The sequence below is a fragment of the Brachybacterium sp. 107 genome (assembly GCF_052379725.1).
In the GTDB taxonomy this organism is placed as follows: domain Bacteria; phylum Actinomycetota; class Actinomycetes; order Actinomycetales; family Dermabacteraceae; genus Brachybacterium.
In genome coordinates, this window is the sequence record NZ_JBQSYW010000002.1 from 342,258 (window position 1) to 454,810 (window position 112,553).

105 protein-coding genes, 4 tRNA genes, 1 other RNA gene and 1 riboswitch (2 of these 111 cut by a window edge) are annotated in these 112,553 nt (G+C 70.5%); of the genes, 36 read left to right on the forward strand and 74 right to left on the reverse strand.

Translation table 11 applies throughout. From position 1 onward, the window contains the following. The 3 genes from tatC to ACT3UL_RS04040 all read right to left on the reverse strand — a co-directional run. Positions 1-485 carry the 5' portion of a twin-arginine translocase subunit TatC gene (gene tatC / locus ACT3UL_RS04030; protein ID WP_444576863.1) on the reverse strand. 388 nt of this gene lie to the left of the window's left edge, so 485 of the gene's 873 nt are visible here — the first part of the coding sequence; its start codon is at positions 483-485; its stop codon lies beyond the left edge, outside the window. A 78-nt stretch (positions 486-563) separates the two neighbouring features. After that, positions 564-944 (reverse strand): Sec-independent protein translocase subunit TatA, encoded by a 381-nt coding sequence (gene tatA / locus ACT3UL_RS04035; protein WP_444576864.1) that lies wholly within the window; start codon positions 942-944, stop codon positions 564-566. A 95-nt stretch (positions 945-1,039) separates the two neighbouring features. Then, positions 1,040-3,094, reverse strand: coding sequence for a WYL domain-containing protein (locus ACT3UL_RS04040; RefSeq protein WP_444576865.1), 2,055 nt, complete (start codon positions 3,092-3,094; stop codon positions 1,040-1,042). Between the two features lie 48 nt (positions 3,095-3,142). On the opposite strand from ACT3UL_RS04040, the gene ACT3UL_RS04045 reads away from it, so the two are divergent. Next, entirely contained in the window at positions 3,143-4,276 is a 1,134-nt protein-coding gene (locus ACT3UL_RS04045) for a DUF3866 family protein (protein WP_444576866.1), read from the forward strand. A 19-nt stretch (positions 4,277-4,295) separates the two neighbouring features. Here ACT3UL_RS04045 and ACT3UL_RS04050 read toward each other — a convergent pair whose 3' ends face one another. From ACT3UL_RS04050 to fmt, 7 genes are all read right to left on the reverse strand, one after another. Beyond that, positions 4,296-4,757, reverse strand: coding sequence for a PH domain-containing protein (locus ACT3UL_RS04050; RefSeq protein WP_444576867.1), 462 nt, complete (start codon positions 4,755-4,757; stop codon positions 4,296-4,298). A gap of 8 nt (positions 4,758-4,765) precedes the next feature. Beyond that, on the reverse strand, positions 4,766-5,623 hold the full coding sequence (hisG, locus tag ACT3UL_RS04055) for an ATP phosphoribosyltransferase (protein WP_444576868.1): 858 nt from the start codon (positions 5,621-5,623) through the stop codon (positions 4,766-4,768). A 117-nt stretch (positions 5,624-5,740) separates the two neighbouring features. Further along, a complete protein-coding gene (locus ACT3UL_RS04060; RefSeq protein ID WP_441448836.1) occupies positions 5,741-6,004 on the reverse strand; it encodes a phosphoribosyl-ATP diphosphatase in 264 nt (87 codons plus the stop codon). 128 nt (positions 6,005-6,132) lie between these two features. Further along, positions 6,133-6,837, reverse strand: coding sequence for a nicotinamide riboside transporter PnuC (pnuC, locus tag ACT3UL_RS04065; protein WP_444576869.1), 705 nt, complete (start codon positions 6,835-6,837; stop codon positions 6,133-6,135). A 92-nt stretch (positions 6,838-6,929) separates the two neighbouring features. Then, positions 6,930-7,047, reverse strand: a riboswitch (FMN riboswitch). A 46-nt stretch (positions 7,048-7,093) separates the two neighbouring features. Continuing rightward, positions 7,094-7,780, reverse strand: coding sequence for a ribulose-phosphate 3-epimerase (rpe, locus tag ACT3UL_RS04070; RefSeq protein ID WP_444576870.1), 687 nt, complete (start codon positions 7,778-7,780; stop codon positions 7,094-7,096). Further along, complete coding sequence (locus ACT3UL_RS04075) at positions 7,777-9,435, reverse strand: RsmB/NOP family class I SAM-dependent RNA methyltransferase (RefSeq protein WP_444576871.1); 1,659 nt, start codon at positions 9,433-9,435, stop codon at positions 7,777-7,779. The genes rpe and ACT3UL_RS04075 overlap by 4 nt, the downstream gene beginning before the upstream one ends. Further along, positions 9,432-10,403, reverse strand: coding sequence for a methionyl-tRNA formyltransferase (gene fmt / locus ACT3UL_RS04080; RefSeq protein ID WP_444576872.1), 972 nt, complete (start codon positions 10,401-10,403; stop codon positions 9,432-9,434). Before fmt ends, ACT3UL_RS04075 begins: the two co-directional genes overlap by 4 nt. A gap of 74 nt (positions 10,404-10,477) precedes the next feature. Between fmt and ACT3UL_RS04085 the strand changes: the two genes are divergently transcribed. Next, entirely contained in the window at positions 10,478-11,704 is a 1,227-nt protein-coding gene (locus ACT3UL_RS04085) for an MFS transporter (protein WP_444576873.1), read from the forward strand. On the opposite strand, the gene ACT3UL_RS04090 is transcribed toward ACT3UL_RS04085, so the two are convergent. The 10 genes from ACT3UL_RS04090 to ACT3UL_RS04135 all read right to left on the reverse strand — a co-directional run bounded on the left by ACT3UL_RS04090 (position 11,698) and on the right by ACT3UL_RS04135 (position 24,265). Next, positions 11,698-13,329, reverse strand: a complete 1,632-nt coding sequence (locus ACT3UL_RS04090; protein WP_444576874.1) for an SLC13 family permease — start codon at positions 13,327-13,329, stop codon at positions 11,698-11,700. The genes ACT3UL_RS04085 and ACT3UL_RS04090 overlap by 7 nt on opposite strands. A gap of 115 nt (positions 13,330-13,444) precedes the next feature. After that, entirely contained in the window at positions 13,445-15,502 is a 2,058-nt protein-coding gene (locus ACT3UL_RS04095) for a primosomal protein N' (protein WP_444576981.1), read from the reverse strand. Positions 15,503-15,636: 134 nt separating this feature from the next. Next, the gene (locus ACT3UL_RS04100) at positions 15,637-16,017 is read right to left on the reverse strand and encodes an FKBP-type peptidyl-prolyl cis-trans isomerase (RefSeq protein WP_343922779.1); all 381 of its coding nucleotides are present in this window, start codon (positions 16,015-16,017) and stop codon (positions 15,637-15,639) included. 47 nt (positions 16,018-16,064) lie between these two features. Further along, positions 16,065-17,015, reverse strand: a complete 951-nt coding sequence (locus ACT3UL_RS04105; RefSeq protein ID WP_444576875.1) for an FKBP-type peptidyl-prolyl cis-trans isomerase — start codon at positions 17,013-17,015, stop codon at positions 16,065-16,067. Positions 17,016-17,086: 71 nt separating this feature from the next. Continuing rightward, on the reverse strand, positions 17,087-18,517 hold the full coding sequence (pafA, locus tag ACT3UL_RS04110) for a Pup--protein ligase (protein WP_444576876.1): 1,431 nt from the start codon (positions 18,515-18,517) through the stop codon (positions 17,087-17,089). Positions 18,518-18,521: 4 nt separating this feature from the next. Beyond that, the gene (locus ACT3UL_RS04115) at positions 18,522-18,710 is read right to left on the reverse strand and encodes a ubiquitin-like protein Pup (protein ID WP_444576877.1); all 189 of its coding nucleotides are present in this window, start codon (positions 18,708-18,710) and stop codon (positions 18,522-18,524) included. A gap of 9 nt (positions 18,711-18,719) precedes the next feature. Continuing rightward, a complete protein-coding gene (gene dop / locus ACT3UL_RS04120) occupies positions 18,720-20,405 on the reverse strand; it encodes a depupylase/deamidase Dop (RefSeq protein WP_444576878.1) in 1,686 nt (561 codons plus the stop codon). Further along, positions 20,402-21,970, reverse strand: coding sequence for a proteasome ATPase (gene arc, locus ACT3UL_RS04125; RefSeq protein ID WP_444576879.1), 1,569 nt, complete (start codon positions 21,968-21,970; stop codon positions 20,402-20,404). The genes dop and arc overlap by 4 nt, the downstream gene beginning before the upstream one ends. Before the next feature lie 44 nt (positions 21,971-22,014). Further along, complete coding sequence (locus ACT3UL_RS04130) at positions 22,015-23,094, reverse strand: tRNA (adenine-N1)-methyltransferase (protein ID WP_444576880.1); 1,080 nt, start codon at positions 23,092-23,094, stop codon at positions 22,015-22,017. A 52-nt stretch (positions 23,095-23,146) separates the two neighbouring features. Next, a complete protein-coding gene (locus ACT3UL_RS04135; RefSeq protein WP_193117124.1) occupies positions 23,147-24,265 on the reverse strand; it encodes a site-2 protease family protein in 1,119 nt (372 codons plus the stop codon). Positions 24,266-24,373: 108 nt separating this feature from the next. Here ACT3UL_RS04135 and ACT3UL_RS04140 point away from each other — a divergent pair, with 108 nt between their 5' ends. Next, positions 24,374-25,183 (forward strand): PAC2 family protein, encoded by an 810-nt coding sequence (locus tag ACT3UL_RS04140; RefSeq protein ID WP_443344189.1) that lies wholly within the window; start codon positions 24,374-24,376, stop codon positions 25,181-25,183. Positions 25,184-25,251: 68 nt separating this feature from the next. On the opposite strand, the gene mshC is transcribed toward ACT3UL_RS04140, so the two are convergent. From mshC to ACT3UL_RS04155, 3 genes are all read right to left on the reverse strand, one after another. Next, positions 25,252-26,535, reverse strand: coding sequence for a cysteine--1-D-myo-inosityl 2-amino-2-deoxy-alpha-D-glucopyranoside ligase (gene mshC / locus ACT3UL_RS04145; protein WP_444576881.1), 1,284 nt, complete (start codon positions 26,533-26,535; stop codon positions 25,252-25,254). A 52-nt stretch (positions 26,536-26,587) separates the two neighbouring features. Then, the gene (locus ACT3UL_RS04150; RefSeq protein ID WP_444576882.1) at positions 26,588-27,460 is read right to left on the reverse strand and encodes an undecaprenyl-diphosphate phosphatase; all 873 of its coding nucleotides are present in this window, start codon (positions 27,458-27,460) and stop codon (positions 26,588-26,590) included. 141 nt (positions 27,461-27,601) lie between these two features. Beyond that, the gene (locus ACT3UL_RS04155) at positions 27,602-27,958 is read right to left on the reverse strand and encodes a DNA primase (protein WP_444576883.1); all 357 of its coding nucleotides are present in this window, start codon (positions 27,956-27,958) and stop codon (positions 27,602-27,604) included. Positions 27,959-28,090: 132 nt separating this feature from the next. Here ACT3UL_RS04155 and ACT3UL_RS04160 point away from each other — a divergent pair, with 132 nt between their 5' ends. Beyond that, positions 28,091-28,387, forward strand: a complete 297-nt coding sequence (locus ACT3UL_RS04160; RefSeq protein WP_444576884.1) for a DUF5703 family protein — start codon at positions 28,091-28,093, stop codon at positions 28,385-28,387. A gap of 102 nt (positions 28,388-28,489) precedes the next feature. Next, positions 28,490-28,981 carry a hypothetical protein gene (locus ACT3UL_RS04165; protein ID WP_444576885.1) on the forward strand — a complete coding sequence of 164 codons (492 nt, stop codon included), beginning with the start codon at positions 28,490-28,492 and terminating at the stop codon, positions 28,979-28,981. Positions 28,982-29,050: 69 nt separating this feature from the next. Here the strand turns inward: ACT3UL_RS04165 and ACT3UL_RS04170 are convergent, their stop codons facing one another. The 13 genes from ACT3UL_RS04170 to ACT3UL_RS04230 form a co-directional block, all read right to left on the reverse strand. Next, positions 29,051-29,893: an RNA methyltransferase gene (locus tag ACT3UL_RS04170; protein WP_444576886.1), complete on the reverse strand. Its 843-nt coding sequence runs from the start codon at positions 29,891-29,893 to the stop codon at positions 29,051-29,053. Further along, positions 29,890-30,357 carry a tRNA (cytidine(34)-2'-O)-methyltransferase gene (locus ACT3UL_RS04175; RefSeq protein ID WP_444576887.1) on the reverse strand — a complete coding sequence of 156 codons (468 nt, stop codon included), beginning with the start codon at positions 30,355-30,357 and terminating at the stop codon, positions 29,890-29,892. Before ACT3UL_RS04175 ends, ACT3UL_RS04170 begins: the two co-directional genes overlap by 4 nt. A gap of 117 nt (positions 30,358-30,474) precedes the next feature. Beyond that, positions 30,475-30,560: transfer RNA gene (locus ACT3UL_RS04180), tRNA-Leu, on the reverse strand. A gap of 92 nt (positions 30,561-30,652) precedes the next feature. Then, positions 30,653-31,042 carry a hypothetical protein gene (locus ACT3UL_RS04185; protein WP_444576888.1) on the reverse strand — a complete coding sequence of 130 codons (390 nt, stop codon included), beginning with the start codon at positions 31,040-31,042 and terminating at the stop codon, positions 30,653-30,655. A gap of 103 nt (positions 31,043-31,145) precedes the next feature. Next, positions 31,146-32,018, reverse strand: coding sequence for a shikimate dehydrogenase (locus tag ACT3UL_RS04190; protein WP_444576889.1), 873 nt, complete (start codon positions 32,016-32,018; stop codon positions 31,146-31,148). Between the two features lie 2 nt (positions 32,019-32,020). Then, positions 32,021-33,202 (reverse strand): endolytic transglycosylase MltG, encoded by a 1,182-nt coding sequence (mltG, locus tag ACT3UL_RS04195; RefSeq protein WP_444576890.1) that lies wholly within the window; start codon positions 33,200-33,202, stop codon positions 32,021-32,023. Next, positions 33,199-33,768, reverse strand: a complete 570-nt coding sequence (gene ruvX, locus ACT3UL_RS04200) for a Holliday junction resolvase RuvX (protein WP_444576891.1) — start codon at positions 33,766-33,768, stop codon at positions 33,199-33,201. The genes mltG and ruvX overlap by 4 nt, the downstream gene beginning before the upstream one ends. Further along, complete coding sequence (gene alaS / locus ACT3UL_RS04205; protein WP_444576892.1) at positions 33,765-36,473, reverse strand: alanine--tRNA ligase; 2,709 nt, start codon at positions 36,471-36,473, stop codon at positions 33,765-33,767. Before alaS ends, ruvX begins: the two co-directional genes overlap by 4 nt. A gap of 133 nt (positions 36,474-36,606) precedes the next feature. After that, positions 36,607-37,233 carry a 30S ribosomal protein S4 gene (gene rpsD / locus ACT3UL_RS04210; protein WP_444576893.1) on the reverse strand — a complete coding sequence of 209 codons (627 nt, stop codon included), beginning with the start codon at positions 37,231-37,233 and terminating at the stop codon, positions 36,607-36,609. A 192-nt stretch (positions 37,234-37,425) separates the two neighbouring features. Continuing rightward, positions 37,426-38,799, reverse strand: coding sequence for a replication-associated recombination protein A (locus ACT3UL_RS04215; protein ID WP_444576894.1), 1,374 nt, complete (start codon positions 38,797-38,799; stop codon positions 37,426-37,428). Positions 38,800-38,843: 44 nt separating this feature from the next. Next, positions 38,844-39,974: a quinone-dependent dihydroorotate dehydrogenase gene (locus ACT3UL_RS04220; protein ID WP_443349775.1), complete on the reverse strand. Its 1,131-nt coding sequence runs from the start codon at positions 39,972-39,974 to the stop codon at positions 38,844-38,846. 17 nt (positions 39,975-39,991) lie between these two features. Beyond that, positions 39,992-40,483, reverse strand: a complete 492-nt coding sequence (locus ACT3UL_RS04225) for a hypothetical protein (RefSeq protein WP_226849904.1) — start codon at positions 40,481-40,483, stop codon at positions 39,992-39,994. After that, a complete protein-coding gene (locus ACT3UL_RS04230) occupies positions 40,480-40,842 on the reverse strand; it encodes a hypothetical protein (RefSeq protein ID WP_193117110.1) in 363 nt (120 codons plus the stop codon). The genes ACT3UL_RS04225 and ACT3UL_RS04230 overlap by 4 nt, the downstream gene beginning before the upstream one ends. A 122-nt stretch (positions 40,843-40,964) precedes the next feature. Between ACT3UL_RS04230 and ACT3UL_RS04235 the strand changes: the two genes are divergently transcribed. The 3 genes from ACT3UL_RS04235 (at position 40,965) to sucB (ending at position 45,850) form a co-directional block, all read left to right on the forward strand. Next, positions 40,965-42,437 (forward strand): leucyl aminopeptidase, encoded by a 1,473-nt coding sequence (locus ACT3UL_RS04235; protein ID WP_193117109.1) that lies wholly within the window; start codon positions 40,965-40,967, stop codon positions 42,435-42,437. 146 nt (positions 42,438-42,583) lie between these two features. Beyond that, complete coding sequence (lpdA, locus tag ACT3UL_RS04240; RefSeq protein ID WP_444576895.1) at positions 42,584-43,987, forward strand: dihydrolipoyl dehydrogenase; 1,404 nt, start codon at positions 42,584-42,586, stop codon at positions 43,985-43,987. 21 nt (positions 43,988-44,008) lie between these two features. Beyond that, positions 44,009-45,850, forward strand: a complete 1,842-nt coding sequence (gene sucB, locus ACT3UL_RS04245) for a 2-oxoglutarate dehydrogenase, E2 component, dihydrolipoamide succinyltransferase (RefSeq protein WP_444576896.1) — start codon at positions 44,009-44,011, stop codon at positions 45,848-45,850. A 105-nt stretch (positions 45,851-45,955) separates the two neighbouring features. Here the strand turns inward: sucB and ACT3UL_RS04250 are convergent, their stop codons facing one another. Beyond that, on the reverse strand, positions 45,956-47,347 hold the full coding sequence (locus tag ACT3UL_RS04250) for a hypothetical protein (protein ID WP_444576897.1): 1,392 nt from the start codon (positions 47,345-47,347) through the stop codon (positions 45,956-45,958). Between the two features lie 183 nt (positions 47,348-47,530). On the opposite strand from ACT3UL_RS04250, the gene lipB reads away from it, so the two are divergent. The 3 genes from lipB (at position 47,531) to ACT3UL_RS04265 (ending at position 50,090) form a co-directional block, all read left to right on the forward strand. Further along, positions 47,531-48,229, forward strand: a complete 699-nt coding sequence (lipB, locus tag ACT3UL_RS04255) for a lipoyl(octanoyl) transferase LipB (RefSeq protein WP_444576898.1) — start codon at positions 47,531-47,533, stop codon at positions 48,227-48,229. Positions 48,230-48,291: 62 nt separating this feature from the next. Further along, on the forward strand, positions 48,292-49,314 hold the full coding sequence (gene lipA, locus ACT3UL_RS04260) for a lipoyl synthase (RefSeq protein WP_343922815.1): 1,023 nt from the start codon (positions 48,292-48,294) through the stop codon (positions 49,312-49,314). Between the two features lie 32 nt (positions 49,315-49,346). Beyond that, on the forward strand, positions 49,347-50,090 hold the full coding sequence (locus ACT3UL_RS04265; RefSeq protein ID WP_343922817.1) for a DUF4191 domain-containing protein: 744 nt from the start codon (positions 49,347-49,349) through the stop codon (positions 50,088-50,090). Positions 50,091-50,445: 355 nt separating this feature from the next. On the opposite strand, the gene ACT3UL_RS04270 is transcribed toward ACT3UL_RS04265, so the two are convergent. Then, the gene (locus ACT3UL_RS04270) at positions 50,446-50,880 is read right to left on the reverse strand and encodes an RDD family protein (RefSeq protein ID WP_444576899.1); all 435 of its coding nucleotides are present in this window, start codon (positions 50,878-50,880) and stop codon (positions 50,446-50,448) included. A 192-nt stretch (positions 50,881-51,072) separates the two neighbouring features. On the opposite strand from ACT3UL_RS04270, the gene glnA reads away from it, so the two are divergent. The 3 genes from glnA to ACT3UL_RS04285 all read left to right on the forward strand — a co-directional run bounded on the left by glnA (position 51,073) and on the right by ACT3UL_RS04285 (position 54,587). Beyond that, positions 51,073-52,503: a type I glutamate--ammonia ligase gene (glnA, locus tag ACT3UL_RS04275; RefSeq protein ID WP_444576900.1), complete on the forward strand. Its 1,431-nt coding sequence runs from the start codon at positions 51,073-51,075 to the stop codon at positions 52,501-52,503. A gap of 192 nt (positions 52,504-52,695) precedes the next feature. After that, a complete protein-coding gene (locus tag ACT3UL_RS04280; RefSeq protein ID WP_444576901.1) occupies positions 52,696-53,967 on the forward strand; it encodes an ATP-binding protein in 1,272 nt (423 codons plus the stop codon). After that, on the forward strand, positions 53,964-54,587 hold the full coding sequence (locus tag ACT3UL_RS04285) for a response regulator (protein ID WP_444576902.1): 624 nt from the start codon (positions 53,964-53,966) through the stop codon (positions 54,585-54,587). The genes ACT3UL_RS04280 and ACT3UL_RS04285 overlap by 4 nt, the downstream gene beginning before the upstream one ends. Positions 54,588-54,686: 99 nt before the next feature. Here the strand turns inward: ACT3UL_RS04285 and ACT3UL_RS04290 are convergent, their stop codons facing one another. From ACT3UL_RS04290 to ACT3UL_RS04305, 4 genes are all read right to left on the reverse strand, one after another. After that, the gene (locus ACT3UL_RS04290) at positions 54,687-55,604 is read right to left on the reverse strand and encodes a hypothetical protein (protein ID WP_444576903.1); all 918 of its coding nucleotides are present in this window, start codon (positions 55,602-55,604) and stop codon (positions 54,687-54,689) included. A gap of 201 nt (positions 55,605-55,805) precedes the next feature. After that, entirely contained in the window at positions 55,806-58,919 is a 3,114-nt protein-coding gene (locus ACT3UL_RS04295; protein ID WP_444576904.1) for a bifunctional [glutamine synthetase] adenylyltransferase/[glutamine synthetase]-adenylyl-L-tyrosine phosphorylase, read from the reverse strand. A gap of 54 nt (positions 58,920-58,973) precedes the next feature. Next, positions 58,974-60,311, reverse strand: a complete 1,338-nt coding sequence (locus ACT3UL_RS04300) for a glutamine synthetase family protein (RefSeq protein WP_444576905.1) — start codon at positions 60,309-60,311, stop codon at positions 58,974-58,976. 96 nt (positions 60,312-60,407) lie between these two features. Continuing rightward, positions 60,408-61,046: a hypothetical protein gene (locus tag ACT3UL_RS04305; RefSeq protein ID WP_444576906.1), complete on the reverse strand. Its 639-nt coding sequence runs from the start codon at positions 61,044-61,046 to the stop codon at positions 60,408-60,410. A 203-nt stretch (positions 61,047-61,249) separates the two neighbouring features. Here ACT3UL_RS04305 and panB point away from each other — a divergent pair, with 203 nt between their 5' ends. Continuing rightward, positions 61,250-62,077 carry a 3-methyl-2-oxobutanoate hydroxymethyltransferase gene (panB, locus tag ACT3UL_RS04310; RefSeq protein WP_443335252.1) on the forward strand — a complete coding sequence of 276 codons (828 nt, stop codon included), beginning with the start codon at positions 61,250-61,252 and terminating at the stop codon, positions 62,075-62,077. 31 nt (positions 62,078-62,108) lie between these two features. Here the strand turns inward: panB and ACT3UL_RS04315 are convergent, their stop codons facing one another. Continuing rightward, positions 62,109-62,303: an SPOR domain-containing protein gene (locus tag ACT3UL_RS04315; RefSeq protein WP_443335251.1), complete on the reverse strand. Its 195-nt coding sequence runs from the start codon at positions 62,301-62,303 to the stop codon at positions 62,109-62,111. 37 nt (positions 62,304-62,340) lie between these two features. On the opposite strand from ACT3UL_RS04315, the gene map reads away from it, so the two are divergent. Both map and ppgK read left to right on the forward strand, forming a co-directional pair. Beyond that, positions 62,341-63,228, forward strand: a complete 888-nt coding sequence (gene map / locus ACT3UL_RS04320; RefSeq protein ID WP_444576907.1) for a type I methionyl aminopeptidase — start codon at positions 62,341-62,343, stop codon at positions 63,226-63,228. Positions 63,229-63,379: 151 nt separating this feature from the next. Next, the gene (ppgK, locus tag ACT3UL_RS04325) at positions 63,380-64,231 is read left to right on the forward strand and encodes a polyphosphate--glucose phosphotransferase (RefSeq protein ID WP_444576908.1); all 852 of its coding nucleotides are present in this window, start codon (positions 63,380-63,382) and stop codon (positions 64,229-64,231) included. 96 nt (positions 64,232-64,327) lie between these two features. Here ppgK and rnpB read toward each other — a convergent pair. Beyond that, positions 64,328-64,692, reverse strand: an RNA gene (rnpB, locus tag ACT3UL_RS04330) — RNase P RNA component class A. 130 nt (positions 64,693-64,822) lie between these two features. Between rnpB and ACT3UL_RS04335 the strand changes: the two genes are divergently transcribed. After that, positions 64,823-65,602, forward strand: a complete 780-nt coding sequence (locus tag ACT3UL_RS04335) for a YaaA family protein (protein WP_444576909.1) — start codon at positions 64,823-64,825, stop codon at positions 65,600-65,602. A gap of 21 nt (positions 65,603-65,623) precedes the next feature. Here the strand turns inward: ACT3UL_RS04335 and ACT3UL_RS04340 are convergent, their stop codons facing one another. From ACT3UL_RS04340 to ACT3UL_RS04350, 3 genes are read right to left on the reverse strand one after another with little or no spacing between them, the layout of a single operon-like run. Further along, complete coding sequence (locus ACT3UL_RS04340) at positions 65,624-66,475, reverse strand: Nif3-like dinuclear metal center hexameric protein (RefSeq protein WP_444576910.1); 852 nt, start codon at positions 66,473-66,475, stop codon at positions 65,624-65,626. After that, positions 66,475-66,936: a Fe-S cluster assembly sulfur transfer protein SufU gene (gene sufU, locus ACT3UL_RS04345; RefSeq protein ID WP_443335246.1), complete on the reverse strand. Its 462-nt coding sequence runs from the start codon at positions 66,934-66,936 to the stop codon at positions 66,475-66,477. The genes ACT3UL_RS04340 and sufU overlap by 1 nt, the downstream gene beginning before the upstream one ends. After that, complete coding sequence (locus ACT3UL_RS04350) at positions 66,933-68,210, reverse strand: aminotransferase class V-fold PLP-dependent enzyme (protein ID WP_444576911.1); 1,278 nt, start codon at positions 68,208-68,210, stop codon at positions 66,933-66,935. The genes sufU and ACT3UL_RS04350 overlap by 4 nt, the downstream gene beginning before the upstream one ends. A gap of 262 nt (positions 68,211-68,472) precedes the next feature. On the opposite strand from ACT3UL_RS04350, the gene ACT3UL_RS04355 reads away from it, so the two are divergent. Then, positions 68,473-68,649, forward strand: coding sequence for a hypothetical protein (locus ACT3UL_RS04355; RefSeq protein ID WP_444576912.1), 177 nt, complete (start codon positions 68,473-68,475; stop codon positions 68,647-68,649). A gap of 134 nt (positions 68,650-68,783) precedes the next feature. Here the strand turns inward: ACT3UL_RS04355 and ACT3UL_RS04360 are convergent. Together ACT3UL_RS04360 and ACT3UL_RS04365 are read right to left on the reverse strand one after the other, a co-directional pair. Further along, positions 68,784-68,857: transfer RNA gene (locus ACT3UL_RS04360), tRNA-Val, on the reverse strand. Positions 68,858-68,935: 78 nt separating this feature from the next. Then, on the reverse strand, positions 68,936-69,355 hold the full coding sequence (locus ACT3UL_RS04365) for a DUF3052 domain-containing protein (protein ID WP_444576913.1): 420 nt from the start codon (positions 69,353-69,355) through the stop codon (positions 68,936-68,938). Positions 69,356-69,740: 385 nt separating this feature from the next. On the opposite strand from ACT3UL_RS04365, the gene aceE reads away from it, so the two are divergent. From aceE to ACT3UL_RS04390, 5 genes are all read left to right on the forward strand, one after another. Beyond that, positions 69,741-72,485, forward strand: a complete 2,745-nt coding sequence (aceE, locus tag ACT3UL_RS04370; RefSeq protein WP_444576914.1) for a pyruvate dehydrogenase (acetyl-transferring), homodimeric type — start codon at positions 69,741-69,743, stop codon at positions 72,483-72,485. 145 nt (positions 72,486-72,630) lie between these two features. Next, entirely contained in the window at positions 72,631-73,581 is a 951-nt protein-coding gene (locus ACT3UL_RS04375) for an ACP S-malonyltransferase (RefSeq protein WP_444576915.1), read from the forward strand. Between the two features lies 1 nt (position 73,582). Continuing rightward, positions 73,583-74,584: a beta-ketoacyl-ACP synthase III gene (locus ACT3UL_RS04380; RefSeq protein WP_444576916.1), complete on the forward strand. Its 1,002-nt coding sequence runs from the start codon at positions 73,583-73,585 to the stop codon at positions 74,582-74,584. A gap of 132 nt (positions 74,585-74,716) precedes the next feature. Beyond that, positions 74,717-74,965 carry an acyl carrier protein gene (locus ACT3UL_RS04385; RefSeq protein WP_193119399.1) on the forward strand — a complete coding sequence of 83 codons (249 nt, stop codon included), beginning with the start codon at positions 74,717-74,719 and terminating at the stop codon, positions 74,963-74,965. Between the two features lie 79 nt (positions 74,966-75,044). Further along, positions 75,045-76,286, forward strand: a complete 1,242-nt coding sequence (locus ACT3UL_RS04390) for a beta-ketoacyl-[acyl-carrier-protein] synthase family protein (protein WP_443349740.1) — start codon at positions 75,045-75,047, stop codon at positions 76,284-76,286. A 109-nt stretch (positions 76,287-76,395) separates the two neighbouring features. On the opposite strand, the gene ACT3UL_RS04395 is transcribed toward ACT3UL_RS04390, so the two are convergent. The 5 genes from ACT3UL_RS04395 to ACT3UL_RS04415 all read right to left on the reverse strand — a co-directional run bounded on the left by ACT3UL_RS04395 (position 76,396) and on the right by ACT3UL_RS04415 (position 79,340). Continuing rightward, positions 76,396-76,887, reverse strand: a complete 492-nt coding sequence (locus ACT3UL_RS04395) for a DUF3145 domain-containing protein (RefSeq protein WP_444576917.1) — start codon at positions 76,885-76,887, stop codon at positions 76,396-76,398. Between the two features lie 101 nt (positions 76,888-76,988). After that, positions 76,989-77,477: a peptide deformylase gene (locus ACT3UL_RS04400; protein WP_444576918.1), complete on the reverse strand. Its 489-nt coding sequence runs from the start codon at positions 77,475-77,477 to the stop codon at positions 76,989-76,991. Next, complete coding sequence (locus ACT3UL_RS04405; protein WP_444576919.1) at positions 77,474-77,950, reverse strand: OsmC family protein; 477 nt, start codon at positions 77,948-77,950, stop codon at positions 77,474-77,476. The genes ACT3UL_RS04400 and ACT3UL_RS04405 overlap by 4 nt, the downstream gene beginning before the upstream one ends. A gap of 76 nt (positions 77,951-78,026) precedes the next feature. Then, positions 78,027-78,102, reverse strand: a tRNA-Asn gene (locus ACT3UL_RS04410). A gap of 77 nt (positions 78,103-78,179) precedes the next feature. Next, positions 78,180-79,340: a LacI family DNA-binding transcriptional regulator gene (locus tag ACT3UL_RS04415; RefSeq protein ID WP_444576920.1), complete on the reverse strand. Its 1,161-nt coding sequence runs from the start codon at positions 79,338-79,340 to the stop codon at positions 78,180-78,182. 176 nt (positions 79,341-79,516) lie between these two features. Between ACT3UL_RS04415 and ACT3UL_RS04420 the strand changes: the two genes are divergently transcribed. Further along, a complete protein-coding gene (locus ACT3UL_RS04420; protein ID WP_444576921.1) occupies positions 79,517-80,785 on the forward strand; it encodes a glycoside hydrolase 5 family protein in 1,269 nt (422 codons plus the stop codon). Positions 80,786-80,922: 137 nt separating this feature from the next. Continuing rightward, positions 80,923-80,996 (forward strand) — tRNA-Ile (locus ACT3UL_RS04425). A gap of 480 nt (positions 80,997-81,476) precedes the next feature. Here the strand turns inward: ACT3UL_RS04425 and ACT3UL_RS04430 are convergent. From ACT3UL_RS04430 to ACT3UL_RS04440, 3 genes are all read right to left on the reverse strand, one after another. After that, complete coding sequence (locus tag ACT3UL_RS04430) at positions 81,477-82,019, reverse strand: DUF6036 family nucleotidyltransferase (RefSeq protein ID WP_443335235.1); 543 nt, start codon at positions 82,017-82,019, stop codon at positions 81,477-81,479. After that, positions 82,016-82,519 (reverse strand): helix-turn-helix domain-containing protein, encoded by a 504-nt coding sequence (locus tag ACT3UL_RS04435; protein ID WP_444576922.1) that lies wholly within the window; start codon positions 82,517-82,519, stop codon positions 82,016-82,018. Before ACT3UL_RS04435 ends, ACT3UL_RS04430 begins: the two co-directional genes overlap by 4 nt. A gap of 385 nt (positions 82,520-82,904) precedes the next feature. Further along, a complete protein-coding gene (locus ACT3UL_RS04440) occupies positions 82,905-83,462 on the reverse strand; it encodes an OsmC family protein (RefSeq protein ID WP_444576923.1) in 558 nt (185 codons plus the stop codon). Between the two features lie 657 nt (positions 83,463-84,119). Between ACT3UL_RS04440 and ACT3UL_RS04445 the strand changes: the two genes are divergently transcribed. Beyond that, positions 84,120-84,602 (forward strand): phage tail protein, encoded by a 483-nt coding sequence (locus ACT3UL_RS04445; RefSeq protein WP_443335231.1) that lies wholly within the window; start codon positions 84,120-84,122, stop codon positions 84,600-84,602. A gap of 186 nt (positions 84,603-84,788) precedes the next feature. Here ACT3UL_RS04445 and ACT3UL_RS04450 read toward each other — a convergent pair whose 3' ends face one another. The 3 genes from ACT3UL_RS04450 to ACT3UL_RS04460 all read right to left on the reverse strand — a co-directional run bounded on the left by ACT3UL_RS04450 (position 84,789) and on the right by ACT3UL_RS04460 (position 88,680). Next, entirely contained in the window at positions 84,789-86,678 is a 1,890-nt protein-coding gene (locus ACT3UL_RS04450) for a glycoside hydrolase family 76 protein (protein ID WP_444576924.1), read from the reverse strand. Between the two features lie 141 nt (positions 86,679-86,819). Then, positions 86,820-87,515, reverse strand: coding sequence for a response regulator (locus ACT3UL_RS04455; RefSeq protein ID WP_444576925.1), 696 nt, complete (start codon positions 87,513-87,515; stop codon positions 86,820-86,822). Next, positions 87,508-88,680 carry a sensor histidine kinase gene (locus tag ACT3UL_RS04460; protein WP_444576926.1) on the reverse strand — a complete coding sequence of 391 codons (1,173 nt, stop codon included), beginning with the start codon at positions 88,678-88,680 and terminating at the stop codon, positions 87,508-87,510. Before ACT3UL_RS04460 ends, ACT3UL_RS04455 begins: the two co-directional genes overlap by 8 nt. 319 nt (positions 88,681-88,999) lie before the next feature. Between ACT3UL_RS04460 and ACT3UL_RS04465 the strand changes: the two genes are divergently transcribed. Then, complete coding sequence (locus ACT3UL_RS04465; RefSeq protein WP_444576927.1) at positions 89,000-89,665, forward strand: DedA family protein; 666 nt, start codon at positions 89,000-89,002, stop codon at positions 89,663-89,665. Here ACT3UL_RS04465 and dnaG read toward each other — a convergent pair. The 4 genes from dnaG to ACT3UL_RS04485 all read right to left on the reverse strand — a co-directional run bounded on the left by dnaG (position 89,607) and on the right by ACT3UL_RS04485 (position 94,652). Next, on the reverse strand, positions 89,607-91,601 hold the full coding sequence (gene dnaG / locus ACT3UL_RS04470) for a DNA primase (RefSeq protein ID WP_444576928.1): 1,995 nt from the start codon (positions 91,599-91,601) through the stop codon (positions 89,607-89,609). The genes ACT3UL_RS04465 and dnaG overlap by 59 nt on opposite strands. Positions 91,602-91,605: 4 nt before the next feature. After that, a complete protein-coding gene (locus tag ACT3UL_RS04475) occupies positions 91,606-92,934 on the reverse strand; it encodes a deoxyguanosinetriphosphate triphosphohydrolase (protein WP_444576929.1) in 1,329 nt (442 codons plus the stop codon). A gap of 3 nt (positions 92,935-92,937) precedes the next feature. Further along, positions 92,938-94,149, reverse strand: coding sequence for a tRNA dihydrouridine synthase DusB (dusB, locus tag ACT3UL_RS04480; protein WP_444576930.1), 1,212 nt, complete (start codon positions 94,147-94,149; stop codon positions 92,938-92,940). 170 nt (positions 94,150-94,319) lie between these two features. After that, positions 94,320-94,652: a VOC family protein gene (locus ACT3UL_RS04485; protein ID WP_444576931.1), complete on the reverse strand. Its 333-nt coding sequence runs from the start codon at positions 94,650-94,652 to the stop codon at positions 94,320-94,322. Between the two features lie 168 nt (positions 94,653-94,820). Between ACT3UL_RS04485 and ACT3UL_RS04490 the strand changes: the two genes are divergently transcribed. Beyond that, positions 94,821-95,252, forward strand: a complete 432-nt coding sequence (locus ACT3UL_RS04490) for a helix-turn-helix domain-containing protein (protein ID WP_444576932.1) — start codon at positions 94,821-94,823, stop codon at positions 95,250-95,252. Here ACT3UL_RS04490 and ACT3UL_RS04495 read toward each other — a convergent pair. From ACT3UL_RS04495 to ACT3UL_RS04510, 4 genes are all read right to left on the reverse strand, one after another. Further along, a complete protein-coding gene (locus ACT3UL_RS04495; protein WP_444576933.1) occupies positions 95,230-95,832 on the reverse strand; it encodes a ClpP family protease in 603 nt (200 codons plus the stop codon). The genes ACT3UL_RS04490 and ACT3UL_RS04495 overlap by 23 nt on opposite strands. Further along, complete coding sequence (locus tag ACT3UL_RS04500) at positions 95,829-96,542, reverse strand: ClpP family protease (RefSeq protein ID WP_444576934.1); 714 nt, start codon at positions 96,540-96,542, stop codon at positions 95,829-95,831. Before ACT3UL_RS04500 ends, ACT3UL_RS04495 begins: the two co-directional genes overlap by 4 nt. 81 nt (positions 96,543-96,623) lie before the next feature. After that, positions 96,624-97,646, reverse strand: coding sequence for a DUF4037 domain-containing protein (locus ACT3UL_RS04505; protein ID WP_444576935.1), 1,023 nt, complete (start codon positions 97,644-97,646; stop codon positions 96,624-96,626). Between the two features lie 34 nt (positions 97,647-97,680). Beyond that, positions 97,681-99,072 (reverse strand): glycine--tRNA ligase, encoded by a 1,392-nt coding sequence (locus tag ACT3UL_RS04510; RefSeq protein ID WP_444576936.1) that lies wholly within the window; start codon positions 99,070-99,072, stop codon positions 97,681-97,683. A gap of 137 nt (positions 99,073-99,209) precedes the next feature. On the opposite strand from ACT3UL_RS04510, the gene ACT3UL_RS04515 reads away from it, so the two are divergent. The 5 genes from ACT3UL_RS04515 to ACT3UL_RS04535 are packed head-to-tail and all read left to right on the forward strand — an operon-like array spanning position 99,210 to position 103,015. Then, positions 99,210-100,199 (forward strand): metal ABC transporter substrate-binding protein, encoded by a 990-nt coding sequence (locus ACT3UL_RS04515; RefSeq protein WP_444576937.1) that lies wholly within the window; start codon positions 99,210-99,212, stop codon positions 100,197-100,199. After that, positions 100,196-100,960, forward strand: a complete 765-nt coding sequence (locus tag ACT3UL_RS04520) for a metal ABC transporter ATP-binding protein (protein WP_444576938.1) — start codon at positions 100,196-100,198, stop codon at positions 100,958-100,960. The genes ACT3UL_RS04515 and ACT3UL_RS04520 overlap by 4 nt, the downstream gene beginning before the upstream one ends. Further along, positions 100,957-101,919: a metal ABC transporter permease gene (locus ACT3UL_RS04525; protein ID WP_444576939.1), complete on the forward strand. Its 963-nt coding sequence runs from the start codon at positions 100,957-100,959 to the stop codon at positions 101,917-101,919. The genes ACT3UL_RS04520 and ACT3UL_RS04525 overlap by 4 nt, the downstream gene beginning before the upstream one ends. 32 nt (positions 101,920-101,951) lie before the next feature. Continuing rightward, positions 101,952-102,428, forward strand: a complete 477-nt coding sequence (locus tag ACT3UL_RS04530; RefSeq protein WP_444576940.1) for a Fur family transcriptional regulator — start codon at positions 101,952-101,954, stop codon at positions 102,426-102,428. Continuing rightward, entirely contained in the window at positions 102,425-103,015 is a 591-nt protein-coding gene (locus ACT3UL_RS04535) for a DedA family protein (protein WP_444576941.1), read from the forward strand. The genes ACT3UL_RS04530 and ACT3UL_RS04535 overlap by 4 nt, the downstream gene beginning before the upstream one ends. Before the next feature lie 90 nt (positions 103,016-103,105). On the opposite strand, the gene ACT3UL_RS04540 is transcribed toward ACT3UL_RS04535, so the two are convergent. Together ACT3UL_RS04540 and recO are read right to left on the reverse strand one after the other, a co-directional pair. After that, entirely contained in the window at positions 103,106-103,918 is an 813-nt protein-coding gene (locus ACT3UL_RS04540) for an isoprenyl transferase (protein ID WP_193117582.1), read from the reverse strand. Positions 103,919-104,011: 93 nt separating this feature from the next. Next, positions 104,012-104,746 carry a DNA repair protein RecO gene (gene recO / locus ACT3UL_RS04545; protein WP_444576942.1) on the reverse strand — a complete coding sequence of 245 codons (735 nt, stop codon included), beginning with the start codon at positions 104,744-104,746 and terminating at the stop codon, positions 104,012-104,014. A 191-nt stretch (positions 104,747-104,937) separates the two neighbouring features. Between recO and ACT3UL_RS04550 the strand changes: the two genes are divergently transcribed. Further along, entirely contained in the window at positions 104,938-105,717 is a 780-nt protein-coding gene (locus ACT3UL_RS04550) for an EcsC family protein (RefSeq protein WP_444576943.1), read from the forward strand. 108 nt (positions 105,718-105,825) lie between these two features. On the opposite strand, the gene ACT3UL_RS04555 is transcribed toward ACT3UL_RS04550, so the two are convergent. The 3 genes from ACT3UL_RS04555 to ACT3UL_RS04565 all read right to left on the reverse strand — a co-directional run bounded on the left by ACT3UL_RS04555 (position 105,826) and on the right by ACT3UL_RS04565 (position 110,074). Next, positions 105,826-106,593: a methyltransferase domain-containing protein gene (locus ACT3UL_RS04555; protein WP_444576944.1), complete on the reverse strand. Its 768-nt coding sequence runs from the start codon at positions 106,591-106,593 to the stop codon at positions 105,826-105,828. Between the two features lie 50 nt (positions 106,594-106,643). Beyond that, positions 106,644-108,986, reverse strand: coding sequence for a M28 family peptidase (locus ACT3UL_RS04560; protein WP_444576945.1), 2,343 nt, complete (start codon positions 108,984-108,986; stop codon positions 106,644-106,646). Positions 108,987-109,147: 161 nt separating this feature from the next. Then, entirely contained in the window at positions 109,148-110,074 is a 927-nt protein-coding gene (locus tag ACT3UL_RS04565; RefSeq protein ID WP_193117579.1) for a LysR family transcriptional regulator, read from the reverse strand. Between the two features lie 92 nt (positions 110,075-110,166). Between ACT3UL_RS04565 and ACT3UL_RS04570 the strand changes: the two genes are divergently transcribed. Then, complete coding sequence (locus ACT3UL_RS04570) at positions 110,167-111,240, forward strand: EamA family transporter (protein WP_444576946.1); 1,074 nt, start codon at positions 110,167-110,169, stop codon at positions 111,238-111,240. Between the two features lie 150 nt (positions 111,241-111,390). On the opposite strand, the gene leuA is transcribed toward ACT3UL_RS04570, so the two are convergent. After that, positions 111,391-112,553 carry the 3' portion of a 2-isopropylmalate synthase gene (gene leuA / locus ACT3UL_RS04575; RefSeq protein ID WP_444576947.1) on the reverse strand. Its footprint extends 649 nt past the window's final position, so only the last 1,163 of its 1,812 coding nucleotides appear in the window; the start codon falls outside the window, past its right edge; the stop codon is at positions 111,391-111,393.

Here is a 112,553-nt window from a genome sequence, read left to right on the forward strand (position 1 = left end):
GTCTGAGGAGTGAAGCTCAGAAGGACCGGGACCAGCTGGTTGACAGCCCAGTAGCCGGCTGCGCACCCGATGAAGAACAGCGGGATCGCCGCACCGAAGAAGCCGATCGCGTACTTGCGTTCGCTCTTGTGCAGACCCGGCATCACGAACAGCCAGATCTGGAGCATGATCATCGGGGAGGACAGGATCAGCCCGACATAGGCGGACATCTGCAGGCGGACATTGAGACCAGTGCCGACACCTCGAAAATTGAGGGATGCGGGCAAGCCCTGATCGGCGGCGATCGTGAAGGGTCGCTTGAGGGCTTCGAAGACCTGTGCGTAGACGAGCCAGCCGACGATCGACAGCAGCAGCACGGTGATCGCGCAGATCACCAGGCGGTTGCGGAGTTCGACGAGATGCTCCCCGAGGGCCATGCGGCCTTCGGGGTCCCGGCGTGAACGGCGCTTGGCGCCCTGCTCACGTCCCTGCGTATCACTCGCCACGGGTCTGATTCCTCCCAGCATTCAGGGTCCGGGCGATTCCTCGCCCGGACCCGATGACGTCATTGCGCGACGAGATGCTCAGTCGCGACGGTAGGAGTCGCCGTCCTCGCGCGGGCGCACGGGCTCGCGCTCGGCCTCGTCGCGGGGATCGTACTGACGATCATCACGCGGACGGTCGTCACGCGGACGATCGTCGCGGGGACGGTCATCACGCGGGCGATCCTCGCGGGAAGAGCGACGAGGCTCGTCGATGTCGTCGACCTCGTCCTTCTTGTCGTCCCCGCGCATCTCCTCGACCTCGGTCTTGAAGATGCGCATGGACTTGCCCATGTTGCGCGCGAGACCGGGAAGCTTGTTGGCGCCGAAAAGCAGCACGACGACCAGAACGACGACGACGATCGCCCAGGGGCTTCTGAACATACCCATGAAATTCCCTTTCAACTGCGCCGCGATCTGCACGGGCGCACACATCATCCCACAGTGGATGGGGCGCGTGACGGACCGCTCGGTGAGCGATCCGGCCCGCCGCTCGGCGGGTCGTCCCAGAGTAACGGCTATTGCTGGGTGTGACGTGCGCCCGCGGCCTGCGTCACGGTCACGATCGTGTTTCTCAGTTCCTGCGGGGACAGCACCTCGACCGCACCGGAGGATTCCAGCACCGCGTCCACGAGCGCCGCGCGGACCGGACGGTCCAGCCGCGCATAGAGGATGCCGCCGTCCCCATCGCGCATCTCGGCAGCGCCGAAGGACTCGGCGACCCACTGTCCCGGCGGGTCCAGGCGCAGCCAGACATCGCCGTCCAGGCGGCCGCCGAGGTCGGGCCCGTCACCGGCATCCGGCCGGGACTGCGGGGTGGCGGCGGGCAGGATCTCGACGATCCGGTCCAGGCGGAACTTCCGCTGCGCCTCGGCGAGCTCGCAGTCGGCGAGCAGGTAGGAACGAGCCCCGTCGGTCTCGATCCGCAACGGCCGGATCCGGCGCACGCTGGTGCCCGGTCGATCGACGGAGGAATAGCGGATCGTGAGCCGGGAACCCTCAGGGTCCGCGGAGGCCGCGGACGTCTCGGACGTCTCGGACGTTTCGGAGGCATCGGAGTCGTCGTCGGCCTGCATCGCCTGCTGGACCGCGGTCAGGATCGCCTCGGCGCGATCTGCGGTGCGCGACGCCATCTCGTCGACCGAGGCTGCTTCCGCGAGCTCGGCGCGGGTGGGCGGCTCGACGGGGTCGTCGGATCCCGCCTGCTCGGTCATACCCGCGAGCAGCTTCTGCCGGGCGCTGGCCACAATGCCCTCGGTGTCCCCGGCCGAGGGCTCGAGGGCGGCGAGGCCGGCCAGCAGCGCGGTGATCTCGACGGCGCTCAGCCGGAGCGCGCGGCGCAGGGGTTCGGCGTTGCGCACGCGCACCATCCCGTGCTCCCACTCCGCCTCGATGAAGTCCTCCCAGCCGGTGCCCATGTCCCCGCAGACGAAGAGCACCTGGAGATCCGTGATCAGCTGCTTCTCGGAGATGCCGAGCGCGGAGGACAGCTCGGCGAGGTCGACCTCTCCTCGGCTCATCACGTAGGACGCCTCGGAGATCAACCGCGACAGGGTGTCGTTGCCGGTCGGGGTGGTGCGGATCCGCGGGGCGGTGCGCACGGCGCCGCCCTCGACCCCGGAGGTGTCACCGTCACCCTCGTGGGCCGCGGCGATGTTCGCGAGCACCTCGGCGACCTCGACGCGCCAGGCGGCCGGTTCCACGAGCTCGAGCCAGCGGATGTTGGCGAGCAGCAGCCGGCGGGCTGCGGGCCGGGGCAGGTCGGGGAGCGTGAACCGTGGCGCCTCGAGCGGGGAACCGGCCCGGTCGCGCAGGGCCAGAGCCTTGAACGGGGCCGCCTCGACCACGGCGCGGGCCCGGTCGTCGCTGTCCTGCAGGGCATCGAGCACGGCGCTGAGGTCCGTCTGCTCGGGGCGCGGTTCGACGGCCGGCGGGCCCTCGACCGGGAACGACTCGATACGGGAGGCGCGGAACAGACGCGGCGCGGAGCGGTCGCGATCCCAGCCGTGGACGTACCAGTGCCCATCGTGGACTCCGACCACCCAGGGTTCGACGAACCGCTCGGCCGGGGCGCCCTGGGTCCCGCGGTACAGGAAGCGCACGGAGCGGGCGGAGGTGACGGCCTCCAGCAGCGGCGAGAGCACGGGCAGCGACTCGACCGCGCCACGAGGGGTACGCCGCAGCAGATCTGGATCGGCGTCGTGCCCGAGGCTGAGCAGCTTCGAGCGCACCCGGCGCGCCGCTCCCCCGGCGGCGGCATCGTCCCAGGCGCGGCTCGCGGCCAGCAGCACGGTGTACTCCTGCGTGCTGAGGTCGAGGACGGCGCCGGACTCCGCCGCATCGATGCGGTAGTACACGGTGCTCTCGTCGAGCACGTCCCGGTCGGTCACCAGCGGGAGCCCGAGCTCGAGGATCGCCGCCTTGTCGCGCTCGAACATCCGCTCGGCGGCCTGCTCGGAGGTCGCCCGTGCATAGTCGGGGATCACGGCGAAGAGCTTCGCGCGGTCGATCCGGCGGCGCGAGCCGATCGTCATGATGACGTTGAGAAGTCTTTCCACACTCTTGGAGGCCACCGGCCCAGCGTAGCGGCCGGAGCGCGCTGAGGGCTCTAGGCTGGACCCATGCTGCACTGGGAACGCGGAACGGTCACCGGCACGAGGGCATCGTGGCACGGGGTGGATCGCCTGCAGGTCGAGATCGAGACAGACGCGAAGACGGACGCGGAGGCGGAGACGGTGTCGGCGATCGCCTATCCGGAGCTGACCGGCACCCCGGCCCTGGGCGAGAGAGTGCTGCTGAACACCAACGCCCTGCGCCGCGGGCTCGGCACCGGCGGGGACGCCATGGTGGTGGCCCGGCTCGATGTGCTCCCCGCGCCGGAGCAGATCTCCGGACACATGGTCAAGGCCCGCTACACGCCGATGCAGACCATGGTCGAGGCGATCGACGACCCGGAGGGCGAGCACTACGCGACGATGCAGGACGCGGAGGACCTCGAAGGGATGCCGGTGCTCGTCGCCGACCTCCACTCCTCGCTGCCCGCTCTCGTGGCCGGGATCCGCGCCGAGCGCCACAGCGCGAAGATCGTCTATGTGCACACCGACGGCGCCTCGCTGCCGGCCGCGTACTCGCGCAGCACCGCTCGCCTGCGGGAGGCGGGCCTGCTCACCTCCGTGATCAGCGCCGGCCAGTCCTTCGGCGGCGACCTCGAGGCGGTCACGGTGCAGTCGGCGCTCCTGGGGGCCAAGCACGTGGTGGGTGCCGATGTCGCCGTGGTCATCCAGGGCCCGGGGAACCTCGGCACGGGCACCGGCTGGGGCTTCTCGGGCATGCAGGCCGCCGAGCATCTCCATGCCGCAGCCGTGCTGGGCGGCGCGCCGGTGGCGACGCTGAGGGTCTCCAACGCCGATCCTCGGGACCGCCACCGGGGCCTGTCCCATCATTCGGCGACGACCTACGGCCGGGCGACGCTCACCCCGGTGCACCTGCCGATCCTCGCCCGCTCGGACCACCGTTACAACTCTTTTCATGCGTCAGTGCGCGAACAGGTGAAAACCTCGATCGTCAAACCTGCGCGGGCTCGCGGCACCGAGCACGTACTTTCCGAGATCGATGCGAAGGGGTTGCGCGATGCCCTCGAGGAGATGCCGGTGCGGCTGTCGACCATGGGCCGCAGCCTCGGCGAGGACCCGGAGGCCTTCCGCTACGCGGCCCTCGCCGGGCGCTGCGCGGCGGGACTGATCCCCCCTCGCTGACCGAGGGACGGGCTACGAACTAGAGATGGGCCTCTCCGCGCTCCTGGACGAGGCCGCGCAGTCGATGCGCCGTACGGATGGCGCGCTTCCCGTCGTAGCGCTGGATGGCGTTGAGCGCGAGGGTCGTCCCGTCCGCCAGGTCCAGGTGCGCCCAGGGGTCCCCCATCGGGAAGCTGATGTCCACGATCTCCGCCCAGTCGAGCGTGCGGGCACGGAACACATTGCGCACCTCGAGCACGTGGGGCCGCGCGACCAGGCGCACGGAGGCCTCGAGATGGCAGAAGAAGAAGATCATCACGCCCACGGCCACCAGGCCCAGCCGGCCGCCGATCAGGAAGCCGGGCATGATCACGGCCCCGACGATCAGGCCGCCCAGCACGATCACCCCGGTGAGGTACGCGAAGACGCGCACCATCCGCGGCCGCATCACGAGGGTGGGCCGCACCTCCCCCGCGCTCGGCGCCGGCTCGGTGGTAGACATCTCGGGACTCAGATGCGGCAGGCCTGGATGGCGGTGACCAGGATCGCGCGGGCGCCGGCGTCGTAGAGGTCGTCCATCATGCGGTGGGCCGAGCGGCGGTCCACCATGGCGCGCACGGCGGACCACTCGCCGCCGTGCAACGGGGAGACCGTCGGCGACTGCAGGCCCGGCGTGATCTCGACCGCCGTCTCCAGCAGGGAGGTGGGGATGTCGTAGTCGAGCATCACGTACTCGCGGGCCACCAGCACGCCGCGGACGCGACGCTCGAGGACCTCCAGGGAGTGAGCACCGGCCTCGTCCAGCTCCATCCCGGGGCGGGAGAACAGCACGGCCTGGCTGGTCATGATCGCCTCGCCGAAGGGCTCCAGGCCCGCCTGGCGCAGCGTGGTGCCGGTCTCGACCACATCGGCGATCACGTCGGCCACGCCGAGGCGGATCGAGGACTCGACCGCTCCGTCGAGGTGGACCACGGAGGCGCTGAGGCCGCGCTCGGCGAGATAGTCCTCGACGAGGTTCTCGTAGCTGGTGGCGATCCGGGCGCCCGCGAGGCTGGTGACGTCCTCGTGGAGCCCGGCGGCTGCGGCGAAGCGGAACGTGGAGCGCGCGAAGCCGAGCGGGAGGATCTCCTGGGCGGGCGTGCGCGAGTCCAGGAGCATGTCCTGACCGGTGATCCCGACGTCCACGGTGCCGGAGCCGACGTAGACCGCGATGTCACGCGGACGCAGGTAGAAGAACACGACGTCGTTCTCCTGGTCGACGACCACGAGCTCCTTGGCCGTGCCGCGACGGCGGTAGCCGGCCTCCGCGAGCAGATCGGCGGCAGGTTCGGACAGGGCGCCCTTGTTGGGGACTGCGATGCGCAGCACGGTTCCTCCTCGGCCGCGGCGGCGGCCCGTGATGATGGTGAGGCGTCGGCGGACGCCGGGCGGGGCGAGCGGGTGATCGGTGCCGGGTGGCGGGTGCGCAGAGCGCCGTGCGGCGGCTCAGAGCTGCCGGTAGACGTCCTCGAGGCTGATGCCCTTGGCGACCATCATGACCTGCAGGTGGTAGAGGAGCTGGCTGATCTCCATCGCGGCATCCTCCTGCGTCTCGTGCTCGCAGGCCATCCACACCTCGGCGGCTTCCTCCACGATCTTCTTGCCGATCTGATGCACACCGGCATCGAGCTCGCGGACGGTGCCGGAGCCCTCGGGGCGGGTGCGTGCCTTCTCGGTCAGCTCGGCGAACAATGCTTCGAAATCCTTCACACCACCAGGGTACTCGCCCCGGCGGGCGGTCGACGAAGGCGACCACCCACCGGTCCTCGGGCAGTGCGGGGGCACGAGCAGTTCGGGAGAAGGGTCAGTCCGCGAGAAGGGTCAGACCGGGAGCAGGGTCAGTTCCGGCGCACGGTCGGGTCCAGGTGCGCCGTCTCCACGGACACGCGCTCCCGATGGTCCTGCCGGTTGCGCACGCGCCACCAGACGAAGAAGCCGATCAGGGTGAAGGCCCCGTAGAAGACGTACATGAAGGCGCTCGCGTAGTAGCCCGCGCTCAGGAGCAGCGGGACGCCCACGAGGTCGACGGCCACCCAGATCAGCCAGAACTCGACCCAGCCCTTGGCCATGCCGAAGGTGGCGAGCAGGCTGCCCATGAAGATCCAGGCGTCGGCCCACACGGGCTCGTAGGAGCCCAGCGCCCGGAAGATCGGGGTGAGCGCGGCCGTGCCGCCGACGAGGGCGACCACGAGCAGGAGTCGGGTGCGCCACGACGCCCACCGGGGCTCGACGGCGGTTCCGCCGTCGTGCTGCGCCTGCCGCCACCGAACCCAGCCGTAGATGCTGGTGAGGATGAACATGATCTGGCGTCCGGCCTGGCCGAGCAGGTCCACCGCCTCGGGGTTGCCGAAGAGCGTCCCCATGAACACGGTGAACAGCAGCAGGTTGCCGGCGATGCCGATGGGCCAGGCCCAGACCTTGCGTCGCATGCCGCCGAGCGCGCTGAGCAGTCCGAAGACGTTGCCGAGCACCTCGCGGAGAAGTATGAACTGGCCGCCCGCGAAATCGATTCGCGCGTTGAAGAGCCACTGCAGAAGATCCATGTCGGTCCTTTCGCCGTCGGATGCAGTGGCTCCGGGGGAAAAGGGTTCCGGCATGGCTCCGGAGCGCGCGAAGAGCGCCCTGGGGCATGCAGGACGTGCGCCTCTCATCCAGGCTGTACTGTCGGTGCCGGAGTTCCACCGGCTCCACCGCCGAAGCGGGTCGCGGACTATCACCGCCGGCTCGGAATTTCACCGACCCCGGAGCACGTCACTGGTCGTGACGGGACCAGGATAGCCCCGCTCGAGGCGTCCGGACTCAGTGCGCCGTGTGAGTTCTCGCGAGTTCACGCAGGGCGGAGATCTCGTCGGCCGCATCCTGGGCGCGGTAGATCGCCGAACCGGCCACGAACACGTTGGCGCCGGCTTCCGCGCAGCGCTCGATGGTCTCCCGGCTGACCCCGCCGTCGACCTGGATCGACACCTCGAGGTTGGCGTCGCTGATCGCGCGGCGCGCCCGACGGATCTTGGGGAGCATGGTCTCCAGGAAGCTCTGCCCCCCGAATCCGGGCTCGACGGTCATGAGCAGCAGCATGTCGAACTCGCCGATGACGTCCAGCAGGGGTTCGATCGGCGTCGCGGGGCGCAGGGCGACTCCGACCTCGACGTTCTTGCGGCGCAGATCCCGGGCGAGCTTGATCGGTGCGGTCGCGGCCTCGAGATGGAAGGTCACCGAGGAGGCACCGGCCTCGGCGTAGGCCGGGGCCTCGCGGTCCGCGTCCTCGATCATCAGGTGCGCGTCCACGGGGATCGCGCTGCGACGCACGATCTGCTCGACCATGCTCGTGCCGAAGGTGAGGTTCGGGACGAAGTGGTTGTCCATGATGTCGACGTGGACGCTGTCGGCGGTGGAGATCTTGTCGAGCTCGGTGCCGATGTCCATGAAGTCGGCGTTGAGGATGCTGGGGTGGATGTACTGGCCATCGGTCGAGTACGCGGCATTCATGAGGACGGAGTCCCTTCCACATCGGGGGCGGAGCTGTCGGAGGAGCTGTCGGCGGAGTTCTTGCGCAGCAGGCAGATGTACATGGCGTCGGTGCCGTGCACGTGCGGCCACAGCTGCACGGCAGGTCCCTCGCCGAGGTCGAGCGTGGGCTGCGCGGCGGGGAGCACCCCGGCGCGCACGGCATCACGGGCGTCGAGCTCCTCGACGTCGTCGCGGCCCTTGAGGACGTCGGCGACCACCAGGCGGGTCTCGGCGAGGTGCGGGGAGCACGTCACGTAGGCGACCACTCCCCCGTCGGCCGCGGCGTCCAGGGCGGATCCCAGCAGCTTGCGCTGCAGAGTGCTGAGCTGGCCGATGTCGGCGGGGGTGCGACGCCAGCGCGACTCGGGGCGACGACGCAGGGCGCCGAGCCCGGAGCACGGGACGTCGGCCAGGACCCGGGAGAACCGGCCGGGCATCTCGGCGCCGATCGTGGTGCCGTCGGCGGTGAGCGTCGTGATCTCGCAGCCGGCCTCACGCAGCGTCGCCACGGACCGGTCGACGAGCTCGGTGCGGTGGGGCTGGAGCTCGACGGCCAGCAGATCGGCGTCGTGCCCCACGGTGAGCCCGCCCAGCAGGGCGGCCTTGCCGCCGGGGCCGGCGCACAGATCGAGCCAGTGGGCGTCGTCACCACGGACCAGGTCATCGGCCCCGAGGGCGAGGGCGAGGGCTGCGAGCTGGCTGCCCTCGTCCTGCACGGCGACCCGTCCCTCCTTGACCGGATCCATGCCGCCGGGATCCCCCGACGGCCAGGACGCGGCGAAGACGCTGAGGCGGCCGGCGCTCGCCCCGTTGTCGATGAGCTCGTCGAGGTCGGTGAGGCCGGGCCGCATCACGAGCGAGACCGCGGGCGCCGCGTTCTGGGCGGCCAGCAGCTCGTCGATCTCGTCGCGTGAACGGCCGTGCCCGGCGAGGGCATCGGTCAGGGCGCGCACCACCCAGCGCGGGTGGGAATGGACGACGGCGAGGTGCCCGGTGGGATCCTTCTCGCGGTCCGGGGCGACCTCGTCGATCCACTCCTGAAGGCTCTTCGCCCCGACCCGGCGCAGCACCGCATTGGCGAAGCTCGCAGCGCCGGCGCCCACCTGCGCGCGGGCCAGCGCCACCGTCTCGGAGGTCGCGGCGTGGGGTGCGACGGTCATGTCCAGGAGCTGGTAGGCGCCCAGCCGCAGCACGTCCACGAGCGCCGGGTCGACATCGGCCAGGGGACGGTCGACGCAGGCCGCGAGGATCGCGTCGAGGCGCCCCTGCGCGCGCAGCGAGCCGTAGAACAGCTCGGTCGTGAAGGCGGCGTCGCGGCCGGAGACCCGGGCGGAGCGCAGCAGTCGCGGCAGCACGAGGTTCGCGTACGAGTCGTCCTCGCGCACCAGGCGCAGTCCTTCGAGGGCCACCTGGCGCGATGGCGTCGACTGACGGCTGCGCTCGGAGGGCCGGGAGTCGGACCAGCTGCGGCGCGGGCCGCCCTGCCCGCGCGATCCGGACCGTTCCCGACCCTTGTCGTCACGACCTGCGTGGGGGCGGCCGCCGTGCCGATCGTCCTGTCGACCCCCGCGCCGGTCATCCCGTCGATCGTCGGACCGGTCGTCCCGGCCACGTCCCTGTCGTGCGTCGCTCATGCCTGTGCTCCGTCCTGCTGCTGATCCTCGTCCTGGTCCCCTCGTGCGAACGCGGCGTCGGCGGGGAGCGCGGCACCGCGAGCCCAGTCGGCGGCCCGCATCGGTCTCCTGCCGGCCGGGGCGAGCTGGGACAGGGCGATGGGGTGCGTGCCGGTGCCCACGAGCATCTGGCGCTTGGTGGCGGCGATGGTCCCGGGGGCGAGCGGGTCGTGCTCCGGTGCCGCCTCGACACCGAGGACCTTGGTGCGCGAGCCGCTCAGCGTCGTCCACGCGCCGGGATGGGGGCTCATGCCCCGGACATGGGCACTGACCTCCTCGGCAGGTCGGGTCCAGTCGATGCGCGCCTCGGCGGTGGAGAGCTTCGCAGCGTGCGTGGCCTGCGTGTCGTCCTGCGGGGTGAAGGTCGCGGTGCCGGCTTCGAGGGCATCCAGCGCCTGGAGCAGAACGGGGGCACCGTCCTCGGCCATCCGCTCCAGCAGTTCGCCGGAGGTCTCGAACTCGCCGATCGTGGTCGGAGCCGTCGTGATCAGGTCCCCAGTGTCCAGACCCTTCTCGAGGCGGAACACGCTCAGCCCGGTCTCGCGCTGTCCGGCGAGCACGGCGCGCTGGGCCGGGGCGGCGCCGCGCCACTGCGGGAGCAGCGAGAAATGCAGGTTCACCCAGCCGTGGACGGGGATGTCCAGGGCGGCCTGGGGCACCAGGTTGCCGTAGGCCACCACCGGGGCCGCATCGGGGGCGAGGTCCCGGATCTGCTGGCGCACGGCGTCGTCCCGCAGAGTCGTCGGGGTCAGCACCGGGATCCCGGCCTCGAGCGCGAGCGATGTCACCGGGCTCGGGGTGAGCTTTCGACCGCGGCCCGAGGGGGCATCGGCGCGGGTGAGCACCCCGACGACCTCGTGGTGCGAGTCGAGCAGGGTGCGCAGGGACGGGAGGGCGGCCTCAGGGGTACCGGCGAAGAGCAGACGCATGATGGCCTGAGTCTACGGGGCCACCTGGGTGCCTACAGTGGTGGCATGCGCTGCCGACCCACCTCCCTCTCCTGATGGGGGCACAGGTCACACCCGGCCATGCTCTCGGCTCGCCCGGGTACCGACGCATGCTCGTCGCGCTGCTGTGCGCCGGGGTGGCGACCTTCGCCCAGCTGTATTCGCCCCAGGGCATCCTGCAGCTGATCTCCGCCGACCTCTCGATCGGGGCGGAGCAGGCCGCGCTGACGGTCTCGGCCGCGACCGGAGGCCTCGCGCTCTCGGTGGTCCCCTGGTCGTTCGTCGGTGATCGGCTCGGCAGGCTGCGGGCGATGGTGTTCGCGGTGTCCGCGGCGACGGTGCTCGCGCTCGTCGCGGCCTGGGCGCCGACCTTCGAGCTCGTGCTCGCGCTGCGCGTCCTCGAAGGTGTCGCCCTGGGTGGTGTGCCCGCCCTCGCGATGGCGTACCTCTCCGAGGAGGTCGATGAGCACGCCCGAGCCATCGCCGCAGGCTGGTTCGTCGCCGGGACCACCGTGGGCGGTCTGCTGGGCCGAGTCGTGGCCACGCCGATCGCGGATGCGCTCTCCTGGCGGGCGGGGATGACCGCGGTCGCCCTGTTGGCCGCACTCGCCGCCACGACGTTCGTGCTCATCGCTCCCCGGGAGCGGCGCTTCCTGCCCACCGTCGGCCGCGCCGGGGCCGGACCCCGTCCCTCTCGCCTGTGGCGCACCCTCCGTGATCCCGGACAGCTGGGCCTGTTCGCCTGTGCCTTCCTGCTGATGGGCGGGTTCGTCGCGGTGTACAACTACCTGGCCTTCCACCTCAGCGCCCCGCCCTACCTGGTGCCGGCCGGACTGATCGGACTGGTGTTCCTGGCCTACCTGGGCGGCACCGTGTCCTCCCCGCTCGCGGGCAGGGCGGCCTTCCGTCGGGGGCGGCTGCCGGTGCTGCTCGGCGCGATGGCGACGATGCTGTTGGGCCTCGGGATCACGCTGGCCGGACCGCTGCCGCTCGTGCTGCTCGGCCTGGTCCTGATGACCGCGGGGTTCTTCGCCGCGCATTCGATCGCCAGCGGCTGGGCCGGGGCCCGCGCCGACGGGGCGCGGTCCCAGGCCACCGGGCTGTACAACCTCGCCTACTACGCGGGCTCCAGCGTGCTGGGCTGGGCCATCGGGCACGTCTACGAGAGCGCCGGCTGGCCGGGAACGGTGGCCGTGGTCGCGATCGCCGTGGTGCTCGCGGCGGGGGCGGCGGTCACCACGCTCCGCGGCGCGCCCCCGCAGAGACACCAGCAGGGTCAATAGACGAGGCCGAACACCCACACCGCGAGGGTCATCGTGGTCGCCGTGATCAGCACGATGCCGATCAGGTTCAGCCACAGGCCGGCCTTCGCCATCTGCGGGATCTGCACATACCCCGAGCCGTAGGCGATCGCGTTCGGCGGGGTCGCGACCGGGAGCATGAACGCACAGGTCGCCGCGATCGCCACCGGGATCGCCAGCAGCATCGGGTCGATCCCGATCCCGACCGCCACGGCGGTCGCCACCGGCAGGAAGGTCGCCGCCGTCGCGGTGTTCGAGGTCAGCTCGGTGAGGAACAGCACCCCGGCCGCGGCGACCATCACCACGAGCACCACCGGCAGGCCACCGATCAGCTCGGTGACCTGGCCGATCCATTCCGTCAGACCTGAGGAGCTGAACTGTGCGCTCAGCGCGAGACCGCCGCCGAACAGCAGCAGCACGCCCCAGGGGAGCTTGACCGCGGCGTCCCAGTCCAGCAGGCGCACCCCGCGGGCGGCGCCGGCCGGCAGCAGGAACAGCAGCAGGGCGACGACCATGGCGATGCCGGCATCGCTGATCGGCGGCTCCGCGCCGAGCACCAGGTCCCACAGCAGCGGGACGAACACCCAGCTGAGCGCGGCGAGCACGAAGATCACGAGCACACGGACCTCGCCGGAGCCGATCCTCCCCAGGGCCCTGCGCTCGGAGCGGATGAGCTCCGCGCCCCCGGGGATCTCTGTGATCTCGGGCTTGAACAGCACCTTGGTGAGCAGGAGCCAGGCGATGACCATGAACACGATGGCGAGCGGGGCGCCCACCATCATCCAGCGGCCGAATCCCAGGGTGATCCCGAAGTCCTGGCTCATATGGGCGGCGAGCAGGGCGTTGGGCGGGGTGCCGATGATCGTCGCGAGCGAGCCGATCGAGGCGGCATAGGCGATGCCGAGCATGAGCGAGACCCCGAAGTTCGAGCGCACCGCCTTCGAGGGCCCGTCGGAGGTCGGATCCGGGTCGACGCCCTCCCCCGGCTCCTCGCCCTTCGCCGCGGCGTCCTCGAGGCGCAGCTTGTTCACGAGCAGCAGCACCGACACCCCGATCGGCAGCATCATCACGGCGGTCGCCGTGTTCGAGACCCACATGGAGACGAACCCGGTGGCAACCATGAAGCCGAGGACCAGCAGGGACGGGCTCGTGCCGATCATGCCGACGATCGCCAGGGCGATGCGCTTGTGGAGGTTCCAGCGCTGCATCGCGAGGGCCAGCATGAAGCCGCCCATGAACAGGAAGATGATGTTGTTGCCGTAGGACGCGCCGACGTCGTCGAAGCCGACGTCGGCGTTCAGCACCGGGAACACCACCAGCGGGACCAGGGCGGTGGCCGGGATCGGCAGCGCCTCGGTCATCCACCACACGGCCATCAGCACTGCGGTCGCCGCCGTGAGCTTCGCCCCGTGCGGGACGTCGGCCGGCATGATCGCGTAGAGGAGCAGGGCGGCAGCCAGTCCGCCTGCCAGGCCGAGCCGTCGTACGAGGATCGTGCGGCCTCCCTCGGCGGGAGCACGCTCGCCCTCGGAGAGATCAGGGCGGTCATCGATCGAGGTCTCCGATGGATCCCGTGGAGTCGAGGTCGTCGAGGAGTCGGCAGGCATCGCGTGGTCCCTTCATCGCGTCATCGCGGTGGAGTGCAGGTGCGAGAGCTCACACTACGGGAGGATCGGGCACGATCCGTGGACTTCCGGTCCGGACCAGAAGACGTCGGCCGGATCAGAAGACGTCGGGCGGGTCGAGGCGTACACGCAGCGATCCCCGGGCCTTGCGCGCGGACCGCGCAGAGACCCCGGCGCGGAGGGCGTCGGCGAGCTCGCGGGACCGCCGGGGGTCCAGCCGTACGACGGCTCTCGCGCGACCGTCCGCTTCCGGGCCTTCGAGGTCGACCGGGCCGAACACGTCGGTCCCGTCGGGCAGCTCGGTGGTCTCCAGGAAGAGCCGGCAGGCGTCCTTGTCGCCCACGATCTCCGCGACCCGGCTGAAGGGCGGCAGATCGAGATCCTGGCGGTCCGCGAGCACGCGGTCGAAGAAGGCACTCGAGCGGTGGGCGACCAGGTCCCGGATCGCGGGCAGGGTCGCGGTGCCCACGATCAGCACCTCCCCGCCGTCCTCGGCGGTGCGCACCAGGGCGATCGCATTGCGCCAGCGGCGGATCGCCTCGACGTCCGCGTCGAAGGCCGCCCGGCCCAGCATGGCGTCGGCATCCAGCAGCAGCGCCGCGGCGAAGCGCACCGGCGGCGCGGGCTCCGCGCCGGGTGTGGCGACCACGATCGCGTCGGAGGGCACCTCGGTGTCGGCGAGGGTGTCATGGGCGCCGCCCGCGACCCGCAGAGGCGAATCCGGGAAGGCGCGGTGGAGCTCCTCCGCGGTGCGGGTGGAGCCGATGACCATGGCTCGCACCTGCGTGCGATCGCATTCCGGGCAGCGGTAGCCGTCCTCGCGCCGGCCGCAGACCCGGCAGTGCAGGTGCCCGCCACGACCCGTGATCGAGAGCTGGGCGGCGCAATGCGGGCACTGGGCGCGGGTGCCGCAGAACGTGCAGGCGATCGCCGGGACGTAGCCCGAGCGCGGCACCTGGACGAGCACCGGCCCACGCTCCAGGCCGCGGCGGATCACGCGCATCGCCTCCTGCGGTAGGCGCGAGCGACCGGACGCGCCCTCCCGGTCGCGCAGGTACTGGTCCATGGCGACGATGTGGGGTCGTACCGAGCGCACCGGGGCCGGGATCGGATCGAGGCGGGCGAGATAGCCGGCGTCGGTGAGGGCCCGCAGCGGCACTGAGTCGCTCGCGGAGAGGAACAGCAGCGCGCAGCGCTCCTCGTGGGACCGGCACTGGAGCACGGTGCGTACGTGCGGGTACGGGGCCCGCGGCTCTTCGAGCAGATCGTCGCCCTCGTCCCAGCAGATCACGAGGGCCAGTCCCTGCACGGGGGCGAAGGCGGCGGAGCGGTTGCCCAGCACGATCCGGGTGGCGCCGCGGAGGATCCGACGGAAGGTCCGATAGCGCTTCTCCGGACCCTCGGCGCCGGCGAGGATCTCGTGCCCGATGCCGCGTTCGGTGAGGATCCGGCTGAGGCGATCGACATCGCGGCGGTCCGGCGCGATGACCAGGGCGCCCTGCCCGGGGTCGAGATCGCCGAGGGCGTCGGCGGTGACCGTGGTCCAGGGGTCCGCGGAGTCCAGGGTGATGGTGGCCCGTGGCACCGGCCCGGTGGGGCTCCCGGCCCGGGCGAGCAGCGCGCCCAGGCCCGGATAGCGGTCACCCGGGCGCGGCGAGGGCCCGGGTTCTGCGGCCTCGTCGACCGTGTCCTCGGGGGCGCCGTCCTGCTCCTCGACCTCCTGCTCCTCGATCCCCTGCCCCTCGACCTCCTGCGCGGCGTCCTTCTCGGCCGCGGCGCGGTCGGACTTCTCGGCGCGGGCGTGGCGGGGAGGGAGGGCGAGGCGCAGCACGTCGCCGACGGTGCCGGCGCACCGCGCCGCGACCTCCTCGACCACGCGCATCATGGGCGGCGGCACCACGACGTCCTCGGAGACGAGCCGATGCAGCGGAGCGAGCGCCCTGTCGGTGGAGGGGCGCTCGTGGCGGCCCAGCACGATGCCCTCGGTGTCCCGGCCGGAGAAGCGCACGCGCACCCGCATGCCGGCCGCTGCGGCGGCGGTGTCGGGGGTGACCGCGTACTCGAAGGGGCGATCGAGGTGCGGGAGCACGCCCACCAGGCGCACGCTCGCCACCGGCAGCTCGTCGACGACCGCGAACCCGGCGGTCGTGCGCAGACCGGAGGCCCGGGCCGCGGTGTCGCGGCCCGGGCCGCTCGGGGCAGGTTCGGGAACAGGAACGGCGGGGGCCGCGAAGAGGCTCGCCTGCTCCTCCTCCGGCTCCCCCGCCGCCGCTGCTGTGCGGGACGTGGTCAGCGCTTGTGCACCGCCACCAGGTCGCACACGAAGATCAGGGACTCACCGGGCGCGATGACCGGCGGGGCGCCCATGTCGCCGTAGGCGAGGGAGGCGGGGATCTCGAGCCGGCGGCGGCCGCCGACCTTCATCCCCTGCACGCCCTGGTCCCAGCCGGAGATGACCTGGCCGACGCCGAGCTGGAAGCGCAGCGGCTCGCCACGGTCCCACGAGGCATCGAACTGCTCCCCGGTGGAGTGCGAGACGCCGAGGTAGTGCACGTCGACGACATCGCCGCGGCCCGCCTCGTCGCCGTCACCGACGATCTCGTCGGTGCTGACCAGCTCGGTGGGCGCGGGGCCCTCGGGGTGCTCGATCTCGGGCTTGCTGCGATCCATGGGTGCTCCTTCGGGAGGTGAAGAGGGTCAGGGGCCAGTGTGCCAAATCAGTCTGTCAGGTGGGCGGCGTCCAGCACGTCGATGACGAAGACGAGGGTCTCCCCGGCGAGCTCGCCCTGGTCCTTGTACGCGTCGTCGGTTGGGACGACCAGCATGACCTGGCTGCCCACGGCGAGGTCCAGCAGGTTCTCGTCCCAGCCGGGGATGACCTGGCCCTGCCCCTGGACGAAGGAGAACGGCGCGCTGCGGTCCCACGAGGAGTCGAACTGCGAGCCGTCGGACCACTTCCAGCCCGTGTAGTGCATCGTCAGGTAGTCGCCGGCGGCGGTCGTGTCGCCGGTGCCGACGATCAGCTCCTCGCGGGTGGTCTTCGTGGGGGCATCGCCGGACGGTGCACCGTCGAGCGCCGGAGCGCCGTCGTCGCCCAGGGTGACCTTCGGGAACGTCCCCGAGGGCTTGCCCGCCGTGCCCTCGGCGCGCAGCGGGGCCACGACCCGGTCGACGTCCGCCACCTGGATCAGGGAGCGCGCCTGTCCGGACTGGTCCTGCTGCCAGCCGGCCATCGCGAAGCGGGAGCCGACGGTCATCGAGGTGAAGACCTCGAAGGCCGCCTTGCCCGCGATCTCCTCGGTGACCTGGATGCCGCCGGCGGGACCGCCCTGCCACCAGGACTGGAGGGTCTCGCCGCTGCTGGCGTCGATGTAGAGATGGCGCCACACGAGGGTGTCCCCCTCGACGATGGCCGCACCGTCCCCGGGGACGATGACCTGCGCATCCGCTGCGGAGATCTGCAGCGGGGCCGTGAACTCGACGGTGGGCTCGGCGCCGAGGTCGTCGCTGACGGTGACCCCGCTCAGCGCGGGAGCGCCGCCTCCGTCGGACGCGCCGCCGCCGTCGGAGGCGCCACCGGATCCTTCGCCGTCGTCGGAGCAGGCGGCCAGGCCGATGGCGGTGGCCGCGGCGAGGGCGGTGGTCAGCAAGGTACGACGGCGGATCACAGAGGGCCTTTCAGAGGACGAGCCCCGATCGGGGCGCGGGTCCAGCGTACGGGGCGCCGGGACGGCGGTTCTCAGACTGCAGGAGGCGGCGGGGTGACCGTGCCGGAGGCGCGGGGGCTGCCGGCGCCGCCGAGGCTCCGGATCTCCTCGAGCAGGGCGTCGACCGTGGGCAAGGAGGTCGCGAAGGGGTCGAGCACCTGCACGGGCATCGCGCCGGGTCGGGTCAGGCGGAAGGTGGTCCAGTCCACGACGTGATCGACGCCGTGCTCCTGGGCGGCGGTGACGACCTGACCGCGAAGGTGCGCGCGGGTGGTGCGCGGGGCGGTCTCGCGGGCCGCCTGGATGCGCTGCTCGGACAGCTGGGACGGCGCGAGCTCGCGGCGCTGGAGGGCCTGGAACACGCTCTGGCCGGGATCGATGTCGTGATAGGCGAGGTCGAGACGTTCGATCGCGGGATCGCCCAGTCCCACCCCGCGACGCTCGGCGACCTGGCCGAACAGCCGCTCCTTGATGGCCCAGTCCAGCCGGGTCGCGGCCCAGCTGCGATCACCGGTGGCCACCGCGTCGATCGCCTTCTGCCAGGTCTCCAGCACCTCGCGGTCCGCGCGGTCGCCGCCCTCGACGATGGTCGCGGTCGCATCGAGCCACCGCTGCTGCACCTCGACGGCGGTCGTCGTCCCGCCGCCGGCGAGGGCGATAGGCGCCCGCCCGGTGAGGTCGCGGGACACGGCACGGATCGCGGCGATGTCGTCCTGGAGGGCGAGCTCGGGCAGGGTGCGACCGGACTCGATCGCCCGCAGCACCAGGTCGGTGGTCGCGAAGCGCAGGTAGGTGGAGACCTCGCTCATGGTCGAGTCCCCCACGATCACGTGGAGCCGCCGGTAGCGGGTGGGATCCCCGTGGGGCTCGTCGCGGGTGTTGATGATCGGGCGGGTGCGGGTGGTGGCCGAGGAGACGGCCTCCCACATGTGGTCGCTGCGCCGGGAGAAGACGAACTGGGCGCCGTCCTCGTCGTCCGCAGGGGCGGCCACTCCGCCGGCGCCCGTGACGATCTGGCGCGTGACGAGGAAGGGCAGCAGGAAGCGCGGCAGCCGTGTGAACTCCCCACGGCGGTCCACCAGGTAGTTCTCGTGGGAGCCGAAGGCGTTGCCGGCGGAGTCCACGTTGTTCTTCAGCAGATGGATGCGGGCATCCTGCCCCTCGGCCGCGAGGCGCTCGTTGGCCTGCGTGGTGAGATCGGCGAAGATGCGCTCCCCGGCGCGGTCCTGCGCCACCAGCTCCCACCAGTCGTCGCACTCGGCGGTCGCGTACTCCGGGTGGGAGCCCACGTCGAGGTACAGACGGGCGGCGTTGCGCAGGAACACGTTCGAGGAACGGCCCATCGCGACCACCGGGCGGAACAGCTCGCGGGCGGCCGCCTCCGGTTCGAGGGCGCGGGAGCCGTCGGCCCGCACGCACACCAGGCCGAACTCGGTCTCCAAACCTCCGACGCGACGCTTCATCGGGTCACTGACCGCCCTTCTGGACGAAGGAGCGCACGAAGGTCTCGGCGTTCGACTCCAGCACGGAATCGATCTCGTCGAGCAGGTCGTCGGCGCCCTGCGCCGAGGCGAAGGTCTGGCCGCCGGGTGCGGCGACCTCGTTCTGCTCGTCCTCGGGTCCGGTGCCGGGGCCGTTCAGGGACTGCTGGGACATGGGTCCTCCTCAGGACACGGAGACGGCCCGGCGCAGCGCGTCGAGGATCGTCTCGGGATCGGTGGTCAGGTCGATGCCGTGCAGCTCGCACCAGGCGGCGGAGCCCAGGCGCGGATCCGCCAGGCGCAGGCGGTACCCGCTGTCGGGGCCGGCGAGGGTGATCGCATCCCACCCGGCCGAGGGTACGTGCTCGCGGTGCGCGGAGATCAGGCCGCCGCGCAGATGGGCGCGGGTCGACGAGGGTGCGGTGGTCATGGCCGCATCGACCTCGTCCTGTCCCACGAGGGTGCGTACGGCGCCCGCTGCCCGCAGCTTGCCGAACAGGCCCCTCGCGGGGCGCAGGTCCGAGTACTGCAGATCGATCATCGACAGGCGCGGATCGCCCCACTCCAGGCCGTGCCGGGCCCGGTAGCGCTCCAGCAGCTGAAGCTTCGCGACCCATTCGACGCGCTCCGCTGCCAGCGCAGGATCCTGCTCGAGGAGGTCCAGCAGCTCGGCCCAGGAATCCAGCACCTGCGCCGTCTCGGCGTCGTCCCGGTCGGCGACCGCGGCGATCGCCTCGAGGTGGGCACGCTGGATCTGGAGCGCGGTCAGCTCACGGCCGTCGACCAGCTCCACCGTGGCCAGCAGCGTCGGATCGTGGCTGATGGTGCGCACCGCGGCGACCGGATCGACCAGCCGCAGATCCGGCAGGATCGCGCGACCGGTGCGGTGCTCGGCCTCGAGGGCGGCGAGCACGAGGGAGGCGGTGCCGAGCTTGAGGAAGGTGGATTCCTCCAGCAGGTTCGCATCCCCGATGATCACGTGCAGGCGCCGGAAGCGCGAGGGATCAGCATGGGGCTCGTCGCGGGTGTTCACGATGGGCCGGTTCAGCGTGGTCTCGAGACCGACCTCGGCCTCCATGAAGTCCGCGCGGGAGGAGAGCTGGAACCCGGGCTGCTCGCCCCGGGTGCCGAGGCCCACGCGCCCGGCGCCGACCAGCACCTGCCGGGTCGCCAGGAAGGGCAGCATGGCCGCGGTGACGCGCTCGAAGGGCACCGCCCGATCGACCAGGAAGTTCTCGTGGGTCCCGTAGGAGGCACCCTTGCCGTCGGTGTTGTTCTTGTACAGCGCCACCTCGGGGATGCCGTCCGCGGCGGCGAGGATGTCCATCGAGCGGCGGGCGATCTCCTCCCCCGCGCGGTCCAGGACCACGGCCTCGCGGGCCCGCATGACCTCGGGCGCCGAGTACTCCGGATGCGCATGATCCACGTACCAGCGGGCACCGTTGGTCAGCACGGCGTTGCCCAGGGAGCGCTGCGCGGCCCAGGCGAGCACCTCGGCGTCGTCCCCGTCCGGGGCGACCTCCGGGCCCGCCAGCGGGGCATCCATCTCGACGCTGGGCACATGGGCGTCGCGCACCTCGTCGGTGAGCTGGCTGGGGTGGGCGGCGGCGCGCTGCAGCTCGAAGCCGCGGGCGTCGCGCAGCGGCGTCTCGTCGCCGTAGTCCCAGCGCACGCGCCGGCCCCGCTCCCCCTCCTGGGGGTCCAGCAGCGCATAGGCCCCGACCACGAGATGGGAGAGCAGGATCGAGCTGCCGGCGCCCGCGCGGGCCCGGTCCTCGAGATCGGCGTGCAGCACCCCGAACTCGGTCTCGATGCCCATCACCCGCTCGGTGGTCAGCAGGTGGTCCGTGCCGGTGGTTTCTGCGCTCATCGGGCGGCCTCCTCCTCGGCGCGGGAACGGCCCTGGAGGGGGATCACAGCCTCCACCCGTCGGCCCGCGGCACCGCGGGTCCCCGAGATCCGCGCCCAGTCCTCGGGGTGCGCGGCCGAGGGCATGTCCTCGTTCTCGATGAACTCCGCGGTGATCGCACTGATCAGGTGCTGGGAGGTCAGGCCGACGACCCCGCTGCCCAGCTGCTCCTTGACGGCGAGCTTCTTGGCACGGTCGGTGATGTTGCGCAGCGTCGCCCCGGAGACGAAGTCACGGAAGTGCAGCGTCTCCTGCGTGCCGTCGGAGTACTCCAGGCGCACGAAGGCCGATTCCGGGCCCTCGGCGTAGATCTCGCGCACGGCGAGGTCCAGGAGCTCCTCGCGGTCCTCCCGCACCGGCACCGAGTCGTCGAGATAGAGGCCGAGGATCTCGCGGGCGGCCCGCGCATGGGGCCGACGCACTCGGATCTTCACGTCGAGGCGGCCCGGGCGCAGGATCGCGGGATCGATCATGTCCTCGCGATTCGAGGCGCCGATGACGATCACGTTGTCCAGGCCCTCGACGCCGTCGATCTCGGCGAGCAGCTGCGGCACGATGGTGGTCTCGACGTCGCTGGACATCCCGGTGCCGCGGGTGCGGAACAGGGCCTCCATCTCGTCGAAGAAGATCACCACCGGATGATCGGCGGCGGCCTTCTCGCGGGCCCGCTCGAAGACCAGCCGGATCGAGCGCTCCGTCTCCCCGACGTACTTGTTCAGCAGCTCGGGGCCCTTGACGTTGAGGAACGCGGAGTTCTCGAGGGCCTCGGCGACGCTCACCCCGCGCACCTCGGCGCTGCGCAGCACCAGCTCGTGGGCGACGGCCTTGGCGATCATCGTCTTGCCGCAGCCGGGAGGGCCGTAGAGCAGCACGCCCTGGGGCGGCCGCAGCCCGTAGGTGCGGTAGAGGTCCTGCTGGAGGAAGGGCAGCTCGACGGCATCGCGGATCGCCTCGATCTGGTCCCCGAGCCCCCCGATCTCCTCGAAGGAGACGTCAGGGACCTGCTCGAGGACGAGGTCGGTGATCTCGGCGCGGTCGATGCGCTCCATGACCAGCTGGGCCTTGAGATCCACGAGCACGTGGTCCCCGGGATGGAGGGTCTCCTCCGTGAGCCCGCCCGCTCGGCGCAGCACCCGGGTGTCGTCCGGGGCGACGGCGACGAGGATCCGGGAATCCGCGAGGGCCTCCACGACCGGGACGACGTTGCCGGAGTCGCCGGCCGGGACGGCCTCGACCGCTGCGAGCGCCTCGTTCAGGCGCAGCTCGGTGCCGGGGTCCAGGGCGTCGAGGTCGAGGCTCGCGGCCGTGGCCACGCGCAGCTTGCGACCGTTGTGGAGCACGTCCAGGGTCGTGCCCTCGGCGCGACGCAGGAAGGTCGCATAGGTGTTCGGCGGATCGCCCACCCGCTCCAGATCGCTCTTGAGCTCGACGATCTGGGCACGGGCGCTGCGCAGCCCGCCCACCAGCCGTTCGTTGTGGGCGGCGAGCTTGTCCAGCTCGGCGGTCATCTCCGCATACGTCTTCATCGTCCTGGGTCTCCTTCCTGACGGCGGATCAGCGGCGGGTCCGCTCAGCGGTCCCGGCCCTGGCGGATGTCCCGCAGCGCACGCTTGAGCTTGCGGGGCGCGACGCCCAGCTCCCCCACGTCCTTCGGGCCCCACTGCGAGTCCGAGCCGCCGAAGCCGTCGTTGGCGGGGTCCTGGAGCTCCTCCTCGAGGTGCGAGCCGGGTGCGGGTCGCGTCACCCGGGTGAGGGCCTTCGTGCCATGGGCGGTGCGGCGGGCGGTGAGCAGGAACCCGGTGTGGGCGTTCATCCGGTGCTCGGGGCGCACGGCGAGGCCCTCGAGGTGCCAGGGCCGCACGAAGGACTCCCAGGCGTAGGGCTCGGTGAACTCGCCATGGTCGCGCAGCGCCTCGGCGGTGCGCGAGAGCTGGGTGACGGTGGCGACGTAGGCGAGGTACACCCCGCCGGAGACGAGCACCTCGGCCGCTGACTCGACGCACTCCCACGGGGCGAGCATGTCGAGCACCACGCGGTCCACCTGGGGCTCACCGGGTGAGAGCGTCGGGGCGAGGTCCTGGAAGTCCCCGATCGAGAGGTCCCAGGAGGGATGGGGCCCCCCGAAGTAGGTCTCGACGTTCTCACGGGCCACCTCGGCGAAGTCCTCGCGGCGCTCGATCGAGTGCACGGTGCCCTCGGGGCCGACGGCGCGCAGCAGCGCGGTGGTCAGGCCGCCGGAGCCGACGCCGGCCTCCAGCACCCGGGCACCGGGGAAGATGTCCCCCCACATGAGGATCTGAGCGGAGTCCTTGGGGTAGATGATCGCCGCGCCGCGCGGCATGGAGAGCATGTAGTCGGCGTACAGCGGTCGCAGCGCCTGGTAGCGCGTGCCGCGGCCGTCCTCGATCACGACGCCGTCCTCGGCACCGATCAGCAGGTCGTGCTTGAGCACGCCGCGATGGGTGTGGAACTCGCCGCCCTCCTTGAGGGTGATCGTGTGCAGGCGGTTCTTCACGTCCGCGAGCTGGACCTTGTCGCCGACCGCGAAGGGGCCGGTGCGATCCAGGCCGAGTCCGAGGTCTCGGTGGGCGGTGGCCGGAGCCTCGTCGGTGGCGGCGCTCTGCTGCGGCGGCTGCGGCTGATCAGTCATGCGTCCAGCATATGACGCTGTGTGAGACGTCCGCGCCCAGGAGTCGTATGGGTCACCGTCCGCGCAGGAGAGCGTTGACCTCGTCGCTGAGGATCACGCCCAGCGCCTGGCCCGAATCCTCCAGCACGAGATAGAGGGGGAACGGTCGCGCGAGGATCGCGGAGACCAGCTCGTCGCCGCGGAGCGACGCCCGCAGCGCCCCCATCTCCCCCACCGGGCCGGCCACGGCGCTGATCGGGGTGCGGGAGCGTTCGCCGTCCGGCACCGCAGCGGCGGCGGCGGGCTGGACGCGCAGGACGTGACCGACGACCCCCGGCCGGGCGGTGCGCTGGTCCAGGACGAGGAGGGCGTCGAGCTCCGAGGAGGGGCCGAGGTCGGAGAGCATCTGCTGCGGCGCGACGAGACGCAGCGGGCGGGCGAGGGAGCGCGCGGCGAGCGTGTCGATGCGCGCTTGCAGCGTCGCCGCACCGAGCGCCCGGGAGGCGCCCTGCCAGAGCATGCCGGCGATCAGCATCGCCCAGAGCAGCGCGAGCAGCAGGAAAGTGCCTGCTCCCTCGCTCTGCAGGATCCACCGCAGCGGGACGAGCACGACGAGCACGGCGATGCCGCGTCCGATCCAGGCGGTCACGCGCGTACCCAGCAGCGGATTGCGCAGCACACCGCCGAGCAGGGACTCCAGGGCGCGTCCGCCGTCCATGGGCAGGCCGGGAAGCAGGTTGAACAGTGCCAGGGCGAGATTGAGGCGGGAGCAGAGATACCAGAAGACGTCCGCGGTGGTCCCCGCATCGGTCAGCGTCCCGGCGGCCGTGGCGAGCGCGGCGAGGGCCAGGTTGCTGACCGGGCCCGAGAGCGAGATGACGATCGACGCCGCGGCGGACATCGGCCGCCCCGTGTACTGCGTGTGCCCGCCCCACAGCGTCAGGGCGATGTGGTCGACCGTCGCACCGAAGGCTCGAGCGCTCACGGCGTGCCCCACCTCGTGGACGAGCACGGACAGGACGAGGAACAGGGCGATGCCCAGGGCAGGCAGCAGAGCGGCCGCGGAGAAGCTGCCGCTGCCGTCGGAGAACGACGGGTACAGCATCAGCGCGAACACCGCGACGGTGACGAGCGTGCCCGGGCTGACCTGGATCGGCGGCAGTGCGCCGAGTCTCAGCGTGGGGCTCTTCATGGGGTGGACACTCCTCCGGCCGGGGTGGTGGATCCCCGGGGCACAGCGAGGATATCCGGTGGTCCTGCGCCTCGGCTCGGAGAGCGCGATGGAGCCTATGATGGAGGGATGAGTCGAATCGCCATCACGGCTTTCAGCGGATGGAACGACGCGGGAGAAGCCGCCAGCGGGGTGATCGAGCATCTGCTCGAGGTGTGGCCGTCACGGCCGGCCGGCGCGGTCGATGCCGAGGAGTACATCGACTTCCAGGTCAACCGACCCGAGATCAGCACGGACGAGGACGGTCTGCGGGTTCTCGACTGGCCGGACACCGAGCTGCGGATCGTGCAGCCGCCGCGTGGCCCCGAGATCGTGACGGTGCTGGGTCCCGAGCCGTCCCTGCACTGGAAGCGCTTCTGCGACGAGGTGCTCGAGCAGATGCAGCTGCTGGACGTGAGCTCGGTCATCTCGCTCGGTGCGCTCCTGGCGGATTCCCCGCACAGCCGCCCTCTGCCGGTCTCCTCCTCGATCGAACCGGGATCGGCCCAGCCGGTCGCGGGCTCCGAGCTGTACTCGGGGCCCGTCGGCGTCCCGACGATCCTCGCCCGGCGTACTGCGAGCGCGGGCCTGCGCACGTCGAACGTGTGGGTGCAGGTCCCGCACTACGTCTCCCAGAACCCCTCCCCGAAGGCCGTGCTCGGTCTCCTCCGGGAAGTGCAGTCGCTGGTCAGCGCGCCGATCCCGATCGACGACCTGCTCGAGGAGTCCGAAGCCTGGGAGCGCGGCGTCGACGAGCTCGCCCGCACGGACGAGGACGTCGCCGACTACGTGCGGCGCCTCGAGCGCGCCCAGGATGCCGCGGATCTCCCCGAGGCGAGCGGCGAGGCGATCGCCAAGGAGTTCGAGCAGTTCCTGCGCCGACGGCGCGAGACCGACTGAGGCCGCGAGCCGGCCCGGACCTGCCCGAGCCGGCCGGAGGCGACTCAGCCGCGCCGGCTGGAGGCGGCTCAGCCGCGCAGGTCGAGGCCGAACAGCGCGTCGGCCGCGGCCAGGACGTCACCGGGGGCCGACGTGCCCTCCGGACTCTCCACCTCCACCTCCGCCTCCGTCTCAGCCGTCGCGACGGTGTCCGAGGAAGCGGCCCACCCGTCGAGCACGGTGAGCGCCGTCGGAGTGTCCAGATCCTCGCGGAGTGCGGCACGCAGGGCCTCGACGGTCCGCGGATGATAGCCACCGCGGGACGCCGCGAGCCGGTAGCTCTCCAGGCGGCTCGCGGCGAGGGCGAGAGAATCGTCGGACCATGCCCAGTCGGCCCGGTAGTGGTGCGCCATCAGCACCAGGCGGATCACCATCGGGTCGACGCCGTCGCGGACCAGGCGGTGCACGAACACCAGGTTGCCCAATGACTTGCTCATCTTCTCGCCCTCATGGGCGACCATGCCACTGTGGGTGTACACGTTCGCGAAGCCGCGACCCAGGGCGACCGCATGGGCTGCGCTGAGATCGTGGTGCGGGAAGATCAGATCGCTGCCGCCGGCCTGGATGTCGAAGGGCAGGCCGAGCCCGCCCTCGGCGATGCACACGCACTCGACGTGCCATCCGGGACGGCCACGGCCCAGCACCCCGGCGTCCCAGGCGGGTTCGCCGTCGCGCTCGGCGCGCCACACGAGCGGATCGAAGCGGCCGCGCTTGCCCTCACGATCGGGGTCTCCCCCGCGCTCGGCGAAGACGGCGAGCATCTGCTGCTCGCTCCAGCCGGAGACGTCGCCGAGGGCACCGTCGATGTCGAGGTCGAGGTACCAGTCGTCTCCGGAGGCATCCGGAGTGGAGACCTGATAAGCGCGCCCGCGCTCCAGGAGGGTGGTCACGGTCGCGATGATGCCCTCCATCGACTCGCTCACCGAGAGGTAGGTCTCCGGGGCGACGACCCGCAGCGCCTCCATGTCCTCGGCGAACAGGGCGGTCTGCGAGGCGGCGAGCTCCCGCCACTCCACACCGTCGCGCTCGGCCCGTTCCAGCAGCGGGTCGTCGACGTCCGTGATGTTCTGCGCGACCTCGACCTCGAGCCCCGTGTCCCGCAGGGCCCGGCGCATCAGGTCCGCTGCGTGGTACGTGGACGCATGTCCCAGGTGGGTCGCGTCGTACGGGGTGATGCCACACACGTACAGACGGGCGCGGCCCGGGGTGATCGGCATCAGGGGGGCCACTCGACCTGTCCGGGTGTCGTGCAGCTTCAGCGGCACACCGGAAGCGGGAAGGGGCGAGAGCGTCGGAGAGATCCAAGATTCCACTGTTCGATCATACGGTCCCGGAACAGGACGGATGACGAGGGTGGGAGGGGTCTCAGGCGCCGCCGAGCGGGTCCACTCCACCCAGCCAGAGCAGACCCAGCAGCAGCAGGCCGGCGATCACCCGGTAGACGACGAACATCAGGTACGAGTGGTTCTCGATGATGCGCATGAACCAGGCGATCATCGCCAGGCCGACGGCGAAGGCCACCACGGTGGCCACGATGATCGCCATCAAGGAGGGTTCCCCGGCGGCCGCGGCGGCCGCGCGACCATCGGCGCTCAGCAGCGCCGGCACCTCCTTCGCCGCCTTGTACAGGCCGGAGGCGAACACGGCCGGGACGGCGAGCAGGAAGGCGTACCGGGCGGCCGCCTGGCGGGTGAAGCCCATCAGCAGGCCGGCGGTGATGGTCCCGCCGGAGCGGGAGACCCCGGGGATCAGCGCGAGAGCCTGGGCCAGGCCGAAGAGGATGCCGTCGCGGAGCGTGAGGTCCGTCAGCTCCTTGCGCTGGGGAGCGATCCTGTCCGCGAGCCCCAGCAGGATGCCGAAGACGATCAGCATCGTGGCGGTGATGTACAGGTTGCGCAGGGAATGGTCGATCTGGCTCTCGAACAGCAGACCCAGGACGCCGATCGGGATCGACCCGAGGATCACCAGCCAGCCCATCCGCACGTCCGGATCGGACTGCGGAACCTTGCCGGCAAGGGCCTTGAACCACTTGCCGATGATCCGCGTGATGTCCTTCCAGAAGTAGATCAGGACAGCGGTCTCGGTACCGAGCTGGATGATCGCGGTGAAGGCGGCGCCCGCGTCCTCGCCCGGGGCCATCAGCTCGCCGACCACGCGCACGTGGGCGCTCGAGGAGATCGGCACGAATTCGGTCAGACCCTGGACCAGGCCCAGGACGATCGCCTCGATGAACGACATGGACACTCCTCGGGGACGGCAAGCGGTCGTGACGGGCCGATGCGCTCATCGGCCCCGGACAGACTACGCGGCGCCGGGCATCGAGCCCGGCGCCGCGTGGGAGCCAGTGGTGAAGATGACGTGCAGGTTCAGCGTACGAGGTCAGCGCCCGGTGCCGGAGTCCCCGTAGTCGTCCCGATCATCGTCGTCATCATCGTCATCATCGTCATCATCGTCATCATCGTCGTCGTCATCGTCGTACTCGTCGAGGTCATCGAGATCGTCGAAGTCATCGTCATCGTCGTCGTCCTCATCGTCGGCATCGAAGACGATCAGGGGCGTGGCGATGTCGTACGCATCGAAAAGGGCATCGTCGTACGCGTCGAAGGCAGTGGTGAGCTGCTCGGTGGCGGCGTCCAGGGCAGGATCGTCGTCACCGCGGGAGGCGGAGGCCGCCTCGTAGTGTCTTTCGAGGGCAGCGATCAGCGCAGCAAGAGCGGAGCGAGGATCCGTGTTCATGCTTGGACGGTACCCCTTCGGACGGCAGAATGGACAGAGGGAACCGAAGGCCCCCGGTCGGATTCCGCTCCCGTGGCGGCCGTACCCTGGACCCGCCCGTCCCGGCAGGTCATCGATCACAGGAGGATCTCGTTGTCCGGACTCCACAAGCCCCTGGCTGCACGCATCGAGCACGTGCGTGATCCGCGAGGTCTGCGGGACCTCCCGCTCGAACGCGGGCGCCGTGCGGAGGACTACGAGTTCCAGATCATCACGGTCCCGCGGGACAGCTCGGTGTCCCAGGTGCGCGCGGTCCTCACGGAGCAGGCCGAGTACGGCCGCTGGGAACACGCGCGGACGCGTCTGTACCTGGGCGGCGGCAAGAAGGTGTGGCTGCGACGACGGATCCTCCGCGTCGAGTCGACCCTGGACCACTTCTCCATGCTCTGAGCGCGGACACGCCCGCGCTCCGTCCACAACGACGCGCCCGCCCCGGCGCCGATGTCCCGGACTCTGGTCCAATGGCACCGTGGCAACCCTGCTGAGGCTCCCGTGATCACTCTCGCCGTGCTGCTCGGCGTCTACCTGCCGCCCGCGCTCGTGCTCGCCTGGATCGACGTCCGGGAGCACCGCCTGCCGAACGCCTGGGTGGGCGGTCTGACCCTCGCGGTGAGCGTGGCGCTGCTGCTCGAGGCCGTGCTGATGCCCGCCGCGCGGAGCACGCTGCGAACAGCGGCTGTGCTCGCGCTGCTGCTCGGCATCGGGGCGATCCTGCTCGCCCTGCTCGCCCCGTCGCTGCTGGGCATGGGCGATGCGAAGACGTTGCCGGTGGTAGTGCTCATGAGCGCGGCGCTCGGCGGAGACGCCCTCCTCGCCTCCTTGCTGGGGATCGCGGTGATCAGCGGCCTCGCCGGAGCGGTGGTGATGATCGTGACCAGGCGCCCCGGGGTGCGCTTCGCCGTCGGACCGGTCCTGCTGGCCGGCCCGTTCCTGGGCCTGCTCGGGGCACCGTTGGTCCGCGCGGCGCTCGGGGCCGGCGGGTGAACTTCCGCCTCGACGCGCTCCGCCACGTCCCCTCCACCCCTGCGCGCTGCCCCGCTGCCCCGCTGCAGCTCAGCGTCGTTGGCGCCGCGCCTCGTACAGGGCGATGGACCCCGCGACGGACGCGTTGAGGGAGGATGCGCTCCCGCCCATCGGGATCTCGGCGATCACGTCACAGGCCTCACGCCACCCGGCGCTCATCCCGATCGTCTCGTTGCCCACCACGATCAGCACCGGACCGGTCAGATCCGTCTGCGCGAGCTCGAAGCCCCCGGCCTCGTCCAGGCCGACCACCGTCCACGGCACGCCCTGCTCGCGCTGCTCCTGGACCCAGGTGAGCACTTCTCGATGAGAGGCCTGTCGCACCACGGGCACCGCGAAGATCGACCCGGTGCTCGCACGGATCGCCGCCGGGTCCCAGGGGTCGGCGCTGTGCCCCGTGATCACGAGGCCCTCCCCGCCGAGGGCATCCACGGTCCGGGCGAGCGACCCGATGTTCCCCGGGCCCGACGGTCGATCGAAGACGACCACGACCGCTGTCGGCGAGGGGGCGAGCCGGCTGAGATCGTCCGAGGGGATGCCGACCAGGGCCAGCAGCTCGGGGGCGCCGTCCTGGCGCTCCCCCAGCTCCGCCATCAGCTCGGGAGCGAGGACCACGACCGGGGCCGGTGGGTCCTCCAGCAGCTCGAGCGCCCAGCGCGAGGGCCGCTCCCGCCCGTCGGAGAGCAGGGCGCGGATCTCGGCACCGTGCGCGATCGCCTGGCTGATCGGGCGCACCCCATGGACGATCATCTCGCCGCTGCGAGTCCGCTTCGTGCGGTTGCCCAGCAGGGCCTGCCACTGCTGGAACAGAGCATTGCGGCGCTCGAGCCGAGTGGGCAGGGAGCTGCCGCGCGCGTTCTCCGGGCGGTTCATGCCCCGGCTCCGTCGAAGCCGAGCTGTCGCCAGGCTTCGTAGACCGCGATCGAGACCGCGTTGGACAGGTTCAAGGACCGACGCGCCGGCAGCATCGGGATGCGGACCGTCGCCGTGACGCGGGGATGGTCCATCGCCTCCTGCGGCAGCCCGGTGGGCTCGGTGCCGAAGAGCAGCACGTCGTCACGGGTGTACTCGATCTGTTCGAAGGAGACGTCGGTGCGCGCGGTGAACGCGAAGACCCGGGACTCGGGCAGGGCGTCCAGCGCATGGTCGAGATCGGGATGGATCGAGACATCGGCGAGGTCGTGATAATCGAGGCCTGCGCGTCGCAGCTTCGAGTCCTCGAGGTCGAAGCCGAGCGGTTCGATGAGGTGGAGGCGCGCCCCGGTCACGGCGGACAGCCGGATCGTATTGCCGGTGTTCCCGGCGATGGCGGGCTCGTGGAGGAAGACATGGACCATGCACTGATCTTCCCACGCACCGCGGATCGTCCCCTCCGCGGCGCGGTCGATCCGCGGTGCGTGGGGACGACGAAGAACCCCTCCTGTCGGTTCTCACCGACAGGAGGGGTTCGTACGTGTCCGAGAGGGGACTTGAACCCCTACGCCCTAATACGGGCACTAGCACCTCAAGCTAGCGCGTCTACCAATTCCGCCACCCGGACAGGTGACCGCCGTAGCGACCTCATAAATATAGCACGCAGACAGCGATGGTCGTCTACCGAAAAGCGCCCTGCCAGCAGAAACGTGAAGACAATCACGCCAGGGCGTCTATGCGCCGAGAATCCATCAGGGTGTGCAGCAGGTCCAGCACGACCGTGATCCGCATGCCCAGCGCGCAGGCGACCGACGCGGGAAGCCTCTCACCGAGGTCCTGCAGCGCTGCGGCGGCGAGCACCACCATCGTCGGATCGGGGTCCACGATGCCCGACCGGTCCCAGGCGTCGATCGTCACCAGGAGGTGCTCGAGCTCGTCGCAGGCATCGTGACGCCCTCCGGAGAGGAGATCCACGCGGGCGCGCGCGGCAAGAGCCGTGCACCGCCGCAGGAGGGGTGTGGTGAGATCTGGACCGATCATCTCCGGGGACTCCGCGGGACGGCCGAGCACACCGTCGGTGCCGCCTACGATTCCTCGCTCCAGGTCCATGGGTCACGTCCTCGTGCTGCGTCCGACGATGTCGACAGGGTCCGGCCGACACCGACGACTTTACTACTTCTTTACTCTGCCGGACAAGCTTTCCGCCGAGGAGTCAGGAGTTCCTGCCCGCCAGCTCTTTCCGAGCTGCGGCGAGCATCGCGGGGACAGGAGCCGCCGGCACCCCCAGCATCGAGCGGACCTGCTGGTCCGCCTGATGGGCGAGCATCTCCAACCCGTCGACGACCTCGCCGCCCACGGCGGCCACCACAGCCGCCAGCGGCGCCGGCCACGGATCGTAGAGCACGTCCAGGAACAGCGTCGGTGCGGTCAGCGACGATCGTGCGGTCCACTCCGTCGCGACGGCGTGCGCGCCCTCCACCGCCAGCGCGCTGATGACCACCTCGGCACCCAGCAGCAGATGACTGGATGCCCAGGGCACCTGGCGCACGGGAACCTGCTCCGCTCCGGCAAGTGCCTCCAGCGGGGCGAGCTTGTGCGGGGTGCGTGCGCTGAGCAGGATCTCGTGGACCCCCAGCTCGAGCAGAGCGGCGACGGCGCTCAGCGCCGTGGCGCCGGATCCGAGCACCGCGCCGGTGCGCGGCGCACGGGCGTCGTGGTCCCGCAGAGCCGCGACGATCCCGTGCACGTCATGGTTCTCGGCGCGCCAGGTCCCGTCCTCGCGACGGATCAGGGTGTTGGAGATGCCGAGCGCCCGGGAGGTCGCGTCGGTCTCCGTGGCGAGGGCGAAGGCCTCCGGCTTGCCGGGCATCGTGACGCTGGCCCCGGACAGCTCTCGGCCGGGTCCGTCGACGAGGAAGGACGCGAGCCGGCCCGCAGGCACCTCGAAGCGGTCATAGGTCGGTCCGTCGAGCCCGAGCACCTCGTAGGCGGTGCGGTGGAGCACCGGTGAGAGCGAATGCTGCACCGGTGAGCCGATCACGCCGAAATGTGGCCCGATGCCGCTCGAGGCCGTCCTGCCGGTCATGATCAGCCCTTCTTCGCCTCGGCCCAGTCCTGCCACTCCTTGACGTTCTCCTCGTGCTCGGCCCAGGTGGCGGCGAACTTGGTCTCGCCCGTGTCCGTGTTCACCGTCACGAAGTACAGCCAGTCGCCGGCGGGCGGATCCGCCGCCGCATCCAGCGACCCGGCGCCCGGTGCCCCGATCGGCCCCGGCGGGAGGCCGGTGTGGACGTAGGTGTTGAACGGGCTGTCGCTGCTGCGTTCCTTGGAGGTCGTGCCCACGCTGGCCGCCTTGCCGGTGACGTAGTGCACGGTGGAGTCGAACTGCAGGGGCATCGGGGTGCCCTTCGCCTCGCCGGTGCCCTCGAGCCGATTATGGATCGTGCGGACGACCTTGCCGTAGTCGTCGGCCTTGCGCACCTCGAGCTCGGCGAGCGAGGCGATCGTGAGCGTCTCGTGCCAGGACTTCTCGGGGATGCCGCGGGAGGTCAGCTGCTCCTCCATGCTGTCCCACATCATCTGGATGATCTCCTCGGCGGTCGCCTCCTCGGGGATGTCATAGCGTCCCGGCCAGAGGTAGCCCTCGAGCGTCCCGGCCGAGTTCTTCGGGATGCCGTAGCTGGTGTAGTCCTTGGCGGCCTTCGCGAAGTCCTTCTCCGGGATCCCGGAGGCCTCGGACAGGAGAGGCCAGATCTGGGAGAGGTTCAGACCCTCGGGGATGATCACCCGGTGCCCGGCGAGGTTCGACGGGTCCAGGAGCGCGTCGAGCGCATCGCGGGAGGTCATCTGCTTCTTGACCCGGTAGACCCCGGGTTCGATCTTCCCGGCGTCGGGCGTGTTCGAGAAGAGGGTGATGAACGGGCCGGACGTCTTGATGACGCCCTTGTCGACGAGTGTCGAGGCGATGTCCGTGCCGGTATCGCCGGTGGCGATCTCGACGACCACCTCGCCCGAGCCGGGACCCGGGAACTCCGGGTCCTCCTGCTCGACGGTGACGTTCGACGTGAGCCAGCGGTATCCCTGCAATCCGCCGATTCCGAGACCCCCGAGGACGACGAGCACGAGCAGCACGGGAAGGACTCCGCGCAGCAGTCCCCCGCGCTTCGGCCGCTGGGGCGTCTTCGCCCGACGGCGACCCCGGTGCGTGGCCGCGGCAGCGGTCTGATGCTCGGCGACCTCGTCGAACGAGTAGTTCTCGTCCTCGCTCATCCGTCGTCCTCCTGATCGGTTGATGGGGTGCGACCAGGGATTGACTCGACGAGCTCACCGGCGCGTCGCCCGGTGGACCGTTCGATGTCCAATGCCTGCTGGAGGATCATCACGGCAGCGACCTGGTCCACGACCTTCCGGTGCTTGCGCCCCTTCCGGCCCGCAGAATGCAGCGCCTGATGCGCGGTGACCGTGGTCAGCCGCTCGTCGAGCAGGCGGATCTCGACGTCCCGACCGCTGCCCTCGAGGAGCACCGAGAGCTCGGCGACGAAGGCTCGCGCCTTCTCGGCCGCACGACCCTCGGTGCCGTTCAGGGAACGCGGGAGCCCCACCATGATCACACGGGCGTCCGCTTCTGCCGCCTCGTCGACGACCCGGCGCGTCGCGCTCTCCCGGTCGAGGGTCTCGACCGGGGTCGCGATCATCCCGTCGAGGTCGCTGCGGGCGAGCCCGACGCGCACGTCGCCGACGTCGACCCCGAGCCGCACCCCTCGGGGAAGCCCCGGGTCCTCGTCCCGGTCGGCGGCATCTCGGTCAGCGGCGCCTCGGCCATCGGCCCCGATCATGCGGGGAGCGCCGCGGCGACCGCGTCGCGGACGGCGGAGAGCGCGTCGGGGATCCGTGCGGGTTCACCGCCGCCGCCCTGCGCCATGTCGGGCTTGCCGCCGCCGCGGCCGCCCATCGCCTCGGCGGCGGTGCGCAGCAGGGCCCCAGCGGCGAGGCCCAGGTCCCGCGCTGCAGCGTTGGTCGTGATGACGAGCGCGGCCCGGCCGTCCTCGTGCCCGGCGATGGCCACGACGGAGGGCGAGTCCTCGCCCAGGCGCGTGCGGAGGTCGAGCGCCAGGGTGCGCAGGTCGCCGGCGGCGATCCCCTCACCGGCGTCGTGCACGAGGAGTCGCGCTCCCCCGACGTCCGTGGCGCTGGAGGCGAGCTTCCCGGCCTCGGCCTGCAGCTGCTGGCCGCGCAGGGCGGCGAGCTGCTTCTCCATGTCCTTCATGCGCTGGGTCATCGTCTTCACGCGCTCGGGAAGATCAGCGGAGGAGCCCACCTTGAGCATCTCCGAGAGCTGGGAGACCAGGGCATGCTCCTGCGCCTGGAACCGGTAGGCCGACAGACCCACGAGGGCATCCACCCGCCGCACGCCGCTGCCGATGGAGGCCTCGCCCATGAGCTGAACCGTGCCGATCGCACCGGTGGAGTCGACATGGGTGCCGCCGCACAGCTCGCGTGACCAGTCGCCGCCGATGGAGACGACGCGCACGATGTCGCCGTACTTCTCGCCGAACAGCGCCTGGGCGCCGAGCGCCCGCGCCTCGTCGATCGGCATCTGCTGGTCGGTGACCGCGAGCTCGTCCTGGAGGAGCGTGTTCACGCGCCCCTCGATCTGCGCGAGCGCGCTGCGCGGCACGCCCTGCCCATAGCGGAAGTCGAAGCGCATGCGTCCCGGCGAGTTCTCCGAACCCGCCTGGGTGGCACCGTCGCCGAGCTCCTCGCGCAGGGACTGATGGACCATGTGCGTGGCGGTGTGCGCCCGGGCGATCGCGCCGCGACGCGCCACATCGATCGCGGCGACCGCGCCGGCGCCGATGTGCACCTCGCCCTCGACGAGCCGTCCGCGGTGGACCGGAAGGCCCTTGACCGGAGCCTGGACGTCGTCGACCTCGACGATGCCGCCGCTGGCCAGGGTGATGCGTCCCTGGTCGGCCAGCTGGCCGCCCATCTCCGCGTAGAACGGGGTCGAGGCGAGCACGAGCTCGACCTCCGCCGGAGCCTGCACCGAGTCCACCAGCGCACCGTCCACCAGGACGGACTCGACCGTGGTGGAGAGCGTCGACTCCGTGTAGCCGACGAAGGGCACGGCCTCGCCGCGCTCTCCCAGCAGCTGGTTGTAGAGCGCGGTGTCCGTGTGTCCGGACTTCTTGGAGGCGGCATCGGCCCGCGCACGCTCGCGCTGCTCGGACATCGCGGTGCGGAAGCCCTCCTCGTCGACGGTCAGGCCCACTTCCTGCGCCATCTCGAGGGTGAGGTCGATCGGGAAGCCGTAGGTGTCGTGGAGGCGGAAGGCATCGGGGCCGGCCAGGCTGCGGCCGCCCTCCTTCTTCACCGCGCCGGCGAACTGGTCGAAGATCGCCGTCCCGGTGACGAGGGTGCGGCGGAAGGCCTCCTCCTCGGCGTAGACGATCTCGCTGATCCGGCCGAAGTCCGCGGCGAGCTCCGGGTAGGACTCGACCATCGCCTCCTTGGAGACCGGCAGCAGGTGGGGCATCGACGGGTCCGCGTAGCCGAGCAGACGCATGGAGCGCACAGCACGGCGGATGATCCGGCGCAGCACGTAGCCGCGGCCCTCATTGCCCGGGCGCACGCCGTCGGACACGAGCATCAGCGCGCTGCGCACGTGGTCGCCCACGATGCGCAGGCGCACACTGTCCTCCTCGTCGGCGCCGTAGACCCGACCGGAGAGCTCCTGGGCCTTCTCGATCACCGGGAAGACCTGGTCGATCTCGTACATGTTCTGCTTGCCCTGCAGCAGATAGGCCACACGCTCGACGCCCAGACCCGTATCGATCGACCGCTGGTCGAGCTCGCCGAGCAGGGGGTAGTCCTTGCCCGTGCCCGGGCCGCGCAGGAACTGGTCGAACACCAGGTTCCAGATCTCGATGTACCGGTCCTCGGCGTCCGGGCTCCCGGGCCATTCGGGCACACGGCCGCTCGGGGCGTCGGGACCGTACTCGGGGCCACGGTCCACGTGCCACTCGCCGGTCGACCCCGCGGGACCGGGCTGACCGGTGTCCCAGCAGCTCTCCTCCCACGGCAGCTGCACGACCCGGGAGGGGTCCAGACCGATGACCTCGGTGACGTGCTGGTAGGACTCCTCGTCCTTCTCCCACAGCGTGAACCAGAGGGACTCGGGATCGAAACCGAAGCCCCCGTCGTCCTGCGGGGTGGTCAGCAGCTCCCAGGAGAAGTCGATGGCGCCCTTCTTGAAGTAGTCGCCGAAGGAGAAGTTCCCGGCCATCTGGAAGAACGTGCCGTGGCGCGTGGTGCGGCCGACGTTCTCGATGTCATTGGTGCGGATGCACTTCTGCACGCTCACCGCGCGCGAGTACGGGGCCTTCTCGGTGCCCACGATGTACGGGATGAAGGGGACCATGCCGGCGATCGTGAAGAGGATCGACGGATCGGACGACACCAACGAGGCGCTGGGGACGAACTCGTGCTGCTTCTTCGCGAAGAAGTCGAGCCAGCGACGATGGATCTCGGATGTGCGCATGGTCTGGTGAGGTCCTTCCGGGGAAACCTGGGGAGGGCGCGCAGAGGCGCCCGACGAGCTGAACGGACGCGAAGGCCCCGGTCAGGGTACCGGAGTACACCCGCCGGGGCCTTCGCGCCGCAGTGAGGAGAGGTCAGCGCGCGTAGTACTCGACGACCATCTGGACCTCGCAGGTCACAGGGACCTCGGCACGCTTGGGGCGTGCGACGAGCTGCGACTTGAGCTCGGGGAGCTCGACGGAGAGGTACGAGGGGACCGAGGCGAGAACGTCCGAGTTGCCGCCTTCGGCAGCGATCTGGAACGACTCCATGGCCTGGCTCTTGGGCTTGATCTGGATGGTCTGGCCCGGCTTCACGCGGAAGGAGGGACGGTCCACGATCTTGCCGTCGACCAGGACGTGGCGGTGCACGACGGCCTGACGAGCCTGCAGCGTGGTGCGGGCGAAGCCGGAGCGCAGCACGAGAGCGTCGAGACGCATCTCCAGCAGCTCGACCATGCTCTCACCGGTCAGACCCGGCTCCTTCTTGGCGTCCAGGTAGACGCGGTGCATCTGCTTCTCGCGGATGCCGTACTGAGCACGCAGGCGCTGCTTCTCCTTCAGGCGCACGGCGTAGTCGGACTCGGTCCGACGGCGAGCACGGCCGTGCTCGCCCGGGGGGTACGGGCGCTTCTCGAAGTACTTGACCGACTTCGGGGTCAGCGGGAGCCCGAGAGCTCGGGAGAGGCGCGCCTGGCGGCGCGCACGGGTGACGTTGGTCACGAGGTATACCTCTTGTTCGTGTGGTGAATCCAGTCATGCAGCCGCGGATTCAACGCCCAAGATTACCGCAGGTCGAGCATCGACTCAACGACCTGACCCGTCGGTGTGACCTCGAGTTCCTGTGGAGTGGCCCACAGAGCGGCCGCCAGAGCGGCTCACGCAGGGGCGCTCCGCCTCGTCCGACGAGCCCGATCAGGAGCCCTCGGCAGAGCGCAGGATCCGTCGCAGCGCTTCGACCCGTCGGCTGGTCTGGGCTTCGTTGCCGTGCCCCGTGGGGTGGTAGTAGTCCATCCCCACGAGATCGTCCGGCGCATACTGCTGCGCCACCACGCCGTGCGGCGCGTCATGCGCGTAGCGGTACTCGGTCCCGTGGCCGAGCTTCTTCGCGCCGGCGTAGTGGGCATCGCGAAGATGGGCGGGAACCCCGCTGCCCTTCCCCGCGCGCACATCGGCGATCGCGGCGTCCAGGGCCCGGTAGGAGGCGTTGGACTTCGGGGCCGTCGCGATGTGCACGACGGCCTGCGCGAGCGGGATCCGGCCCTCCGGCATGCCGAGCATCTGCACCGCCTGCATAGCGGCGACCGCGACCTGCAGCGCGGTCGGATCGGCCATGCCCACCTCCTCGCCGGCCGCGATCACCACACGGCGGGCGATGAACCGGGGGTCCTCCCCCGACTCGATCATCTGGGCGAGGTAGTGCAGGGAGGCGTCCACATCGCTGCCGCGCATGGACTTGATGAAGGCGCTGGTGACGTCGTAGTGCTGGTCCCCGGCGCGGTCGTAGCGCAGGGCGGCCCTGTTCACGGCCTGGGCGAGAGTGCCCGCATCGATCTCGCGCGACTCCTTCATGAGGGCGGCGGCCGCAGCGGCCTCGAGAGAGGTGAGGATCTTGCGGGCGTCCCCTCCTCCCAGCCTCAGCAGGGCCTCGCGGGCATCGTCGGTCAGGGTGACGGCCCCGCCGAGCCCGCGGTCATCCGCCAGCGCCCGGTCCACCAGGGTGTCGAGGTCCGTCCGCTCGAGGGACTCCAGGGTCAGCACGATCGAGCGGGAGAGCAGCGGCGAGATCACGGAGAAGTACGGGTTCTCGGTGGTCGCGGCGATCAGGGTCACCCAGCGGTTCTCGACGCTGGGCAGCAGGGCGTCCTGCTGGGACTTGGAGAAGCGGTGCACCTCGTCGACGAACAGGACCGTCTCGCGGCCGACGGTGCGGAGCCGGGAGCGAGCCTGGTCGACGACCTCACGGATGTCCTTGACCCCGGCGAGCACCGCGGAGACCTCGACGAACTCGCGGTCCCCGGACTGCGCCACCACATAGGCGAGCGTCGTCTTGCCGGTGCCGGGGGGACCCCAGAGGATCACCGAGCTCGGGGAGGTCCGGGAGTCGTCCGCCGCGACCAGTCGGCGCAACGGGCTGCCGGGCTCGAGCGCGGACTTCTGCCCGACGATCTCCTCGAGGGAGCGCGGGCGCATGCGGACGGCCAGGGGCGCCCGATGATCGACGTTGCGATCAGAGAGCGTGCGCGGCGCCGGCGCGTCTCCGCCGAGCGAGAAGAGATCCTCGTCCATGGTCCCAGCCTAGGCCGAGCCGCCGACGGTCCGGACGCACCGCGTCATGAGAGGGGGCCGAGCTCACGTGCCATCCGGCCGGGCCAGGACGGACCCTCGTAGATCATCGCCGTGTAGCCCTGCACGAGATCGGCGCCGGCCTCGAGGCGGGTGCGGACGTCCGCTGACGTGGTGACTCCCCCGCAGCTGATGATCACCGACTCGGCGGGCAGGGTCCCGCGCAGGAGCCGGAGCACCTCGAGCGAGCGATCGCCGAGCATCGGCCCGGAGAGTCCCCCCGCGCCGATCGCCTCGATGCGGGCACGCTCGGTCCGCAGCGACTCCGGCCGTGCGATGGTCGTGTTGGTGGCGATCACTCCGGCGAGCCCCACCTCGGTCGCGAGCTCGGCGGCGGCACGCACGTCGTCGTCGTGCAGGTCGGGCGCGATCTTCACCAGGACGGGCAGATCGCGACCCAGACGGCGCTCCGCCTGGCGGGCCTCGTCGAGCACGGCCTCCAGGATGGGTCGGAGCATGTCGACGGTCTGCAGGTCGCGCAGTCCCGGCGTGTTCGGGCTGGAGACGTTGATCGCCAGATAGCTGGCATAGGGGGCCAGGATGCGGGCCGAGAAGCGGTAGTCCTCGGCGGCGTCCTCGAGGGCCGTCACCTTGGACTTGCCGATGTTCACGCCGATCACGGCGCGCTGTCCCCGCTCGGTGCGGCGCGCGACGGCGAGTGACTTCGCCAGCGCCCCGGCGCCATGGTTGTTGAAGCCCATGCGGTTGATCAGGGCGCGATCCGGGATCAACCGGAAGGAGCGCGGGGCCGGGTTCCCCGGCTGCGCCTTCGCGGTCACGGTGCCCACCTCGACGTGGCCGAAGCCCATGTCCAGCAGTGCCAGCGGGATCTCGCCGTCCTTGTCGAAGCCGGCCGCCAGCCCCAGGGGACTGCGGTGCTCGACGCCCAGCACGCGCCGGGCGGGCCGCGGATCCCGCATCGGGTCGGGCGTCCTGAAGAGCGTGCGCAGGGCTGCGGGACCGCCGGGCAGGGAATGGGCCAGCCGCAGGGACCTCACGGTGAGACGGTGGGCCTGCTCGGCGTCGAGCCGGCTGAGGACATGCTGGAAAAGGGCCGCGTACGGCCCGCGCCGCGTGGTGGCGTGCGTGCTCTCGTGCAAGGTGTCGTTCGTGGTCACGGGGATACCGTACGCGGTCAGCGGGCGTCGTCCGCCGTCTGCGGCGCGCGGTGCCGTCCGCGGAGGAGGTAGACCAGGGCGATGACGGGCAGCAGCAGAGGCACGTACCCGTAGCCCTCGCCGAACACCGACCAGACGGAGGCGTCCGGGAACAGGGCCGGGTCCAGCAGGCTCAGCGTGCCCACGCCCAGCACGCCCACGAGTTCGACCAGGCACAGGACCAGGGCGATGCGCGAGCGCCTCCCGCCCCTGACCAGGGCGATGCTCACGGCGATGTAGGTGAGCGCGGCGGCCAGGGACAGCAGATAGGCGACCGGGGCGAAGGAGAAGTCCCGGAGCATCTGGACCACGCTGCGGGCCGTCGCCGCGGTGGCGAAGAGCGCATAGAGGATGATCAGCACCGCTTCGAATCCACGGCTCCCGCTGCGGGGGCTGCGGGAGCCCTGCGAGCTGCTGCCGGCGACTGTCGTCCCGAGGTCGGTGTCCCTGCGGGTGTCCCTGTCGGTCATGCGAAGCCTCCCGGCCAGATCTGATGGAGCCGCATCAGCAGCACCATGGCCACGAGCGAGACGACGGCGATGACGAGGCTCCCCCAGCGGCTGCGCTCCCACAGCGAGACCCAGCCGCCGCCGAGCACCATGGCGAAGCCGGTGAGGAGATAGCCGTACAGGGTGATCCGATCCTCGGGATGTCCACCGCCCAGGTCCCGCAGGCCGAGCGTGATCCCGAAGATCGCCCAGACCAGGGCCACCAGTGCGCAGGCACCGAGGAGGACCAGATCCGCGCTGAGGTCCCGCACGGCGTAGTAGATCCCCAGCAGTGCCGTCAGGGAGCACACCACCGACACCAGGATGCTCAGTGCCAGCATCGACCCGCCCGTCCTGTTCCTGTGTTCTCGCTCGCGTGAGCGCGCACGGCACCGTCGTCGACGATCCGACGTGGCTCCGTGGGGCGCGGACATCCGGTCCGGGCCGCCTCTACGATAGAACCATGCCCACCATTTCAGTGACCGATACATCCCTGCGCGACGTCGAGGCCGACGTCCTCATCCTGCCCCTCCTCCGCGGAGCGGGCGACGCCCCCTCGAGCGTGCCCGGCGCACCCGAGATCACCGAGGCCATCGCCGGTCTCGACCCCTCCGCCGCCCGCGGCGACGTGCACCGCATCCCTGCCTTCGGACTGACCGGAGCCGGCTCCATGCTGCTGGTCGGTCTCGGTGAGGAGGATCTCGCCGCGACCTCCGCCGAGGACCTCCGTCTCGCCTTCGGCGCGGCGACCCGAGCTCTGGCCGGCGTCGGCTCCGCCGCGATCGCCCTGCCCGGCGGCACCGCCGACCAGCTTGCCGCCGCCCTCGAGGGCGCAGCCCTGGGGGCCTACGCCTTCGTCGCACACAAGACCGCCACCGGTGGCCCGGCCCCCAAGGGCGCCCTCACGGCGGTCACCGCCCTGAGCTCCGAGGAGTCGGCAGCGGGCGCCGCCGAGCGCGCCACCGTGCTCTCCGAGATCGTCGATCTCACCCGCGACCTGGTCAACACCCCGCCGAACCTGCTCTACCCCGAGGAGTTCGCGCGCCGCACCCAGGAGCTCGTGGAGGGCCTGCCCCTCACCGTCACCGTGCTCGACGAGAAGCAGCTCGCCGACGGCGGCTACGGCGGCATCGTGGGTGTGGGCCAGGGGTCGACCCGTCCGCCGCGTCTGGTGCGCGTCGACTACGCCCCCCAGAGCGCCCGCAGCTCCGTCGCCCTGGTCGGCAAGGGCATCACCTTCGACACCGGCGGCATCTCGCTGAAGCCTGCCGCCGGCATGGACGACATGACCTCTGACATGACCGGCGCGGCCACCGTGCTCGGCGCGACCATCGGCGCCGCCAGGCTCGGCCTCGACGTCAAGGTCACCACCTATCTCGCGATCGCCGAGAACATGCCCGGTGGCGGTGCCCAGCGCCCCGGTGACGTGGTCACCATGCGTAACGGGAAGACGGTCGAGGTGCTCAACACCGACGCCGAGGGACGTATGGTCATGGCCGACGCCCTGGTCGACGCCGTGGCTGAGAAGCCGGATCTGGTGATGGACGTGGCGACGCTGACCGGCGCCGCCGTGGTGGCGCTGGGCAAGCGCACCGCCGCGGTGATGGGCACCGAGCTCGGACGCGACGTGGTCATGACGGCCTCCGGCACCACCGGAGAGCCCTTCTGGCCGCTGCCCTTCCCGGCGGAGCTGCGCGCTGATCTCACCGGCCGCGTCGCGGACCTCCGGAACATCGGGGACCGTCCCGGCGGAGCGCTCTCCGCGGGCGTCTTCCTGCAGGAGTTCGTGGGCGAGACCGAGTGGGCCCACCTGGACATCGCGGGCCCCGGCTTCGCCTCCGCCCCCCTGGGGTACATGGGCAAGGGTGCGACCGGTATGAGCGTGCGCACGGTCCTGCAGGTGCTCGAGGACCGCGCGGCGGCCTCCGGCGAGTGATCCTCGCCGCGCCACGGCATGGAACATCCCGTGGAGCGGGCCTGTCGGCGCCGCCTCGTGGCCTAGCATGGGACACGCAGGCGGCGCCGTCGGCCATCAGGGTCAGCGCGTGCTGCGGAGAAACGTACACACCGAGGAGCACACAGGTGGCTGACACATCCACTGACCAGTTCGACGTCGTGATCCTGGGCGGTGGCAGCGGCGGCTATGCGGCCGCGCTGCGCGGAGCCCAGCTCGGCCAGAAGATCGCCCTCGTGGAGAAGGACAAGCTCGGCGGCACCTGCCTGCACCGAGGCTGCGTCCCGACGAAGGCCATGCTGCACGTCGGCGAGCTCGCCGACGCCCCGTCCGAGGCCAAGGCCGTCGGCCTGGACCTCACCTTGAACTCCATCGATGCCGAGAAGGTCCTCGGCTTCAAGGACAAGATCGTCTCGCGCCTCTACAAGGGACTGCAGGGACTCGTGAAGTCCTCGAAGGTCGAGTACGTCGAGGGCTTCGGCCGCCTCAGCGGGCCGAAGACGGTCTCGGTCGAGACGGACGGCGGGACGCGCGAGCTCACCGCCAAGAACATCATCCTGGCCTCCGGGTCCTTCTCGAAGTCGATCCCCGGCATCGACCTGGGTGGTCGCTTCCTGGACTCCGAGACGGCTCTGCAGCTGCCCGAGGTCCCGAAGAACCCGATCATCCTGGGCGGCGGCGTCATCGGCGTCGAGTTCGCCTCGATCTGGAAGTCCCTCGGGGCGGAGTCGGTGACCATTGTCGAGGGCCTCCCCCACCTGGTCGCCAACGAGGACGAGTCGATCTCCAAGGCGCTCGAGCGCGCGTTCAAGAAGCGCGGCATCGCCTACTCGCTCGGTGTCTTCACCGAGAAGGCCGAGCAGAACGACAGCGGCGTGACGGTCACCCTCGCCGACGGCAAGGTCCTCGAGGGCGACTACCTGCTGGTCGCCGTCGGTCGCGGCCCGAACACCTCGGGCCTCGGCTACGAGGACCAGGGCATCGAGATGGATCGCGGTTTCGTGCTCGCGAACAAGGAGACCCTGGAGACCAACGTCCCCGGCATCTACGCCGTCGGCGACATCGTCCCCGGCCTGCAGCTGGCCCACCGCGGCTTCGCGCAGGGCATCTTCGCCGCCGAGCGCATCGCCGGCCAGAATCCCGCCCCGATCGTCGAGTCCGGCATCGAGCGCATCACCTACTGCGAGCCGGAGGTCGGTTCCGTCGGCCTCAGCGAGAAGCAGGCCAAGGAGCAGTTCGGCGAGGAGGGCGTCGAGTCCTACGAGTACAACCTCGGCGGCAACGGCAAGTCGCAGATCCTCGGCACCACCGGCTTCATCAAGCTCATCCGCGAGAAGGACGGGCCCATCATCGGCGTGCACATGATCGGGGCCCGCACCTCCGAGCTCATGGGCGAGGCGCTGCTGATGGTGAACTGGGAGGCCTACCCCGAGGATGTCGCCTCGCTGATCCACGGCCACCCCTCGCAGCACGAGGCCATGGGCGAGGCCGCCCTCGCCCTCGCCGGCAAGCCGCTGCACGCACACGCCTGAGTCCCCCAGAGGAGAATCCCCATGTCTGAAACCGTGAAGATGCCGGCTCTCGGCGAGTCCGTCACCGAGGGCACCGTCACCCGCTGGCTCAAGGCCGTCGGCGACACCGTCGAGGTCGACGAGCCCCTGCTCGAGGTCTCGACCGACAAGGTCGACACCGAGATCCCCTCGCCCGTCGCGGGCACGATCGAGAAGATCCTGGTCGAGGAGGACGAGGACGCCGAGGTCGGCGCCGATCTCGTCCTCATCGGCGATGGGTCCGGTTCCGAGGGGTCGTCCTCCGACGACTCCGGGGCCGACGCCGGAGAGTCCGAGGCCCAGCAGGACGAGCCCTCCGACAGCGGTGAGGACCTCGCCTCCGACGAGACCACCGCACCGTCCACCGACGAGGAAGCACCCGCCGGCGAGGACGAGAAGCCCGCCGATGCCGGCGCCGAGTCCGGGACCGCCGGGGGCGCGGCCTCCGGACAGGACGTCACGATGCCGGCTCTGGGCGAGTCCGTCACCGAGGGCACCGTCACCCGCTGGCTCAAGGCCGTCGGCGACACCGTCGAGGTCGACGAGCCCCTGCTCGAGGTCTCGACCGACAAGGTCGACACCGAGATCCCCTCGCCCGTCGCGGGCACCGTGCTCGAGATCCGTGTCCAGGAGGACGAGGATGCCGAGGTCGGTTCCGTGCTGGCCGTCGTCGGCGACTCCTCCGGGGCTTCCGCTCCGGCGGAGAAGCCCGCCGCCCCGGCCCCCGAGGCCGAAGAGAAGCCGGCCGAGGAGCCCAAGTCCGAGGACAAGCCCGCTGAGAAGCCGGCGGAGAAGCCCGCAGCGAGCGAGAAGACCGTGGCTCCGAAGGCACCGGAGCAGACGTCCCAGGAGCCGTCCGCTCCCGCTGCTGCCCCGGCACCCAAGGCTGCCGACTCCGTCACCGGCGCCGAGGCATCCGGCTATGTGACCCCGCTGGTGCGGAAGATGGCCGCCGATGCCGGCGTCGACCTGTCCTCCGTCGCGGGCACCGGTCTGGGTGGCCGTATCCGCAAGCAGGACGTGCAGAAGGCGATCGATGCGCAGAAGGCCGCTGCGTCGGCCCCTGCTTCGGCTGCTGCCGGCGCCCCCGCCGCGGCAGCGGCACCTGCCAAGGTCGAGGTCTCCCCGCTGCGCGGCACCGAGGAGAAGATGAGCCGCATCCGCAAGGTCACGGCCAAGCGGATGATGGAGTCGCTGCACGGGCAGGCTCAGCTGACCACCGCGGTCGAGGTCGACATGACCCGTATCGCGAAGCTGCGCGCCTCGGCGAAGGAGCCCTTCGCCCAGCGAGAGGGTGCCAAGCTCACCTTCCTGCCGTTCATCATGCAGGCGGCCGTCGAGGCTCTGAAGACGTACCCGAAGGTCAACGCCTCGATCGATGAGGAGACCATCAAGTACGCGGCCTCCGAGAACATCGGCATGGCGGCGGACACCGAGCGTGGCCTCGTGGTCCCGGTCATCAAGAACGCCGGCGACCTGAACCTGGCAGGCCTGGCCCGCCAGATCGGTGACCTCGGCTCCCGGGCCAAGGGCAACAAGCTCACGCCGGACGATCTGCAGGGTGCGACCTTCACGATCACCAACACCGGTTCGGGCGGCGCCCTCTGGGATACGCCGATCGTGCCGAGCCCGCAGGTCGCCATCCTGGGCTGCGGCACCATCACCAAGCGCCCGGCGGTCGTGCAGAACGCCGAGGGCGATGACTCCATCGCGATCCGCTCGATGATGTACCTGTTCCTGTCCTACGACCACCGCCTGGTCGACGGCGGCGACGCGGCACGCTTCCTCACCTTCATGAAGAAGCGCCTCGAGGACGGGGCATTCGAGGCCGAGCTCGGCCTCTGATGCCCTGAGCGGTTTCCTCTGGACAGCCGCTCACCCCGCAGAAGCCCATCGACGAGGGCCCGGCACCGTTCACGGTGCCGGGCCCTCGTCCGGTGATCGGCGTGCTCATCCCCGGGCAGATCCCGGGGTCGGCCTCGTGCTCTGCACCTTCCACCCCGTCCCGTCCCAACGGATCTCGAGCTCGATGCTCTCCTGCGCGGTGGCCGGGACCAGGCGCCGGGACCCGTCGGCCGCGACGAGCTCCGCCTCCTCGGAGGACGTCAGCACCCGCAGCAATGCCGTGCCCTCCGCCGTCGGCTCCTCCAGGACCTCCGCCTCGTGGATCACCGGGCCGCCTCCGTCGACGGTGTACCCCTCGTAGGCCGCACGCACCGCGATGTCGGCTGTCAGGGCGTCGCTCCCCGGTGTCGCGATGGGCTGCGAGGACAGCCCCGTGACATAGGCGTGGCGGGCCCCGGCGAGCTCTGCGGCCAGCGCCCAGGCATCGTCGATCGGCGGAGCGGGAGCAGTCGCTCCGTCGGCCCCCGTGGCCCAATCGCTCGGCTGGTGGCCCGTGGACGGCATGACGAGCCAGGTGCCGGTCCCGAGCACCGACCCCGCGAGCAGCACCGCGGCTGCAGTCGTCAGCACAGTGCGGCGCGACCGCCGGGCGAGCAGCGGCTCCCGCAGCCGAGGCAGGAACCGGCGGAGACGTCCACGTGTCTCCCGCGATCTGTCCGATGGACCCGATGGACCCGAGGGGCCGGATGGGATCGATGGGATCGATGGGTCCGGAGAGCGCTGTGCGGCCGGCGCGAGATGCTGTCCGGCACGGACCACGGGTCTCACGGCTGCCGGCTCGGAATGCCCCACGTCCCTGGGCGCGGGGATCGCGCCGGGCGTGCCGCGCGGAGCAGTGTCAGCGAGCTCCGCTGCCGGCTCGGCCCCCTCAGGGGCGAGTCCCCCGTACAGCCCGGCGGGACCCGGCTCCTGGATCCGTCGCCGGAGCGTCCGTTCCGAGTCGGTGAGCACGGAATCCACCCACCGCCGATCCGCCCTGCAGGACGCGAGATCGTCATGGGGCATCAGACCCCGCAGATCGAGCACCACGACGGTGCCGTCCTCCCGCAGGCCCACCCCCTGCCCGTCCTCCGCCCCGAGCACCCATCCCCGCTGGTGCAGGGCATCGACCAGCGCATCGAGCTGATCCCGGGCCCGTCGGGTCCCTGCGCGCTCCGCCGTGGCGGGCGTGCCGAACTCCGCCGCACGGCGCCCGCCCCGCGGATCCAGGGACGGTGCGGACTCCCGGACATAGCCGTCGTCCTCGATCGAGACGATGCCGGGAACCGCGAGAGCCCCGGCGACCTCGAGCGCCGCCAGCAGCTGCATCTCCGCCCGCACCCGGATCCGGCCTCCGGCGGTGAGCCCCTGCACCTTCACCGGAGCCCCGGCCCCGTGCGGAGGGAGGACCGTCTCCACCACGTCCACCTCCTCGCGCAGCCAGGACGGTGCGCTCACCGCTTGCTCGCCGGCCGCCCTCGCCGCGTGCCGCGGCCGCACCGGAGAGCCAGGCAGGGGTGACGGCCCCTGCGCGTACCGGGCTACGTCGAAGTCGTCCATGGTCGCAGTGAACCCCATCGCACGCGGACGCCCCGGTGGTCATCCACAACGCACTGGTGGGAGCCGGAGTAGCCTGAGCTCGTGCTCGATGTGATCCGACTCGGTTTCAGCGAATCCCTCCCTGGTGGCGACCGCCACGAGGAGTTCGGCCTGCCCGCGGGCCCGGTCGACTATCGCGCGGCGTGGGCGCTGCAGCGGAGCATCCACGCCGAGGTCGTGGCGGGGACACGTCCTGACACGCTGCTGCTGCTCGAGCACCTCCCTGTGTACACCGCCGGCAAGCTCACCGCGGAGCACGAGAGGCCGCGTGACGGCGCCGAGGTCGTGGACATCGATCGCGGAGGCAAGATCACCTGGCACGGCCCTCAGCAGCTCGTCGGCTATCCGATCGTGAAGCTCCCCATCCCGATCGATGTCGTCGGCTTCGTCCGGGATCTCGAACGGACCCTCATCGAGGTGTGCACCCGGCACGGCGTCGCAACCGTCCCGGTCGAGGGCCGCAGCGGGGTCTGGGTCGCGCCGGAGGGCGAGGAGGCACGCAAGGTGTGCGCCATCGGCATGCGGGTCTCCAAACGCGCCACGATGCACGGCTTCGCGCTGAACTGCGCCAACGACCTCTCCTGGGCGCGGAACGTGATCCCCTGCGGCATCGATGATGCCGGGGTGACGAGCCTCAGCCAGGAGGCGGGACGACGCATCGCCGTCGCCGATGTGGTCGACTCCGCGGCGGAGGCGATGACCGAACTCGTGGCGCACCGCACCTCCGCACACGCCGTATGAGGCGCCCCGGGCCCGAGGCGCTCGATAGACTTCCCGAAACGTCGAATGTAGGAGGCATGAGGGTGACCATTGCTCCCGAAGGCCGGCGCATGCTGCGCGTCGAGGCACGGAACGCCGAAGTTCCCATCGAACGCAAGCCGGAATGGATCAAGACGCGCGCCGTGATGGGCCCGGAGTACACCGCGATGAAGAAGCGCGTGCACGGCCAGGGACTGCACACCGTCTGCGAGGAAGCAGGGTGCCCGAACATCTTCGAGTGCTGGGAGGACCGCGAGGCCACCTTCCTCATCGGCGGCGACACCTGCACGCGCCGTTGCGACTTCTGCAACATCGCCACCGGCAAGCCGATGGCCGTGGACCCCATGGAGCCCTTCAAGGTCGCCCAGAGCGTCAAGGAGATGGGCCTGCGCTACTCCACGATCACAGGCGTGGCCCGCGACGACCTGCCCGACGGTGCCGCCGGGCTGTTCGCACAGACCTGCCGCCAGATCCACACCATGAATCCCGGGACCGGCGTCGAGCTGCTCATCGACGACATCAAGGGCAACGGCGAGGCGCTCGAGCAGGTCTTCGAGGCTCAGCCGGAGGTGTTCGCTCACAACCTCGAGACCGTCCCGCGGATCTTCAAGCAGATCCGCCCAGCGTTCCGCTACGAGCGCTCGCTCGACGTGATCACGATGGGCAAGGACGCCGGGATGATCACCAAGTCCAACCTGATCCTGGGCATGGGCGAGACCACGCAGGAGATCCTCGAGTCCCTCCAGCGCCTCCATGACGTCGGCTGCGACATCATCACCATCACCCAGTACATGCGCCCGTCGAAGCTGCATCACCCCATCGATCGCTGGGTGAAGCCCGAGGAGTTCGTCGAGCTCTCGGAGGCCGCCGAGGAGATGGGCTTCCTCGCCGTCATGGCCGGACCGATGGTCCGTTCCTCGTACCGCGCCGGGAAGCTGTGGGCGCAGTCGATGAAGAAGCTGGGACGCGAGATCCCCGAGAACCTGCGCCACCTGGACCAGAACCAGCCCGCCCGTCAAGAAGCAGCGAGCGTCGTCGCACGCCGCAACCAGGCCGCCGCGAGCTGACGCTCGCGCGCCCCCGAGAGGATCCCCCACACATGATGGCCCGCAAGAGCGAGACCAAACCCGCCAAGGGTGAGAAGAAGGCCGACGGCACGAAGAAGCCCGGTCGCTTCAAGCAGATGATCGAGGTGTTCAAGTACACCCAGGAGGTGGACCGCACCACCTTGCCGTGGATGATCGGTGCGCTCCTCGCGGCCGTCGTCGTCGGCGTGCTCGTGAGCTGGCTCGTGCTGAACAGCCCCTGGTACGGCATCTTCATGGGCCTGGCCGTCGGCCTGCTCGTGGCCATGCTGATCCTGGCCCGCAAGGCCGAGCGTGCCGCTTTCAGCCGCATCAAGGGCCAGCCCGGCGCTGCGCTCGCGGCGATGCAGTCGATCCGCCGTGGCTGGGACGTGGCCGAAGAGCCCGTGCAGGTCGATCCCCGCAGTCAGAAGATGCTGTTCCGCGCCTCCGGGCGTGCCGGCATCGCCATCGTCGCCGAGGACTCCTCGTCGCTCTCGATGAAGCTGCTCGAGAAGGAGCGTCGCAACATCCGGCGCGTGCTCCAGCACGACAACGTCCCGGTCCATCAGATCGTGGTCGGCGACGGGGAGGGCGAGGTGGCGCTGCACAAGCTGCCCAGCTACATGACCCGCATGAAGAAGACCCTCACGAAGGACGAGTCGGCTCAGGTCAGCAAGCGCCTGGCGGCGCTGCACCGCTCGATCCGCCAGTCCGTCCCCAAGGGCGTGGACCCCTCACGTGCCCGCCCCAATCGCAAAGCGATGCGCGGCCGCTGAGCCCACGCGCCGCTGCATGACAGTGCTGCGCGACGCTGTTGCTCGAAGCCCCTCGATCGGCCCGACGGCCGACGGGGGGCTTCGTCGTGCACGGCGTACGTGCCGTCCCGGCCTCTGGCCCCCGGCTCCCGGCTCCCGGCTCCCGAGTTTCAGGGCGTTCCGGAGCAATTGCGGACGTCACGGTCCAATTGTCGTGACCATTCCGTTACCTCCGTGACCTTATCGTGACATTTGCTGTCGATGCAGGTCAGGGAACTAATACGCAGGGTTGCATCATTGCCGACCGAGGGAATCAGGAGCGCGCAGACCGTCCGGGCCGCGTCGATGACGGGGCCCGTGATGACGTCTCCTGGGGTCAGATCCGGACCACCGCGGTGCCGGCGGCCAGGTCGTGCAGGGGCTGGGAATCGCGGGTCCAGACACAGGCCGGCAGCAGCAGGAGCATCGCTCCCGTGCGGGCCAGGGCGCGCAGCACCATCGGGGTGCGGCCCCGTACCGGGTGCACGCGGATCCGCAGGACGAACTGGCCTGGAGTACCGCCGAAAAGGGTCAGGAACAGGACGTTCACACTCACGAAGAGGAGCAGGTTGGCCAGGGCGTCGCCGTGGAACACGACGGCGGAGATGGCCATGCACAGGCCCCAGTCGATGAGCAGCGAGAGCGGACGGCGCCAGAAGGGGGCCACGGATCCCGGTCCGTCGGCGGGCAGTCCGAGGGAGGAGCCCTTGACGTAGTCCGGGGTGCTCGGGGCACCCTCCATCCAGGAGCCCAGGTCCTTGCGATCGATCACGGGTCGACCCTAGTGGGCGCGGCTGGGAGATCCAGGTTCCTCCCGGAGCCGGGTGCCGAACGGCATAAGCTGGACGCACCCGAGCCCCGGCCCGGACGCCCGGACCGCCGGGCTCTGCGGAGCTCGGCCCGGTGAACACCCCACGGGGACAGTCAGCACAACACGCGCCCCCACGGTGCGGATGGAGGAGATGTGTTCAACAATCCCAGCGAGGTCGTCAAGTACATCGAAGAGGAGGGCGTCGAGTTCATCGACATCCGCTTCTGCGATCTGCCAGGCATCATGCAGCACTTCAACGTGCCCGCCAGCACGTTCGACGAGGAGGCGATCGAGACCGGACAGCTGTTCGACGGATCGTCCATCCGCGGGTTCCAGGCGATCCATGAATCCGACATGAAGCTCGTGCCGGATCTGGAGACCGCCTACCTGGACCCGTTCCGCGAGCGCAAGACCCTCATCATCAACTTCTCGATCGTGGACCCCTTCACGGACGAGCCGTACTCCCGCGATCCGCGCACCGTGGCGTCGAAGGCCGAGGAGTACCTGAAGTCGACGGGAATCGCGGACACCGCCCTGTTCGCCGCCGAGGCCGAGTTCTACATCTTCGACGACGTGCGGTTCAAGACCGGAGTCAACTCCGGCTTCTACAGCATCGATTCCGACGAGGCCGTGTGGAACACCGACCGCGACGAGTCGGAGTTCGGCGGCAACAAGGGCTACAAGACGCGCCTGAAGGGTGGCTACTTCCCGGTTCCCCCGAACGACCAGATGGCGGATCTGCGTGACGAGATCTGTGCGGTCCTCGAGGAGACCGGCCTGCAGGTCGAGCGTGCCCACCACGAGGTCGGCACCGCGGGCCAGCAGGAGATCAACTACCGCTTCAACACGCTGCTGCAGGCGGCGGACGACGTCATGAAGTTCAAGTACGTCGTGAAGAACACCGTGTGGGATGCCGGCCGCACCGCCACGTTCATGCCCAAGCCGCTGTTCGGCGACAACGGCTCGGGCATGCACACCCACCAGTCGCTGTGGAAGGACGGCGAGCCGCTGTTCTTCGACGAGCGCGGCTACGGCGGTCTGTCCGACATCGCCCGCTGGTACATCGGCGGCATCATCGAGCACTCCCCCTCGCTGACGGCCTTCACCAACCCCACGGTGAACTCCTTCAAGCGTCTGGTGCCCGGCTTCGAGGCCCCCGTGAACATGGTCTACTCCGCCCGCAACCGCTCTGCCGCGATCCGCATCCCGGTCACCGGTGCGTCCGCGAAGGCCAAGCGCGTGGAGTTCCGTGCGCCGGACCCGTCGGCCAACCCGTACCTGGCGTTCGCCGCACAGCTGATGGCCGGTATCGACGGCATCCGCAACCGCATCGAGCCGCCCGAGCCGATCGACAAGGATCTGTACGAGCTGCCGCCCGAGGAGCACAAGCAGATCAAGCAGCTGCCCGAGTCCCTCGGCGCCGCACTCGACGCCCTCGAGCTCGATCACGACTACCTCACCGAGGGCGACGTGTTCCCCGAGGACCTCATCACGACCTGGATCGAGCTCAAGCGCACCACGGAGATCGATCCGTTCCGCTACCGCCCGCACCCGCACGAGTTCGAGCTCTACTACGACATCTGAGTCACCGGACTCTCTCGAGCCGCCTGAGCGATCCGGCATTTCTGAGACCTCCGCGTCCCAGCACTGTCGAGGATGGGCCCCTGTTCCGCAGCATCGCGGGGCAGGGGCCCATCCTGTCGGTTCGGTCCCGTTGCACGCGTGGTCAGTCCCTGACGGGGAACATCCTGTCTCCTCGCCGGATAGGGTCGCGGTATGACCGAGCACGAGGCGACCGACGGCGTGGACGACCAGGCCCCCGAGGTGTCGCACGCCGACCTCGCCCCGACCCCCTTCGCCGCCTCCCTGCGCTGGGCCGTCCATGCCCTCGTCTACCTCATGGTCATGCTGGTCACGGGGCTCGTGCTGGCTCCACCCGCGACCTCCCGCAGCTGGATCGTGGTCGCGCTGCTGGCCGTCTTCACCACCATCTACTCCATCGGCGCCCGGCGCGCACTGCGCCACCGGGCGGGACCCGAGGGATCCTGGAGCGCCCTGGCGTATCTGGCACCGAGCATCGTGGTCTGGGCAAGCACCTTCACCCTGGGGCCGGAGACGGTATGGGTGGCCTTCGGCCTGGACTTCGCCGTGCTCTACGCACTGCCGCTCGCCGGCGGGCTCGTCGCGCTCGCGGTCGTCACCGCCATCGCGGTGCTCGGATACACCGCGTGGTCCTCCGATCCGATGCCGGGGGAAGTGGCCGGCCCCATGATCGGGGCGCTGGTCGCACTCGCCGTGGTCATCACGGTCCGTGCCCTGCAGCGGGAGGTCGATCGCCGCACCCGCCTGGCCCGTCAGCTCGCCACCGCGCGGGACACCATCGCCGAGCAGACCCGTGCGGCGACCACTGCCGCCGAACGGGACCGGATCGCCCGCGAGCTCCATGACACGGTCGCGCAGTCGAACCTCTCGATCCATCTGCTGCTGGATGCCGCCGATGTCGCCCTGGACCGCGCGGACACGCAGGAGGCCCGCACTCTCGTGCAGGAGGCCCGCGCCGCCGCGGCCCGCACCGGCATGCAGACCCGCCGCTTCGTCGACGCCGCCGATCCCGAGATCCCTTCGGGCACCGCCCTGCGCGACGAGCTGCACCGCCTCGTGGCCGATGCCGGGCGGGTGGGCCGTTCGCAGGTCACCCTGCGGGACGAGATCACGGACCACGAGCTCGAGGCCCTGCCCCGCAGCACCGCTCGCGCCGTGCTGCGCCTGGTCGAGTCCCTGCTGGCGAACACGGTCCAGCACGCACAGGCCTCGCGCACGATGGTGACGCTCGAAGTCCACGACGGTGAGGTGATGCTGGACGTGGTCGACGACGGCCGCGGCTTCGTCCCCGAGCAGGTCGCGGGCTTCGGGCTGCGATCCGCCCGCGCGCGGGCCGCCTCGGTAGGTGGCACCCTGCTCGTCGAATCCACCCCGGGCAGCGGCACCGCCGTGCAGGTGGTCATGCCGCTCCCCCACTCTGTCCCTGCTCCTGAGGAGTCCGCATGATCCGAGTTCTCCTGGCCGATGACCATGCGATCGTCCGCCGCGGATTGATCGCCGTGCTCAGCGCCGAGGACGGCCTCGAGGTGGTCGCCGAAGCCTCGACACCGCAGGAGGCGGTGCTGCTGGCGCGTTCCACCACCCCGGACGTGGTGCTGCTGGACCTGCAGTTCGGGGTCGGCCAGGAGCGCGGCACCGACATCATCCCGGCGCTGAGCCAGCTGGTGCCGCCACCCACGGTGCTGGTGCTGACCACCTACGACAACGATCAGGACGTCACCGCCGCGATGGATGCCGGTGCCGGCGGCTACCTGCTCAAGGACTCCCCCGCCGACGAGCTGGTCTCCGCCGTGCGCCGTGCGGCCGACGGCGCCGGCACCGTCGATCCTCGGATCTCGCAACGGCTGCGGGAGCGGCGCACGGACACCGCGCTCAGCGCGCGGGAGCTCGAGGTGCTCACCCTGGTCGCGGCCGGACGCACCAACGCCCAGATCGCGAGCGACCTGTTCCTCTCCCAGGCCACGGTCAAGACCCACCTGGTGCATGTCTTCGACAAGCTGGGCGTCACCCGGCGCACCGAGGCGGTCGCCCGCGCCCGCGCCACGGGGCTGCTGCGACCCGAGTGATCTCGATGCCCGGCGCGACCGTCCGACCCGTCGTCCGAGCCGGTCGAGGCCGCGGGGCCGGGCCGGGCCGGACAGCCCCGGCGGATCATCCCGGTTCGCTCAGCCCAGTCCGTCCATCCCGCCCTTGGCCCGCAGCAGCGACAGCAGCAGGTCCTTGGGCCCCGAGCTCGCCTCGAGCGCGCACTCGTCGGGCTCGAAGGACCAGGCGCTGCGCAGGGCGCGGAACACCTCGAACTCGGCGTCCCCGGTGCGCAGCGGGACGGCCTGGTAACCGCCGGCCTCGGGCAGGTGGATGATGAACGCCCCCGTGAGCTCCGGCATCTCGCGCAGCGTGCCGTCGTCGTCCAGGAGCTCTTCGGCGCGGCACACCGCCACGCCCTGCAGCGCATAGTCGCCGCGCACCTTCTTGGACGTCTTGATGTCGGCGCTGAGCAGGGTGTTGCCGATCCGTACGATCGCATCGGTGGTGCCGGCGTAGCCGACGGTGTGGTTCACGACAGTCTGCTCGATCTCGACGAACTCGGGCTGATAATCCTCCAGGAACCGGCCGTAGCCGTCCAGGCGGATCCCGGCGCGTGCGATGAGCGCCTGCGGGTCCTTCTCCGTGGCGAATGCTCCCTGGGAGGCTCGCATCGAGTCGGCGAGCTCACCGATCTCGGCGTCGGAGGGCCGGGAGCCGCTGGTGCCCCACAGCTCACAGGCCGCGTGGACCAGAGTGCCGAAATCGGCGGTGGTGCGGGTGTACTCCGGGGCGGCCGCGGCGATGCGCTTCTGAGTGCCCCATCTGTCCCGCGAGACGCGGGAGATCTCGGCGGCGGCGCGATCAGGATTGCGATCCAGCCAGGAGTACATCTCCAGTGCCCGCTTCGAGGCCATGGTCGCGTACCAGCCCTGCAGGAAATCCTTCGCCCGCATCCCCGCCACGTTCGTGATCGAGGGGTACAGCAGCGGACCGTCGGGCTCGAGTCGGTACATGCGGCCGCGCGGGGTGTCGGCGCTGAGCTTCGGGGTGGTCATAGCTCCTCAGGAGGGTGCGAGGGCGTGCGGAGGCTGCACGGTGCACGGGGTGCAGGGACAGCGACCACGGTACGGCCTGCCGGGGTCTCCGCGGGGGCGCTGGGGACGGACGCGCCGCGCACGACGCCCACGTCACGGCGTGACGGGGTGCTCGGTCTCGTCGATCTCACTCCCCATCCCTGATCCCCCATTCCTCATTCCTCACTCCTCGGTGCCGAAGATGAGACGCTCGGCGATGATCCGGGCCCGCCTCGTGCGGCGCAGATACCGCTCCTCGAGGTCCGACGCCGTGCAGTCGTCGCCGTCGATCAGCCAGGCCAGGGCGCGCAGCTCGTTGCGGTCCGACGGGAGCACATCTCCCTCGCGTCCCTTCCACAGGAACAGGCAGCGGCGCACCTGCCAGCCCAGGTCCCACGCCTTGGTCAGCTCCCGGGCCTCGCGGCCCGAGATGAGCTCCGCCTCGGTGGCCGCCTGGAGCTGATCCATGGTCGACGTGGTGCGCAGGCCCTCGATCTCGTGCCCGTGCTCCAGGGCCAGGATCTGCGCGCTCCACTCGACGTCGGTCATCCCGCCGCGGCCCAGCTTCACGTGCCGGGACGGGTCGGCGTTGCGGGGCAGCCGCTCCGACTCCACGCGAGCCTTCATCCGAGTGATCTCGCGCCGGGCGCCCGCGTCCAGACCGCCTGCCGGATAGCGGTGCCGGTCCATCTCCTCCCGCAGCTCGGCGGCGATCGCCTCGGAGGCCACCACCGGCCGTGCGCGCAGCAGGGCCTGCTTCTCCCAGGTCTGGGCGTCCCGGCGGTAGTACGTCGTCCACGCCTCGATGCTGCGGGCCAGCGGGCCCACCCTGCCCTCGGGGCGCAGATCGGCGCTGACCTTCATGTCCGCCCCGGCGGCCGGGGCGTTGAGGATCCGCTGGGTCTGGGTCGCGACGGCGATCGCGATCTCCCCAGTGGCCGCGCCGGCGCCGCGGTCGAGCGCCAGGAACTGGACGTCCGCGTCGGAGGAGTAGCCCATCTCGCGGGCCCCGAAGCTGCCCATCGCGAGGATCGCCATCTCCACGCCGAGCGCGCGCGCCGGATCCGAGCGCCGCTCGCGCAGCCTCTTCGCGGTGCCGACGTCGACCACGTCCACCTCGTCCAGGGTCTCGGCGTCCTCATCGACCACGTGACGCTCGAGGGCGACGACGTGGAAGGCGACCAGCAGGCCCGCCTCGAGCACGGCCTCGGCGAGGTCGGTCAGTGCCCGGGCGACCTCGCGCGGGGACGACACCCCGGTCAGGTGCGCCAGGGCGATACGCAGGAGCTCGCGGCGCCGGGTCCGGCGCAGCACGTCCTGGGCGACCTCGACGGAGTCCACCCGGGAGATGACCGCGAGGAACTCGCGTCCCAGCACGTCACGGGGCAGCGGACGCAGATGTTCGTCCCGAGCCAGCCAGCGCACCGCGCCGGGGATCTTCTCGAGCTGCTCGCCGACGAAGCGGCTGGCCGAGAGCACCCGGGTGAGCCGCTTGGCGGCGAGTCCGGAGTCCCTCAGCAGACCGAGGTACCAGTGCTCCGACCCGATCTCGTCGGAGATGCGACGGAAGGCGAGCAGGCCCATGTCGGGATCGATCCCGTCGGCGAACCATTCGAGCATGGCGGGCAGGAGCTGGCGCTGGATCTTGGCGCGCCGGGAGATGCCCTCGGTGAGCGCGGAGATGTGGCTGAGAGCGCGGGTGCCGTCGCGATAGCCGATCGCGGCGAGACGGGCCTTCGCCGATTCCGGGGTCAGCGAGATCTGGCCGTCGCTCAGCTGCGACGAGGTCACCAGCAGAGGCCGGTAGAAGATCTCCTCGTGCAGCTGCCTCACCCGGCGGCGGGTACGGCTGTACTGCGTGTCGAAGTCGTTCCGGCTCAGACCCATCGTGCGGGCGAGGCGGCGCAGATCCGCCGCGGAGGTGGGCAGCACCTGGGTGCGGCGCAGCCGATGCAGCTGCAGGCGGTGCTCCACGCAGCGGAGGAACCGATAGGCGTCGTCCATCTCCGCCACGTGGTCGCGGGAGATGTACCCACCCTCCCCGAGCCGGGCCAGGGCCTCGAGGGTGGATCGGCTCTGGAGCCGGTCATCGGTGCGGCCGTGGACCATCTGCAGCAGCTGCACGGTGAACTCGACGTCCCGGAGCCCGCCGGGACCGAGCTTGATGTTGCGGTCCACCTCGCCGCGCGGGATGTGCGCGACGACGCGACGCCGCATGGCACGGGTGTCCTCGACGAAGCTGTCGCGGGTGGAGGCCTGCCAGATCCAGGGTTCGACGAGCTCCTCGAAACGCGCGCCGAGCTCCGCATCACCGGCAGCGGCGCGGGCCTTGAGCAGGGCCTGGAACTCCCAGGACTTCGCCCACTGGTCGTAGTAGTGCGCATAGGAATCGATGGTCCGCACGAGCGGGCCGTCCTTGCCCTCCGGGCGCAGGTTCGCGTCGACCTGCCACAGGGACCCCTCCGAGGTGCGGTCCGAGCAGGCCCGGGCCAGCTCCCGGGCGAGGGCCGATCCGATGACGACGAGATCCTCCTCGTCCGCCGCGGTCCCCGAGGCCGCGTCCTGGGCCGGGGCGACCACGTGCATGACATCGACATCGGAGATGAAGTTGAGCTCGCGGGCGCCCGTCTTCCCCATCGCCATCACGGCCCAGCGAACCTTCTCGTGCCCGTCGACCGCTGCCCGGGCGATCGCCGAGGCGGCGTCCAGCGCGGCGTCGGCGAGATCGCTGATCGCTGCGGACACCTGGGGCTGCAGCGCCATCGGGGACGGTGCCATGACATCCGCGGCGGCGATCTGCACCAGGCGCTCGTGGTAGGCGATGCGCAGGGCATCGCGCATCTCGCGGGCGCCCTCCCCCGCCACCGGGAGATCGGCCGACGGGTCCGCGCCGACGGCCTCCAGCAGCATCTCGCGGACCGTCGCCGCCGGCAGGGCCAGCTGGTCGTCGCCGTCACGCAGCGCGTCGAGCCGCTCGGGATGGCGCGCGAGGAAGTCCCCAAGGGCGACGGACGTCCCCAGCAGACGGATCAGGCGCTCCCCGTGGCTGCCCTTCGTGCCGACGGAGGCGAGGAAGTCGTCCATCAGCGCCGACTGTCCGCTCTCCTGGGCGGACTCCGCCAGGCGCAGCAGCCCGAGCACGGCGTCGTCGCCGTCGGCCGTCGCGCCGAGGCGCGCCGGTCCCCCCGGTCCCAGCGCGGCGAGCACGGGGTCGGCGAGGAACCGGTGGACCCGGTCCGTGCTGCTGAATCCCAGCCGGGCGAGGGCGCCGGTCGTGGTGGGCGGTTCCGTCGTCATGTGCGCTCCCTCGGGGTCAGGTGCGGGCAGGTGCGGGCAGGTGCTCCCGGGGGCTCAGACCCGGCTGAAGGTCGAGGCCAGCTCGTGGTCGGTCACCTGTTCGCGATACCGCTCCCACTCCTGCTTCTTGTCGCGCAGGAAGAACTCGAAGACCTGCTCGCCGAGCGTCGCCGCCATCAGCTCCGAGCTCTCGAAGTTCTCCAGCGCACGGAACAGATCGGTGGGCAGCGGTTCGATGCCCATGGCACGGCGCTCGCGCTCGGAGAGGTCCCAGACCGCGTCCTCGGCGCCCTCGGGCAGCTCGTACTCCCCCTCGATGCCCGCCATCCCGGCGGCCAACAGAGCGGCGAAGGCGAGATAGGGGTTGGCGGCGGAGTCCAGCCCCCGGAACTCGACACGGGAGCTGGTGCCCTTGGTCGGCTTGTGGAACGGCACCCGCACCAGGGCGGAGCGGTTGTTGTGGCCCCAGCAGATGTAGCTCGGGGCCTCCTGCGCGCCCCACAGGCGCTTGTAGGAGTTCACCCACTGGTTGGTCACCGCGCTGTACTCGGGGGCGTGGCGCAGCAGTCCCGCGATGAACTGCCGACCGATGCGGGAGAGGCCGTACTGGGCACCCGGCTCGTGGAAGGCGTTCTTGCCGCCTTGGAACATCGACAGGTGGGTGTGCATGCCGGAGCCGGGCTGGTCGATCATCGGCTTGGGCATGAAGGTCGCGACCTGCCCCATCGACAGCGCGACCTCCTTGACGACCGTGCGGAGGGTGACGATGTTGTCCGCCGTGGTGAGCGCGTCGGCGTAGCGCAGGTCGATCTCGTTCTGGCCGGGCCCGTTCTCGTGGTGGGAGAACTCCACCTGGATGTTCATCGCCTCGAGGTGCTCGATGGCGGCGCGCCGGAAGTCCTGGCCCTGCCCGCGGTGCACATGGTCGAAGTAGCCGGCGCTGTCGATCGGTCGCAGCTTCTCGCCCTGCCGGTACGGCTCCTCGAAGAGGTAGAACTCGATCTCGGGATGGGCGAAGAACTCCAGGCCCTTCTCCTCGGCGCGGGCGAGCGCCTCGCGCAGCACACGGCGCGGGTCCGACGCCGCCGGTTCGCCGTCCGGGGTGAGGACGTCGCACATCATCCGGCCGGTCGCATTGGTCTCGCCGCGCCACGACAGCAGCTCGAACGTGCCGGGGTCGGGGCGCAGGATCATGTCCGACTCGTAGCTGCGGGTGAGCCCCTCGATCGTGGAGCCGTCGATCCCGATGCCCTCGGTGAACGCCGCCTCGAGGTCCGACGGGGAGATCGCGATGGACTTCAGCGTCCCCGCGATGTCGCAGAACCACAGGCGGATGAACCGCACGTCGCGATCGGAGACCGTTCGGATGACGTCGTCGTGGAGATGTTCCATGCGCCCAGTCTGCCTCAGGTCGTGCCCGCCGACGACAGCACGACGCCCCGACATCCGCAGCGGATGTCGGGGCGCGACGCGGTGATCCGCGATGGATCACATAGGAGCCTGGACGTACCACTCGCCGTCATCGGCCTTGATCACGTTCATACCCATGTCGGTCCCGGCCACGGCGACGGCCGCAGTCCCGTCGCCGTTGTCCGTCAGCTCGACCATGGAGGCGTCGAAGGCGTCGAACATGCCCGGCTCCAGCTGGATCCCCTGGGCCTCGAACCCGGACTCCAGTCCCGGCGCGCACCCGGTCACGAACTCGTCGCTGGGTGCGCCCTTCGTCGTGGGGTCGTAGATCATCTCGCAGGCGCCGGTCGTGTCGTCATCGAGCACCTGGAGGAATTCGACGAACATCTCGCTGCCGGCCGTCAGATCCTCGTCGCTCAGCTCGCCGGCGGCCGCCGCGTCTCCTCCGCCGTCCGACGCCGCAGATCCCGCACCGGCGGCCTCGGTGTCGCCGCCCGCATCGGAGGCACCGGCGCTGCCGTCGTCCTCGGCTGCTGCACCGTCGTCCTTCGCGGCGCCGTCATCCTCGGCGGGCTGCTCCTTCTCGTCGGCGGGCTTCTGCTCGCCGTCGTCGCCTCCCCCGAGCAGACTTCCACAGCCCGATGCGCCCGCGACGATGGCGAGAGCTCCCAGACCTGTTGCCGCGCCCCGCACTGACTTGCGCATGATCGACGTCATGTTCGTTTCCTCCCTCTCGACGCCGGCACTGATACCGACAAGGGAAAACTTTGGCACGGAGGACCCATGGACTGCCAGGGGGAGAACTCCCCATCACCGCTAGGCTGGGTCCGCGCCGGATCCGCAGGTCCCGCTCTGGCAGCTCGTCCACGCGAGGACCGCAGGACGTCCGCATCACCCAGCCACCCGCCCAGGAGCACATCGTGAGCACCCCCTCCGGCACCGGTCCCGTCGGCCCGGCCAAGGTCCGTATCCGTCATCTGCACGACGCCAAGGATCGCGGGCGTCCCTTCTCGATGCTGACGGCCTACGACCAGTACTCGGCCCAGGCCTTCGAGGCGGCCGGGATCGACGTGCTGCTGATCGGTGACTCCGTGGGCACCACGGTGCTCGGCCATTCCTCGACCACCGGGACCACGCACCAGGACATGCTCACCTTCACGGGTGCCGTGGCCCGCAGCGTGCACCGCCCGCTGATCGTGGCGGACCTCGCCTTCGGCACCTACGAGACCGGTCCGGCCGACGCCGTGCGCCATGGCGTCGACCTGATCCGCGCCGGCGCGGAGATGGTCAAGCTCGAGGGCGGGCGCGCGATCGTCCCGCAGATCCGGGCGCTCGTCGAGGCCGGCATCCCTGTGATGGGCCACCTCGGGTTCACCCCGCAGTCCGTCAACGCGCTCTCCGGTCACCGGGTGCAGGGCCGAGATGCCGCCGGCGCGGACCAGCTCGCCGAGGACGCCCTGGCGATCCAGGAGGCCGGAGCCTCGGCGATCGTGCTCGAGCTCGTCCCCGCGCAGGTCGCCGCCCGCATCACCGAGGTCGTGCAGGTCCCGACGATCGGCATCGGGGCAGGGCCCTCCTGCGACGGCCAGGTGCTCGTGTGGCAGGACATGGCAGGACTGTCCGGTTTCCACGGGAAGTTCGTCAAGGCGTTCGCGGATCTGCGCCGCGACCTCACGCACGCCGCCGAGCAGTACCGGGTCGAGGTCGCCGAGGGCACCTACCCCGGCCCGGAGCACTCCTTCGACTGAGCGGCTCCGGGCCCGGGCGTGCCGTGTGATGCTACGCCTCGTCGGCGCCCTCCCAGGCGTCGTCGTCCTGCTCCCACTTGTCGTTGCGGGCCGCAGCGATCTTCAGCGCCTTCTGGGCCTCCTCGCGAGAGGCGTAGGGGCCCATCAGGTCCGTCACCGGCGATTGCCGCCCCTCCTCCACGTCGCCCGTGCTGAGGTTGTAAAAGAACTCCGTGCCGTCGGTCACGTCGGTCTCCTTCCGCGTCGATGAGAGACTGGTGGGTATGACTGTAGAGCAGGTGTGGTTCCGTCCAGAAGGCCGCGACGAGCTGGTGCCCGGCACCATCGGCCCCCGACGCACGGTGCCCGCGCGCATCGAGCGCCCCGAGTACGTGGGCAAGGACGAGGCGGTCTCCGACTCCGGCCCCCGCGTCCAGACCCCCGAGATCATCGAGCGGGTGCGCGAGGCGAGCCGCGTCGCGGCCCTCGCCCTCCAGGCCGCCGGTGAGGCCGCCGAGCCCGGCGTCACGACCGACCACATCGACGCCGTGGTGCACGACGTGCTGGTCGAGAACGGTGCCTATCCCTCGACGCTCGGCTACCTCGGCTTCGAGAAGTCGTGCTGCACGAGCCTGAACGAGGTGATCTGCCACGGCATCCCCGACTCCACCATCATGCAGTCCGGGGACATCCTCAACGTCGACGTCACCGCCTTCCTCCACGGCGTCCACGGCGACACCAACGCCACCTTCGCAGTCGGGGACATCGATCCGAGGGCGCAGCAGCTGATCGATATCTCCCATGAGGCGATGATGCGCGGGGTGAAGGTCGCCAAGCCCGGCCGCCAGGTCAACGTCATCGGTCGCGTGATCGAGAAGTTCGTGGCACGTCACGGCTACGAGTCGGTGCAGGACTACACCGGCCACGGCGTCGCCGAAGGCTTCCACAACGGCCTGATCATCCCCCACTACGACTCGGCCCCGATGTTCGACGACGTCATCGAGGAGGGCATGACCTTCACGATCGAGCCGATGGTGACGATCGGGTCGCAGGCCTGGGAGCAGTGGGACGACGGCTGGACCGTGGTCACGAAGGACCGCTCCTTCACCGCTCAGTTCGAGCATACGATGCTCATCACCGCGGAGGGTCCCGAGCTGCTCACCGTCGTCTGAGTCGGGCGCTCACCGGGACGCCGCCCGGCTTCCGGACCCCTGCTCCGCGGCACCCGGCCGCCCGGTATCGTGGACGCACCGTAGGTGCCCCGAGGACGGGGCGCTCTGCCGGGCGGTCCCTCCGCCCGGTTCACCGCGATCAGGAGTGGCGATGTCCAAGGCGAAGCACCGCACAGCGTTCGGGATCGACATCGGCGGGAGCGGCATCAAGGGCGCGCCCGTGGGTCTCAAGAAGGGTGATCTGGCTGCGGACCGGGTCCGTCTGACGACCCCGCAGCCGTCGACACCCGACGCGGTCGCCGACACGGTCGCCGAGCTGATCAGCTCCTTCGACATCGCCGACGGCATGCCGGTGGGCGTGACCTTCCCGGCCGTCATCCAGAACGGCGTCGCGCTCACGGCGGCGAACGTCGACGACGCCTGGATCGGGACCGACGTCGATGCCCTGCTGACCGAGCGCACCGGCCACGACGTCTTCGTGGTCAACGACGCCGACGCCGCGGGGATCGCGGAGATGGAATTCGGTGCCGGCCGCAACTCGTCCGGGGTGGTTCTGGTGATCACTCTGGGCACCGGAGTGGGCAGTGCGATGTTCGTGGACGGGAAGCTGGTCCCCAACACCGAGCTCGGGCACGTCCTGCTCCACGACGACGACGCCGAGAAGTACATGGCCAGCTCCATCCGGGAGAAGGAGGATCTGGACTGGGAGACCTGGGGCGGGCGCCTCCAGGAGTACTTCTCCCACATCGAGTTCCTCTTCTCCCCGACCAGGATCATCGTGGGCGGCGGCGTCTCCAAGAAGCACGAGAAGTTCCTGCCCCTGCTGGATCTGAAGACCGAGATCGTGCCGGCCGAGCTGCGCAACGAGGCCGGGATCATCGGTGCCGCAGTGCTCGCCCGCAAGGAGCAGAAGGCGCTGGAGAAGGGCGAAGAGGGCACCGAGGACAGGAAGCCCAAGAAGCACAAGAAGTCCGAGAAGGACACGAAGAGCTCATCGAAGTAGCTCATCGAAGGAGGTCCTCGAGGGAGGTCCTCGCCGCGAGGAGTCCCCGCTGACCCGGGTCGCGCACGGATGCGCGGCCCGGGTCAGGACGTGGGGCGGACCAGTCGGCCTGTAAGCCGGGTTCTGTTATCGGCAGCCATCCATCTCGCATCGCCGTTGCCGACGACCTCCAGCGGTCTACCCGGGAACTCGGGCCGGCGCCCTCGAACATTCCCTGTCTGACCTTGCTCCCGGTGGGGTTTACCGTGCCGACCTCGTCACCGAGGCCGCGGTGGTCTCTTACACCACCCTTTCACCCTTACCGCCTGTGCCCCGAGGGGCGCAGGCGGCGGTCTGCTCTCTGTGGCACTGTCCCGCGGATCACTCCGGGTGGGCGTTACCCACCACCGTGCCGGATGGAGCCCGGACTTTCCTCGGCCCCGGGGAGTGAGCCCCGAGGACGCGACTGCCCGGCCGACTGGTCCGCCCCGGAGTCTACGCCGATCGGCACCGTCGGCCGTCATCACGACCGACGCCGTCACCGCTCTGACGTGCCGAACGTCTCGCGGGTCAGGGATCGCGGAGCACCTGGGCGCGGCCGAGAATGGTGGGGTGCTGATCCTGCTTCCCCCCTCGGAGACCAAGACCCGCCCAGCGCCCGCGGAGGCCGCACCGCTCGATCTCGACGCGTTCGGCCTGCCGGACCTCGCTGACTCCCGCCGCATGATGCTGCGCGCCGCTGTGCGCACCGCCGAGGCCCGTGGCGGTGCGGACAAGCTGGGCGTCCCGGCCTCCTCCCCCGAGCTCGTGGCGCGCATGGCGCAGGTCGAGCAGGAGCCGGCAGCCGCGCCGCTGAGCGTGTACTCCGGGGTCCTCTACGACCAGCTGGACCCCTCTCGCGCTCTCCCCGACGACCGACGGGTCCTCGTGCAGAGCGCGCTGTTCGGGCTCGTGGACGCGGCGACCGATCGGATCCCGGCCTACCGGCTCTCGGCCGCGTCGACGGTGTCGCGCCTGGGCAAGGCAGGATCCTGGTGGGCACCCCGCCTGAAGCCGGTGGCCGCACGGCTGCGCACCGAGCTCGCACAGAGCGGCTCCCCGCTGGTCGTCGACAGCCGGTCCGGTTCCTACCGCTCGATGATGTCGATGCGCAGCGGGGCCGGCGTGCGGGTGCTCGAGGTGTCCCCGGTGCAGGAGCGCGGCGGGGTGCGGAAGGTGATCTCGCATGACGCGAAGCGGTACCGCGGACTGGTCACGCGCGCCCTGGTGGATGTCGAAGGCACCCCGACGACCGCCGACGAGGTCGTCGACGTGGTCCGTGCCGCATTCGGCACCGGGCTCCAGGTCGAGCTCGACGGGGATCGGCTGGTCGTCGTGGACCGGGTGAGCTGAGAACGGTCGGGCGGGGCCGGCTCAGCCGGCGCGTCCGCTCCACGGGTCGGTCATCTGCTCGCTGATCAGCACCTCGAGGTCCGGGACGGTCTCCGCGAGCAGCTCCTGTGCGAGCGGCAGCCAGAGCGCCTCGCTCGCCGCATGCGGGACGTCCACGAGCGCGGGCACGGCGCGGTGATCCGCAGCGGCTTCGAGATGCTCGAGGGCGGGATGGTGCCGCAGGTCCGAGGTGATGTTTGCATCGACTCCGGCGGCGACGGCGGCCTCGAGGAAGGAGTCCCCGGCGCCGGGGCACACGGCCACCGTGCGGACCTCTCGTCCGGGATCCCCCGTGTGCAGGATGCCGCGCGCTGTGGCCGGGACGAGGCCGGCGACCGCGGAGGTCAGGGCTGCGACGGTGGTCGGGGCCGGAAGGGCACCGACCGCGCCGAGTCCGAACAGCGCCGATCCATGAGCGCCGTCGTCGGCCGCGCGGCCCGGGACCAGCGGGCGGGCATCGCGCAGGTCGAGCGCCCGGATCCAGGCACCGACGGTGCCACGGGTGGACCGGTCCACATTGGTGTGCCCGCACCACAGGGCGGTGCCGGCCCGCAGCAGGTCGGTCACCACCGCACCCTTGCCCTGATCGGCCGGCAGGAAGCTCGCGCCCCGCAGCAGCAGCGGGTGATGGGTGATCAGCAGCTGCGCGCCGCGGTCGATGGCCTCCCGGGCGACGGAGACGGTGGGGTCCACGGCCAGCAGCACCCGGCTGACGTCGGCGGTGCGCTCCCCGAGCACCAGGCCCACGCGGTCCCAGTCCTCCGCCCAGGCGAGGGGGAAGGCCTCCTCGAGGATCCCGGTGACGGAGCCGACGCTCGCTGTGTGATCGGGCATCACGCCTCCAACGTCCGGAGCTCGACGAGGGCCGCCTGGTACGCCTTCCAGGGCATGAGGACGCATTTGACCCGGGCCGGGAACTTCGCGGCGCCCAGCAGGGCAACACCGTCGCCGATCAGGTCCTCGTCACCCTCGATCCGACCGCGTGAGCCCATGGCGGCCTCGAAGTGCTCGCGCACGGGCTCCACCTCGGCGACGGTCCGTCCGATGAGGAGGTCCGCCATGATCGACGCCGCGGCGCGGCTCATCGCGCAGCCGATCGCGTCGTAGGAGAGGTCCTCGATGCGCTGCTCCTCGCCGCGTCCGGAGAGCTGCAGGCGCAGCGTGATCTCGTCACCGCAGGTGGGGTTCACGTGATGGACCTCCGCCTGGAACGGCTCACGCAGCCCCGCGTGCAGGGGTCGTCGGTCGTGCTCGATGACCAGCTCGGTGTACAGGGAGTTCAAGGCAGAGCTCATGCGAACGCTCCGAAGAAGTCGGCGGTGTGCGCGACGCCCGCGATGAGGGCGTCGACCTCCGCAGCGGTCGTGTGGACGGAGAAGCTGGCCCGTGTGGTGCCGTGCAGGCCGAAGCGGCGGTGCAGCGGCCACGCGCAGTGGTGACCCACCCGCACCTCGAGGCCGAGCGAGTCGAGCACCTGGCCGACGTCGTGGGGGTGTCGACCGGCGAGGTCGAAGGACACCGCGCCGGTGCGCTCCGGACCGGCCGCCGGGCCGATGATGTGCACGCCGTCGATGCCCGACAGGCCGCGCAGCGCACGGTCGGTCAGCGCCCGCTCGTGCTCGGCGATGGCCCCCATGCCGAGCGCGGAGAGATAGTCGCACGCCGCCGCCAGACCGACGGCCTGGCTGATCGGCGGGGTGCCGGCCTCGAAGCGGGCGGGCGGCTCGGCGTACGTCGAGTGGTCGAGATGGACGATCTCGATCATCGAGCCGCCGGTGAGGAAGGGGGGCATCGCCGCGAGGTGCTCATAGCGGCCCCACAGCACGCCGATGCCGGTGGGTCCGAGCATCTTGTGCCCGGACAGCGCCACGAAGTCGACGCCGAGCTCGGCGACGTCGAACGGCATGTGCGGCGCCGACTGCGCGGCATCCAGCACGGTGAGCGCGCCGACGGCCCGAGCGGCCTCGACCAGCCGCGCGACCGGGTTGACGGTGCCGAGCACGTTGGACTGGTGGGCGAAGGCCACCACCCGGGTCCGTTCGGTGAGCAGCGACTCCAGGTCCGTCAGATCCAAGGTGAAGTCATCGGCCATCGGGATCCAGCGCAGCGTCGCCCCGGTGCGCCGGGCGAGCTCCTGCCAGGGCACGAGGTTGGCGTGGTGCTCCATCTCGGTCACCAGGATCTCATCGCCCTCGCGCACCCGCAGATGCGCCGGGGTCGAGGCGTCACCGTTGCCCAGGGAGTACGCGACGAGGTTCAGCGCCTCCGTGGCGTTCTTCGTGAAGACGACCTCATCGGGCGAGGGGGCGCCGAGGAAGCGCGCGACGGTCTCCCGCGAGTCCTCGTAGGCATCTGTCGCCGCCGACGCCATCCGGTGCGCACCGCGTTTGACGGCGGCGTTGTCGTGGGTCAGATAGGCGACCTCGGCGTCGATGACCTGACGGGGGCGCTGCGAGGTGGCGCCGCCGTCGAGGTAGATCATCGGGGTCTCCGGATCCAGCATGCGGCCCAGGATCGGGAAGTCAGCCCGGATCGCCTCGCTGTCGAACGGTCTGCTCGGTGCACTCACCTGCGCGGTTCCTCCTCCATGCGATGCCGCTCGCGGGACTCTGACCAGGTCCGGAAGGAACTGCTCGGCCCGCGCGCGACGCTGGTGCCAGTATAGGAACCGTCCAGGCTGCGCCGGGCGGCCGTGAGACGCTGTCCACACCCGCCCCTGGCACCTGTCCGCACCGGTCCCGCTCATTCTCGGAGGTTGCGCCATCGACACCCTGATCCTGCTCGCCTTCGGCGTCGCCACCGTCGGTCTCCTCGCGGTCGCGATCTACCGGATGATCGCGCTGCGCCGACGCACCCGCGACGAAGCCCGCGCGGCCGGGTTCCCGTCCGGCGAGATGCCCCGCACCGACGAGCAGAAGGCCCGGGACGGGCAGACGGCGAAGATCTGGGGCTGCCTCGTGCTCCTGGTGCCGTGTGCATTGGTACTGCTGTACGTCGTCTCCCGCTGAGCGAGGCGGGCACTTCCCGACGACGCGCGCAGCACCGGGCAGCAGCGCCTGCCTTCTGTCCCGCCCTCGGCTCCACGATGCGAGAAGACCCCTGCTCCAGCACTCCCGGTGCGGATCAGGGGCCTTCTCGAGGGTGGGTCGTGAGGGGCTCGAACCCCCGACCTCCTGGGTGTAAACCAGGCGCTCTGACCAACTGAGCTAACGACCCGAGCGGGGCTGGACGCCCCTCATCCTCCGCAGGCGGAGGGCCGGCACCTCGCACACGAGGTGCCGATCGTGCGTGAGATCAGTTGGTGCGGCTCGCGAGGCGCGTGCCGGTCCAGTCCTGGGCCAGGCTCACCGTGCTCATCACGCGGAGACCGGCGGTGCCGGCGCTCTCCTGGATGTCCGCCGGGGCGACGTGCCCGTCGCGACCGGCCTTCGGCGTGAGCACCCACACGGGGGCTCCGGCCGCGAGGGTCGTGAGGGTGTCGACCATGGCGTCGGTCAGATCGCCTTCGCCCTCGCGCCACCACATGATGACGCCGTCGACGATCTCCTGGCAGTCCTCGTCCTCGAGCTCGTCGCCGAGGACGTCCTCGATCGCATCGCGCAGGTCGAGATCGACATCGTCGTCATAGCCGAACTCCTGCACGATCTGACCCGAGCTGAAGGCCAGCGCCTCGGCAGGAGAGCTGGACGAAGGGGCGTCGGCCGACGTTGACAAGAAAGAGCTCCTCACAGGTAGGGATAAGAATTCGCAGCAGTTTCCGAAGCACCTGAGGTGCCCGGAACGCGCTGTGCGGCCCTCATGCTATGTCACGAGTGAACCCATCGCACTTCGAGCACGCACACGCGTGAGATTCACCAGGAGCGCATACCCGGATGCCGACGTCCCGACCCGGACATGACAGGCTCGTGACACCGACGATCGTGGGGCCCTGCGCACCATGGAGGGTGTTCGGCGTCTCACATGTGGGGAGGTCTTGTGAAGGCTCCCAGCGCCTTTCGCAACGGTAGGCTTGCCGGAACCGAGGCCGAGGAGCCGTGCCCACCGGCGCTCCACAGCTCCCCACGGCCGGTCCATCGCCTCCCGTAGAGAGAAGGACATCGTGACTTCGCACGAGACCCCTCGCCCCATCGGCATCAATCTGCCCAGTCATGCGCAGGATCCGGATCCTGAGGAGACGCAGGAATGGATCGACTCGTTCGACGGCCTCGTCGAGCATCGCGGTTCCGACCGCGCCTCCGAGGTCGTCCAGAGCCTGATCCAGCACGCTCGTGACCAGGATCTGCATCTTCCCGATTCCCTCGCGACCGATTACATCAACACCATCGCGGTCGATGACCAGCCCGAGTACCCGGGTGATGTGGAGCTCGAGAAGGAGCTGCGCAACATCAACCGCTGGAACGCCGCGATGCTGGTGCACCGCGCGCAGGCTCCCGGCATCGGAGTGGGCGGCCACCTCTCCAGCTACGCCTCGATCGCCACGATGTACGAGGTCGGCTTCAACCACTTCTTCCGGGGCCGCAACCACCCCGGCGGCGGCGATCACATCTTCTTCCAGGGTCACGCCTCCCCCGGCATCTACGCCCGCGCCTACCTCATGGGCCGGCTGGGCCAGGAGGACCTCGACGGCTTCCGTCAGGAGTTCTCCAGCGAGCACGGCATGCCGTCGTACCCGCACCCTCGCGCCATGCAGGACTTCTGGGAGTTCCCGACGGTGTCCATGGGCATCGGTCCGGTCGCCGCGATCGAGCAGGCCTCCTTCGACAAGTACCTCACCAACCGTGGCCTCAAGGACACCAGCGAGCAGCACACCTGGGCATTCCTCGGCGACGGCGAGATGGACGAGGTCGAGTCCCGTGGCGCGCTGCACATCGCCGCCAAGGAGCACCTGGACAACCTGACCTTCGTCGTGAACTGCAACCTGCAGCGCCTCGACGGCCCGGTGCGCGGCAACGGCAAGATCATCCAGGAGCTGGAGAGCCAGTTCCGCGGCGCCGGCTGGAACGTCATCAAGGTCATCTGGGGCTCGGGCTGGGATCCGCTGCTGGAGTCCTCGACCGACGGTGCGCTCATCGACCTGATGAACGTCACGCCCGACGGTGACTACCAGACGTACCGCGCCGAGAACGGCGCCTTCATCCGCGACAACTTCTTCGGTCGGGACCCCCGCACGAAGGCCCTCGTCGAGGACCTCTCGGATGACGACATCTGGTGGAAGCTCAACCGTGGTGGCCACGACGCCAAGAAGATCCACGCCGCCTTCCGGGCCGCGATGGACCACAAGGGCCAGCCCACCGTGATCCTCGCCCACACCATCAAGGGCTACCGCCTGGGCAAGAACTTCGCCGGCCGCAACGCGACCCACCAGATGAAGAAGTTCACCCTCGAGGACCTCAAGGCACTGCGCGACACCCTGCGCATCCCGTTCAGCGACGAGCAGCTCGAGAGCGGCAGCGTCTACGACGCGCCCCTGTACATGCCGTCCGACGACACCCCGGTCATGCAGTACCTGAAGGAGCGCCGCGGGGAGCTCGGCGGCCCCGTCCCCTCGCGCAGCACCGAGCACAAGGCGCTGGACCTGCCCGGGGACAAGGCCTACGAGGTGATGCGTCGGGGCTCCGGCAAGCAGGAGATCGCGACCACGATGGCTCTCGTGCGCCTGCTCAAGGACCTCATGCGCGACAAGGAGACCGGCAAGCGCTGGGTCCCGATCGTCCCGGACGAGGCCCGTACCTTCGGCATGGACTCGCTGTTCCCGACGGCGAAGATCTACAACCCCGATGGTCAGAACTACCTGTCGGTGGATCGCGACCTGCTCCTGGCCTACAAGGAGTCCACCTCCGGCCAGATCAAGCACATGGGCATCAACGAGATCAGCTCCACCGCGGCTTTCACCGCGGCGGGCACCTCGTACGCCACGCATGACTTCCCGATGATCCCGTTCTACATCTTCTACTCGATGTTCGGGTTCCAGCGCACCGGCGACTTCTTCTGGGCCGCCGGCGACCAGATGGCCAAGGGCTTCGTGATCGGCGCGACGGCCGGCAAGACCACGCTGGCGGGCGAGGGCCTCCAGCACATGGACGGCCACTCGCCGATCCTGGCCTACACGAACCCCGGCACGGTCATCTACGACCCCGCCTACGGCTACGAGCTCGGCCACATCATCCGTGATGGCCTCCAGCGGATGTACGGCGAGGACGACCGCCTCCAGGAGGTCTTCTACTACATCACCGTGTACAACGAGCCGATGGTGCAGCCGGCCGAGCCCGAGGATCTGGATGTCGAAGGACTCCTCAAGGGCATGTACGTGCTCGAGGAGGCCGCCGATGGCGACGGGCCCGAGGCTCAGCTGCTGGCCTCCGGTGTCGGCGTGCCGTGGGCACGCCACGCCCGCCAGCTCCTGCTCGAGGACTGGGGCGTGCGCGCCACGGTCTGGTCGGTGACCTCATGGGCAGAGATGCGCAAGGACGCCCAGGAGGCGGAGAAGCACAACCTGCTCAACCCCGAGGACCCGCGCACCCCGTGGATCTCGCAGCGCCTGGAGGGCATCGACGGCCCGTTCGTCGCGACCTCCGACTACGACTTCCTGGTGCCGGACCTGATCCGCGAGTGGATCCCCGGCCAGTACGGCGTGCTCGGAGCGGACGGCTGGGGCTTCTCGGACACCCGACCGGCGGCCCGCCGTCACCTGAAGATCGATGCGCACTCCATGGTCGTCAAGGCCCTGCAGCTGCTCGCCCGCGAGGGCAAGGTCGATCCGTCCCTCGTGCGCCAGGCCATCGACAAGTACGACCTGACCAACGTCAACGCGGGCCAGTCCGGCTCGTTCGGCGGCGAGTCCTGATCCCCCCACCGGCTCGTCCCTCCTCCGGGAGGGGCGAGCCGGTGGCTGTGTTCTCCCGCCCCGTCCCGGGCCCTCACCTCGCGGGACCCGGCGACCCTGCCTCTCCTTCGTCCTCTTTCTCTTTCTCTCCCTCCTGGAGGTTCCCGTGCTCGCGATCGTCTGCCCCGGCCAAGGGGCGCAGAAGCCCGGATTCCTGAGCCCGTGGCGTGAGCTGCCGGGCGTCGAGCAGACGCTGGCCTCTCTCTCCGAGGCCGGAGGCGTGGATCTTCTGCGCCACGGCACCGAGTCCGACGCCGACACGCTCCGCGATACCGCGGTGGCCCAGCCGCTGCTGGTCGCCGCCGGGATCGTCGCCGCCGCCCAGCTGGGCGCCGACGGGGATCTCCCCGGAGCCGATCTGATCGCCGGGCACAGCGTGGGCGAGCTGACCGCCGCTGCGCTGGCGGATGTCCTGAGCGACGAGGACGCGATGCGCCTGGTCGCCGTGCGCTCCCGGGCGATGGCGACGGCCGCGGGCGCCGAGCCCACGGGGATGGCCGCCGTCGTCGGCGGTTCCCGGGACGAGGTCCTGGCCACCATCGAGCGTCATGGCCTGCACCCGGCGAACATCAACTCCGCCGCACAGGTCGTGGCCGCCGGCTCCCTCGAGGCCCTCGCGGCGCTCCGCGAGGACGGACCGGCCAAGGCCCGCGTGATCCCGCTGCAGGTCGCCGGAGCCTTCCATACGCCCTACATGGCCGGTGCCCGCGAGGAGCTGGCCACGTTCGCCCCGAGCCTGTCCCCCGCCGATCCGGCCGTCCCGCTGGTCTCGAACGCGAGCGGCGAGATCGTCACGAGCGGCTCGCGCTACCTCGACCTGATCGTCACGCAGGTCGCATCGCCGGTCGACTGGGAGGCCTGCATGGCCGCCCTGCGCGAGCGCGGCGTGACCGCGATGATCGAGGTCGCTCCGGCCGGTACCCTGACCGGGCTGGCCAAGCGGGAGCTCAAGGGCATCGCGCTGGCCAACCTCAACACCCCCGATGACCTCGAGGCCGCCCGTTCGCTCGTGCGCGAGCATGCCGGCGTCGCCCCCACCGCGGACCAGGAGAACTGACATGGCCGTTTCGCTCAAGCCCCGGCCCACCGTGCCGGGTTCGCAGGTCCTCGCCTACGGCGCCGCCCGCGGCGACGTGATCGTGCCCAACGACGACCTCATCGAGCCCATCAATTCCTCGGACGAGTGGATCCAGCAGCGCACCGGCATCATCACCCGCCACCGCGCCAGCAAGGACGTCGGCGTCAAGGACCTCTCCCTGACCGCCGCGAAGGAGGCCATCGAGCGTTCCGGCATCGACCTGGAGACCCTCGACGCGATCATCGTCTCCACGATCAGCTTCCCGTACCCGACCCCCTCGCTCGCCACCCTGCTGGCCGGCGAGCTGGGTCGCCCCGATGTGATCGCCTACGACATCTCGGCCGCCTGCGCCGGCTTCGCATACGGGATCGGACAGGCCGACGCCCTCGTCCGCACCGGCGCCGCCCGCCACGTGCTGGTCATCGGGGCGGAGAAGCTCTCCGACTTCGTCGACCCCACGGACCGCTCGATCTCGTTCCTGCTCGGTGACGGCGCGGGCGCCGCGATCGTCGGACCCAGCGACGAGCCGAAGATCGGCCCCACCGTGTGGGGCAGCGACGGCGACAACTGGAACACCATCCGGATGACCAACTCGCTCGTGGACTTCCGCGACGGGAACGGACCGTGGCCCACTCTCGAGCAGGACGGCCGCACCGTCTTCCGCTGGGCCGTCTGGCACACCGCGAAGAAGATCCGCGAGATGCTCGAGCAGTCCGGGCTGACGGTCGAGGACATCGACGTGTTCGTGCCACACCAGGCCAACATGCGCATCGTCGACGAGCTCGCCAAGCAGCTCAAGCTCCCCGAGAGCGTCGTCATCGCCCGCGACATCGCCGAGACCGGAAACACCTCGGCCGCCTCGATCCCGCTGGCCACCCATCGTCTGCTCGAGGAGGGCGCCGCGAAGAGCGGTGACGTGCTCGTGCAGTTCGGGTTCGGCGCCGGTCTGGCCTACGCCGGACAGGTGCTGGTCCTCCCCTGATCACCGCGGCGTGCGGGCGGGCTGTCGCCCGCATCACGCCACCCGGGCCACATCGTCGCCGCTGCCGGAACACCGGCTGCAGCGCGGGTAGTCTGTCACCGCCACACAATCCATTCACCTAAGGAGAACCCCATGGCACACACCGAGAACGAGATCCTCGCGGGCCTGGCCGAGATCGTCAACGAGGAGACGGGTGTCGCGACCGAGGACGTCCAGCTCGCGAAGTCCTTCACCGACGACCTCGACATCGACTCCATCTCCATGATGACCATCGTGGTCAACGCCGAGGAGAAGTTCGACGTGCGCATCCCCGACGAAGAGGTCAAGAACCTCGCCACCGTCGGCGACGCCGTCAAGTTCATCGAGGGCGCGCAGTCCTGACCCCCTCCTGACGCCCGGGACGCTTCTGTCCCGGGCGTCGCCGTTCGCTCCACGCTCCCCGACCCGGAGGTCCGCCCGTATGTCCGCTTCCCGCTCTCGCGTCGCCGTGACCGGTCTCGGCACCGTCAATCCTCTCGGCGGCGACATCGCTTCCACCTGGGAGGCGGCCCTGGCCGGGACGTCGACCGCCCGCACGCTGGACAACGACTGGAAGGAGACCTACGGCCTGTCCGTGGACTTCGCCTGCCAGGTCGTTCCCGGTGCCCTCGACTCCCTCACGCGGCCCGAATCCAAGAAGCTGGACCCCTCCGGCCAGTACTCGATGGTCGCGGCCCGTCAGGCCTGGGCCGATGCCGGCTCCCCCGAGGTCGAGCCCGAGCGGCTCGGTGTCGTGGTCGGCACCGGGATCGGAGGCATCTGGACCACGCTGGACCAGTGGGATGTGGTGCGTGAGCGCGGCGCCCGTCGGGTCAATCCCTTCACCGTGCCCATGCTCATGGCGAACTCCTCGAGCGCCCAGATCTCCATGGAGCTCGGCGCCCGTGCCGGTGCGCACACCCCGGTCTCGGCCTGCGCCTCCGGCGCCGAGGCCGTCGCCCTGGGCATGAGCATGATCCGCGACGGCCGGGCCGACGTCGTCGTCGTCGGAGGCACCGAGGCGTGCATCCACCCGATGACGCTCGCCGCCTTCGCGAACATCCGTGCTCTCTCGGGCCGCGTCGACGACCCGCAGACCGCCTCACGGCCCTACGACGTGGACCGTGACGGCTTCGTGCTGGGCGAGGGCGCCGGCATCCTCGTCCTCGAGAGCGAGGAGCACGCCGCCGCACGCGGAGCGCGCGTGTACGCCTACGCCTCCGGTCGCGGCATGGCATCGGACGCCCACCACATCTCCGCCCCCTCGGCAGAGGGCCAGGCCCGCGCGGTGCGCGAGGCGATCGGAGATGCGGAGATCTCGGCGAAGGACATCGTGCACGTCAACGCGCATGGCACGTCCACCCCGCTCGGAGACATCGGCGAGCTCAACGCCGTGGCGACGGCCCTCGACGGTGTCACCGACCAGATCGTGGTCACGTCCACGAAGTCGATGACCGGGCACCTGATGGGTGGCGCCGGCGCGCTCGAGTCGATCTTCTCGACGCTCGCGGCGTACCACCGCGTCGCCCCGCCGACGATCAACATCCAGAACCTCGATCCCGAGACCCCGATGCGGATCGCGCAGAACACCCCGGTGGATCTGCCCGGCGGCGACATCGCCGTGCTGAACAATGCGTTCGGCTTCGGCGGTCACGACATCGCGGTGGTCTTCACCAGCGCCTGATCCTCGGCGCTCCACCCCGTGCACGGGGCACGACGCACAGAACGCGGCTGCCGGACATGATCCGGCAGCCGCGTTCTGGGCTCAGGGCTCAGGGCTCAGGGCTCAGGGCTCAGCTGACGCGATGCAGCCAGCGCATCGGGACGCCCTCGCCGGCGTGTCGGTAGATCTCCAGCTCCTCGTCCCAGGCTTCGCCGAGCGCGATCGACAGCTCCCGGCGCAGGGCCCCGGCATCCTCGCCGGCGCGGTCCATGCACCCTCGCACATGGTCCTCGGTGAGGACGGCGTTGCCGGCGCGATCGGTGGCCGCGTGATAGATGCCCAGCTCCGGGGTGCAGCTCCAGCGGGCGCCGTCGCTCGAGACGGTCGCCTCCTGGGTGACCTCGAAGCGCACGTCGTGCATTCCCCGCAGGGCGCTGACGAGCCGGGGGCCGGTGTCGTCACGGCCCCGCCAGGTCAGCTCGGCGCGCACGAGGCCGCGGCCCACGTACTGCTCCTCCCAGCGAATGCGGGAGGGCGTGCCGAGAACTCCGTTGGCGGCCCACTCGATATGTGGTGCGAGGGCTCGCGGCGCGGAGTGAATATAGAGAACGCCCTGAGTCATCTCGTTCCTTCCGGTCTCCGATACGTCTTCCCCAACGAATCGGAACCGCCCGGGTGGTGTGAGATGCCGGACTGCTCATGCTTCTACTGCTGATGCAGAGCTTAGAGGGTTTCCCTGATCTGGCGCAATGCCTTCTTCTTGACCGAGCGCTCGAGCCCGTCGATGTAGAGCTCGCCGTCGAGGTGGGCGACCTCATGCTGGATGAGACGGGCGGTGATGCCCTCGCCGGCCAGCTCGATCTCCTGGCCCTCGACGTCGATGCCCACGCAGCGCGCGAAAGCGGCGCGGGTGCGCGGGAAGAACAGGCCCGGCACGGAGAGGCAGCCCTCGTCGTCGTCCTGCAGCTCGTCGGAGAGCTCCACGATGACCGGGTTGAGGATGCAGCCGATCCCGTGGTCCTCGAGGTTCCAGGAGAACGCTCGCAGGCTCACGCCGATCTGGTTCGCGGCGACCCCGGCGCGGCCGTCGTCGTCGACCGTGTCCATGAGGTCGCGCACGAGGCCGCGGGTGCCGTCGGTGATCGTACGGATCGGATCGCAGGTGGTGCGCAGCACCGGGTCTCCGACGACGCGGATCGGGCGGATGCTCATGCGTCCTCCTGCCCGCCCAGGTCGTCGACCCCGAGGATCGTGTGGGTGACCTCGGTGCCGGGGACGACGGTGCGTTCGACGGTGCATCCGGCGGCCACGGCGCGTCCGAAGACCTTCGCGACCGACGCGATCTCGGCTTCGGTGAGGCCGTCCAGGGGCAGCTGGACCTCTTCGTTGATACGGGCGTAACGGTTCTCGGAGTCGTCGGAGTCGCCGTGCGCCCACAGCCGCATCGCGAAGTCATCGCCGAGACGGCGGGCGAGGTTGACGTCGGAGGTCATCCCGGCGCAGCCGATGAGTGCGAGCTTCAGGAGCTCGCCGGGGCTGATCTCGCCCTCGCCCTTGCCGATGGCGATCTCGACCCCGCGCTGGTTGCGACCCACCAGGGTGCGCGGACCCGATCGGTCCGCCCAGACGCTGTCGGGACCGGCGGAGTCCGGGATCGGGAAGACCTCATCGGGGTCGGCGGGCATCGTGCTCTCCTTCGCGAGAACCATCGGGCGGGAACAACGCAGCCCCGGGGAAATCCCCGGGGCTGCGTACCTGCTGTGGCTCCCGCAGTTGGACTTGAACCAACAACCCTTCGATTAACAGTCGAATGCTCTGCCGATTGAGCTATGCGGGATCGACCTGAGCAACAGTAGCAGGACTCCTCGGTGGTCGCACCTCCGATTGCGGCTCCGACCGGCGAGTATGACCTATCTAACCCCGGGCGGGAGGGGTGCTCAGGACCGGCTCTGCCTCCGGATCGGTTGACGCGCGCACGAGGAGCACGGGTTCGATCGCCCTGACTTCGCCGGCTTCGGCTCCGGGTGCTCCGGACGCTCCGGGGGCACCGGAAGCGGTCGTCGAGGGGACGTCCCCCTGGGGGCGCTTCCTGCTCGCCGCGATGACCTCCAGCAGGCGGGACGCGGCGAGTCGGCCGTACTCGACGGCCGAGCGGCCGATCGCGGTGATGGCCGGGCGGTGCATACGTGCCAGCGCGGAATCTTCGTAACTGGCCACAGCGATCTGCTCGGGCACCCGGATCCCGCTCTCCAGCAGCACGTGGATGCCGGCCAGGACCATCTCGTCGCTGTCGAAGATGATCGCCGTCGGAGGCTTCGTGGCGGTGAGCAGCTCGGCCGTGGCGACCGCCGCATCCTGCGCGCCGTATCCGGCGTCCTGGAGGGTCCCGTCGATGCCGTGCTCGGCGCAGCGGTCGAGGAACGCCCGATCGCGCTGTGCCGTGTGGAGGAACTCGGCGGTGCCGGCGACACGCGCTATCCGAGAGTGCCCGCGGGAGGCCAGATGGTCCACGAGCAGGTTCGTCGCCTGGGCATCGTCGACATAGACCGAGGGAAGAGAGCCATGATGCCCGGGCCCGCCCACGACGAGCGCGGGCTGGCCGATCTTCTCCAGGGCCGAGATCCGTGGATCATCGACCCGCAGGTCCACCATGACCACGCCGTCGACGCGTCGCTGGGCGAACCAGCGTCGGTAGGTCTCGATCTCCGCCTCCGGCGACTGCACCATCTTCATCTGCAGCGAGTAGTCCTGGGCGCTGAGCACCTCCTGCAGCCCGGCGGTGAACGCCCCGAAGAAGGCCTCGTTGCCGAGCACCTCGGCGGGGCGTGCGAGGACCATGCCCACGGTGAGCACGGGTGCTCCGGCAAGTGCCCGCGCTGCGGGCGAGGGCTCCCAGTCGAGCTCCCGGGCGATGTCCATGATGCGTTCGCGGGTGGCGTCGGAGACGCCCGGGCGGCCGTTCACGGCGAGGGAGACGGCAGCGGAGGTCACGGCGGCCCGCCGAGCGATGTCTGCGATCGTGACCCGTTGGCCCCTGCCGCTGCCGCGTGCTCCGGACGTGCTGCTGGTGGACATGGCAAGGCCTCCTGAATAGACAGTTCAGCGCACCGCCCCGAACGCCTCTACTTGAGCGCTATAGTAACAGTTGGAGGATATTTTCTCCGCTGATCCTGCGGGTGGTTGATCGTGCTCCACCCGCGATCCTGCCCCCTGCAGGGCGACCACCACACCTGTTCGACGGAAGGACGAGGATGTCTGCCTCCGCCCCAGACTCGACCGGCGCCCGCCCGGTGCGCTTCGGCGTGAACTACACCCCACGCCGAGGGTGGTTCCATTCCTGGCTCGACCTGGACCTCGACGCCGTCGGCGAGGACCTCTCGGCGATCGCCTCGCTCGGCGCGGACCACGTGCGGATCTTCCCGTTATGGCCGCTGCTCCAACCCAATCGCACGCTGATCCGGCCCCGGGGCCTGGACGACGTGCGCGCCGTGGTCGACGTCGCCGCAGCCGTGGGCCTCGATGTCGTCGTCGACGCACTGCAGGGCCATCTGTCGAGCTTCGACTTCGTCCCCAGCTGGCTGACCACCTGGCATCGCCGCAACATGTTCACGGATCCCGAGGTGGTGACCGCCAGCGCCGCGCTGGTGCGCGCACTGGCGGATCGTGTGGCAGACGCCCCGAACCTGCTGGGCCTCACGCTCGGCAACGAGGTCAACCAGTTCTCCGCCTCGAACCACCCCGATCCGGACGCCATCGACGTCGCGCAGGCGAGCGCATGGACCTCGACGCTGCTGGGAGCTGCTCGTGACGGCGCGCCGCGCGGCATGCACACGGTCGCGAACTACGACGCCGCCTGGTTCATGGACGACCACGCCTTCACCCCGGACCAGTCCGCTGCGCTCGGTGACGCCACTGTGGTGCACTCCTGGATCTTCGACGGCACGGGTCAGCGCTACGGCGCCCGCTCCTACGAGGTCGCGCACCGCGCCGAGTACTACCTCGAGCTCGCCCGGGCCTTCTCCCCCGCACCGCAGCGTCCGCTGTGGCTGCAGGAGGTGGGCGCTCCGCGCAGCATCCTCGAGGCGAAGGACGTGCCCTGGTTCGTGCGCAGCACCGTGGAGACCTCCCTGGACTGCCCCGAACTGTGGGGCATCACCTGGTGGTGCTCGCACGACGTCTCCCGCGATCTCGCGGACTTCCCACCTCTGGAGCACACGCTCGGGCTCTTCGACGAGCACGGGCGGATCAAGGGGGCCGGCGAGGCCTTCCGCGATGCGATCGCCGGTGCCCGGGAGTCCACTCCCCCGGCGCCGCGCGGCCGGGCGATCGCCCTGCCCGTCGGCCCCGATCCGCTGCTCCGCCGCAGCGCCGCCGCGCCTGGCGGCTCGGTGTTCGAGGAGTGGATGGACGCCTCCCGAGCCGGGGAGCGGCCCACCGTGGAGGTCGTGCGCGAGCGCGCCGACGTGACGGCCGGGGACACCCGCACCGGGGGCGCCGCGGCCACTCGGGTGGGTGCCTGAGCAGACGCTGAGCGTCGTGCGGAGCGACTCGCGCCGCACGCCTGCTGTCGTCACCCCGAACGCGGCGAGGCGCCGCATCTCTCCAGGTCACAGGGCGTGACCATGGTAGATTCGTCGCGGCCCTGCAGAGGGCGCACGGCCCAGTAGCTCAGCTGGTTAGAGCAGCGGACTCATAATCCGTCGGTCGCGGGTTCAAGCCCCGCCTGGGCTACGAAACAGCAGGTCAAGCGGTATTTTCTGCGGAAACCCGGATGCTCAAATCGCTCCGATCAGACTTTTGTCAGGCTTTTGATTCCGCTGAAGTCCGAGCTGGAGGACGCCCCAGCGCCTCCGGTCCACACTCCGGAACGCCGTGAGTGGTGTAGATCCGCTCCGCAACCTGAACCGTGTGTCCCCTGATGGACTCATGGTCCATGCGGGACAAGCCTGCCTACTCGAGTCGCTCCGAGATGCCCGGCGAGGTGCTGCGGAAGATCGCCCACAACCCGGCGACGGCCGAGGTCACGCTCGAGCACCTGATCGACCTCGACCAGCGGTGGCCGAGCATCCGTCCGCTCCCCCGGCGACCGCAGAGACGGTCGCCCAGTGGCTCGGTACGGTGGCGATGTCGGTCGCGTGACCATGCCGGGCTGGGGAACAGAGAGTGGAGGGTAGATCGCGCTCGGCTGCTTGAACCGTCCGCTGACTCGTCTCAGGTCTCGTAGCTGCTCAAGAAGCCGCGAATCCGGTTCTTCACGAGGGCATGCTGATAGGGCAGCAGATCGCATCGCGCCTGGAGTATTGGGAGTTTCAGCATGCCTGTTTGGAGGAGTGCGTTGACGAAGGCCAGATCTTTCGGGCGGTGCGCTCCGAGCTTGGCGATCGCGAGATCGTGCGGTTCCAGGAAGTGAGGATCGGCTGGGTCAGATGATCGCAGCGGCCAGCTGATCAGCCTGTCGCGCCAGCCTGATGGCAGGTATGTCGCCGTGTCGACGTGCACGCCTTCCGCGTAGACGCCATTGGCCTGGTGGAACTGGGACATCTCGCCGATGGCGGCTTCGACGTCATCTGCCTTAGCGCGGTCCGGATCGTCGAGGAACCCGATGTCGGCCTCGATGGACGCGGTGGCGGCGGCTGGGAGGTCGTCCTCGTCATAGGTGCCCAGGATGGATTGGGAGCCGATGACCAGGACGTCGCGATCGCCGGCCACGTCGCACGCAGCGCGAAGAAGGTGGGCGAGATCGGTGCGTCTCACGCGGCCGCGTGCTCGCGATCCCAGTGCTCACGGAAGGAACGCAGCACCTGGCGTCGTTCCACATCGGAGAGCACTCCCGCAAAGGGACTGTTCTGACGAAGTTCGCTGGAGACCTCATCGGTGCCGACGAGCACCGGAACGACAGAGTCCACGCCGCCTTCGATGACCTGCTCCCACTGCTGGAGGTAGCCAGTCGCCAGCCCGTCCTCACGGTGGACGGACTTCCAGCTGCGCAGGTTAGACCTCGCCGTGTCGAGCACGGATGAGGGGTCGATCATGAGGTGACCGAGCAAAGCGCGGTGCAGCCACAGGCTCTTCGCCTGCTCGCGCGTGAGCAGAGGCGTGATCATGCGCTCGACGTCGGAATGTCGGATCCGTCGGTGGGTTCCGGCGCGGGTGCAGGGTAGTTCGCCGCGATCGCAGAGGTCGACAACGTGCTGACGCGAGACGCCGAGCATGGTCGCTGTCTCGCCGGTGGTCAGCCAGCCGTTGGTGGTCATGTCGCCATTCTACCGCTAAACACCATAAACACAACGGCGCCGTTTTCGGCGCGCACACCATCGCCACAGCGGAGCAATCGTGCGGCGACCGTGGAGCAAGGGCGCGGCGTCCGTCCGCGATAGCGTGATCGTCCCGCAAGAGCACGACTTCGCGCACTGGCGCAGAGCACTGGGGTGGACGTACGGAGGTGGCGGCGTGGCGCTGACGCACTGGGGACTGATGCGCCAACAGGCGGCTTCGCGATCTGGCGTGCAGCCTGGATTCGACGCCACGTCGCGAGCTTCCACCGATGCGCAGCGCCGTACCTGCCGCACTCCCGTGACCTCGAGGATCCGCGGCGCCGAGCTGCCCGAGCTGCCCGAGCTCAACGCAGAGTGACAGCGATCAGGCGCGAGTGACGGTGGTCCTGACCGGGGTCGGGTTCTGGAAGATGTCGAGCACCGGGCAGTGGGCATCGACCGCCTCACGCAGCTCGTCGTAGCGTTCGTCCGTCTCCGGTCCGGAGAGCTCGATGTCGAGACGCACCTCGGAGAACCCGGCGCGCACGGTCTCGTCGGCGCCGAACAGACGCGCCGCGTCCAGATCGGCCTCGGCCCTGATGACGATGTCGTCGAAGGCGATGCCGAGCTGCTGCGCGTAGAGACGATAGACGACGACCTGGCAGCCGACGAGCGCTCCGAGTGCGTATTCGACCGGGCTGGTCCCGGCGTCATCGCCGGCCAGCGCTGCGGGCTCGTCGACGATGAAAGAGTGTGTGCCGGCGCGAACGGTCGTGGCCACCGAACCGGCGCCGACGCCGTCGACCCCGTAGGACAGATGGCCCTTCGTGCGGTCGGCATCCAGTCGCTCAGCCCACGCGCCCCCGGCGCTGGTGAGGCGGGCGGCGCGATCCTCGGCGGAGATCTCGGGGACGGTGGAGCGGATGCTTGCTGTGGTGGTCATGTCGCCGACGATAGAAGCGTCGGACGTGGGCACCAAGGCCCCCGTGATCTGCCGACTTCTTCCGTCATCGGGGGTCATCCGGAGCAGACGAGGGTGCTGTCGGCGCCACCTGACGGATGGCGACGGCACGACCGCCCGGGCCAGTCGGTCGTCGGTGTCCCCGTCGTCCTCGAGGACGAACTCACCGGAGTCGTCGGTGAACAGCGCTCGCCGACGGGGTGCTGCGCGGCGCGGTAGCTCGTCCACCAAGAGGAAGCCGGGCCTCGCGTCCGGCACCGGGGGCGGGGTCCGCACTGGCACGTGTCACGTCGAGCAGGGCGTCGGGGGATTCCACGGCGGCGCGCAGCGAGTCCCAGTCCGGTGATGCGACGCGAGTCGCCTCGGCGTCGGTGGGGATCTGAGCGACCCCCGCGGTGATGAACGTGATCGGACCGTTCCCGGGACGCCTCTCGAGGACCCTGATCGGTTCGCCGATCCGGTCCTGCACAAGGATGGGCTCCGTGGCAGGGGCATCGAACACGTGGTTCGGGAACGCGTCCGGTGCCGCCCTGTGAAGAGCTTGGCAGAAGGGGCTCAGGCCTCTGAACCCCGGCGCACGTCCCGCGCTGAGGATGCCCCAGCGGGCGTACTCTTCCCTCAGCCGATCCAGGAGGCCCCATGTCACGCCGCGCCGTCTCGTTCACCGACGTCTCTTCCGAGGGTCTCGAATCCTCGCCCGTCACCGATGCCCTCGCGGGTCTGCGCGCGAACGAGGCCCGGTACTTCTCGACCAAGTACGGTCACGTCTTCACCGTCGCCCCTGCCGCCGAGGAGGCTGCGACCCTCACGTGGGTCGAGGAGATCCTCCGGACGGAACGCGACATGGTCATCACCTCGCCCGCGCTCGAGGTGAGCATCAACGAGGTGGACGGCATCGTCTGGGTCCACGTCTTCTACGAGAGCGGTCTCGCGCTGAACGTGCTGTGGACCCGGGCCGACGGCGGCAAGCGCGCCGTGGGCCTCAAGCTCTCCGACGGCATGGAGGTTCCCGACGAGCTCTCCGCCTTCAAGTTCGCACGCCAGAAGTCGAAGCTCGCCGGCACTATCCGTGGCAGCTACTTCGTCATCAAGGGCGAGCACCCGCTGCCTACGAGCGCCTGACCAGGCTCACCGCTCCCGGCACCGTCCTGGTCCGGGCAGCTCGGAGCGAGCGCGTGCAGCACGTCACCGCTCATCCCCAGACCTTCGGTGTCCCGCCACGCACCTCCGGGACCGGCACGGACTGTTCGCATCGGAAGGGGGTGGAGGACGGGGCTCCCCGATCGAGGGGCCCCGTCCGACCCTCCCTCAGGACCCGCTGAACTGCGCGCTCACGTGGTGCACCTGGCCGCCCCAGCCGTCCTCGGGGAAGGCGTCGGACACCTTGAGGTAGACGTCCTTGTCGTCCCCGTCGAGGTACGGCGTCAGGTCGAACGTGTGATCGGCGCGGTTCGAGGCGTCCCGGAGCGGCTCGTCCTCGGCCAGCACCCGGGTCCAGGACTCGCCGTCCGGGCTCAGATCCACGAGGTACTGGTTGCTGATCGTCACGGTGAGCTCGGCCGCCGTCGTGCTCGCCGGGAACGGGAAGCGGTAGATGAAGTAGCTGTTACCGTCCGCGAAGCGGCCCGGTTCGTCGGTGACGCCGGAGCCACCGGCGTCCCACAGCCACGGCTCGTCCTGGGTCCCGCCGTCGAAGTCGACGGTCCGGGCGACGAGGACCTCGGTCCGTGCGGTGAACTCCAGCCCGCCGGCGGCCTTCGCGTTCACGGCGATCAGAGGGTTCCCGTCGGTCGCGTCGGCCGGGATCGTGATCTGGACCGGGATGGTCACGGTGGCGGGCTCGCCCTCCGCGTCGGGCACCTCCAGGTCGACGCTCGGGGCGAGGTCGAGCGTCCACCCCTCCGGGCCCTCCGCCTCCAGGTGCACCCGGACCGGGCGTGAAGCGGTCGAGGTGATGGCGACCTCCAGATCGAGCTGTCGGACGGTCGGTGCTCCATCGGGCATCACCACCGGTGTGCGGGAGAGGGAGGCCGACAGCGAGCGGCGCGCTCCGGATCTCGGGAGATCGGCGATCAGGGCGGAGAGGGCGCTCGCCTGGGTGCGCCAGTCGAACACGTTCGGGGACGTCTCGGTGCTCTTCCCGGCCCAGCGCACGCCGAGCTCGTCGGCGATCGTGCGGTCAGCCTCCCAGATCGTCGCGGCCTGGGTCGCGACGACGTCCCGGTACCGGTCATCGCTCGTGGTGTCGGCGAGGTCCATGAGGTAGCGCAGGAAGATGCCCTTGAACTGCTTGTGGTTGTCGTTGGTCGTCTCCCCCAGCACGTCGGTCCACTCCGTGAGGATGCCGCCGGTGAACAGGGCGCCCTCCGCGAGCGCCGAGTCGGCGAAGCAGCGCGCATTCTCCAACAGCTGCGGATCACCGGTGGCCCGCCAGAGCTCGAGGGCCCCACCGATCGCGAGGGCCTGGTTGTAGGTGTAGACACGGTCGCGATTGTTCTCGCACGAGTCGGTCAACCCATCGTTGAGAAGGCCGTCCTCGTTGACCATCCCGCTGGTGAGGTACCAGTCCCAGGCCACCTGAGCGCGTTCGAGCCAGGCCTCATCTCCCGGGATGCGATTGTGCAGCTCGGCGGTGAGCCGGATCCACTGCCCGTTGGTGACGGCGTTCTTGTAGGTGCGCTCCTCGTTCCACCAGATCCCGCCGTCGCAGGTGCTGGGGTCCCAGAAGTCGTCCATGAACTCGCCGATGGTCACGGCCATGTGGAGGTATTTCTGCTCGCCGGTGAGGTCGAAGGCGGTGATCCAGGTCAGCGCCCACCAGCCCGAGTCGTCGATGGCACGGCTGGTGAAGTTGCCGTACAGCTCATCGCCGGAGAGCTCCCCGGCCGGGAAGGGGCCCTTGTTGCGTTCGAAGGTGTGGTCCAGCTGGTCCAGATAGCGACGGTCGCCGCTGCGCAGCATGTAGTCGCCGATGGTCTGCAGGGCGACGGCGGAGTTCCACCAGCTCGAAGGGAACCATGCCTTGTTCTGGTCGTAGTCCCCCATCAGCACATCCGCGGCGACGCGTGCACGGGCGAGCGCCTCGTCGCCCCGGACCCGTGGGAGCTCTGGCGGCGCCGCGTTCGCGACGGAGGCTGCTCCGAGCGCGGGCAGGGCGGCGGCGGTGAGGGCGGCAAGGGTGCGGCGTGACATCTTCATCGATGGGGCTCCCGATCGTGGCGCTCGGTCGTTGAACGCTCTGCTCGTGCCGTGATCGTTCACGGACGGCGTCGAGCATTCCACCGGGGCACCCGGGCGTCAATCACCTCGCCACCCCGATGAGCACGCGGCCGCGCCCCGTCACTGCTCGTCGAGGAACCGCAGGACCGCTCGCACGCGGCGGCTGGTCTGCTCGTCGCCGGTGAGCTCGAGCTTGTCGAAGATGGCGCTGATCGCCTTCTCCACGGTGCTCAGCGAGAGGAACAGCCGGTCGGCGATCCCCCGGTTGGAGAGCCCTTCGGCCATGGTCTCCAGCACCTCGACCTCACGCGGGGTCAGGCGGCTGACGGCCTTCCGCTGCTCGGGGTTGCGCAGGAGCGCCCGCACCACGGCCGGGTCGATCACGGTGCCGCCGTCGGCGACGTCGTGCACGGCACGCAGGAACCCGTCGATCTCGGTGATGCGGTCCTTGAGCAGGTAGCCGATGCCGGGCGTCTCCGTGCCCAGGAGGTCGCTGGCATACTCCCTCGCGACGTACTGCGAGAGCACGAGCACACCCACCTCGGGGTGCTCCCGTTTGATGCGCAGCGCCGCGATCAGGCCCTCGTCGGTGTGGGTCGGCGGCATCCGCACGTCCACGATGGCCAGGCGGGGCCGGTGACGGGCGACCTCCTCCAGCAGAGCCTCGCCGTCACCGACCGAGGCGAGCACCTCGATGCCCTCGTCGGCGAGCAGGCTCCGCACCCCCTCGCGCAGCAGCACCGCGTCATCGGCGAGGATCACGCTCAGCGGACGCTGCCCGCGGGACGGATCGGATCGGTTCTGGTGCTCAGTCACAGGGGATCTCCGCGGAAATGATCGTCGGCCCGCCGAGCGGGCTGTCCACGCTCACGCTACCGTCCAGGGCGGCCACGCGGCGGGCCAGACCCTGGAGGCCCCCGCCCTCGGGGTTCGCGCCGCCGATGCCGTCGTCCTGGACGCTCAGGCGCAGCATGCGCCGGTCGGACTCGGCGAGGGTCACCACCGTGATCCGCACATCGCTCGCGGCGGCGTGCTTGACCACGTTGGTGACGGCTTCGCGCGCCACGAAGTACGCGGCGGACTCCACCGCCTGCGGGACCACCCCCTCGAGGCGCACGTCGACGTGCACGGGCACGGGGCAGGTCTCGGCGACGCCGTCGAGCGCCGACGCCAACCCGTGCTCGTCCAGGGCCGTCGGATAGATCCGCCAGGCGACCTGACGCACCTCGTCGATGAGGGCCTGGGACTGGGTGTGCGCCTGCTCCAGCAGCTGGGAGCTGCGTTCGGGATCCGTGGCGCGCCGGGCCCGGGCGAGGGTGACCGAGAGCGAGACGATGTTCTGCTGCACGCCGTCGTGGAGATCGCGCTCGATCCGGCGCCGCTCGTCATCGATCGCGAGCACCACGCCGCGCCGCGTGGTCAGCAGGCGGCTGATGCGGCTCTCCAGCGCGTCGGTGCGCACCACGCCGGTCCAGCGCCGCAGGAGCAGGGTCTGCAGCCACACCGCGAACTCCGCGTAGAGCGCCGCGGCCACCAGGCTCGAGGTGCCGAAGATCAGCAGCACGGACGGCGCCGGACGGCTGATCACCCACAGATCGAACTCGAGGGTGACGGGGCTGCCGTAGAAGGACTGCGTGAAGCTGCCCAGCACGACGGCGGCGACCAGGATCAGCAGATCCATCATCACGTACCCGAGCAGACCGGCGAGGGCGCCGTGGAGCAGCGCCCGTCGGCCCCCGAGGAAACCTCCGTCCTCGTCCCCGAGCTGCAGGCGGTAAGCGCGGCGCAGACGAGTCAGCTCCCAGCGGCGCACCCGACGGAAGGGCGCTCGCCAGCGCACCAGCATCAGCACGGCGGTCAGCAGCAGGAGCGGGCCGAGGACCAGGCCCAGCGCGGTGCCCGCGACGTGGCGCAGCGACCTGCGCACGATCCGGGCAGGCTCGCGCGGCAGCTGGATGCCGGAGAGATCGGGCAGTCGCATGGTCGAAGCTCCTGGACCGAGAGAGGGGTGCCGCCGACGGGGCGATCGCCACCGTCGCTGAGCAAGCTATCAACGCTGGGCGGTGACGCGGCAGGTGGCCTGCCTCCAGGGCGATGACGGATAACCGTAAACCTCCTGCCGGTGCGCCGTCAGGAGTGCGGGGCCGGCTCCGTTCCGGGGTGCCGCCACCGGTCCCTAGCGTCGTCCCTGTATCGGTCCTCCTCGGATCCCTGCACCGGTCCTCCCCGGACCGCCTTCCCGGACCGATCGATCTCTCCCCGCCCCGACCGACTCGCCCGACCGATGCAGGAGCTCGTCCATGGATGCCGTGCTGGACCTCGCCCAGACCCTTCTGACCTCTCCCTGGCTCTACGCCCTCGTGCTCGGGGTGACGATGCTGGATGCCGTGATCCCGCTCGTGCCGGGCGAGACCCTGGTGATCACCGCTGCGGCCTACGCGGTCACCGGGAGCGGCCCCGAGGCATCGTGGGTGCTGCTCTCCGCCTGGGCCGGGGCGCTCGGCGGGGACGTCGTCGCGCATCATCTCGGTCGCGGAGCCGGGCCGCTGACGGCCTGGTTCCGACGCCGGCGGTGGGGCGGCGCCCTGTTCGAGTGGGCCCAGCGGGAGCTGACCACGCGCGGAGGGATGCTCCTGATCTCCGCCCGCTTCATCCCGGGCGGGCGCACCGCGACCACCGTCGCCTCCGGGGCGATCGGCTATCCGCGGGCACGCTTCGTGGGCTTCGCCGCGATCGCAGGGCTGCTGTGGGCGTTCTACAGCGTGGGGATCGGCATGCTGGGCGGACTCGCCTTCCATGAGCAGCCGCTGATGGGGGTCGCGCTGGGCATCGGCCTCGCGCTCGCCGTGGGCGGATCGATCGAAGGGGTCCGGGCCCTGCGCGCCCGACGCCGCCGGGACAGGACGCTCAGTCGTCCGGTGAGCGCAGTGCGCGCCGCTTCTCCTGCACCGTCGCGAGGCGCGTGAGGATCTCCTGGTAGCGCTCCGCGTCGGAGGGGTCCGTGCGCTGCAGGCGCTGCTTGAGCACGGAGTACTCACGGGTGATGGACAGCTCGCTGAGCCGGGACAGGAGCGAGGCGCCCAATTTCTGCAGCCCCGCCTCATCGCGCGCCGGGAGGTCGAGATTCGCGATCTCGACGATCAACGGGCGCACGGTCTCGCCGGAGATCTCGAGGACCTGCTCGAGATAGCGCGCCGGGTGCAGGGTGCCGATCACGGCATCGAGCAGAGTCCCAGCGGCCAGCATGACGTCCCAGACCCCCTGCAGGGCGGGCACGTGGAAGGCGTCGTCGGGCAGGGCCCCGACCGTGTCGGTGTCCAGGAGCTGCGGAGCCTGCAGCATGACGGCGAGGGACTGGGTCTCGACCTGGCCGACGGGATCGCGGGGGTTGACGACGTCCGAGAGCCGCGCCGCCGGAAGGGTCTCCTGCCCCTCTCCCCCGGCGCCGGCGCCATGCCCGTTGCCGTTCTCGAGGGTGCCGGGGCGTTCGGCGAGGGTCGCTGGCTCCGCGTGCCGGCCACCGCGTCCCTCGCTCCGGGCGGCGTCGTGCACCGCCCGCAGCACGGTGCGCTCGTCCATGCCGAGCCACCCGGAGAGACGGCGCGCGTACTCCGGGCGCATGGCCCGGTCGCGGATGCTCGCCACCACCGGGGCCGCCATCCGCAGCGCCGTGACCTGCCCCTCGACGGTGTCGAGGTCGACCTGGGCGATCGCGGAGCGGATGGCGAACTCGAACATGGGCTTGCGGCCCTCGATGAGATCGACGACGGCCTGGTCCCCCTGGGCGAGTCGCAGGTCGCAGGGGTCCATGCCATGGGGCTCGACGGCGACGTACGTCTGCGCCACGAACTTCTGGTCCTCCTCGAAGGCGCGCAGCGCGGCCTTCTGCCCGGCGGCGTCGCCGTCGAAGGTGAAGACGACCTCGCCGGCCAATCCGCGGCCGTCGGTGTTCAGGCGCAGACCGGCGCTGCGGTTCGAGTCCCCCATCACGCGACGCACGATCTTCACGTGCTCCGCGCCGAAGGCGGTGCCGCACGAGGCGACCGCGGTCGGGATGCCGGCGAGGTGCGCGGCCATGACGTCGGTATAGCCCTCGACGACCACCACCCGCTTCTGGGTGGCGATGTCCTTGCGCGCGAGGTCCAGCCCGTAGAGCACGTTGGACTTGTGATAGATCGCGGTCTCAGGGGTGTTGAGGTACTTCGGGCCCTTGTCGGACTCCAGCAGGCGGCGCGCCCCGAAGCCGATGGTGTTGCCGGTGATCTCCCGGATCGGCCAGATCAGCCGGCCGCGGAAGCGGTCGTACACGCCGCGCTGCCCTTGGGAGACGATCCCGCTGGCCACCAGCTCGTCCTCGGTGAAGCCCCGCTTGCGCAGCACACCGGTGATGGCGTCCCAGCCCTCCGGCGCGAAGCCCACGCCGAATCGATCGGCGGCAGCGCGGTCGAATCCGCGTTCGGCGAGGAATCTGCGTCCCACCTCGGCCTCGGGGGTGTCGAGCTGTTCGCGGTAGTACTCCTCGGCGATCGCGTGCGCGTCGAGCAGGCGCCGGCGGGTGCCGAAGTCGGGGCGATCGCCCTTACCGTCCTTGGAGTCCTCGTAATGCAGCTGCACGCCGTAGCGGCCCGCGAGCACCTCGACGGCCTCGACGAAGCTGAGGTGGTTGATCTTCTGGACGAACGAGATGACGTCCCCGCCCTCGCCGCATCCGAAGCAGTGCCAGTGGCCCAGCTGGGGACGGATGTTGAACGACGGGGTCTTCTCGTCGTGGAAGGGGCACAGCCCCTTCATCGAGCCGATTCCGCCGGTGCGCAGCGTGACGTGCTCGCCGACGACCTCGTCCAGCCGGGAGCGCTCCCGCACCAGCTCCACGTCGGCACGACGGATCAGTCCCTGGGCCAACTCCTCACAGCTCCGATCCGAGTCCGGGCAGCGGGGTGTCCGCAGCCGTGATGTGGGTGATCGCGCGGTCGAACAGGACATCGTGGAGCCGACGGGCGGTGACGTCCGTGTAGGAGGCGATCTGGTCGACGACCACCCGGCGGCGGGTGTCGTCGTCCTGCGAAGCCTCCCACAGTTCGGCGAACAGGGGGCTCAAGTACTGGGTGCCGGTGTTCCACAGCCGCGAGTAGAGGTCGTGGATGATCTCCTCCTGCGCTTCGTAGACGGGCTGCTGGGAGGCGGAGGACATCACGTAGGCCGCGGCGAGGCCCTTGAGCACGGCGACCTCGAGGTGGGTCTCCTCCGGCACCACGATGTCCCCGGAGTAGCGGGACATCGCCCCCTCCCCCTGGACGGCGCGGGTCGCGGTGATCGCGGAACGGGTGAAGCGCCCGATGAGCTGGCTGGCCATGTTCTTCAGGGCGGCGGCGGAGCGCATGGTGCCCGTGAAGGACGTCATCCAGGAGGGTTCCGCCTCGAGGCGCTGCAGCGCGGCGTCCAGCGCGTCGAGGGATTCGTCCGGCATGTACCAGTCCTGCACGACGTACAGCGCGGCGGAGCGCTCCATCGGCTCGCGCAGCTTCCCGAGGTCCAGGGTGCGCCCGGTGATCGCATCCTCGATGTCGTGGACGGAGTACGCGATGTCGTCGGCGAGGTCCATGACCTGCGCCTCGAAGCACTTCCGGCCGGGGATCGCGCCGTGGCGAGCCCACTCGTAGACGTCCAGGTCATCCGCGTAGGCGCCGAACTTCGGGGAGGTCGGGTCGGGACCCTCACCCCGCGCCCAGGGGTACTTGATCGCCGCGTCGACGCCGGCCCGGGTGAGGTTCAGGCCGTAGGGACGGTCCTCGCCCAGCACCTTCGGCTCGAGCCGGGTGAGCAGGCGCAGGGTCTGGGCGTTGCCCTCGAAGCCGCCGAAGTCCGCGGCCAGGGCGTCGAGCACCTTCTCACCGTTGTGCCCGAAGGGCGGATGGCCGAGATCGTGGGAGAGGCAGGCGGCGTCGACGATGTCGGGGTCGCAGCCGAGTGCGAGGCCGATGTCGCGGCCCACCTGTGCCACCTCGAGGGAGTGGGTGAGGCGGGTGCGCACGAAGTCGTTCGCCCCGGCGCCGAGGACCTGGGTCTTGGCCCCCAGCCGGCGCAGCGCCGAGGAGTGCAGCACACGGGCGCGGTCCCGCTGGAACGGAGTGCGCTCCTGGGACTTCGGGGGTTCGTCGGCCCAGCGCTCGACGTCGGACTGCGTGTAGCCGGCCGCCGGCTGCGCGACGCTCTCCGGAGTGCGTGAGGTGGTCATGGCTCAGCCCCCTGAGGTGTCGAGCTCGGCCTCGTGGAGGCGTGCGGCATGGGCGTCGGACAGCTCGCGGGAGGTCATCCATCCCTCGGGCACCACGGCGCGCTTGGGACTCCCGGCCCGGCCGCGCGGACCTTCGACGGCCTCACCGGGGTACGGGCAGGACAGATCGAGCTCGGCGAGCTTGGCATCGAGATCGGCGAGGGATTCCATGGTCGCCAGGCGATGGCGCATCTCGCCGCCGACGGGATAGCCCTTGAAGTACCAGGCGACATGCTTGCGCAGGTCACGCAGCGCGCGCCCCTCCTCCTCGTAGAACTCCACGAGCAGCTCGGCGTGGCGGCGCAGGATCTTCGCGACGTCCCCCATCGAGGGCCGCACCCGGTCCGGCCTGCCGGCGAACCCGGCGGCGAGATCGGCGAACAGCCACGGACGGCCCTGGCATCCACGGCCCACCACGACACCGTCGCAGCCCGTCTGGTCCATCATCGAGATCGCGTCCTCCGCAGACCAGATGTCGCCGTTGCCGAGCACCGGGATGTCGGTGACCAGCTCCTTGAGCTCGGTGATCTTCTCCCAGCGCGCCGTGCCGGAGTAGTGCTGGACCACCGTGCGGCCGTGCAGGGCGATCGCCGCCGCTCCGACCTCCTGGGCGATGAGCCCCGCGTCGCCGAAGGTCTGGTGCTCGTCGTCGATGCCGATGCGGGTCTTCACCGTGACGGGGATCTCGGGCCCGGCCGCCTCGACCGCGGCGCGCACGATCCGCGTGAACAGCTCGGTCTTCCAGGGCAGCACGCCGCCGCCCCCGCGGCGGGTCACCTTGGGGACCGGGCAACCGAAGTTGAGGTCGATGTGATCGGCGAGGTCGCGCTCTCGGATCATCTCGACGGCGCGGCGCACCGTGGCCGGGTCCACGCCGTACAGCTGCACGGAGCGGGGCGTCTCACGCTCGCCCATCGTCACCAGGCGCCAGGACTCCTTATGGTCCTCCACCAGCGCCCGGGTGGTGACCATCTCGCCGACGAACAGGCCGCCGTCGTCATCGCTGTGCATCGCGCCGAATTCGCGGCACAGCAGCCGGAACGCCATGTTCGTGATGCCGGCCATGGGGGCGAGCACCACCGGCGTGTCGATCGTGTGCGGACCGATCGTCAGGGATCGCCGAGCGGCGCCGGCGGGCTGCGCGGGCGGGGCGGTGGGGGCGTCGAGGGTGGTCATCAGGTTGATTGTCCCACCTGGGCCCGTCGTCCGGGAGGGAGGGGCAGGGTGATGTGCATCGGCACGGGGTGGGGAGGAAGGCCGACCCGCTGCGGGGTCACCCTCAACTGCCCGGAACTTCCCGGGACTGCACGGAACTTCCCGGGACTGCTCAGCCCTCCGGGAGCCGGTCAGGCCCCGAAGAGGACCACGCGGTTCCCGTCGGGGTCCGAGAGCACCAGCACCCGGGCCCCACCACCTGGCTGCGGGGCGGGCTGGTCGATCCCGGAGTCCCGGAGCCGTGCCGCCTCGAGGTCGAGGTCGTCCGTGCTGAGCACCAGCGCGGAGTGCCCGGCGCGCTCCGCCTCGGCGAACACCTGGACGCCGTTGCCCCCGGAGAGGTGCCATTCCAGCAGTCCGTCCATGGGACGCACGTCGGGTCCGGCCCCGAAAAGCCGCGTGTACCAGCTCTCGGCGGCGTCGAGGTCGGCGACGGTCATGGTGGCGAGCACGGAGGTGAACATGTGCGAGCTCCTTCCGGGAGTGACGGGCCGACGCGATCGCGTCGTGCCCCGGAGACGACCATCATGCGCTCGATGCGAGTCCGAACCACCTCAGTCGTCCGGCCGCGGAGGATTCTGCCCTGGGCAGAGGCAGGGACGGAGGCCAGGTCGCGCGCGTAGCCTCGGGACATGGATGAGCATCTGGAGCCGTTGCTGCGTGAGCTGACGGGCGCGGTGCTCCGCGACGAGCGCCGACGGCAGGGCCGAACCCTCGCCCAGGTCGCCGCCACAGCGGGGATCAGCATGCAGCATCTCTCCGACGTCGAGCGCGGCCGCAAGGACCCCTCCTCCGAGCTGCTCGCCGCCATCACCGGCGCCCTCGAGGTCAGCGTTCCGCAGCTCCTGCTCCGCGCGGCCGACGACGCCCTGCTCCGAGGGAGTGCGGAGGCGGACGAGCGCGTCGTCGCAGGGACGCACGAGAGGTTCCGCGGACCTGCTCTTGTGCGACCGGAAACCCTCGATCTCACCTCTACCGCCGCTGAGCGCACCGGACAGCGGGCCCCGGGCGGCGAGGTCTCCCTCACCGCCCGACCGCACCTCAACCTGCTGTCGGCCGCCTGAGCAGCACCTCGTCCGCGAGGCCGTAATCGACGGTCGCCCGGGCATCGAGCACCTGCTCCCGCTCGAGATCGCGCCGCACCTGCTCCAAGGACCGCCCGGAGTGCTCGGCGATCAGCGCCTCCAGGGCCCGTCGTATCCGCTCCACCTCCTCCGTGGCGAGTATCAGGTCCGGCACTGCTCCGCGGCCCTGCGCCTCGAGCGGATGCAGCACCACACGGGTGTGGGGCAGCACCGATCGCATCCCGGGTGTTCCCGCGGCGAGCAGAACCACCGGCGCCGCGACCGCCTGGCCGACGCAGGTGACCGCCACCTTGCTGCGCACGTAGGCGAGCGTGTCGTAGATGGCCAGCACCGCCTGGGCGTCGCCGCCGCTGGAGTTGAGGTAGAGGTGGATCGGCGCGTCGGAAGACTCGTTCTCCAGGTGCAGGATCTGGGCGATCACCGAGTTGGCGACGCCGTCGTCGATCGGCGTGCCGAGGTAGATGATCCGATCCGAGAGCAGGCGCGAGTAGACGTCCGCGCTGCGCTCGACGCCGGTTCGCGTGCGTTCGATGACGCTGGGGATGGTGTATGTGCTCATCGGAGGTCTCCTTCTGGTGCTCCTGCTGCAGGATCGCGCTGCGCGAGGGCGGGCGGGGTGCTGCCGAGCGAGGTGCCCCCACGGGCGGGGATGCCCAGCGGCAGGATCTCCTCGAGGGAGGTGACGATGCGATCGGCGAATCCGTAGTCGACGGCGGCGTGCGCGTCCCACATCCGGTCCCGCTCCGAGTCCTGGGCGATCGTCTGCACGCTCTGCCCGGTGCGCTGTGCGGTCAGCTCGATGAGGAGGTCCCGGCCCCGGCGGAGGTCCTCGGCCTGCAGCTCGATGTCCGCCGCACTGCCGCCGAAGCCGGCAGATCCCTGGTGCATCAGCACGCGGCCGTGGGGAAGGATCATCCGCTTGCCGGGCGTGCCGTGGGTGAGCAGGAACTGCCCGGCGCTGTAGGCCATCCCGAGCGCCACCGTGCGCACGTCGCAGGGGATCAGATCCATGATGTCCCCGATCGCGAGCATCGCGGGCACCAGGCCGCCCGGCGAGTTGATGAGCAGGGTGATGTCCTGCTGCGGCTCCTCGGCGGCGAGCAGCAGGAGCTGGGCGCTGAGCTGGGCGCCGTTGTCCTGATCCAGCTCACGGTCCAGGATCAGCACCCGGTGGTGGAGCAGCCGGGTGGCGGTCAGAGCGCCGAGGGCATCCGGGGCGGAGGTCTGCGCGGTGTCGTCGAGTCGTGGGAGTGTGCGGCTGAGTGTCATGGACCCAGCCTCGGCCTCGGCGGGGCCCGGCGGGAGGATCTCCGCCCGGCGCTGATCAGCGCAGGGCAGAGGGGCTGGTTCTCAGCCGCCGACGAGCCGCCGGCGCAGCGCCGGATCGACGAGCACGCTCACGTTGTCGCTGATCTGCTCGGCGGTGCCGACCCCGATCGGGAGCGCTCGGACCTCCGGGTCGCGGATCTGCGCGGTCAGCAGCTCGGCCATCTCCCGCACGCCGATGTGGGGTCGCTCGAAGAACGGCTCGGTAGCTGGATCCATCGTGGGCAGTCCCTGCTCGCCCTGGGTCGTGGCGAGCAGCTCGGCGGCATCCGCCAGGGCGGCCTGTCGGGATCTCCAGTCCCGGGCGTGCAGCACCTCGTGCAGGGCGATGCGCAGCGCTCCCCCACCTGGCAGCCGGGCGGCGGAGCGGGCGAGCCATTTCCCGTACGGGGGCCAGCGGCGGTGGAGCAGGTGAGCCAGATGCAGGAGGGTGCGCACGTGCCGCGCGGCGATCACGGCCGAGCCGTCCTCGTCCCCGCGCAGCCCCTCCCGCCCCACGTCGGGGAACTCCTGGCCCAGCCGTGACCAGTCCGCGGCCAGGGCATACAGCCACACGTCGTCCGGATACCAGGCGAGTCGCTCCCGGATCTGCGAGATCACGCCCGGACCGTCGTGGAAGATCGGCCCGGACGTGACCTCGAGGACCGACTGCCCGGTGAGGGACAGCCAGTCCGGGAGCATCAGCCTGGTCGAGAGGTCCGCCCCGACGCGGGAGGTGGCGAAGCCCGCCGCCGAGTCCACCTCCACCCGCTGTCGCACGACGGGATCCCAGGTGGTCGCGAAGCGCGTGGGAAGTCGTTGCCAGGTCTCCGGCAGCTCGGACTCCAGCAGCGCGTCGATCTCCGGGGCGCGGTCGTCCTCGACGAGCAGGGTCAGGCGCAGGCCCCAGTCGTGGTCACGGGACTGGGCATCGTCGAAGCCGAGCACGTCGGAGCCGGAGCCCAGCCGCGCAGCGGCGACGTCGATCCCCGGAGCCCGCGCCGTGAGGAGCGGACGCACGACCTGGCGGAAGTACTCCTGCGAGAGGCCGGCGCCGGTGGACGGCATCTCTCCCACGACCGGACCTCTCGCGCGCCCGGGCTCAGGCGCCGAGGAGGCGGGCCGCGAGGTAGGACTCGACCTGGTCGAGAGCCACGCGCTCCTGCGTCATGGTGTCGCGCTCGCGGATGGTCACGGCCTGGTCGGTCGCGGTCTCGAAGTCGACCGTGATGCAGAACGGGGTGCCGATCTCGTCCTGACGACGGTAGCGACGACCGATGGCCTGCGTGACGTCCATCTCGACGTTCCAGTGCTTGCGCAGCTGATCGGCGAGCTGGGTGGCGCGGGGCACGAGGTCCTCGCTCTTGGACAGCGGCAGCACCGCGGCCTTGATCGGCGCCAGGCGCGGATCGAGCTTGAGCACGGTGCGCTTGTCGACGCCGCCCTTGGAGTTGGGGGCCTCGTCCTCGGTGTAGGCGTCGACCAGGAACGCCATCATCGAGCGGGTCAGGCCGAAGCTGGGCTCGATCACGTACGGCGTGTACCGCTCGTTGTTCGCCTGGTCGAAGTACTGCATCTTCGTGCCCGAGCCCTCGGTGTGGCTGCCCAGGTCGAAGTCGGTGCGGTTGGCGATGCCCATGAGCTCGCCCCACTCGCTGCCCTGGAAGCCGAAGCGGTACTCGAAGTCGATCGTGCCGGCGCTGTAGTGGGCGCGATCGTCCTCGGGGACGTCGAAGCGGCGCAGGTTGTCCGGGTTCATGCCGAGGTCGATGAACCAGTTCCAGCAGTCCTCGACCCACGCGTCGAAGTGGGTCTGGGCCTCCGCGGGCGGCGTGAAGAACTCGATCTCCATCTGCTCGAACTCGCGGGTGCGGAAGATGAAGTTGCCGGGGGTGATCTCGTTGCGGAACGCCTTGCCGACCTGGCCGATGCCGAACGGGGGCTTCTGGCGGGTCGCGGTGACCACGTTGAGGAAGTTCACGAAGATGCCCTGGGCCGTCTCGGGGCGCAGGTACGTCAGGCCCGCCTCGGTGTCCACCGGGCCGAGGAACGTCTTGATCAGGCCGGAGAACTGCTGAGGATCGGTGAACTCGCCGCGGGTGCCGCAGTTGGGGCAGGGCACCTCGGCCAGGCCGCCCTCGGGCGCGCGGCCCTTCTTCTCCTCGAAGCCCTCCAGGAGGTGGTCCTCGCGGAAGCGGTTGTGGCAGCTCTTGCACTCCACCAGCGGGTCGGTGAAGGTCGCGACGTGGCCGGACGCCTCCCACACGCGCTTGGGAAGGATGATCGAGGAGTCCAGGCCCACCATGTCGGCGCGGGACTGCACGAACGTGCGCCACCACTGCCGCTTGATGTTCTCCTTGAGCTCCACACCGAGAGGGCCGTAGTCCCAGGCAGAGCGCGTACCGCCGTAGATCTCTCCTGCCGGGAAGACGAAGCCGCGCTTCTTGGTGAGGGAGATGACGTTGTCCAGCGTGCTGGCGGGGGCCTTGGCCACGGGGAGACTCCTGGTGACGAGGGTGGAACAGAACCCTCCCAGCATACCGACGGCGCACGTGTGACGGTGCGCACGCCGGGCGGCCCCGGCGGCCCGTCGGCTTGCGCAGGCATGCCGGCTTGGTGAGAATGATTGTCATGACGTTCACTCCGCGCCCCACGCGCCGCTCCCTGCTCGCCCTCACCGGACTCGGTGCGGGTGCCGCCCTGCTCGCCGCCTGCGGCGACGGTGGGGGCGCAGGCAGCGGCGGCAGTGGAGGGATCACCGTGGTGACCTCGAACTATCCGCTCTCCTACCTCCTGGCACGGATCGGCGGCGAGCACGTGGACGTGACCGACCTCGCCACCCCGGGCGCCGACGCGCACGGACTCGAGCTCTCCGTCCGCCAGGTCATGGCGGTCCAGGAGGCGGGGCTGGTGCTGCAGATCCCCGGCTACCAGGCCTCCCTCGACGATGCGATCGCCTCGGGCGACGGGGACAACGTGCTCGACGTCTCCCAGGTGGTCACCATGCTCCCCAGCGGCGGCGACTCCCATGAGCATGAGGAGGAGGCCTCGGACGCAGGCGGCGACGAGCACGCCGCGGACGAGAGCCACGACGAGCACGATCATGGGCCGAACGACCCCCACTTCTGGCACGATCCGCTGCGGATGGCGGAGGTCGGCGATGCCCTCGCCGCCCGCCTGGCGGAGCTGGCCCCTGACGGCGTCGACGCCTTCTCCGCCGCTGCCGCCGACGTGCGCAGCGACCTCGAGGCCCTCGACGCGGAGCTCACCGAGCAGTACGGGGGCGTCGACGGGGAGCGCGCCTTCATCACGAGCCACGCGGCGTACGCCTATCTGGCGGACCGTTACGACCTCCACCAGATCGGCATCGCCGGGGTGGACCCCGAGAGCGAGCCCTCCCCCCAGCGTCTTCTCGATCTGGAGAAGCTCGTGACGGAGGAGAACGTCTCCACGATCTTCTTCGAGACCACGGCGTCCCCGAAGGTCGCCCAGACCCTCGCGGAGAACCTCGGCATCGCCAGTGAGGAACTCGACAACCTCGAGACCCAGCTCGATGAGGACTCGGACTACCCTGCTGTGATGCGAGAGAACAGCCGCAAGCTCCTGGAGAGCTGGGCATGAACGGATCCGCGGAACACGTTGTCGAGGTCCGGGGGGCGAACGTCCAGCTCTCCGGGACACGTATCCTCCACGATGTCGATCTGCGGATCGCCCCCGGCGAGATGGTCGCTCTGCTGGGCGCGAACGGCTCGGGGAAGTCCACCCTGCTGCGGGCGGTCGTCGGCGTGCTCCCCCTGGAGTCCGGCAGTGCGACGCTCTTCGGGCAGGAGGTCCACCGCGCAGCGGTGCACGACCGTCTCGGATACGTGCCCCAGGACTCCTCGGAGGCCGGCTCCATCCCGGCGACCGCCCGGGAGTCCGTGGCCAGCGGCCTGCTCACCTCGCGCTCCTGGTGGCCGCGGACCCGGGACCCCCGGGTGCGCACGGCGCTGTACGCCGTGGGGCTCGGGGACCTGGCGGGCCGGCCCATCACCCGGATGTCCGGCGGGCAGCGCCGACGGGTGATGCTGGCCCGTGCCCTCGTGCGCGAGCCGGAGTTCCTGGTGCTGGACGAGCCCTTCTCCGGCGTGGACCTCTCCACCCAGCAGCTCATCGCCTCCCTCTTCCGGGAGCTCACCGCGCGTGGCACCACCATCCTCGTGGTCCTGCACGAGACCGGGATGCTCGAACGGGACATCACGCGGGCGGTGGTCCTGGACCACGGCCGGGTGGTGCACGACGGCGATGCCGGCGATCGCCCGCCGCTGGATCCCGGGCACGAGCACCTGCTCGACAGCCTCCCGCCTCACGAATGCCTCGGACAGGAGATCCACCCCGCATGATCTCCCCACTCGACATCCTCACCTCCGACCTGCTGCGGTACCCGCTGATCATCGCGGTGCTCATCGGGCTGACCGCCCCGGTGGTCGGCACCTACCTGGTCCAGAAGCGACTCTCCCTGCTCGGTGACGGCCTCGGCCACGTGGCCCTGACCGGCGTGGCCGTCGGCTGGCTGGTGGGCGCCTGGACCACCGCCACCCCCGCCGATCTGCTCGCGATCCCGGGCGCGCTGGCCGCCTCCGTCATCGGCGCGCTGGCGATCGAGTACGTGCGCGAGGTCAGCCACACCAGCCGCGACGTCGCACTGGCGATCATGTTCTACGGCGGCATCGCCGGCGGCGTCGTGATCATCCAGCTCGCCGGTGGCACCTCGCAGAACCTCATGGGCTACCTGTTCGGCTCCCTGTCCACGGTCACGGCCCCGGATCTGCTCATCGCGCTCGTGCTCGCCGTCGTGGTGCTCGTGATCGGGATCGGCCTCAGCTCCCTGCTCTCCGCGGTCACGGGTGACGAGGAGTTCGCCCGGGCCTCCGGCCTGCCGGTGCGCGCGGTGAACGTCCTCATCGCCGTGATGGCCGCGCTCACCGTGACGCTCTCGATGCGCATCGTGGGAGCGCTCATGGTCTCCGCGCTCATGATCGTCCCTGTCGCCGCGGCGCAGCAGCTCGTGGTCGGCTTCACGCGCACCATGCGCACCGCCATGGTGATCGCCGTGGTGTGCGCGCTGGGCGGACTGCTGATCACCGTCTACGTCGACCTGCCGCCCGGCGGCGTGATCGTGCTGGCCACGATCGCCGTCTACATCCTCGCGCTGCTCACGCGGACGATCCTCGGATCCCGCAGCCGGGTCGAGACCGCGCCGGCCGAGCCGGATGCGGAGACCCGCGCCCGCCAGGAGCGCTCCGTCGAGACCGCCCATGAGGTCGCCGCCGCACGTGCCCACTCCGGCTGGCAGCGATGAAGGTCCCGACCGACATGGGGGACAATCGAGGCATGCAACGGAACACCCGCCAACGCTCCGCGATCCTCGAGACGCTCGAGCGACAGGACGACTTCCGCAGCGCCCAGCAGATCCATGAGCAGATGAAGGCCGACGGCGAGACCGTGGGCCTGGCCACCGTGTATCGCAACCTGCAGGCCCTCAGCCGCTCCGGGCGGCTCGACGTGCTGGTCGCGGGCGACGGGGAGTCGCTGTACCGCCAATGCGAGGACACCGGCCACCACCACCACCTCGTGTGCCGGGAGTGCGGTCGCACCGTCGAGTTCCTCGCGCCCAAGCTCGAGGGCGCCATGACCGCCATCGCCCGGGAGCACGGCTTCACCGACCTCGATCACACCCTCGAGGTGTTCGGTCTGTGCACCGACCACGGTGGCGCCGAACAGGTCGAGGGCGAGTCGGTCGAGAGCGAACAGGTCGAGGGCGAGCAGGTCCAGGACGAGCCGGCTGAGGGCGGGGCCCCTCGGCGATGATGGACTGGGTGGAGTCGCTGCCGCTGCTCCAGGCGATGGGCGTGCTGTACGTGGTGATCTGGCTGCGCGCCGGGTCGACCTATGCCCTCGGCCGCGGCGCCCGTCGGGTCGCCCATCGTGGACGGATCGCCGCCTTCCTCGATTCCCCGCGGGTGGAGCGGGCCACGGAGATCGTCAACCGCTGGGGCGCGCCCGTCGTCGCCCTCAGCTTCCTGACCGTCGGCTTCCAGACCGCGGTCAACGCCGCTGCGGGCCTCACCGGGATGCCGCTCCGGCGGTATCTGCCGGCGCTCGCGATCGGCGGCGCCGCCTGGGCGTTCATCTACGCCACCATCGGCCTGGTGGCCTTCGCCGCCTGGCTGGAGCTGTTCCTGCGGTCACCGTGGGCCGCGGTCGCGGTGCTCGCCCTGATCGTGGTGCTCATCGCGATGCTGCTGCGCCATCGGCGCCTCGCCGGCGGGATGCTCGCCCCGGCCGATGACGTCACGCCCGCCGATGACATCGCCACGGAGCCCGCCGACGAGCAGGATGCGGCGTCCGATGGCAGGGATCCGGACGCCGGCCACAGCACGGATCAGGCCTCCTGAGACGACGACCCGACCGCGCTCGCACCCACTCGGGCTCGTGTTCGTGATCGAGGTCGTGTTCGGGCCCGTGCTAGTGCTCGGACCCTGCCCTCAGGCGGGGTCGACCTCCGCAGCGCCGGGGACATCGACCGCTCCCCCGTACCGACGGTCGCGTCGGGCGTACTCCGTGATCGCGCGCCACAGCACCACGCGGTCCACATCGGGCCACAGCTCGGGGACGAACACCAGCTCGGCGTAGGCGGACTGCCACAGCAGGAAGTTCGAGGTGCGCTGCTCCCCGCTGGTGCGCAGGAACAGATCCACATCCGGCATGTCAGGATCGGCGAGATGCCGGGCGAGGGTGCGTTCGTTGATGCCCCGCCCGCGCAGGCGCCCGGAGCGTGCCTCCTCGGCGATCTCCCGCACCGCGTCGATGATCTCGGCGCGGCCGCCGTAGTTCACGCACATGTAGAGCGTCATCCGGGAGTTGGTGCGCGTGAGCTCCTCGGCCTCGCGCAGCTCCTTGATGACGCTGCCCCACAGGCGCTGCTCGCGGCCGATCCACACGATCCGCACGCCCCAGGAGTTCAGGGTGTCGCGCTGGCGGCGCAGCACAGAGCGCGAGAAGCCCATCAGGAAGCGCACCTCCTCCGGGGAGCGCTTCCAGTTCTCGGTGGAGAAGGCGTAGGCCGACAGATGGGTCACGCCGATCTGCAGCGCACCGGCGACGACGTCGAGCAGGGCCGCCTCCCCCGCCTCATGGCCTGCTGTGCGCGGGAGCCCCTGTCGGTTCGCCCAGCGACCGTTGCCGTCCATCACCACGGCGACGTGGCCGGGGATCGTGGGGGTCGGCAACGACGGCGGGCGCGCACCGCTGGGGTGCTCGAACGGCTCGTCGTATGCAGCAACGGGTGCGCCGGGCATCGGTGGCCTCCAGGGGGTCTCGCGGGCGGACGGTCGGCGGACGTTGCCGCAGCGTTCGGGGTCTCAGAGATCAGGGTCTCAGCAGTCGGGGTCTCAGCGTTCGACGTAGCTCAGGGAGCGCACCGAGCGCTCGAGGTGCCACGTGATCGTGTCGGTGATCAGCCGGCCCGCCTCCTGCATGACGGTCTCGTCGGCCGTGACGACATTGTCCCAGTCGCCGGCGAGCAGGAAGATCATGTGCTCGATCGTGGACTGTCGAACGGCGATGGCCCCGGGACGACGACAGGCGGTGCACACCAGGCCACCGGCGCGGATGTCGAGGGCATGGTGCGGGCCCGGTGCCCCGCAGGTCGCGCAGATGGACAGCTCAGGGGCCCATCCGGAGACGGCGAGGGTGCGGATGAGGAACGAGTCCAGGACCAGCGGCGGGGCGAGACGGCCCTCCGACATCGCCCGCAGCGCGCCGACGAGCATGAGGAAGCCGCGCTGGTTGGGGTCCACCATCTCGTCGGTGAGCCGGTCGGTGGTCTCGAGCATCGCGCTCGCGGCCGTGAAGCGGCTGTAGTCGGCGCTGATCCCGATGGCGAAGGCCTCGATCGCGACGACCTGGGTGACGGTGTGCAGGCTGCGACCGGTGTGCAGCTGCACGTCGACCAGGGTGAACGGCTCCAGCCGCGCACCGAAGCGGCTGCCGGTGCGGCGCACACCCTTGGCGACGGCGCGGACCTTGCCGTGCCGCCGGGTGAGAAGCGTGATGATGCGATCGGCCTCACCCAGGGGATGGGTGCGCAGGACGATCGCGTCGTCTCGGTAGAGCTTCTGCTGCATGGTCCCTCGAGCCTACGGCGGGGTGGTGACTCCTGGCTGCAGGCAGGGGTGGTGTCGGCCAGGAGGTCCGTCACCCCGGAGCCCGCAGATCCGTGTCGGCACCGCATCGGCACCCCACCAGGACCGCACCGGAGCCGCACCTGGGCCGCACGGAGTGGTCGGATCGGCGACGCTGCGGGGTCAGGACGTGCATGATGGCGTCACCAGCCGTCGCCCCGGAAGGGACGTCGGACCACGACCGGGAGGGAGACGCCATGGGGATCCTCGGGATGCTGAACCGTGACGACAGGACGAAAGCGACCGCTCGGGAGGCCATGAAGGAGGCCCGCTCGGGCAAGGGCGGCTCCGACGGGAGCGCGCTGCAGCGCATGGTCGAGATGTTCCGCGACATCGGCCTGGACGGGAAGCTGACCTTCTCCTCGGCGCAGGACGTCGCGAAGCGTGCGCAGCGTGGCCGTGCCCGCAAGCGCCCCGAGAAGGCGGTGCGACGCCTGGTGCGTCGCCATCGGCGCGGCGTCACGATCGCCGGGTTCCTCACCGGGCTCGGAGGCATCTTCACGCTGCCCGTGCTGCTGCCCACGAACGTCGTGGAGTTCTACGCCCAGTCCACCCGCATGGTCGGCGCGATCGCCGTGGTGCGCGGCTACGACCTCGACGACGAGGAGATCCGGGTGCGCGTGCTCGCCTCCCTCCTGGGTGAGGAGTCCGGGGACGTGCTCAAGAACATCGGGCTCGGGCCCATCGCCGGCGCCGCGACCCGTACCGTCGCCAAGCGCCTGCCCCGCAGCACCGAGTCCGCCGTCGCGAGCGCGATCGGCGGTCGCATCCTGCGCAAGTTCGGCCTGTGGTCGGCGCGGCTGTTCGGCAAGGCGATCCCGGGGCTCGGCGGTGTGCTCGGCGCGATCGCGGACCGTGCCCAGCTGAACAAGATCGCGAAGGCCGCGCAGCGGACGTTCCCGCCGGTGCGCTGAGCTGGTCGACGGGACCTGCCAGGCGCCCGGGACCTGCCAGGCGCCCGCGGCCTGCCAGGCGCCCGCGGCCTGTCAGGAGCCCGCGGCCTGCCAGGTGACTGCGGCCGGTCAGGCGGGCTTGCGGGCCACCGCGAAGATCCGGCGGAACGGGAGGATGACGCCGCCGCCCTCGTCAGGATAGGCACGGCGCAGGCGCTCCTTGAACTCGGCCTCGAAGGCCGGGAGCAGCGCCTCGGGCAGGGCCTGGAGCGTGGGCCGGGCCCCGGTGCCGCTGACCCACTCGAAGACGGGATCCGGCCCGTGCAGCACGTGCAGATAGGTCGTCTCCCAGGCGTCCACCTCGAGGCCCAGCTGCCCCAGCGTGCGGAGGTAGGTGGCGGCATCATGGGAGGCGGGGTGATCGACCCCGTCGAGGTGGCGGGCATAAGGCTGCTGCGCCGCGAGCTGCCGCCTGATCGAGTGGCTGGGCTCCTCGAAGTTGCCGGGCACCTGCATCGCCAGCCAGCCGCCGGGGGCGAGCATGGCGACCAGGCGCGGCAGCAGCTCCAGGTGCCCGGGGACCCATTGCAGCATGGCGTTGGTGACCAGCACGTCGACCCCGCGCGGAGGCTCCCAGCTGCGCACGTCCCCTCGCTGCGCCCCGATGCCGGGGACCTCCTGGGCCCGGGCGACCATCTGCGGGCTAGCGTCGACCGCGAGCACCTCGGCCGACGGCCAGCGCTCGGCGAGCTGGGCGGTCAGGGTGCCGGGGCCGGCGCCGAGGTCGACGACGAGACCGGGCGAGATGGCGCCGATCCGCGCGGTGAGATCCACGAACGGGCGCCCGCGCTCGTCGCCGAACTTCAGGTACTGCTCCGGGCTCCAGGTGTGCACCATCGCTGCGGCCTCCGACCGTCGAGAATTATCTTGATCTCAAGATACCCGGCTCAGAGCGGGACGTCGAGTGCCACCTGGACCCGCGGCTGCATGAGGGAGACGTCGTCGCCCGGGGCCTTCCACCCGCCGGCGATCGACGGATCATAGGTGGTCTCCAGGAGTGTGAGCTCGGCGCTCTCGGGGACGGTCGCCTCCACCGTGACGGCCTCCCCCTGCGGGACACCGACGATCTGCACCCCGGTCAGGGGATTCCCCGATTCCAGACTGCGCCCGTCGATGCTCACGTCCTCGAGACCCCCGACGCTCGGGCTGAGCTCCAGTTGAGCGGCCTCGCGCGGGGAGGTGATGAGCAGCCGGACGCGCCGCGTGCCGTCCGTCGACGGCGTCCCCGCAGCATCGGCGACCTCGATCATGGGCAGCGGCACGTCCGAGGTGGCCGAGACGCCATCCAGCGCCTGCCCCCAGGCGGTCGTCCCGGACGCCTCCCAGGTGGTCGCTCCCGTCGCGCCGTCGACGTGCGCGTCCACCCGCTCCTGGACCGGTTCCGGTGCGGCCTGGGTCCACGCGGTGCCTCCGACCACGAGGCCGACGGTGATCACGGCGGGCAGCACCGGGATCAGGAGCCGATGCGGTCGCCGGGAGGGGAGGGAGGCGACGCCGCGTCCGAGGAACAGCGGCGCCGCCGCTCCGAGCCCGACCACGGCGGTCCCGGCGAGACCGCCGGCGGACGAGGCGATGCCGAACTCCATGAGGGCGGAGACCTGCGTGCCGAGCATCCACGCCGTCGGCAGCAGGGCGAGCACCCGGATCGCGAGCGCGGGGCCGGCGGGGAGCATCGTCGCCAGCAGGGCCCCGGCGGCGGCGAGGATCGCGGGCGGGATCATCGAGCTGCCCAGCGCGGGTGAATAGAGGGCCAGTGCGGCGAGCAGCGCCGTCATGGCGAGTCCTGCGCCGGTGAGCAGCGCCGCGCGACCGATGAGAAGGCGCGCCAGCACCCAGCAGCAGGCGACCCCCACCGCGCCGGCCACAAGATCGGCGAGGAGGAAGAGCTCGGCGCGCACCGGTTCGCGGGTCGTCTGCGAGAGCATCTGCGGCGTCGCGGCGGAGGCGAGCTGCCAGGTCACGACCGCCACCGCGACCGCGAGGGCCAGGCCGAGCGTCCCGGCGACGACCCCGAGCGCGACGCCGAGCAGCGTGAGCCGTCCCCGTCGGCGCTCCACGAGGATCACGGCCAGCAGCGCGATGGGTGCGCACAGAGCGAGCACGGTCAGCAGCAGCGGGTGGATGCCGACGATCCCCCACGGGGCTGTGGTCTGCACCGGGTCCCCACCCGACCCCTCCTCCAGCGCGCCCAGGTCCCTGCCCGCCAGGTCACGGGTGAGCGCGAGGGTCAGATCCCCATAATGCTGGAGCGAGTTCTGATCGAGGTGCGCGGCGTCGTCCTGGGGGCTGTGATACGCCCACGCGTCGTCGATGATCGCCATGTCCATCCCCCACCAGCCGGCCGCACGATAGACGGTGAAGTCGGTGTCGTTGGGGATGATCTCGAACAGGGCATCGGTGAAGGATTCGAACTCGGGGTGGGGCATCGCGCCGAGCACGTCGTGCATCGGCCCGTTCGTCCGGGTCACCACAGGGCGACCGGAGATGCCGCGGGCCTCGTGGTTCAGCACGACCACCGGGGGTGTCAGCTCCTCGGCCCGCTCATCGAGGTACGCCTGCGCGCCCAGCAGTCCGCGCTCCTCCCCGTCGACCAGGAGCACCACCAGATCGTTGCGCTGAGCCTCCGGTCCGAGCGCACGGATCGACTCGAGGATCGTGGCGACGCCGACGCCGGCGTCCGCCGCTCCGGGAGCACGGGGGACCGAGTCGATGTGCGTCGCCAGGACGATGGTGCCGGTGGGGTCCGTGCCGGGCCGTACTCCGAGGAGGTTCCGGGTATACCCAGCGACCCCCTCGTCGTCCATCGCGCGCAGCCCGATCGACTCCTGGGTGTCGGTCGTGAAGCCGAGCTCTGTCAGCTGGTCAGCGAGCTCCTCGTGGGCACGGGCGTTCGCCGCCGACCCGACGGGACGCGGCTCGGCCACGACCGCTGCGGCCGCCTGGGAGGCACGTGCGGCACTGAAGACGTCCGCCGGGGCATCCGTCCCCTGCGCCGCGGTGACGCCGCGCGAGGCGAAGCCCAGGGCGACCACGAGGGCGAGCGCCACCAGGAGCAGAGGAATCTGCCCGCGCACGAAGAGGGACCGTCCGCGGCCCGGCCGCTGCGCACGGGCCCTCGCGGCGCCGGACCTGCTGGGCTCTGCCGACGATTCGTCCTCCTGGTCCGGGTCAGCCTGTGGGCGCTCGGGCCCGGTCGGGTCAGGGATGTCGGGACCGCTGCGCATCGTCATACCACGTGTGTACAGGGGCGACGCCGCTTCTGCCTCCTCCTTGCGATGGAGAAACGCCGTCGTGCTGGATTCCGTTGCGGTTCCGAGACCTGCCCTCCCCGTCGCTCCTTCCCTTCGCCCTTCCGCCTTGCCGTCCTTCCGCCGAGAACTGCTCGGGGGGCTCAGCGCTCGAGTCGATCCAGGGCGTGCAGATCGCTGAGCGTCCCACCGGCCTCGAGCAGGGCGGCTCGGAAGGCCAGCAGCGCGGGCTGGCCCGCCGCCCCGGCCCGGGCCGCGGTGTAGAGGGACCGGTGAGGGTCACCGGGCAGCCGCAGAGGTCGGGTCCCACCGAGGTGCTCGGAGGCGATGATGCCCGGGAGGAAGGCGACCGCATGGCCGGAGCGCACCAGGTGCACCTGCAGGAGCGGGTCCGGGGTGTCGAAGCGGACTCGGGGCTCGACGCCGGCGGCGCGCAGATAGGTGCGCGCCCAGTCCCCGGTGCGGGTGTCCTCGGGGTCCAGCGCCCAGGGTGCATCGGCCAGCTCCGCGAGGGAGCCGGGCACGGACCAGGGACCGGAGTCCGGCAGCACCAGCAGCAGCGGGTCCCGGAGCAGGTCCTCCCGGTCGGTGCCGCGCCGCACGACCCGTCGGCCCCCGGGATAGTCCTCGCCCAGGATCACCTCGAAGCGATGCGCCAGGAGGCCCTCGTACGCCGCCTCGACCTCGCGCTGGGCGAGCTCGATCCGGAGCTCGGGATGGCGCTGCTCGAGGATGCTCACCGTGGCCGGGGCGAGTGCGATCAGCGGCGTCTGGAAGGAGGCGACGCGCAGCACCCCGCTCGCCTCGCCCTGCGCCATCTCGAGCTCGGCCTCGGTGGCCTCGAGCAGGCTGAGCATCTCCTCGGCGCGCCGGGCCAGCTGCATGCCCGCATCGGTCAGGATGACCCGTCGGCCAGCCTGCTCGAACAGGGTGACCTTGGTCTCCCGCTCCAGGTGGGAGAGCTGCTGGGACACCGCCGAGGGCGACATCGAGTGGGCCTTGGCGACCGCCGACATCGTCTCCAACCTGCGCAGTTCGTGCATCAGGAACAGGCGATGGAGGTTCAGCATCGCGCCCTCTTCTCGACGTTAAGCATTGCTTCACGGTACACGTCGGAAACATTCGCTGGACCAGATCGGATGCGAGGCCCCACAGTGGAGGCGTGACGATCTCTGCTTCTCCTGCCTCCACCGGATCGGCCCCGGTCACGGGTGCACCCCGTGGTGGTTCCGGGGTGCCGCTGACCCCGGTGATGTTCATCCTCAGCTCCTGTATCTCGCTCCAGTTCGGAGCGGCCCTGGCCACCCAGCTCTTCCCCGAGCTCGGCCCCTGGGGCACCACCTCCCTGCGCCTCGGCATCGCGGCCCTCGTGCTGCTCGTGATCGTGCGGCCCAAGCTCCACCGCTTCACCCGCGAGCAGTGGATCGCCGTGCTCCTGTTCGGTGGCGCCATCGGTGCGATGAACGGCGCCTTCTACGCGTCGATCAGCCGCATTCCGCTGGGCACCGCGGTCGCGATCGAGTTCCTCGGACCGCTGGCCGTCTCCGCGGTGCTCTCCACGCGCCGCACCGATCTGCTGTGGGTGGTGCTCGCCCTCGGCGGCGTGAGCCTGTTCGGTCTGGAGTCCCTCACCGGCGACACCGCACTGGACGGCATCGGCGTGCTGTTCGCCCTGATCGCCGCCGTGTTCTGGGGAATGTACGTGCTGTGCAGCGCCCGTGTGGGACGTCTCGTGCCCGGACAGGACGGTCTCGCCGTGGCCATGGCCGTCGGCGCCCTCGTGGTGCTCCCGCTGGGTGCCCCCGGAGCGGTCGCGGGCCTGGTGGATCTGCGTCTGCTCGGCCTCGCCGTGGGCACGGCGCTGCTCGCCTCGGTGCTGCCGTACACCCTCGAGCTCGCGGCGCTGCGACGGCTCCCCCGCCACGTGTTCGGGATCCTCCTGAGCCTCGAGCCGGTCATCGCTCTGTTCGCCGGGGTGCTCCTGATCGGCCAGGACGCGACGGCCCTGCGCATCGCCGCCGCGCTGCTCGTCGTGGGTGCGAGCGTGGGCATCACCCTCACCGCCCGGGGCGCCGCTCCCGACCAGCCCCAGCCGGTCGACGAGGAGCCCGGATGGGAGCTTCCCACACCGACCCACGCGACCCTGACCGGGGAGATGCCCGTCGTATTCCCCGAGGAGGGGCTGGGGGCCGACGAGGCGCCTGGAGCGTGCGGCACCGACACCGGGCGGCGCTGACCCGGGCCACATCGTGGAAGGTGCCAGCTCAGCGGCACCTTCCACGACATCACGGGCGGCACGCCCGCGGAGAACGGGCGCCGGTCCCTCGGAGGGCGGAACACGACCCGCGGAGGGCGGGCACCGGCCGCTCGGGGCCCGCGCCGGGTCTCAGCGCTGGACGCGGTGCTCGCGGTTCAGGGCCGAGATGATCGCCTCGAGCGAGGCACGGGTGATCGAGCCGTCGATGCCCACGCCCCAGAAGATCCGGTCCCCGATCTCGCACTCGATGTACGAGGCGGCCAGCGAGTCGTCTCCCTCGGTCAGCGCGTGCTCGGCGTAGTCGAGGATCCGCACGTCGATCTTGCGCTCGGCGAGGGCCTTGACGAAGCCGTCCAGCGGACCGTTGCCGATGCCCGTGACCGTGTGCTCCTCGCCGTCGACCACGAGCGTGACCGTGATGCGGTCCGCGCCCTCGCCGGTGGACTCCTGATGGATGGACGTGATCGCGAAGCGGCCCCAGCGACGTGCCTCGTCGGTGGCGGGCAGGTACTCGTCGGTGAAGGCGTCCCAGAGCTGGTCCGGGCTCACCTCGCCGCCGTCGGAGTCCGTGCGCTGCTGCACGATCCCGGAGAACTCGATCTGCAGGCGACGCGGCAGATCCAGGCCGTGCTCGGTGCGCAGCAGGTAGGCCATCCCGCCCTTGCCCGACTGGGAGTTCACGCGGATCACGGCCTCGTAGGAGCGGCCCAGGTCCTTGGGGTCCACGGGCAGGTACGGCACGCGCCACACCAGATCGTCGAGCGCCTTGCCGGCCTTCTCCGCGTCGGACTCCATCCGTTCCAGACCCTTCTTGATGGCGTCCTGGTGGGAGCCGGAGAAGGCGGTGAACACGAGGTCGCCGCCGTAGGGGCTGCGCTCGGGGACCGGCATCTGGTTGCAGTGCTCGACGGTGCGACGCACCTCGTCGAGGTCGGAGAAGTCGATCTGCGGGTCGACGCCCTGGCTGAACAGGTTCAGGCCCAGGGTCACCAGGTCCACGTTGCCGGTGCGCTCCCCGTTGCCGAACAGGCAGCCCTCGATCCGATCGGCGCCGGCCAGGTAGCCGAGCTCCGCGGCCGCGACGCCGGTGCCGCGGTCGTTGTGCGGGTGCAGCGACAGCACGAGGGAGTCGCGACGATCGAGGTTCCGATGCATCCACTCGATCGAGTCGGCGTAGACGTTGGGCGTGGCCATCTCCACCGTCGCCGGCAGGTTGACGATCATCTTGTCCTCGGGCGTGGGCTTCACGATGTCGATGACCGCGTTGCACACCCGCAGGGCGTACTCGAGCT

Coding starts and splice junctions, on each gene's coding strand:
- ACT3UL_RS04490 (WP_444576932.1), top strand. CDS start 94,821: ATGGATGAGCATCTGGAGCCGTTGCTGCGTGAGCTGACGGGCGCGGTG.
- ACT3UL_RS04090 (WP_444576874.1), bottom strand. CDS start 13,329: ATGCCTGCCGACTCCTCGACGACCTCGACTCCACGGGATCCATCGGAG.
- mltG (WP_444576890.1), bottom strand. CDS start 33,202: ATGAGCGAGGACGAGAACTACTCGTTCGACGAGGTCGCCGAGCATCAG.
- ACT3UL_RS04185 (WP_444576888.1), bottom strand. CDS start 31,042: ATGGACCTGGAGCGAGGAATCGTAGGCGGCACCGACGGTGTGCTCGGC.
- ACT3UL_RS04290 (WP_444576903.1), bottom strand. CDS start 55,604: ATGACCACCCCGAAGCTCAGCGCCGACACCCCGCGCGGCCGCATGTAC.
- sufU (WP_443335246.1), bottom strand. CDS start 66,936: ATGAGCTCTGCCTTGAACTCCCTGTACACCGAGCTGGTCATCGAGCAC.
- ACT3UL_RS04230 (WP_193117110.1), bottom strand. CDS start 40,842: ATGCTGGCACTGAGCATCCTGGTGTCGGTGGTGTGCTCCCTGACGGCA.
- rpe (WP_444576870.1), bottom strand. CDS start 7,780: ATGAATGCCGCGTACTCGACCGATGGCCAGTACATCCACCCCAGCATC.
- ppgK (WP_444576908.1), top strand. CDS start 63,380: ATGTCCAAGGCGAAGCACCGCACAGCGTTCGGGATCGACATCGGCGGG.
- ACT3UL_RS04085 (WP_444576873.1), top strand. CDS start 10,478: ATGGGGGCACAGGTCACACCCGGCCATGCTCTCGGCTCGCCCGGGTAC.
- ACT3UL_RS04560 (WP_444576945.1), bottom strand. CDS start 108,986: ATGACGATGCGCAGCGGTCCCGACATCCCTGACCCGACCGGGCCCGAG.
- fmt (WP_444576872.1), bottom strand. CDS start 10,403: ATGCGTCTGCTCTTCGCCGGTACCCCTGAGGCCGCCCTCCCGTCCCTG.
- ACT3UL_RS04525 (WP_444576939.1), top strand. CDS start 100,957: ATGATCTCCCCACTCGACATCCTCACCTCCGACCTGCTGCGGTACCCG.
- ACT3UL_RS04050 (WP_444576867.1), bottom strand. CDS start 4,757: ATGTCTACCACCGAGCCGGCGCCGAGCGCGGGGGAGGTGCGGCCCACC.
- ACT3UL_RS04380 (WP_444576916.1), top strand. CDS start 73,583: ATGGCCGTTTCGCTCAAGCCCCGGCCCACCGTGCCGGGTTCGCAGGTC.
- ACT3UL_RS04505 (WP_444576935.1), bottom strand. CDS start 97,646: ATGCCGTCCACCGGCGCCGGCCTCTCGCAGGAGTACTTCCGCCAGGTC.
- ACT3UL_RS04135 (WP_193117124.1), bottom strand. CDS start 24,265: ATGAAGAGCCCCACGCTGAGACTCGGCGCACTGCCGCCGATCCAGGTC.
- ACT3UL_RS04115 (WP_444576877.1), bottom strand. CDS start 18,710: ATGTCCCAGCAGTCCCTGAACGGCCCCGGCACCGGACCCGAGGACGAG.
- ACT3UL_RS04440 (WP_444576923.1), bottom strand. CDS start 83,462: ATGACCACCACAGCAAGCATCCGCTCCACCGTCCCCGAGATCTCCGCC.
- ACT3UL_RS04150 (WP_444576882.1), bottom strand. CDS start 27,460: ATGTCGTTCATCGAGGCGATCGTCCTGGGCCTGGTCCAGGGTCTGACC.
- ACT3UL_RS04075 (WP_444576871.1), bottom strand. CDS start 9,435: ATGAGCGACGCACGACAGGGACGTGGCCGGGACGACCGGTCCGACGAT.
- ACT3UL_RS04385 (WP_193119399.1), top strand. CDS start 74,717: ATGGCACACACCGAGAACGAGATCCTCGCGGGCCTGGCCGAGATCGTC.
- ACT3UL_RS04500 (WP_444576934.1), bottom strand. CDS start 96,542: ATGACACTCAGCCGCACACTCCCACGACTCGACGACACCGCGCAGACC.
- recO (WP_444576942.1), bottom strand. CDS start 104,746: ATGCAGCAGAAGCTCTACCGAGACGACGCGATCGTCCTGCGCACCCAT.
- ACT3UL_RS04175 (WP_444576887.1), bottom strand. CDS start 30,357: ATGGTCCATGTCTTCCTCCACGAGCCCGCCATCGCCGGGAACACCGGC.
- ACT3UL_RS04535 (WP_444576941.1), top strand. CDS start 102,425: ATGATGGACTGGGTGGAGTCGCTGCCGCTGCTCCAGGCGATGGGCGTG.
- ACT3UL_RS04340 (WP_444576910.1), bottom strand. CDS start 66,475: ATGCCCGATCACACAGCGAGCGTCGGCTCCGTCACCGGGATCCTCGAG.
- ruvX (WP_444576891.1), bottom strand. CDS start 33,768: ATGATCGGGGCCGATGGCCGAGGCGCCGCTGACCGAGATGCCGCCGAC.
- ACT3UL_RS04295 (WP_444576904.1), bottom strand. CDS start 58,919: ATGACGACGGAACCGCCCACCACGACCGGCGCCCTCGCCCGGCTGGGA.
- ACT3UL_RS04140 (WP_443344189.1), top strand. CDS start 24,374: ATGAGTCGAATCGCCATCACGGCTTTCAGCGGATGGAACGACGCGGGA.
- ACT3UL_RS04445 (WP_443335231.1), top strand. CDS start 84,120: ATGTCACGCCGCGCCGTCTCGTTCACCGACGTCTCTTCCGAGGGTCTC.
- pafA (WP_444576876.1), bottom strand. CDS start 18,517: ATGAAGCGTCGCGTCGGAGGTTTGGAGACCGAGTTCGGCCTGGTGTGC.
- ACT3UL_RS04130 (WP_444576880.1), bottom strand. CDS start 23,094: ATGACTGATCAGCCGCAGCCGCCGCAGCAGAGCGCCGCCACCGACGAG.
- ACT3UL_RS04305 (WP_444576906.1), bottom strand. CDS start 61,046: ATGACGTCGATCATGCGCAAGTCAGTGCGGGGCGCGGCAACAGGTCTG.
- ACT3UL_RS04465 (WP_444576927.1), top strand. CDS start 89,000: ATGGATGCCGTGCTGGACCTCGCCCAGACCCTTCTGACCTCTCCCTGG.
- ACT3UL_RS04280 (WP_444576901.1), top strand. CDS start 52,696: ATGACCGAGCACGAGGCGACCGACGGCGTGGACGACCAGGCCCCCGAG.
- ACT3UL_RS04390 (WP_443349740.1), top strand. CDS start 75,045: ATGTCCGCTTCCCGCTCTCGCGTCGCCGTGACCGGTCTCGGCACCGTC.
- ACT3UL_RS04395 (WP_444576917.1), bottom strand. CDS start 76,887: ATGACTCAGGGCGTTCTCTATATTCACTCCGCGCCGCGAGCCCTCGCA.
- ACT3UL_RS04495 (WP_444576933.1), bottom strand. CDS start 95,832: ATGAGCACATACACCATCCCCAGCGTCATCGAACGCACGCGAACCGGC.
- ACT3UL_RS04475 (WP_444576929.1), bottom strand. CDS start 92,934: ATGACCACCTCACGCACTCCGGAGAGCGTCGCGCAGCCGGCGGCCGGC.
- dusB (WP_444576930.1), bottom strand. CDS start 94,149: ATGACCACCCTCGACGCCCCCACCGCCCCGCCCGCGCAGCCCGCCGGC.
- ACT3UL_RS04450 (WP_444576924.1), bottom strand. CDS start 86,678: ATGAAGATGTCACGCCGCACCCTTGCCGCCCTCACCGCCGCCGCCCTG.
- ACT3UL_RS04485 (WP_444576931.1), bottom strand. CDS start 94,652: ATGTTCACCTCCGTGCTCGCCACCATGACCGTCGCCGACCTCGACGCC.
- ACT3UL_RS04190 (WP_444576889.1), bottom strand. CDS start 32,018: ATGACCGGCAGGACGGCCTCGAGCGGCATCGGGCCACATTTCGGCGTG.
- ACT3UL_RS04405 (WP_444576919.1), bottom strand. CDS start 77,950: ATGCCCGCCGACCCCGATGAGGTCTTCCCGATCCCGGACTCCGCCGGT.
- ACT3UL_RS04420 (WP_444576921.1), top strand. CDS start 79,517: ATGTCTGCCTCCGCCCCAGACTCGACCGGCGCCCGCCCGGTGCGCTTC.
- ACT3UL_RS04170 (WP_444576886.1), bottom strand. CDS start 29,893: ATGAACCGCCCGGAGAACGCGCGCGGCAGCTCCCTGCCCACTCGGCTC.
- ACT3UL_RS04530 (WP_444576940.1), top strand. CDS start 101,952: ATGCAACGGAACACCCGCCAACGCTCCGCGATCCTCGAGACGCTCGAG.
- ACT3UL_RS04520 (WP_444576938.1), top strand. CDS start 100,196: ATGAACGGATCCGCGGAACACGTTGTCGAGGTCCGGGGGGCGAACGTC.
- ACT3UL_RS04565 (WP_193117579.1), bottom strand. CDS start 110,074: ATGCTGAACCTCCATCGCCTGTTCCTGATGCACGAACTGCGCAGGTTG.
- pnuC (WP_444576869.1), bottom strand. CDS start 6,837: ATGGATCTTCTGCAGTGGCTCTTCAACGCGCGAATCGATTTCGCGGGC.
- ACT3UL_RS04285 (WP_444576902.1), top strand. CDS start 53,964: ATGATCCGAGTTCTCCTGGCCGATGACCATGCGATCGTCCGCCGCGGA.
- ACT3UL_RS04355 (WP_444576912.1), top strand. CDS start 68,473: ATGATCGCGCTGCGCCGACGCACCCGCGACGAAGCCCGCGCGGCCGGG.
- ACT3UL_RS04515 (WP_444576937.1), top strand. CDS start 99,210: ATGACGTTCACTCCGCGCCCCACGCGCCGCTCCCTGCTCGCCCTCACC.
- ACT3UL_RS04540 (WP_193117582.1), bottom strand. CDS start 103,918: ATGCCCGGCGCACCCGTTGCTGCATACGACGAGCCGTTCGAGCACCCC.
- map (WP_444576907.1), top strand. CDS start 62,341: ATGACTGTAGAGCAGGTGTGGTTCCGTCCAGAAGGCCGCGACGAGCTG.
- sucB (WP_444576896.1), top strand. CDS start 44,009: ATGTCTGAAACCGTGAAGATGCCGGCTCTCGGCGAGTCCGTCACCGAG.
- ACT3UL_RS04555 (WP_444576944.1), bottom strand. CDS start 106,593: ATGGTGCACACCTGGAGCCCGGAGCAGTACCTGAAGTTCGGCGACGAG.
- ACT3UL_RS04265 (WP_343922817.1), top strand. CDS start 49,347: ATGATGGCCCGCAAGAGCGAGACCAAACCCGCCAAGGGTGAGAAGAAG.
- ACT3UL_RS04415 (WP_444576920.1), bottom strand. CDS start 79,340: ATGTCCACCAGCAGCACGTCCGGAGCACGCGGCAGCGGCAGGGGCCAA.
- ACT3UL_RS04460 (WP_444576926.1), bottom strand. CDS start 88,680: ATGCGACTGCCCGATCTCTCCGGCATCCAGCTGCCGCGCGAGCCTGCC.
- arc (WP_444576879.1), bottom strand. CDS start 21,970: ATGAAGACGTATGCGGAGATGACCGCCGAGCTGGACAAGCTCGCCGCC.
- ACT3UL_RS04400 (WP_444576918.1), bottom strand. CDS start 77,477: ATGAGCATCCGCCCGATCCGCGTCGTCGGAGACCCGGTGCTGCGCACC.
- alaS (WP_444576892.1), bottom strand. CDS start 36,473: ATGCGCACATCCGAGATCCATCGTCGCTGGCTCGACTTCTTCGCGAAG.
- ACT3UL_RS04100 (WP_343922779.1), bottom strand. CDS start 16,017: ATGGATCGCAGCAAGCCCGAGATCGAGCACCCCGAGGGCCCCGCGCCC.
- ACT3UL_RS04300 (WP_444576905.1), bottom strand. CDS start 60,311: ATGGAACATCTCCACGACGACGTCATCCGAACGGTCTCCGATCGCGAC.
- ACT3UL_RS04550 (WP_444576943.1), top strand. CDS start 104,938: ATGATGGCGTCACCAGCCGTCGCCCCGGAAGGGACGTCGGACCACGAC.
- ACT3UL_RS04235 (WP_193117109.1), top strand. CDS start 40,965: ATGCCCACCATTTCAGTGACCGATACATCCCTGCGCGACGTCGAGGCC.
- ACT3UL_RS04225 (WP_226849904.1), bottom strand. CDS start 40,483: ATGACCGACAGGGACACCCGCAGGGACACCGACCTCGGGACGACAGTC.
- ACT3UL_RS04435 (WP_444576922.1), bottom strand. CDS start 82,519: ATGACCACCAACGGCTGGCTGACCACCGGCGAGACAGCGACCATGCTC.
- ACT3UL_RS04155 (WP_444576883.1), bottom strand. CDS start 27,958: ATGAACACGGATCCTCGCTCCGCTCTTGCTGCGCTGATCGCTGCCCTC.
- dop (WP_444576878.1), bottom strand. CDS start 20,405: ATGAGCGCAGAAACCACCGGCACGGACCACCTGCTGACCACCGAGCGG.
- ACT3UL_RS04045 (WP_444576866.1), top strand. CDS start 3,143: ATGCTGCACTGGGAACGCGGAACGGTCACCGGCACGAGGGCATCGTGG.
- ACT3UL_RS04215 (WP_444576894.1), bottom strand. CDS start 38,799: ATGGACGAGGATCTCTTCTCGCTCGGCGGAGACGCGCCGGCGCCGCGC.